The sequence below is a fragment of the Rhodoferax sp. P1_F3 genome (assembly GCF_056405715.1).
Map to the genome: position 1 here is coordinate 1 of NZ_JBFUBO010000007.1, position 112,457 is coordinate 112,457.

Below are 112,457 nucleotides of genomic sequence, written 5' to 3' on the forward strand. Positions count from 1 at the left end.
GGGCATGACCCACCAGTCCAGAAAGTCGGAGCGGGGGGAGAGTTCGATCTGGTCGTAACCCAGCTCGGCGGTGGCACGGCACAGCTCGGGCAGCGACAGGTGCCGGATCATGTACGGGTCTAGGGCTATCTTCATTCAGGTCTCCTGGTTCTGGTTGTTGTCGTGATAAACCTATCAAATGAAGGTACTCACTTTGCACAAGCAGTTACCTCAGTTCGGTCCGAAAATTATTTCCGCTTTATCTATGAAATTGGGTATTTCAGGTGAATCGCATATCAGAGCTATCAAGCCGGTAAAATTGAGATTGATAGATCTATCAAAGGCGTGACATGACAAACCCAACCATGCAGGATGTGGCCCGATTGGCCGGTGTTGGGGTGGCAACGGTGGACCGTGTCATCAACCGCAGAGCAGCGGTGCGGCCTGCGACAAGCCAGCGGGTGTTGCAGGCCGCCAAAGACCTGGGCTTCCGCCGGTCGGGGCTGATAGAACGCCGGGTGCAACAAGAAGCTCGCGCCGTCCGGCTCGGCTTTTTGTTGCAGAGCCAGGCGTCCCCTTTCTACCGCGCGTTGGGGCAGGCCCTGCGCCAGCAAGTGCTAAGTCTGCGTCCGGCCGTAGGCACACCTGTGATTGAGTTCATGGAGGAGTTCACTCCCCGGCATGTCGCCGAACGTTTGAACGCCATGGCGGCCGTGGTGGATGCGGTGGCGCTGGTGGCAGCCGACCATCCCGTGATCAACCACGCAGTCGAGCAGGTGCGAGGGCTTGGCACACCGGTATTCACCTTGGTGACCGATTTGACTTCCACCACCCGCAGTGGCTATGTGGGTGTCGACAACCGGAAGATGGGTCGGATGGCCGCTTGGTCTGTGGCGCAGTTGTGCCCGCGGCCCGGCAAGGTGGGGTTGTTATTGGGCAGTCACCGCTATGTGTGCCAGGAGGAGTGCGAGGCCAGTTTTCGCTCCTACCTGCGCGAGTACGCACCGCAGTTCCAAGTGCTAGAGACCTTGGTCAGTCTGGAAGACGTGGAGTTGGCGCGCAAAGCCACCCTGGAGCTGTTGCTATGTCACCCGGATCTGGTGGGGGTGTATGTGGCTGGTGGTGGCATTGAAGGCGTGCTGGACGCACTGCGCGAGGCTGCAATTCCCGGCCTGATCACGGTGTGCCACGACTTGACGGACATTACCCGGCGCGCGTTGCTGGAGGGGCAGGCCACGGTCGTACTGTCCCATCCCCGTGAGGCCATGGCGCAGCAACTGGTGGACCGCATGGTGCGTTCAGCGGCCGGGGAGCGCCCGTTGGCCCAGGCGGCTTTGCCGTTTCACACCTATACCGCCGCGAACGTGTAACGCATGCAAGCGCCACAGGCCACCCGAAGGTGGGCTGTGGCGCGTGAGGGGAGGGCCGGCGTTAAGGCCGATGGCGCCCTTGACCATCTCCTGGTAGTAGGCGTCGATGCGGATGAAGGTAAAGCCCGACATCATCACACCCAGGATCAGAATGCCGATCACCGTGCCGGTGACCCGGCCCAGACCGCCCACCAACGAGGTGCCGCCGATCACCACGGCCGCAATCGCGTCCAGCTCGTAGCTCACGCCCATGCCGGACTGGCCGGAGATGGCGCGGGCTGCGGTGACGGTGCCAGCAATACCACTCAACAAACCGGCAATGGTGTAGATCCAGATCAGGTGGCGGTTCACATTGATACCCGATACGCGTGCTGCCTGGCGGTTGGCGCCGATGGCGTAGGTGAATTTGCCAAAGCGGGTGTAGCGCAGCACCACATGGGCAATCGCCACGATCACCAGGAAGATGATCACCGGGTTGGCCCCCTCGCCGATCCAGGCGAATTCCGGGGTCAGCATACTGACGGGCATTCCGCCGGTGAACCATTTGGCAAAGCCGCGTGCGGCCACCATGGTGCCCAAGGTGGCGATGAATGGCGGAATGGCGGTGTAGGCAATCAAGGAGCCATTGAGCAACCCGATCAGCAAGCCCGCAGTCATGCCGGCAAGGATGGGCCAGATCACTGGCAGATCGGTCAGTCCGGGGAAGATCGCCCGCGGAAAGTCCGACACCTGTGCCAGGCTGGCGGACACCACTGCAGCGGCTGCGACGACCGAACCTGAGGACAAGTCAATGCCGCTGGTAATGATGACCAGGTTCACCCCCACCGCAATGATGCCGATGACCGACATCTGCAAGATGATGATCTGCAGCCGTTCGAGGTTAAAGATGAAGCTCTGGCCGTTCACGTACCAGCCTAGTGCTTCAAAAAAAAGGCTGATACCAATCAGCACAATCAGGATGCTGGCCTCTGTGGGAAGCTTGAATTTGGGTTTGCTGCTCATAGCAGGGGATGCAGAGACGGTAGAAGTAGTCATGGTTGCGTCTTTCGGGAAATTACTTGGCAGCCAGGTCCATGATGGACACCTGATCTGCATCTTTGCGGTCCAGAATGCCGGTGACTGTGCCTTCGTGCATCACGACAATGCGGTCACTCATGCCAAGCACTTCGGGCATTTCTGAAGAAATCATCAAAATGGCCACGCCTTGGCCTGCCAGCTCTGACACCAAGCGGTGAATCTCGGCTTTGGCGCCCACGTCGATGCCGCGGGTGGGCTCATCCAGAATCAGAATTTTCGGGTTCGTCAGCAGCCAGCGGCCCACCAGCACTTTTTGTTGGTTGCCACCGGACAGGTTCAGAATGATTTCATTCATGTCCGGTGTTTTGACGCGCAGGCGCTTGGCCATGGCCACACAATCTTCATTGAGTTGCTTGTGTTGCACAAAGCCGTTGGAGACATAGCGGCTGTTGAGTACCGCGCTGTCCATGTTCTCTTGGATGTTCAGGGCCAGGAAGCAACCGGTGTCTTTGCGGTCTTCGGTCAGAAAGGCCATGCCGCACTGCATCGCTTTGGCGGGCGTGTCGATGCGTTCTTCCTTGCCATTGATGGTGATGGTGCCACTGCTGGCCGGGGTCACGCCAAACAGTGTTTCGGCCACATTGGAACGGCCGGAGCCCACCAAGCCGGCCATACCGACGATTTCGCCGGCACGCACATCAAAGCTCACATTTTTGAAAATGCCATTCAGGGTCAGGTTCTTGATGGAGAGCACCACCTCGCCGATCGGTACCTCTTGCTTGGGGAACATCTGGGTGATCTCGCGGCCCACCATCATCTTGATGATGTCATCGCGGGTTACTTCGGTGGAGAGTTTGGTGGCAATGTATTTGCCATCGCGGAACACAGAGAACTCGTCGGCAATTTCGAAGAGCTCGTTCATCTTGTGGGTGATGTAGATGATGCCTTTGCCTTGGGCCCGCAGGTTGCGGATGATGGCAAACAGGTGCGACACCTCTTTCTCGGTCAACGCGGAGGTGGGCTCATCCATGATGAGCACGTCGGAGTTGTATGAGACGGCCTTGGCGATCTCCACCATCTGCCGGTTGGCGACCGAGAGGGTTTGAATCTCCGCCTTCGGGTCGATATCGATGTTCAGCGTTTTAAAGAGCTCGGCCGTCTGCTTGTACAGGGCCGTATGGTCTACAAAACCGAATGCGTTCTTGGGTTCACGCGTGATCCAGACGTTTTCACCCACGGTCATGTGGGGCATCAGGTTCAATTCCTGATGGATCATGGCGATGCCTTTGTTCAGCGCATCGATCGGAGATTTGAGCGTGATGTGTTGACCTTTGAGGCTGATTCGACCTTGGTCTGGTATGTAGATACCGGCAATGATCTTCATCAGCGTGGACTTGCCCGCACCGTTTTCACCCATCAGGGCGTGCACTGTACCCGCGCGCAACTTGAAGCCTACGCCGTCCAGGGCAATCACCCCGGGGAATCCCTTGCGGATACCGAGGATTTCTAAAAGAGGGGGCTCACCAGCCTGCGTGGGCAGTGCGGGTGCTTCCAAAGTGGCAGTTTCAGACATCCTGATTTCTCATATTGAAAACAAACAGCAATGCAACCCACCGGGTTGCATTGCATGCAAGGGCAAATGCTTAGTTCTTGCCGGAGTACTTGCTCAGGTTAGCAGGCGTCACCAACTCGAAGGGCACGTTCACGAAACGGTCCACCGGTTGTTTCTTGATCAGCTTGATTGCCGCTTCTACTGCGCCAGAACCTTGGCCTGCTGCATTTTGGAACACGGTGACCTTCAGGTCGCCGGCCTTCATGGAAGCCAACGCGTCAGGTGTCGCGTCGATACCGGCCACGATGCTGGCAGGTGTCCACTTTTTGGCAGCTTTCAACGCGTTGATGGCGCCGATGGCCATTTCGTCGTTGTTGGCGATGATGGCGTCAAACTTCACACCGGAGGACAACCAGTTGGTGGTGATGTCCTGGCCCTTTGTACGGTCCCAGGCGCCTTCACGCTTGTCGGCGATCTTGATGCCGCTGCAGTCTTTGGTGGCGACCACTTCTTCGATGTCCTTAGTGCGTGTGCGTGCCGCTTCGTTAGACAACTCGCCCATCAACACCAGAACTTGGCCTTTGCCCTTCAGTAAACGGCAGACTTCCTGGGTTTGCAGCGTGCCGGACACTTTTTCGTCAGAGGCCACAAACGCTACGCCCTTGGGCAGTTTTTCGAAATCCACGGGCTTGCGGTTCACATACACCAAAGCAATGCCAGCGTCCGACACCATTTTTGTGATCTTGGGGGTGGCGTCGGTATCCACAGGGTTCACGATGATGGCGTCGTACTTTTGCGCAATCATGTTTTGAATTTGGCTGAGCTGCTTGCCGACGTCATTGCCAGCGTCTTCCACTTGCACGGTGGCGCCTGCCTTCTTGCCGGCTTCCAGGGTTCCGTTTTTCAGAATGGTCAGGAAAGTGTCCAGCTGGGCCATTGCCAAGCCGACTTTTTGCGCGTGGGCTGCCATGGGGGAAACCAGGGCGGCGGAAGAGACGGCGGCTGCAATCAAAAGCTTTTTCATGTTGATGTATCTCCTAACTAGGTTGTAGTAACGGATGACGGAATGTCACCTGTTGTCGGGCTTGGTCGTACACAGGACATTTCCTTGCCACGGACTGAACTGTAATTAAAAAACGAAAATTATTTCTAAGTGATTACACCTAGCGAAATTTATTTCTTTATACTTTACAGTCACCGAAACGGTAAAAGCGCCTGCGCTGTTCACGTTGCTGTTTCGCGCAGCTTCCGCGAGTCATTAACATGTCCTTTGGACCCCGTACCCGATGAGTACCCTCAAATTTCCTTCCGGCCGCCCCATCGACCTGGCATGCCTGGGCCGCTTGGCGGTTGACCTTTACGCGCAGCAATTTGGCAGCCGCCTTGAAGATGCGCGCAGCATGGCGATGTACCTGGGTGGCAGTTCTGCCAACTTGGCATTCGGCGTGGCGCGCCTGGGATTGCGCAGTGGCATGTTGTCCCGCGTGGGCAATGAACAGATGGGCCGCTTTCTGATCGAAACCCTGGAGAACGAAGGCTGCGATGTCAGCCAGATCCAGATCGACCCCGAGCGTTTGACGGGGCAAGTGCTGCTGGGTTTGAAAGACCGGGACACCTTCCCGCTATTGTTCATGCGCGAAAACTGCGCGGACATGGCCATCGACGCAGCGCAAATCCAGGAGTCCTACCTGGCGCAGTGCCGGGCCTTGGCCATCACCGGCACCCACTTGTCCACCCCTGGTACCCGTGCCGCGGCGCTGACCGCTCTGGGCTATGCCTGCAAACACGGCGCAGTGCGGGTGTTGGATATTGATTACCGCCCCGTGCTGTGGGGCCTGACAAGCCGTGGTGCGGGTGAAAATCGTTACGTGGCCGATGCCAATGTCACCCGCCAACTACAGGAAGTGTTGCCAGAATTCGACCTCCTGGTGGGCACCGAAGAAGAGTTTTTCATCGCCGGTGGCGTGGCTAACGACATCGTGGCCAGCCTGCGCGCCGTGCGCGCCCTGACACCTGCCACCCTGGTAGTCAAGCGCGGTGCCTTGGGCTGCTGCGTGATTGAAGGGGCGGTGTCGGACGATATTGATGAGGCACCTACCTACAAGGGCGAACGCGTTGAGGTGCTCAACGTGCTGGGCGCTGGTGATGCCTTCCTCTCCGGCCTGATGACTGGTTTGTTGCAGGGCAAAGATTGGACGGAGGCCACTCGCATGGCCAATGCCTGCGGCGCCATCGTCGTGTCCCGCCATGCCTGCTCTGCTGCCATGCCCACCCCCGAAGAGCTGGCACATTGGTTCAGCGGAAGCCGCAACCCCAAAGTGGATGCCGATGCCCAACTGGCTCACTTGCACCGGGTAACCCCGAACCGCAAAGAGTGGAATGAACTCTGCGTGATAGCGTTTGACCACCGCAGCCAGTTTCTGGACTTGGCCCGCGAAGCGGGTGCGGATGAAGCCCGCATTCCTGCGTTGAAGCAGCTGCTGGTGCGCGTGGCCGAGCGCGTCGAAGCGGACCGCCAACTACAAGACCACACGGGTGTGCTGATTGATGGTGGTGCTTATGGAACCGATGCATTGGCTGCCGCGACAGGCCGAGGCTGGTGGGTGGGGCGCCCGGTGGAGCTGCCTGGTTCTCGCCCTCTTCGGTTTGATGGCACCCGCTCGGTGGGCAGTGCCTTGACCCACTGGCCTACCGAACATGTGGTCAAGTGCCTAGTGCACTACCACCCGGATGACGCATATGCGCTGCGCATCGAGCAAGAGCAAAAAGTGCTGGAGCTGTGGGAAGCCACCCGCGAAAGCCACAACGAACTCTTGCTGGAAATCATCTCCCCCAAGGCCTTGACCCTGGCAGGTACAGAAGACGACGTGGTGCTGCGCTCGGTGAAGCGCTTCTACAACCTGGGTGTGAAGCCTGAATGGTGGAAGCTGGCTCCCATGCAGCCCCAAGGTTGGGCGGCGTTGGAGGCTTTGCTGGCCGAGCGCGACCCGCATTGCCGTGGCGCAGTGATTCTGGGCCTGAATCAGCCCATCGCCCACTTGGTGGACAGCTTCCGCAACGCGACCAACCCGGTTGTCAAAGGTTTCATGGTCGGCCGCAGTTTGTGGGCGGACGCTTCGCTGCGTTGGTTGCGCGGTGATGTGTCGGACGATGCCTTTGTGGCCGAAGTGGCCCGCAACTTCACCATCCTGGTCGACGCCTGGCGCAACCGTCGCACGATGGTGCGTGCCGTCGCCTGAAATTTCGGTAACACCTGCCATGACTACAACCCAACGACTCACGCTGTCACAAGCGCTCGTCAAACACCTGGCCGCTCTGCGTGTGGAAATGCACGACGGAACCATCCAGCCCTACTGCGGCGGTGTCTTCACCATCTTCGGCCATGGCAACGTGGCCGGCATGGGCGAGGCCCTGGTGGCTGAGCGTGACAAACTCACCACCTACCGCGCCCACAATGAACAGACCATGGCGCATGTGGCCATTGCGTTTGCCAAAGCCCAGTTCCGCCAACGCATCATGGCTGTCAGCACCAGCATTGGTCCGGGTGCCACCAATATGATCACCGCAGCAGCGGTGGCGCATGTGAACCGCTTGCCGGTGCTGCTGCTGCCTAGTGACGTGTTTGCCACCCGCCGCCCTGACCCGGTGCTGCAGCAGATCGAGAACTTCGGCCACGGGGACGTTAGCGCCAGCGACTGCTTCCGCCCCGTCACGCGTTACTTCGACCGCCTGACCCGCCCCGAGCACATCCTGACCGCATTGCCCCGCGCAATCCAGATGATGACGGACCCGGCCAATTGCGGCCCGGCATGCCTGTCTTTGCCACAAGACGTGCAGGCTATGGCCTTTGATTGTCCTGAAGACTTTTTGAATCCTGAGGTGCTGCGCTTCCGCCGCTCACCGGCAGACGCGCGCGAGCTGGCCAATGCGGTGGCGCTGCTGCGTACTGCCAAGCGCCCCTTGATCGTGGCCGGTGGAGGTGTGATTTACAGCCAGGCCTGGGCCGAGCTGCGCGCCTTTGCCGATGCGCACGGCGTGCCCGTGGTCGAGTCACATGGCGGCAAGAGCAGCCTGCCCTGGGACCACCCGCTGAACCTGGGCGCGATTGGGGTGGACGGTGTGTCTTGGGCGAATGACATGGCACGCGAGGCCGATGTGGTGTTTGCCGTGGGCACGCGCCTGCAAGACTTCACCACTGGTTCGCACGCCCTGTTCCCACAAGCCAAGTTGCTGAGCCTAAACGTGCAACCCTATGACGCCGGCAAATGGAGTGGAACCGCTCTGGTTGCCGATGCCCGCGTGGGCTTGGGCCAATTGGAAACCGGCCTAGTCGGCTGGGTTGCCGATGCCGCCTGGACGGTACGTGCCAAACAGCAAGCGGCTGCAGCCAATGCACGCATCAGCGAATTGACCACCAATATCCCGAAAGACGTGCTGCCCTACGACGCTGAAGTGATTGGTGCGGTGCGGGACTCTGCCGCCGAGTTGGGCCTAGACAGCGGGACACGCGACGTGGCCCTGTGCGCCGCCGGCACCCTGCCGGCCGAACTGCACAAGCTTTGGCGCGCCAGCCTACCGGGCAATTACCACATGGAGTATGGCTACTCCTGCATGGGCTACGAAGTGGCCGGTGGCCTGGGCGTGAAGATGGCTCGCCCAGACCAGGAGTCCATCGTACTGGTGGGTGATGGCTCCTACATGATGGCCAACTCCGAGCTCGCCACTTCAGTGCTGCTGGGTCAAAAGATCATTGTCGTGATCTTGGACAACCGGGGGTATGGCTGCATTGAGCGCCTGCAGATCAAGACCGGCAGCCCCGGCTTCAACAACATGCTCGATGACTGCGTGCCCGAGGGCGGTGAGCGCAGCACGATTGATTTCGCGATGCACGCGCGTGCCATGGGCGCCGACGCGGTGCACGTCAAGGACGTGGCCGAGCTCAAGACCGCGATGGTCAAAGCGCGTCGATCCAAGCGCACGCAGGTGATCGTGATTGACACCACCCACCACCGCATCACCGATGGCGGCTGCTGGTGGGAGGTCGCGATCCCCGAAGTCTCGACACGTACCGAGGTGCATGAGGCCCACGCCAGCTACGTCAAGGCCCAGACCCAACAACGCGTCTGAACCTGCTTTTCTTCACCACACATTCTTTTACCTGAGAGCACCTACTATGACCTGGAATGTCCGCATCGGCATCAACCCCTTGTCCTGGATGAACGACGACCTGCCTTCACTGGGCGGCGAGACCCTTTTGGAAACCGCGCTGCGCGAAGGCAAGGAGATTGGCTATGAAGGCTTTGAGCTGGGCAACAAGTTTCCCAAAGACGGCCCCGGCCTGAAAGCCAAGCTCGACGAATTCGGCCTGGCTTGTGTGTCGGGCTGGTATTCCGGCTTTCTGGCCGAGGTGGAAACCGGCCAGACCAGCGAACAGGCCGTGGCCGCAGAGGTGGAGCGCTGCAAGGCCCACATGGTCAAGCTGCAATACAACGGCGTGAAGGTGGTGGTGTATGGTGAGTGCGCTGGCACCGTGCAGGGCCAGATCGACACCCCCGTCAGCAAGCGCCCCAAGTTTTCCTCCGATGCGCAGTGGCTGGCCTACGCCGAGCGCCTCAATGCCTTTGGTGAGCACCTGCTTAAGACTTACGGCATCAAGCTGGCCTACCACCACCACATGGGCGCCTATGTGGAGTCGCCAACTGACGTCGACAAGCTCATGCAGCTGACCGACCCGGCCAAGGTGTTTTTGCTGTTCGACACCGGCCATGCCTACTTTGGGGGAGCCACCGACCCCGCGGCCTTGCTCCAGAAACACGTGAAGCGCGTGGTGCATGTGCACTGCAAGGACGTGCGCACCCCGGTAATTGCCCAGGCGCGCAACGACGGCTGGAGCTTCTTGAACGGCGTGATCAACGGCACCTTCACGGTGCCGGGCGATGGCAGCATTGACTACGCCGCCGCACTGAAAGTGCTGCGCGAAGCCGGCTACGAAGGGTGGCTGGTGGTCGAGGCCGAGCAAGACCCCGCCGTGGCCCCCAGTTACCAGTACGCCAAGAAGGGTTTCGAGACCCTGAGCGGCTTGGTCAAAAGCCTGGCCTGATTTGCAAAGGACACCGCCATGGTCAGCCCCTTACTCGCCAAAGCCGCCCCTACGGGCCGTGAGATTGTCAATGTCACCCCCGAGCGCGCGGGTTGGACGCACGTGGGCTTTCGGGCCGTGCGGCTCGAAGCGGGTGCTATCGAAACAGTAGCTACTGGTGCACGGGAGCTGTGCGTCGTGGTGCTCACGGGCACTGTAGATGTGACCATCGACGGCACCACCCACGCCAACCTGGGCACCCGCGACAGCGTGTTTGACGAGAAGTCGCCCGCAGCTGTTTACGTGCCCGCTGGTAAGACAGTGACAGTGCGCGCGGTGCGCAATGCCGAAGTCGGCCTGTGCAGCGCGCCGAGCGACGCCACAGACCGTGCAGTGCGCGTGCTCGACCCCGCCAGCATGCGCCGCAGCGTGCGCGGCAAGGGCACCAACACCCGGTACGTGTGCGACATCCTGCCGCACGACGACCCCACCGCCGCCCACTTGCTGGTGGTGGAAGTGATGACCCCGGCCAGCCACAGCAGCAGCTACCCGCCGCACAAGCACGATGTGGAGCAGCCCCCGGTAGAGACCCTGCTGGAGGAGACCTACTACCACCGCCTCAACCCGCCGCAAGGCTTCGCCTTCCAGCGCGTCTACACCGACGACCGCAGCATTGACGAGGCCTGCGCTGTCGAGAACCACGATGTGGTCATGGTGCCCAAGGGCTACCACCCCGTGGTGGCACCGCATGGCTATGACTCGTACTACCTCAACGTAATGGCGGGCCCCAACCGCTTCTGGGTCTTCAAGAACGACCCGGCCCACGAATGGATGCTGGCCCCGGCAGCCAGCACCTGAACCTTTTTAGAAACACACACTGCATGTCCCACGTTCATTCCATCGCCCACTACATCCACGGCCAGATCACGGCCGGCACCAGTGGGCGCGCCCAGGATGTCTTCAATCCTGCCACTGGCAAAGTCACTGGCTCAGTGGCTCTGGCCAATGGGGCTGAAATCAATGCCGCCGTGGCCTCCGCCCAGGCCGCCTTCCCCAAGTGGTCGGACACGCCGCCCATTCGCCGTGCCCGCGTGATGTTCAAGTTCCTGGAGCTGCTCAACCAGCACAAGGACGAACTGGCCCACCTCATTACCGCCGAGCACGGCAAGGTGTTCACCGACGCCCAGGGCGAGGTGTCCCGCGGTATCGACATCGTCGAATTCGCCTGCGGCATTCCGCAGCTGCTCAAGGGCGACTTCACCGACCAGGTGTCCACCGGCATCGACAACTGGACGCTGCGCCAGCCGCTGGGCGTGGTGGCGGGCATCACACCGTTCAATTTTCCGGTCATGGTGCCCATGTGGATGTTCCCGGTCGCCATTGCCGCTGGCAACACCTTTGTGCTCAAGCCCAGCCCGATCGACCCCTCTGCCAGCCTCTTCATGGCCGCGCTGCTCAAACAGGCTGGCCTGCCCGATGGCGTGTTCAACGTGGTGCAGGGCGACAAGGAAGCTGTGGACGCGCTGCTGGTGCACCCCGATGTGAAGGCCGTGAGCTTTGTGGGCTCTACCCCCATTGCCAACTACATTTACGAGACCGGCGCCCACCACGGCAAGCGTGTGCAGGCCCTGGGCGGCGCCAAGAACCACATGGTGGTCATGCCGGATGCGGACATCGACCAGGTGGTGGACGCACTGATTGGCGCGGGCTACGGCTCCGCTGGCGAGCGCTGCATGGCCATCAGCGTGGCGGTGTTAGTGGGCGATGTGGCGGACAAGGTCATCCCCAAGCTGCTGGAACGTACCAAGACCCTGAAGGTGCTCAACGGCACCAACCTGGCCGCTGAGATGGGGCCTATCGTCACGCCCGCAGCGCATGCGCGCATCAGCGGTTATATCGACCTCGGTGTGGAGGAGGGCGCGAAACTGCTGGCCGATGGCCGCGGCTTTGACGGCACCAAGGCGGGCGAGGGTTGCGACAAAGGTTTCTGGCTGGGCGGCACGTTGTTTGACCACGTCACGCCTGAGATGCGCATCTACAAGGAAGAGATCTTTGGCCCGGTGCTGGCCTGTGTGCGCGTGCCCGGTTTTGCCGAGGCGCTGCAGCTTATCAACGACCACGAGTTCGGCAACGGTGTGGCCTGCTTCACCCGCGACGGCAACATGGCGCGCGAGTTCAGCCGCCGCGTGCAGGTGGGCATGGTGGGCATCAATGTGCCCATTCCCGTGCCCATGGCCTGGCACGGTTTTGGCGGGTGGAAGAAGAGTCTGTTTGGCGATATGCACGCCTATGGCGAAGAGGGCGTGCGCTTCTACACCAAGCAAAAGTCCATCATGCAGCGCTGGCCCGAGAGCATCGGTAAGGGCGCTGAGTTTGTGATGCCGACTGCGAAGTAAGAAGCAGGGCATCACATAGTGCTCTTGCGCTTCTTGTCCCCACACGCCGCGCGCAAAAACTGGCCGGCCACAAAAATGTCGCGCTCCACCGCACGACGCACGGCGGCGCTGTCGCGTTGTACCAGGGCCTGCACCAAGTCGTCATGCGCGTCGTTGAGCACGGCGCTGGCGGCGGGTGTGTCAAACAGGCGGTTGGAGATGGGGCCGGCGCGCAGCCACAAGGTGTCGATGGCCTGAAACAGCAAGGGCGAGCCCGCGGCCTTGTAGAGCAGCACGTGAAAGTCTTCGTTGATGTCCAGGTAACGTTTGGCGTCGCTGGCGTGTAGTGCCGCTGCCATGTCGGCGCTCCAGCCCTGCAGCGTGCTTATCTGCATGGCATCCAGCCGCAGGCTGCCGCGCTCGGCGGCTTCGCCCTCCAGCAGCATGCGCATTTGCAGCAGGTCGTCAAACTCTGGCAGCGAGAGGCGGGGCACGGTGACCCCCGCATTGGGCACGTTGACCAGGGCGCCCTCGGCGGCCAGGCGCTGCAGGGCCGCACGCACCGGCATCTGGCCCACGCCCATGTCCGCCGCCACGGTGCGGATCTTGAGCCGCTCGCCGGGCAGAAAACGCCCCACGGTGATCCACTGCCGCAGCGTGGTGTAGACGCGGTCCTGGTCGGTGCTACCGGGGGCTTTCGTTGTGGGGGCTTCGCTCATGGGGCCAGAGTGTCCACCACAAACGCATCCATGGTGGCCACCAGTCGGTCTACATCGTCGGCGGTGGTGTCGGGGCACACCAGCATCATGTTGTGAAACGGTGTGATCACCAGGCCCCGGTTCAGCAGGTAGAGGTGAATGTTCTGCTCCAGCGCCGGATTGAGGATGGCGTCGGCCTCGCTGCCGTTGCGTGGTGGCGTGGGCGTGAACTGGAATTCGGTGCGCGCGCCGATTTGCGTCACACACCAGCCCAGGCCTTGGCGCACGATCATGGCGCGCAAGCCCTCGGCCAAGCGACCGGCCAGCGTGGTCATGTGGGTGTAGGCGGCCTCCGTCATTACCTCGGCCAGGTTGGCGCGCATGGCGGCCATGGTCAGCAGGTTGGCGGTCAGCGTGGTGCCTATGCCGCTGTGGCCGGGCGGTGCGTTGCGCTTGGCGGCTTCGGCAAGCGCGGCGGCCTCGGCACTGAAGCCATACACCGCACACGGCACGCCACCGGCCACCGGCTTGCCCAGCACCAGCAGGTCGGGCTGCAGGCCATGGGCGCGTGTGTAGCCACCGGGGCCAGAGCTGATGGTGTGCGTCTCGTCGATCAGCAGCAGGGTGCCGTAGCGCCGGCACAGCGCCTGCGCGGCCCCCCAAAATCCGGGCTCGGACAGCACCATGCCGATGTTGGTCATGGCGGGCTCGGCCAGCAGGCAGGCCACTTGGCCATCCGCCAAGGCGGCCTCCAGCGCTGCCAGGTCGTTGAATTCAACGCTGCGGGTGGTGCGCGTGATGTCCACCACCTGGCCCAGCAGGCTGTCGCGCGTGCGCGGCTGGCCGTCCACCAAGTCCACAAACACATCGTCGACCGTGCCGTGGTAGCAGCCATTGAAGATCAGCACCTGCGTGCGCCCGGTGAGCGCGCGCGCCCAGCGGATGGCAAAGCGGTTGGCGTCAGACGCCGACAGCGCAAACTGCCATACCGGCAGGCCAAAGCGGCGGGCCAGCTCCTCGGCTACCCACACGCCGTCTTCGCCGGGCAGCATGGTGGTAATGCCTTGGGCGGCCTGGGCTGCAATGGCGCGGGCCACGGCGGGCGGGCTGTGGCCAAACATGGCGCCCGTGTCGCCCAGGCAAAAGTCCACGTAGCGGTGGCCGTCGGCATCGGTAAGCCGCGCGCCCTGAGCGTGGGCGATGTGCAGTGGGAACGGGGTGGACCAGTCGCTCATCCAGTGCAGCGGCACACCAAACATAAGGTGCTTGGCGGCGCGTTGCGACAGGGCGTGGGACGTGGGGTTGGCCGCGGCATAGGCGGCACGTTCGCGTTCGCGCACGGTCGCCAGGCGTTGGGGGTCGAGCTGCTGGAAAGGCTGTGTCATGGCAAGGCCTCGGCTTACACCAGCAAAAGCAGGTGTTCGCGCTCCCACGAGCTGATCACGCGGTTGTAGGTGGCGTACTCCAGTTCCTTCACGGCGCAAAAGGCGTCCACAAAACCCGAACCCAGCACCTCGCGCATGGGTGCACAGCTGCGCATGGAGGCAATGGCGTCTTCCAGGTGGCGAGGCAGTTCGTGGCTCACGTTCCAGGCGCTGTCGGTGGTGGGGGCGCTGGGTGTCAGGCCTTCGGTCATGCCCAGATAACAACAGGCCAGCGTGGCGGCCATGGCCAAGTAGGGGTTCACGTCCACGCCGGGCACCCGGTTTTCCACCCGGCGGTTGGCGGGGTTGGACTGCGGAATACGAATGCCGCAGGTGCGGTTGTCATGCCCCCAGCGCACATTGATGGGCGCCGACATAAAGGGCGACAAGCGCCGGTACGAATTCACATACGGCGCAAACATCGGCATCAGCTGCGGGATGTAGGCCTGCAGCCCGGCAATGCTTTGGCTGAACAAGGGGCTGGCCGAGCCGTCGGGCAGGCTGAAGAGGTTGTTGCCATCGGCATCCAGAATGCTCTGGTGGATGTGCATGGCGCTGCCGGGCTCCTGCTCCATCGGTTTGGCCATGAAGGTGGCAAAAATGCCGTGGCGCAGCGCCGTCTCGCGCACCGTGCGTTTGAAGAGGAACACGCGGTCCGCCAGGTCCAGCGCGTTGCCGTGGCTGAAGTTGATTTCCATCTGGCCCGGGCCGGCTTCGTGGATCAGTGTTTCCACCCCCAGCTGGTGTTGCTGGCAGAAGCTGGAGAGTTCCATGAAGAAGGGGTCGAAGTCATTAACCGCGTCGATGGAGTAACTCTGCCGCCCGGCCTCGGGTTTGCCGGTGCGGCCCAGCGGCGGCTGCAGCGGCTCGTGAGGGTTTTGTTGGCGGGCCACCAGGTAAAACTCCATCTCGGGCGCCACCACGGGAGTCCAGCCGCGTTCTTCATAGAGCTTGAGCACCCGGCGCAACACGCCGCGTGGCGATATCTGCACCGGGCTGCCATCCCACTCCTGGCAATCGTGAATGACCACCGCTACCGGCTCCGCCGCCCAGGGCACCACGCGCGCGGTGCTCACATCGGGGATGCACACCATGTCCGGGTCAGTGTCGCCCACAAACGGGCCGTTGTCCGGCTGCTGGCCATTCACCGTGTTGAGCAGCACACTTTTGGGAATGCGCATTTCCCCCGCTGCCAAAAACAGGTCGCGCGGCAGGATCTTGCCGCGCGCAATGCCCGTCATGTCGGGGATCACACATTCCACTTCGTGGATGCGGTGTTGGGTCAGAAAGGCTGCGATGGCACTGGGGGTGGACATGGGGAAGGCCGGTGGTGGAGATAGGTGAATTCTAGTACTGGCCTTTGATTTGTGATCACAAATATTGATTTATGCAATTTTTAAGCATTTATTAATGTGTATGTGATCGAAAGATGGTTTTTAAAGCTTGGCGGGCACGGTGCCGGCCGCCGCCTTGTTGGCCCTGCTGCCCGGCATGCCTGTGGCCGACACCACATGTTTGTGCTGGGCGGGCTGATCACCGCCTTCCGCGGTGGTAGGGCCCGTGGTGGCGGGGGCATGGCGGCCACGGCCACCACGGCACTCATGGGGTTCACTGCGGTGGTTGCTGCGATGCTGACTGCTTTGCTATTGAAAAAGTAGCTGCTTGCGCATATTCCATGAGGGCTAGAGGCCTATTTGATCCATGAATGGTGTGTTACTTGCAGTCCAGTAATGGCAAACGACCTAAAGCGGAATTCAGTGTCTTTAGACTCATCGCCTGAAAGCAGACATTCAGAGCGGGTCAGCTTGGCGGGTACGATGGACAGTCGGGATGCGGCGACAACGGTCATCGACACATATCACCCATCAGGGAGTAGTTCTTAAACTTATGAAGCGTTTCTTTTTAGCTTTTTTTCTATGCATATCCGCTGCCATAGCAAGCGCTGAGCCGGACATTTGGCGCGAGCTTCTACGCCGCCTGCAGCTTGCCGACATCAATAGGGCAAGGCTTGAATTCGAATGCAAGAACAATTCCCTCTACCAGACCATGGACCGACTGATAGCGCTATGCGAAAAGCGTAACCGGATACCAGACCATGTCTTTGAAGAAGCAGCCCTTCCATATCTTATGAAGCACCTTTCTGAGCCTATGGCCAAGCGGGCCTTGGATCAAGTTTCTAGTGCCACTTGGCAGTCTGTTGGTAGAAAGCTGATAGTCGAGATTGCGACGGGCAAACGTGATCAACTTACGGAGGAAGATGTCGCCTTCCTGGGAAGGGAGAACCAAACTGAGGTTGGGAAAGCGCTGAGCGTATTTGCAACTGACAAAGAACAAGGTTTAGCGGTAGCGAGAGCAACTCTTGCGTACTGAAAACCGTATAACGACATTAGATTAATTGCAGCTTTTCAACAGTTTCAAAAGCGGCATGTTGGCGATTGGGGGACGAAGACGGCGCGCTCGTTGTCGATAAATGTCAAATATGCTCCAGCCGAAAGTGTTTTTGACCATCTACCAATGAAAACTTCAGAACTCAAAACTGCTATTGAGAATGGCACGTTTGACCAAACTTTGCTCGTGCCTACTGATGTCAGTCCAGTTGAGATTTTTAGCATTTCAGACATCGAATTCCTGCGAAAGCTTGCGGCACAGAGAAATGCTTTTTCATTCCTGTCAAAAACCGAGACTTGGAGACACGATCAAAACAGGCAATTTCTGATTGGTTTGATGGATAGGCTTGGTGCCTTCTTGGAAGAGATTGCAAACGGTGCTTGCCGTTGCATCAAATACAAATACAAATCATCTTGTGATCCGGAGACTGAGGAACAGGCTGGATTGATCACCATAGCTGAGAAGAGCGAAGAGGGGTATCTCTTTCGCTATGAATGTGTTTGCACAGCATGCAGTTCCATTTTTTCAGTTGACCAGCAAGAGGAAAGGTTTGGGCACTCCAATTTATGGCGTAAAAAATCCCCGCAGATTTGTTGACCAATCAATGGAAGCAAATGATCGTCTAAAAGAATATGCCGTTAGTTTTTGTAAAAAACTGACAGTTGAACTTAACAGTACTTTTCTCACCAGTTCAAGAGCTCAAAAGAAGACATTTCTCAGTGACTGCAACTGTTAAGGGTTGTAGGATGCCCGCCCGCATAGCGGTCTCACCAGCTTGGCCAGTTTGGCGTCGGTGATCACTTCTCTGTGATCAGCAGTGCGCGGGCAGTCACGTCCATGCCACCAATGTGGCCGTGGTTCATGTCGATGGAGCCGAAGATGCCCAAGTCCACCGCTGTTGTGTCAGGTCAATGGGGGTGGCTCAGCGACCACCCGGGTTTCAAATATCTCGCAAAACACATGCGCGTTGCGTGTAAAGGACTGAAGAATCTGTGGATCGAAGTGGGAGGGGACCGTGCGACCATCTCCGCGAGTAATGATGTCCATTGCTAGCGCGTGATCAAATGCCACCTTGTAGGGACGCGCGCTGCGCAATGCATCGTAAATATCGCAAATATTCATGATGCGGGCCGACAACGGAATGGCATCGCCAACAAGACCCCTGGGGTAGCCCCCTCCATCCCAACGCTCGTGGTGGTTCAACGCGATATTCGCCCCCATCTTGAGGTAGGGCGATTGGCCCCCTATAAGAATATCGTTGCCTGCAGTCACATGCCCTTTCATGATCTCCCACTCTGCGGGGGTAAACGTACCGGGTTTTTGCAAAATATGGTCGGGCACCGCTATTTTTCCAACGTCGTGAAGTGGGCTGGCATAAAAGATTTGATCGCAAAAATCGGTATCCATACCCAACTGGCTTGCCAGCTCTCGACAGTAGTAACTGATGCGTTGAACATGCAGGCCCGTGTCCGAATCCTTGTGTTCTGCGGCACTTGCCAGTGTATGAATCGTTTCACGATAGCTTTCTCGGAGTTGCACGGTGCGTTCCTGCACTCGGTGTTCAAGGAACTCGTTGTGTTTGTGCAATTCCTTGTGCAAAAGGCGAACCTCCAGCATATTGCGAATGCGTGTCAAAACCTCGGTTTTGTCAAAAGGCTTGGAAACAAAATCACGTGCGCCCGCGTCGAGCGCACGCAACTTGTGGTCGGGTTGAGCCGTCAAGACGAGCACAGACAGATAGTCGTCGACACCTTCTTCTTTGAGTGCGGCCATGACCTGAAAACCGTCCATTAGGGGCATATTCAGATCCAACAAAATGAGATCAAAGTGCTCTTTCTTTTGTAGATCACAAACTTCCAGTGGGTTGGTTGTGCTGGAAACAGCTTTGTAGCCTGAGCCAACCAGAATGTGCCGCAGCAACATGACGTTGGCTGGCTGGTCATCAACGATCAATAGCTTGGCCTCGAAAATATCGTTCATGGCAATCATGTGGCACTACTCCTGTCTGGGGTTCCTGGCAGATGCTTGGGATTGGCGTCGAGCGCAGCCTCAATGGCCGCCGCGAACTCTTCCAGGTTGATGGGTTTGGTGAGGTAGCGGAAAAATCCTGCGGACAAGCCGCGCTCCACCTCACGCTGCATGGCGTTCGCGGTCAGTGCAATGACGGGGATGTGAGCGGTGCGCGGGTCGGCCTGCAATGTTTTTTGAATTTCGAAGCCATTCATCCCTGGCAGATTGATGTCCAGCAGAACCACGTTGGGCAGGTGTGCAAATGCCAAGTCAAGACCGAGTTTGCCGTCTGGGGCAGACAGCAAACGCAGGTCTGCACGAAAACCGAGTATTTCCTGAATCAACCGCAAATTTGCGGGGTTGTCTTCGATGTAGAGCAAGGTCGGCATGACCGTTTCCTGTTGCTGAACCGACGTCAAAACCTGATTGTTCGATTCGGCGACCGCTGACGCAGTCGGTGCAGCCGCAGGCAATTCGACCCAAAATATAGTTCCTATTCCCGGCGTGCTGCTCACACCGATTCTTCCGTTCATTAATTCCACCAATCGTTTGGTCAAGACCAAACCGATGCCAGTGCCCACAACGGCTCCATTTTCCTGGCCCAGGCGATTGAAGGCTTGAAAAAGCCCTTCTACCTGAGTCGGTTGCAATCCAATACCTGTGTCTTGCACCGAGATGCGCAAGCGATCCTCTCCTACGGTCGCCACATCTACGACCACTGCGCCACCCTGGCGGTTGTACTTGATGGCGTTGGACAACAAGTTGAGCATGACCTGCTTGACTCGCATGTGGTCGGCAAGCGCATTCAATCCATGATCTTCAGGAAACATGAGCCGGATTCCATTCTGGTGGCCCAGTGGCTCCATGATGGCCTGGCATTCCGCCAGAACATCGGCCACATGAACCGTCTCGATGGAAAGCGTCAATTTGCCTGATTCAACATGGGCCAGGTCCAGTATCTCGTTGATCAACGCCAACAAATGCCGGCCCGCTTTCAATATCTGCTGGGTAAATTCAGATTTTTGTTGTGGTGACGATGCGATCTTGTCGGATACGAGAATGTCACCAAAGCCGAGGATCGCATTCAACGGGGTGCGCAACTCGTGACTCATGCGAGAAAGGAATTCGGACTTGGCGTGATTGGCGTTGTCCGCATCGTTGCGTGCGATGGTCAACTCCTGGTTGATGGCCTCCAATTGCTGGGTCCTTTTGGCAACTCTCTCCTCCAGTTGCGTATTCAATTGGACGACTTCATCCTCGCTGCGCTTGCGCTCGGCCACTTCCTGGGCAAGGGCCTGGGTTGCCAACCGGTTGTCGTTGGCGCGCCGCTCAATCTCGGCCAACATGTTATTGAATGAATCGGCCAAATGTCCGACCTCATCTTCACTGCTCTTGATTGCGCGCAGTGAATAGTCTCTTTTTTGCTCAACCTCACGTGCTACCTCATTGATCGACAGAATGGGGCGTATCACAACGTTGCGCAGCATCGTAGAGATCAGATACGCAATCAGCATGGCAACGCATGCGGCCACTGCTGCAATACCTGTGTAGCCCAACATCCGGTCGTATAGGGAGTAGTCGGCGCGGATATAGACCTTGCCCAGAATTTCACCATTTTTCAAAATGGGTTTGAAGATTGCAAGGGAGCTGCCATCCACATTGACACCATCGGGTCCGGGGAGTTTTGGTGCATCGGTGCCTGCAGTATTTGCGCGGTAGCTGGCGAACTGCACACCGCGTGCTGTGTAGATGGCAGCTGAACGTATCTGTGGCCGCAATCGCAGCAGGTTCAAATCCTCCGATGCCAAGGTGCGATCGTCAAACTCCAGCGCAGGCGCCGCAGTCTGTCCTAGCAGTTCGGCCTGCGTGTCCATGTCGGAAATCCAGCTTTCGCTATAGAGGTTCAAGTCATAAGTAATCATCGCAACAACTGCCGCCATCACTGCAACGAGCGTTGTTAGCAGCATGGCCGCCAAGAACTTGGTGCGAAGCGAATTGAGCGCTACCAAGCTCATGACGTCTCTCCTATGACTTTACGTGCGACGGTGAGCAATCTGGCGCTGATTTTCAGGTTAGCCAACTCCCCCTGCCGTGGAGCCACATCGAAACGGATTTTGTTGTCAAGAACCACGAAGTTGACGATGCTACCGGCGGCGAAGTCGGGTTCGGATTCCGTCACCGTTAACACCGGCTTGCCACGTGCTGACGCCAGCACGGCGTGCACGGTGGAACTTTCGCCACGCCCCATGAACAAGATGTGCACACCCATCAATGGATCGCCTCGACGCAACTTGCGTACATGCAACGGATGGTTGTCTACGCGTCGATCCGTCACCATTTGCGTTAGTTCGTCGGCTAGAAGGTCCGCGCCAAGCAGCCCAATCACCATAGGCGTCTCGGGGGCGTCCCAAGTTGTGGTGGGCCATTGAACGTAGCTTGCAAACTTATAAATATAAGCAGCCTTGACCTTGTACTCAGCCAGCAATGACTCGGTTTGCGCGGGGCAGGCATCCCAATGCCCCAGCGCCAGAGACGCTATTGCGCGCGCAAGCAAAGAGCGCCGTGAGGTGCTGCAGTCAGCGGATTTCAAACCGTTCGTCGTGGGATCAAGCATGTTGACTGCCCTTCAGATTGCGATTCAGAATCGGGCGACCATTTTGAAAAATACCGCTGTACCCAATTCCGCACGTGTCGAAGCGTTTGCAAACTCGCCGTGACTCCCGCCAAGGTTCTTCCCGGTTACGGAAAATTCCAGGCCAGAGCGCGGCTTCCACGCATACCGCAGGTCCAGCGCCACATACGCTGGCACATCCGGATTCGTAAGCGCGGAAACACTACGCACAATGCAATCCAATTCACTGCCACCTGACAGATCCCAAGAAGACTTCAACATCCAGCGCTGCCGTGGGTCAAGGCCTGCTTGAGCGTTCACTGATGTTGTATCGGTACTGCCCGCCTTGACTTGCAGGTCTTCGCTCATGGCGGTCATGCCCGCGCTGATGCGCCACGTATCAGACGCCTTGTAAGTCCCCCACATTTCGACACCTTGGACAACGCCCTGCATGCCATTGCCTAGCGTAGCGACAGTCCCGCTCGGCCCCAGTTCGAGTGTGCGCAGGTTGTCGTAGTCCGCACGAAAAACGGTTGCAGACAGCGACACAGATTGACTAAGTTGTCCCCGATAGCCCAGCTCCACCACTTTTGCCACTTCGGATACAAAACTGGGGCCACCTGCCAGTTGAAACGGCGGTGTGGCCGGTACATAGGTGTCGACATCCAGCCGCGACGGGGCTCGCACCGTGCGCGAGACCGCGGTCCACAGCAAATGTTCTGGTGCGAATTTCCAAGCCAGACGGGCGTTGGGCAACCACTCGTTGCCGGTGTAGTCGTTACGCTCGACGCGAGCACCAACGGTCAGTTGCAAGTCGCGGGTAAGGCTCACTTCATCTTGCACAAAGATGCTGGACCAGTGTTGATCGACGTTGGCAGGCAAGAAGCCAAACCCCGGGGTGTTGCTAACACGATCCTCCGCCAATCGGTACCCTAAGCCCCAACTGATCGTGTGCGCATTTGCCATCACCAACGAATGCTGAATTTGCAGGTCAACAATGTCTAGGTGTTCACCAAATACCAAAGGAATGGTGCGTTCGGTTCTGTCAAAGTAGGCTTGCATCGACAGACTGGAGTCTGCGGACAGCGCGTGCTCCCATCGGCTTGTTACATTGAATCCTGAAACACTGACTGGGTTTGCGTTCAGTTGTGCTTCGGACCCGTCGTAAGCATTGCCCTGCAGCATGATGTTGTCTGTGGGGAGTTCCCAGTCCGCACGAAATCCAACCTGGGACTTGTACCAGCCGTCGGCCTTTGAGCTACCACTGAGCTTCTCAGTCGCTCTGCGGTCAAAATATTTTGCATAGATGCGGTAACTGCCTTCCGTCCCCAGGGAACCGCCATATCGGACGGTGCTGCCGGATTCTCGATTGCCGGCTCCGGCCGTGATCAAGCCTCCTTCGCTGTCCTTGGCGGAGCGCGTGATGATATTGATGACGCCGTTGACTGCGTTGGCTCCCCACAGGGTACCTCCCGGCCCGCTGATGACCTCTATGCGCTCCACGTCTTCCAATACGACATCCTGCACATCCCAGAACACACCTGAATACAGTGGTGTATAGACCGAACGCCCGTCAATCATGACCAAGAGCTTGTTGGCGGTGTTGTTGTTCATGCCACGCGCACTGATGGCATACGCAGTCGCGCTACTTTGGGCGACTTGCAAATTAGGAGCAAGACGCAATGCCTCAGGCAGGCTGGTTACCCCAGAACGCCGGATGTCTTCAGACGTGATGACAAATATAGAGGCTGCGGCGTCGGAAAGCCGTTGCGCCCGTTTGGAGACCGACGTAATTTCAAGGTTCGCCAACTCCTCAAAACTAAGATCGGCCAAATTTTTAGAATTTACCGACGCTGCCTGTGCACAGAGTCCAAATTGACAGGCAAGACATAGGAAGAGCGTACGCGGCAACAAACATACATGCATAGCCCCTCCCTATAGCAATGAGTCAGATGCCTGCCTGTCTTTTTCTTGTCTTGTTCTCGGATCTCAGACATCGCCTCGCAGCGATTTGGTGTTGAGGCACGGAATCAGTGTAGGGCAGTTTTATTGCCCATACAACAGTTTTTTGTGCCCGCCATTTGCTGCCTTTAATGCCTGCTATGTGACTTTGAATCTACCGTTGCCCATTGTCGCGTTGGGGTGGCGTACTGCCACTCTCGCGAGTCAAAGCTTCAGATGTAAGAGTTCAACAAGTTCTCCAGATGCTCCTGGCGGCCCGACACGGGCATCGTGTCGGTGTTGCGGTCCACTACATGGGCGGCCACGGCCTCCAGGCTCATCTTTCCGTCCAGCACGTTTTGGCCCAAGGGTGCCTTCCAGCCTGCGTAGCGGTCGTCCACCAACTTGGACAGCTTGCCGTCGTTGATCATCTTCTCGGCGATCAGCAGCGCGCGGGCCGTCACGTCCATGCCGCCGATGTGGCCGTGGAACATGTCTTCGGGGTCGATGGACTGGCGGCGCACCTTGGCATCGAAGTTCACGCCACCGTTGACGAAGCCGCCGCCTTGCATGATGGTGTACATGGCCAGTGCGGTCTCAGGAATGCTGTTGGGGAACTGGTCGGTGTCCCACGCGCACTGCATGTCGCCGCGGTTCATGTCGATGGAGCCGAAGATGCCTAAGTCCACGGCGGTTGCGATTTCATGCTCGAAGCTGTGGCCGGCCAGGGTGGCGTGGTTGGCTTCGATGTTGACCTTGATTTCCTTTTCCAGGCCGTAGCGGCACAAGAAGCCATACACCGTGGCGCTGTCAAAGTCGTACTGGTGTTTGGAGGGTTCGCGCGGCTTGGGTTCGAGCAGGATGGTGCCCTTGAAGCCGATCTTGTGCTTGTACTCCACCACCATGTTCAGGAAGCGGCCCATCTGGTCCAGCTCGTGGCCGATGCGCGTGTTCAGCAGGGTTTCGTAACCTTCGCGGCCACCCCACAGCACGTAGTTGGCGCCGCCCAGCTTCAGCGTGGCGTCCATGGCTTCTTTGACCTGCAGCGCGCCCAGCGCAAAGATCTCGGGGTTGGGGTTGGTGGCCGCGCCGGACATGAAGCGGCGGTGGCTGAACAGGTTGGCCGTGCCCCACAGCAGCTTCATGCCGGTGGCCTGTTGCTTCTCGCCCAGCACATCCACCATGGCGCGCAGGTTGTTCACGCTGTCACGGGGGGTGGCGCCTTCGGGGGCCACGTCGCGGTCGTGAAAGCAGTAGTACGGGGCGCCCAGCTTGCTGAAGAATTCAAATGCCACATCAGCCTTGGCTTTGGCCGCGGCCATGGGGTCGGCCATGTGCTGCCAGGGGCGTTGGAAGGTGTCACCACCAAACGGGTCCAGGCCGTTCCAGCAGAAGCTGTGCCAGTAGCAGACGGCAAAGCGCAGCTGCTCTTCCATGCGTTTGCCCAGCACGATGCGGTCTTTGTCGTACCACTTGAAGGACAGTGGGTTGCTGGAGGTGGGGCCTTCGTAGGCGATGGGGGAGACGGTGGAAAAGTAGTGGCTCATGGTGCGTCCTTGGGTTGCTTAGTTGTGTGGTCGAATTAAATAATGGGTTGAACGCCCCGAAGGGCGTGCTTATTTCAGGTGGGTCGGTACAGGCTGCGGAACTGCGCGTAGCGCGCGGCCAGCAGGTCTTGTTCGGCGGCATTGGGGCGGTAGCTGGCCTCCACCTCGGGGCTCAGGCACACCGTGGCTTGCGTGGCACCGGTGGCCAGCCAGCCCAGGCGCGCGGCACCCAGGGCTCCGCCCACGGCGGAGCTGCCGTGCGTTACCACCTCGGCATCCAGCGCGCTGGCGAGTTGCTGCGCCCAGAAGGCACTGCGTGCACCACCGCCCACCAGGGAGAGGCGTGTCACGCTGCTGCCAGCGGCGTTGAGTGCGGCCAGGCCGTCTTTTAGGCCAAAGGTCACGCCTTCGATCACGGCGTAGCCCAGGCGGGCGGCGTCGGTGTCAAAGCTCAGTTGGTGAAAGCTGCCACGCACATTGGCGTCGTTGTGCGGAGTGCGTTCACCGCCCAGGTAGGGCAAAAACAGGGGCGATGTGGCGCGGTCGGCCAGCGATAGGTCGGCCGCCTTGCCCGCTACCACGCCGGCGTTGGGGGCGCCCAGCAGGTCGGTCACCCACTGCAGGCTGCTGGCGGCCGAGAGCATCACGCTCATCTGGTGCCAGCGGCCAGGCACGGCGTGGCAAAACGCATGCGTGGCGCTGGCGGCATTGGGCTGGTAGCTAGGGGTCACCACAAACAACACGCCACTGGTGCCCAGCGACAGAAAGCCCTGACCCGCGTCCACCGCGCCCATGCCTACAGCGCTGGCCGCGTTGTCTCCGGCGCCACCGGCCACCACGATGCCCTTGGGCAGGCCCAAGGCCTGGGCCACGTCGGCTTTCAAATAACCACCGGGCGCGCTGCCTTCCACCAGGCGCGGCATGTGCGCTTGCGTCAGGCCGGTCAGCGCCAGCAGCGCGTCGGACCAAGTGCGCTTTTGCACGTCCAGCCACAGCGTGCCGCTAGCATCGGACATATCGCTCACGTACTCACCGGTCAGTTTCAGGCGCACATAGTCTTTGGGCAGAAGCACCTTGGCCACTTGCGCAAAGATGGCGGGCTCGTGTTTGGCCACCCAGCGCAGCTTGGGCGCGGTAAAGCCGGGCATGGCCAGGCTGCCTGCCAGGTCGGTCAGCGAGGGCAGCGCGGCCATCATCTCGGTGCATTCGGCCGCGCAGCGCGTGTCGTTCCACAAAATGGCGGGGCGCAGCACCTCGTCTTGCGCGTCCAGCAGCACGGCGCCGTGCATCTGGCCGGACAGGCCAATAGCTTGCACGGCGGCAAATTCTTGCGGGTGCGCGGCACGCAGTTGTGCCAGGGCCGACTGCGTGGCAGCCCACCAGTCGTGCGGGCTCTGCTCGCTGTGGCCGGGGTGCGGGCGCTGCACGGTGAGTGCGGTGCCCGCCGAGCCGAGCACGCGGTGGTCGGGGGCCAAAAGCAGCACCTTCACTTCGGAGGTGCCAATGTCAATGCCAATAAACATGCGGGTTATGCGGTGAGGGTTGAGGAAGAAGAAATCTCTGCGGCATCCGTGGGGCGGGTCGCAGCAACAGGGGTTTTGGCGTGCATGGGGCGCAGGTCGTGGTGCAGCACCAGGGCGGCGGCACCCACGGCCGATGCCAGCAGCCCATAGCGCGCGGCGCGCACCGTGGGGGCGACCATGCCGGCACTGGCGGCGTAGCCTTGCAAGGTGGTTTGCGCCACCTGCACGATGGCGGGGTAGCGGTCGCACGAGGGGCCGCCCACCACCAGCATGCTGGGGTTGAAGGTGGTCCAGAGGTTTTGCAGCACCACGCCCAGGTAGTGCCCGCCCTGGGCCGGGTCGGGCAGCTTGGCCAGGGCGCGGGCACCAAAAAAGGTTTCGGCGCAGCCCTTGCGGCCGCACGAGCACAGCGGCCCGTCGATCTGCAAAATGCTGTGGCCAATTTCGCCAGCCATGCCTTGCATGCCGGTGAATAGGCGGTCATTGAGCACAATGCCCGCCCCCACGCCGGCGCCGCAGGTCACAAAAATCAGCGAGTCTTTGGCGTCACCCTCGGAGAATTCGTATTCGCTCAGGGCGGCGGTGTCGGCTTCGTTCTGCACGTGCACAGCCACCGGGGGCACACCGGCTTGGGCCAGTGCGCGGGTGATGAGGGGCACAAAGTCCACATTGCGCCAGCCCAGGTTGGGCGCAAAACGCAGCATGCCGGTGGCCTCGTCAAAGGCACCGGGCAGGCCCACGCCCACGCCCGCCAGCTGCACACTGCGCTGCACCAGCTGTGCATGGGTGCGCGCCACCAGGCGGGCCGTTTGGCGGCACACCTCGTCGGGTTGGGTGCCCATCAGGGGCTCCTCCAGCGCACACAGCACCTGCCCGGTGAGCGACACGCCCACCACGCGCAGCGCTTCCACCGCCACTTCCACGCCGATCATGCCGCGGCTGCGGCCGTCGATCTGCAGCGGGGTGGAGGGGCGGCCCAGGCCCTGGGCCGCTGTCACGTCGTTTTCGGTGAGCCAGCCTTCGTCAATCAGCTCCCGCACCAGCAGGCTGACCGTGGACTTGGTCAGTCCGCTCTCGTTGGCCAGTTGGGCACGGGAGAGCCCGCCCTGGCTGCGCAGCAGCCGCAGCAGCACGCTGCGGTTGATGCGTTTGACAAGTTGTTGGTCGCCGGTGGTTTTCATGGTGTGGTGGCTGGCGCGCTGTGCCTCACAGGTGGTGGGTCTGCGCTTTGCCCTCGGGTTGTTTGCCGGCGATGATCATGCCAAGAACTTCGTCTTCCACCACGTCTGTCGTGCGGTAAGTACCTACCAATTTGCCGTTTTTCATCACGGCCAGGCGGTCGCTGAGTCCAAACACGTCGGGCATGTCATGGGTGATCAGAAAAATGCCCACGCCCTCGGCCTTGAGCTGGCGCACCAGGTTGCCCACCATCGCGGTTTCCTCCGGCCCCAAGGCTGCTGTGGGCTCGTCCATGATGAGGATCTTGGCGTTGAAGTAAATCGCCCGCGAAATCGCCACCACCTGGCGCTGACCGCCCGAGAGGCGGCGCACCGGTGTGCGCACGTTCTTGAAGTTCTTGTTCAGGCGGTGGAACACCTTGCGGGCGTCGGCGTCCATGCGGTGGTCGTCCAGCGTGTTCCAGCGGGTCAGCAGCTCGCGGCCCAAAAACAGATTGGCCACGGCGTCCAGGTTGTCCGCCAGCGCCAGGGTTTGGTAGATGGATTCGATGCCACAGCGTTGCGCATCTACGGGTGTGCGGATGTGGGCTTTTTCGCCGCTGATCAGCACCTCGCCGCTGTCGATGGGGTAGGCGCCGGCCAGCATTTTCATCAACGTGGACTTGCCTGCGCCGTTGTGGCCCAGCAGGGCCACCACTTCACCGGGGTAGAGCTTGATGCTCACGTCGTCCACCGCATGCACGCCACCAAAGGACTTGCCAATGTTGCGCATGTCGACCAGCGCCTGTTTTGCGTTCACGGCGCTCATACGGTGTCTCCTGTCAGGCGGCGGTAAATCACGTCAAACACCACCGCGGCTATCAGCACCTGGCCGATGATCACGTAGCGCACACCAATGGACACATCGAGCAGCAACATGCCGCTGTCAATGCTTTGCATGATGAGGGCACCCAATACAGAGCCCAGAATCGAGCCACTGCCACCGGCCAGCGCGGTGCCGCCGATCACGGCAGCCGCAATCACGTACAGCTCCATGCTGGTGCCCAGCGAGTTGGTGCCGGCGTTCAGGCGGGCAATGGACACCATGGCGGCGATGGTGATGAGCACACCCATCAGCGCAAACAGCATCAGCGTGACGCGGCGCACAGGGATGCCGACCAGCGCGGCGGCCTCGGGGTTGCCGCCCATGGCGAACACATAGCGGCCAAAGCGCGTGCGGTGCACGATGAAGGACAACACCAGGGCCACAGCACCCCAAATCAGCACGGGAATCGGCACGCCCTGGGGCACGTCCTTGTTCATGATTTGGTAGCTGTTCATGGAGGCCACAAAGGCCAGCACGATGACCACGGGCACCAGCACGATGGCGGCATCCAGCCACAGCGGGTTGTTGGGTACGTCGTACGACGCTTTGGCGCGGCGCTTGGCCCACATTTGCACCATCAGGGCCAGCACGATCACGCCAGCCAGCATCCAGCTGGCGCTCACGCCGATGGCGCCGTCAAAGCCGCCACCCAGGCGCTGGAAGAAAGCGTCGTTCACAGGTTGGGTCTTGCCATCGGCCACCAAGAAGGCTGCGCCGCGAAACGACATCAGGCCGCCCAGCGTGACCACGAAAGAGGGCACGCCCAGCTTGGCCGTCAGCGCTCCCTGGTACAGCGACACGGCAATGGCCACGGCCAGGCCTACCAGCGAGGCCGATACCCAGTGCCAGCCTGCGGTGTACATCAGGGTGGCAATCAGCACTCCCACAAAGCCCATGACGGAACCCACCGAGAGGTCGATGTGGCGGGCCACGATGATGAGTACCACCACAGTGGCGACAATGCCAACCACGGCGGTTTGCTGGGCAATGTTGTAGAGGTTTTCGGGGGACATAAACAGTCCGCCGGACAGGATGTTGAACACGATGGCAATGGCTGCCAGTACCGTGCCCATCATCACCAGGCGCCAGTCGATGGCGGCCTGTTTGAGCGAATTCAAAACGGGATTCACATGCGTTCTCCGCAGGACATAAAAAAACCGCGGGCCGACCCCAGCCCGCGGTTCAAGGGCTTCAACTAACTCAGAGGGAAACGCGATTTATTTGCAAGCTGCGGGGCCTTTGGCAGCGTCCACACCCTTGCACAGGTCTTCTTTCTTGATCCAGCCGGCCTTGACCACGAGGTCCAGGTTGGCAGCGGTCACAGGCACCGGCTTGAGAAACTGGGCCTGCAGCGCCACTTTCTTCTCGCCACCACTCCAGGTTTGGGCGGCAGCCACTTTCTGGCCTTTGGCCAGCACGACTGCTGCAGCCGCTGCGTCACGGCCCAGGTCGCGTGCATCTTTCCACACCGACACGGTCTGGCTGCCCAGAGCCACGCGGTTCAGCGCGGCGTGGTCACCGTCCTGGCCGGATACGGGAATACCTTTGATACCCTTGGCGGTCAACGCAGCCACCACGCCACCGGCGGTACCGTCGTTGGAGGCCACCACGGCGTCAATCTTGCCGCCGGTCTTGGTGATGATTTGCTCCATGTTCTTTTGGGCGACTTCGGGCTTCCAGCCGTCGGTGTATTCCTCGCCCACGATCTTGATGTCGCCCTTCTTGACGGCGGCATCAATGATTTCTTGCTGGCCACCGCGCAGGAAGTTGGCGTTCGGGTCGGTGGGCGAGCCCTTGATCATCACGTAGTTGCCCTTGGGCTTGGCCGCCAAAATGGCGCGAGCCTGCATGCGGCCTACTTCCACGTTGTCGAAGGTGATGTAGAACACGCCAGGCGCTTCGATCAGGCGGTCATAGGCCACCACGGGGATCTTTTGTTGGTTGGCCTTGTTCACGGCGGGGAGGATCGCGTCCTTGTCCATGGCCAGGATGATCAGGGCTTTGGCGCCCTTGGCGATCAGGCTGTCGATGTCGGCCAGTTGCTTCTCGGGGGAACCACCAGCGTCGGCGCTGATGTAGCTGGCGCCGTCTTTGGCCAGTTGGGCCTTGATGGCGGCTTCGTCGGTTTTCCAGCGCTCTTCCTGGAAGTTGGACCAGCTCACGCCCACGACTTGGGCAAACGCGCCAGCGGCAGCCAGGCTCAGCGCCAGGGCGGTCAGTGTTGTCTTCAGTTTCATCAATGTCTCCGGTGATTTGGCCTGTGTCAGGCCTATGGTTTTGGAAAGGCTCTTCAGAGCCATCGTGCTGCCATAAATGCAGCACGGTGCATTTAGTAAGGACGACGAACTAATTGTTCGGGACTTCGACGGCGGTGCGAATAGGGATAAACCCGACATAGTTTAATCATCAAACTTAATAAGATCACCACGTTCTTTCATTTTTCACAAAGGATTCCCGCGTGCACCCTCTGGATTGGATTTCCCGGCCCGCGGTGCGCGGTGTCATGCTGGGGCTGTACCTGGTCCCATGGGCCTGGGCGGCCGATATGTCAGTCCCTGCCACGCCCCGTTTTGTCGAAGAGACGGACGCGGCCGGCCTGCAAAGCCGCTTTGAAGGCGAGGGCGAGTACATGGTGGGCGGCGGCGTCGCCACCTTCGATTGCGACGGCGATGGCCTGCCCGAGGTCTACGTCACCGCGGGCGTCAACAAGGCCAAGTTTCTGCGCAACCGCAGCGCCCGTGGTGGCGCGCTCAAGCTGCAGGAGGAGCGTTCGGGCCTGGAGCTGACCAACGCCATTGGCGCCTACCCGCTGGATATTGACGGCGACGGCCAGACCGACCTGGTGGTGCTGCGCGTGGGCGAGGTGCAGGTGTTCAAGGGCCTGGGCCAGTGCAAGTTCGAGAAAGCCAACGATGCCTGGTCCATCCACACCGGCAACGGCTGGCACACCGCGTTCTCTGCCACCTGGGAGCAGGGCCAGCGCTGGCCGACATTGGCCATTGGCACCTACACCGACCGCAGCAAGCCTGAGTTCCCTTGGGGTAGCTGCACACCGGGCTTGTTGTTGCGCCCCAAAGAGGGTGGCGGCTACCAGCCTGCCATGCCCCTGGTGCCGGGCCACTGTGCGCTATCCATGCTGTTCTCGGACTGGAACCGCTCAGGCACGGCCGCGCTGCGGGTGAGCAATGACCGCGAGTACTACAAAGGCGGCGAAGAGCAGCTCTGGCAGATGCCCGCAGGTGTCGCGCCCACGCTCTACACCGCCGCCCAGGGCTGGAAGCCGCTGCAGATCTGGGGCATGGGCATTGCCAGCCACGACCTCAACGGCGATGGCTACCCGGACGTGTTTCTGACCAGCATGTCCGACAACAAGTTGCAAACGCTGGAAGCTGGTGCCGGCCAGCCGCGCTTCACCGATATGGCGTTCAAGCGTGGCGTGACTGCGCACCGGCCTTATGTGGGCGGCGACGTGCACCCCAGCACCGCCTGGCACGCGCAGTTTGCCGACATGAACAACGACGGTTTGACGGACCTGTTTGTGGTCAAGGGCAATGTGTCCACCATGCCCGACTTTGCGACGCTGGACCCCAACAACCTGCTGCTGCAAAAAGCCGATGGCAACTTTGTGGAAGCGGGCAGCCAGGCGGGCCTGGCCAGCTTCAAGCGCGGGCGTGGCGGCATGGTCGTGGACCTGAATGGCGATGGCTTGTTAGACGTGCTGGTGGTGAACCGCTGGGACAAGGCGCAGCTGTGGCGCCAGATGAATAGCGGAGCCCCAGCCGAGGCCAGCCACTGGCTGCAGCTGCGCCTGCAGCAACCAGAGGGCAACCGTGACGCCGTGGGGGCCTGGGTTGAGGTGAAGTTGGGTGAGGGAGAAACTGCGCGCGTGGTCCGCCAAGAGCTCACCGTGGGCGGCGGCCACGCCAGCGGCCACATGGGCTGGATGCACTTTGGCCTGGGTAGCGCGGCTACCGCGCAGCTGCGCGTGCAGTGGCCGCACGGCGGCTGGAGTGACTGGATGCCCGCGAAGGCCGATGCCTTCTACACCCTCAGCCCCCAAGGCCTCGTGAACTGGAAAGCCCCATGAAACACCGATTGCTCTCCCTGGGCCTGGTCTGGGCCTGCGCCTGGATCAGCGCGCTCTTGCCTGTGCATGCCCAGCAGGCCGCGCCCGCGGCACGTCCGGCCAACGCCTTCAGCGCCGGTGTGGCCAACGAATGGTTCAGCTTGGCCTTGCTGCTCACGCAGCAAACCCCGGGTTTCAGTCCGCCTGTGGCCTCGCGCGCCTTTGCCTACCTGGGGCTCACGCTGTATGAGTCGGTAGTGCCCGGCATGCCACAGAACCAGAGCCTGGCGGGCCAGCTCAACGAGCTGCAGTCATTGCCCTGGGCGCAACCCGACGAGGTGCTGCACTGGCCCACCGTGGCCAATGCCTCGCTGGCCACGATGACACGCATGATGTTCCCCACGGCCAGCGCCGAGAATCGCGCCCGCATCGACCTGCTGGAACGCAGCCTGCCGCTCAAGTACAGCCAGGACTTTGACCCCAACACGGTCACGCCCGAGATCACCAACCGTTCGGAGACCTTCGGCAAGCTCATGGCCATGGCCATCATGACCTGGGCCCGCACCGACGGCGGGCACGAGGCCTGGGGCCCGCTGCGCCGCAGCCAGCAGAACTATGTGCCGCCCAGTGGTGAAGGGCAGTGGTCGGCAACGCCGCCTGCGTTTGCACCCGCGCTCTTGCCCTGGTGGGGCGATGTGCGGCCTTTTGTGCTCAAGACCAGCAGCGCTTGCGCCGCACCCATGCCCCCGCCGTATTCCGAGAGCCCCAGCTCGGCCTTCTACAAAGAGGCCAACGAGGTCTACCAGGTGAGCAACAAAGCCACGCAAGAGCAACGCCAGGTCGCCCTGTACTGGGCGGATGACCCGCTCAAGACCCCTACACCGGCAGGTCACTGGCTCTACATTGCCAACGATCTGCTCAAGCAGCAAAAGGCCAGCCTGGCCCAGGCCGCCCAAACCCTGGTGCGCCTGAACATGGCCATGGCCGATGCCTTCATTGCGGGCTGGAAGACCAAGTACACGGTGAGCCTGTTGCGACCGGTGACCTATGTGCAGCTGGTGATCGACAGTAACTGGGTGCCCACCTTGATGCATACGCCGCCGTTCCCCGAGTACCCCTCGGGCCACTCGGTGCAGTCCAGCGCAGCGGCGGGGATTTTGGACGATGCGTTTGGGGCCAACAAACCGTTTACCGACAACACCCACAACGACCGGGGCTGGGGACCGCGCACCTTTGCCAGCTTCCGTGTGGCGGCCGACGAGGCGGCCATTTCGCGGATGTACGCGGGCATCCACTTCCGCAGCGGCATTGAGGGGGGCAAGGTGCAGGGGCGCTGCGTGGCCCAGCAGGTGCTGGGGCTCAAATTGACGCGCTAGGTGCGCGCGGTGCTCAGCCCTCGCCCACGCCTATGGGCGCAGGGGCCCGCATCACGATGCGGGTGAACAGGCGGTCGTAGATCGGGTCGCGCGGTTGCTTGCCCGTGAGCGGGTCGCAGTTGGTGGCAAAGGCGGCGTCCAGCGCGGCCCAGTCTGCCTCGCCCAGCACCGCCTGTGCCACAGGCAGGATGGCAGTTTCTTCGAGCTTCATGTGGGTCAGGTAGGCCGCCACGTAGCGACGCACGGCAGTATCAAAGGCGGCGTGGCGGCTGTCGCCCACCAATTCCCAGGCCAGCAGCAGGTGCTGCAGCTCGCGCACCGCGGCTTCGCTGTGGGCGTGGTCCTGCTCCAGTTGCACGATCACCTCCATCGTTTGCGGGGCCAGCCGCGCCACGCGGGGAAACAGCAGGTCGGACTCCTTGGGGTGGTGCAGCTTTTCGGGGAACTCGTCAATATAGAACAGCATGGCGCGCAGCACATCGAAAAAGCACTCTGGTTCGTCACCCGGCCCGCGGTCCAGCATCAGCAGCAGGGATTGCAGCATGGCACGCAGGGCCGCGTGTTCGTCTTTGATGGTTTGCAGGCTGTTTTGGGGCATGGCGAGTCTCCGGTGTGGGCCATGCAAGCTTCCCACGGCTGGCGTTCAGCGCACTTGATGCAGGTCAATAGCTGTGGTTGTCGTGGCGGCCCGTTACCATCGTGGCTGGGCACGGTGGTGCCGTGTCCAAGCCTTTAGGAACCGTTGCGCCATGACCTCTTTTTCTCCCCGTACCCTTACCTGGTTGCGCCGATTGGCCTGGACCGCCGCAGGGCTGGTGCTGCTTTGGGCCCTGGCCTGGCTGGCGGTGCCGCCGCTGCTCAAAAGCCAGGCGCAAACCCGGCTGTCGGTCTTGCTGGGCCGCACGGTGACCGTGGGTGCGGTGGACTTTGCGCCCTGGTCGCTGGAGCTCACCGTGCGCGACCTGGCAGTCGCCAAGGCCGACGGCAGCGGCCCGCAGTTCAGCGTGGCGCGCATCTATGTGGATGCCGAGCTGCAGTCGGTGCTGCGCCTGGCACCCGTGGTGGACGCGGTGGCGGTGGAGGGCCCCAAGCTGCAACTGACCCACCTGGGCGATGGCCGCTATGACATTGACGACATCCTGCAGCGCCTGAGCGTGCCGTCGGACGCGCCGCCTGGCCCTTTGCCGCGCTTTGCGGTCTACAACGTCACCCTGAGCGGCGGCAGCGTGGACTATGCGGACCAGAGCCTGCAGGGCCAGCCGCGCCAGCACACGCTGCGCGACCTACAGCTCAGCGTTCCATTCCTCAGCAATTTCGATTCGCAGCGTGACGTGCTGGTCTCACCACGCCTGGCCTTTGTGCTCAACGGCAGCGCGTTTGACACGGCGGCCCAAGGCACGCCGTTTGCCCAGACCCGCAAGGGCGAGGCACAGCTCAAGATCAGCCAGCTGGACCTCAAGCCCTACCTGGCCTACCTGCCCGCCAGCTTGCCCGTCAAGCCGCAAGGCGCGGTGGTAGACGCCGAACTCAAGATCGGCTTTGTGCAGACGCCCCAAACGGCGGTAAGCCTGTCGGGCGTGGTGACGGTCAGTCAGTTGGCCGTGAATGACGCGGCCGGCGCGCCGCTGCTGGCAGCGGACACAGTGCGCACCGAGCTGGCCGACGTGCGCCCGCTGGAGCAAATCGTCAAGCTCTCGGCCCTGACCATCACCAACCCGCATCTGCAGGTGGTGCGCGCCCGTAACGGCCACCTGAATCTGGACCTGGCGTCTGCCACGCCTGCAGCAGTTGCTCCTAAAAAAGGAGCTTCTCGCGCAGATTCCACGGGGGCTACAGGCCAAAAAGATGCTCAACCACCTGCCACAGCTGCCCCAGCACCCTGGACCTTGCAACTGGAGCAGCTGGCCTTGACGGGCGGCACCGTGGACTGGCTGGACCAGCAAACCCAGCCTGCAGCCAAGCTGGCGCTTGCCGATGTGGCGTTCACCGCCCAGGGCCTGCAGTGGCCCATGGACAAGCCGGTGACCACCGAAGGCTCGGCCACGCTGCCTGGCAAGGGAACATCGGCCCGCCTGGGTTTCAAGCTGGACGGCACGCTGCAGCAGGGCAGTGCCCAGGCCACGGTGAACGACCTGCCCCTGGCGCTGGCCGCGCCCTATACGGCCCAGTTTCTGGAGCCAGGTGTGCGCGGCCTGCTGGACGCCCAGCTGGGCGCCAGCTGGCAGGGTGACCAAATCAAGGCTACTGCGCAGCGCCTGGTTGTGCGCGATGCGGGTCTGGTGGCCAGCAAGCCCGCGGCAGGCGATGGCACAGCCCGTGGCGCGAACGGCCCTTCGTCGTCCGACCTGCCGCAGTTCAAGTTGCTGGAAATCACCGACGTGCAGGCCGACCCCGCGGCGCGTACCGCCCGCGTGGGCAAAGTGCTGCTGGCCCGTGCCAGCACCGGCATACGGCGGGATGCGGATGGGCAGTGGATGTTCCAGAGTTGGCTCAAGTCGGTGGCCACACCCGCACCGGCCGCCCCCACGGACAAGGCCGCGGCGCCTGCCGTGCCCTGGAAGGTTGCACTGGGTGAACTCAGTGTGCAGGACGCCAGCGCCGTGTTCTCCGACCGCACCCATGCCCGCCCGGTGCGGCTGGAGCTGTCGGCCCTGAACTTGTTGGTAAAAGATGCGCAGCTGGATGGCAAAAAGCCGGTGTCGGTAACGCTGAGTGCACATGTGAAGTCCGGCCAGGCCGAGGCCGGCAGCCTGCGCTACCAGGGCACCGCCGCCTGGGACCCGGTGCAGGCGCAGGGCAGTGTGGAGCTGCTGGAGCTGCCGCTGCATGCGCTGGTGCCGTACTTTGCCGAGCAGATCAATCTGGACGTGCTGCGCGCAGACGCCAGCTTCAAGGGCCAGCTGCGCTTTGCCAGCACGCCCAAGGGGCCCGAGGTGGTGTTGAAGGGTGATGCCCAGCTCGAAGACTTCCGCGCCAACACCGTGCAGGGCCCCAGCGGCGGCATTGCCGAAGAGCTGCTGAGCTGGAAGGCGCTCAACGTGCCCGGTATCGACCTGGCCATGGTGCCCGGTGCAGCCACGCGCGTCAGCGTGCGTGAGGCGGCGCTGTCCGATTTTTATGCCCGCCTGATCGTCAGCTCCACAGGCCGCCTGAATCTGCAGGACCTGATGAAGACGCCTGCGCAGGCCGATGCGGCCGCCAGCACCGGCCCCGCGGCGCCGGCACCTGCCGCGTCTGCGGCGATTGCCGCATCGGCACCCAACGCGGCGCCAGACGCCATCGTCAACATGGGCCCCATCAGCGTGGTCAATGGCAAGGTGCTGTTCTCGGACCGCTTTATCCAGCCCAACTACACGGCCGACCTGAGCGACCTGACCGGCAAGCTCAGCCAGTTCTCCAGCCAGCCCAGCAATGGCGTGGTACAGCTGGCCGATCTGGAGCTGCGGGGTCGCGCCGAGGGCACCGCCTCGCTGGAAATCACCGGCAAGCTCAACCCGCTGGCCAAACCGCTGGCGCTGGACATTGCAGGCAAAGTCCGTGATTTGGAGTTGCCCCCGCTCTCGCCCTATGCCGTGAAGTACGCGGGCTATGGCATCGAGCGCGGCAAGCTCAGTGTGGACGTGCACTACGCCGTGCAACCCGATGGCCAGCTCACCGCCAGCAACAAGCTGGTTCTGAACCAACTGAGCTTTGGCGACAAGGTGGAGGGCGCGCCCAACAGCCTGCCCGTGAAACTGGCAGTGGCCTTGCTGGCTGACCGCAACGGGGTGATCGATCTGGACCTGCCCATCAGCGGTTCGCTGAACGACCCGCAGTTCCGCATCGGCCCTGTCATCTGGAAGGTCATCACCAACCTCGTGGTCAAGGCCATTACCTCGCCGTTCAGCCTGCTGGCCAATGCGTTGGGGGGTGGCGGCAGTGCCGAGCTCAGCACCGTGGCGTTTGCGCCGGGCAGCAGCGCCCTGAGCGATGCCGCGCGCACCGGGCTGGACAAGGTGGCCAAGGCGTTGGTGGAGCGCCCGGCGCTCAAGCTCACGGTGGTGGGCCAGGCCCAGCTGGAGGCCGAGCGAGAAGCCGTTAAGCGCGAGAAACTCAAGGGCCTATTGCTGGCAGAAAAGCGCCGCCGCGCCAGCGGCCAGGGCCAGGACGCGGCGGCCGTGAACAGCTACACCGTCGAAGAAATGCCGGTGCTGCTGCGCGCCGTGTACCGCCGCGCCGACATCACCAAGCCGCGCAATCTGGTGGGCCTGACCAAGGACATCGAGGTACCCGATATGGAGGCGCTGCTGCTGGCCAATATCACGGTCACCGACGACACCATCCGCGAGCTGGCGCTGCAGCGCAGTGTGGCGGTGAAAGACTACCTGGCCACCCAGAAGGTGCCTGCCGAGCGCCTGTTCCTGGGCGCTATCAAAACTGGTGGCCCGGTGGCCGATGCCAAGCCCCAGGCCGAACTGAACCTGACCATGCAGTGAACGTGAAGCAGGCCCTGCGCTTTTAGCGTTCTTCCACCTTGCCATCCGCATGCTTGGCAAAGCGGCCTTGGTCGCGCGGGTGCACGGGGTCGTTGGCGCCCCAGGGCCAGCCACCAAATTCGGTACGGCGGTAGTCGGCAAAGGCCTGGTGAATTTCGGCCTGGGTGTTCATCACAAACGGGCCGTACTGCGCCACGGGCTCGCCAATGGGGCGGCCCTGCAGCACCAGCAGTTCGCTCTCCACATCACCATTCACCAACGTGCAGTCGTCGGTGCCGCGCACTTCCAGCACGGACTTGACGGGCACCGACTCGCCTGCCACGGTGAGCGTGTTGCCCTGAAAGAAATACAGCTGGCGCCGCGTGGCTGTGTGGGTCGCGCCGGGCAGGGTCCAGCTGGCGCCGGGGCTCAGCTTGATGGTGTAGATGGCCAGGTCGCTGTCGGCCTCGCTGGCCCAGGAGTCGGGCGGGGGTGGCAGGCCCTGCTGGTCGCCCAGCGTGCCGGCAATGCACACCACCTCGGTCGCGCGGCCGTTCGCATCGATGGCCGTGGTGCGGGGAATGCTTTCGTGCCAGAACATGGTGAAGTGCGGCTCCACCATCTTGCTTTTGGCGGGCAGGTTCAGCCAAATCTGGAACAGCTCGGTGGGGTTGGGCTGGTTGGCATGCACCAGCGGAAACATTTCGCAGTGCACGATGCCCTTGCCCGCGGTCAGCCACTGCACATCGCCGCCACCAAAGCGCGCGGTGGCGCCTAGTGAGTCGGAATGATCGATGAGGCCGCGGCGCACGATGGTGACGGTCTCGAAGCCGCGGTGCGGGTGCGAGGGAAAGCCTGGCATCGTGTCGCCGTGGTACATGCTCCAGCCGTCCTTGCCCGCAAAGTCCTGGCCGATGTTGCGTCCGGCCAGCGAGGCCTGGGGCGCCATGCGGGCGTCGCCGGCGGGGTAGGCGTCGTTGTGGTGCACGCAGAACAAAAATGGGTCAATCGTTTGCCAGGGAAAACCCAGCGGTGCGACGGAGAGGATGGTGGACATGCAGAGAACCCCAGATGAAAGGCGTAGAGAATGGTTTGGGAGGACCAGGAAGACTGCCATTGTGTCTGGCCGCGCGGCTTTTTGCAGATGCCCTGCAGAATGCCCACATCCCTGCCACTAAGATCGGCGGATGTTGTTTTCATCGCGTTTCTTTCGCGGGCTGGGCGCCCTAGCCATCGCTGCGGCGGTGCTGGCCGCCGAGCTGGTGCAGCGTCCCCCCATACCGGCTGTAGCGCAGGCCGCGCTGCCCGCAGCGGCTGGCGTGGTCCCTGTGGCGGCCAGCCTCCGCCGCGTGGCGCAGGGGGTTATTCCCATGCCGGCGGGTACCGAGGCAGCCCATGCCAGCAGCCTGCTCGTGATGCCGCCTGACAGTCCGTCCGCACTCACGGTGTTCTGGTTTTCCGGCGAGCGCGAGAGTGGGCCGTTGGTGCAGATTGCCGCCTCGCAGTGGGGCCGCGCCACGCAGGCCTGGTCGCCCCCGCGCTTTGTGGTGAACCGCCACAGCATGGGCGACGACATTGGTTTTGGCCTGCGCCGCCTGGGTAACCCCGTGGCCTGGCGCGACAGCCAGGGCCGCATCCATTTGTTTGTGGTGGCCACCGGCTGGGGCGGCTGGGCCGCCAGCCGCGTGCTGCACCTGCGCCAGAGAGGCGCACAGCAAGGTTTGTCTGACCTGAGTTTTGAGCCCGTAGGTGTATTGCCGCTGTCCTGGTTGTGGAACACCAGCTACCTGGTGCGCAATGCGCCGCTGCCACTGGCCGATGGGGGCATGGTGCTGCCCGTGCATTTCGAACTCGGCATCAAGTACCCGGCGGCCCTGCGCTTTGATGCCGACGGTAATTTCAAGGGCCTGGTTCGGATGTCGTCACGGCCCTATGCGCTGCAACCTACGCTGCTGGCGCAAACGCCCACGCAGTGGTTGGCGCTGCTGCGTGACGAACGTGCGCAGGGCAAGGTGCTGGCCGCGCAAACGGAGGATGGCGGCAGGCATTGGAACGACCTGCCGGATCTGGCGCTGGATAACCCCGACGCTTCCGTGGGCGGCCTGGCGCTGGCACCGGGGCAACTGCTGTTGGCGCATAACTCTTCCCCCGGCACGCGCGCCCAGCTCGACCTGAGCCACAGCGCCGACGGCGTGCACTGGACCCTGCTGCAGACGCTGGAGAAGGGCGGGGGCGAAGCCGAGTTTTCCTACCCCGCGCTGGCCTGGGCAGATAGCAACCTGTGGGTCAGCTACACCGTGGACCGGCAGCGCCTGGCCTGGCAACGATTTGGCCCGACCCCGGAGGGAGGCAAGCCATGAGCCCGGACAGCCTGTGGAGCGGACTGCTGCACCTGGCCGCTGCCGTGGTGGCCACTGACACGCCCAGCCTGCCTGCCCTGGGGCTGACGCAGCTGTGGCTGCATGTGGGCTGGGGCATGGTTTTGGCCTGGCTGGGCTGTGTGCTGGTGGGATGGTGGCAACCGCACCGCGCAGCCTTCCTCACGGTGGCTGCAGTGCTGCTGGCCAGCATGTGGTTGCCCGATCCCTGGTCACCGGCCTACTGGCTAGGGCTGGCTTTCCAACACCCCAGCCTGGTGCTGGTACTGCTGTGCACGCGCCTGCTGCTGCGGCGCTTGCGCAAACCTGCCCCGCCGTGGGCCACGCGCCGCGCGCCACAACCCACCCGGGGGCTGGCACCGCTGGCGTTTGTCGGCGTGCTGCTGGGCTGGGCGCTGCTGCTGGACAGCTTTGCCTTGCTACCCTTGCCGTGGTCGCTATACGCCTGGGGCTTCAGCCCGCTGGCGGTGGCGCTGGTGGCCTGGGTGAGCCTGGGGCTGGTGCTGTCCAGCACCCAGGTCGGCAGCCGACCCGTGGCCTGGGCAGTGCCGCTGGCGGTGGTGGCCTTCGTGGCTCTGCGCTTACCTACCGGCAACGTGTGGGACGCCGTGCTGGACCCCTGGCTCTGGCTGGGCCTGCACGGATACCTGGTGTGGGTGGTGTTGCGACGGTACTGAATTTGCCTTTTTAGGGGCAGTCTTTGGTTCCTTCCAGGACCATCGTTTTTGAACTTTCGCAGAAAACATAGCTGCTGCCGGCGTTCCTGCTCTGGGACGGGGTTTTCAGCGCAGCTTCGTCCCATACCATGAGGCTACTCATCGGAGGCACCGAAGCAAACGCGTCTTGTGGCTTGCGGTAGGCAATCGCGGTATTCACGCCATCTTGCAGTTGTTTGGCCCAGCTTCCCACTTTCTCTATGAGTTTTCCTTTGCCTGCGTCTTTGGCGGCGGCGGTGGCGCTCCAGTCAGAAATCGTGGTGTTTGGATAGCCAAGATAGGCAAGATTGAGGTAAATCGTTGTGTCGTACAGCCGCCAGTTGCTCTGGGAGTTTCGAACGTTGACGACCAACGTCACGAGATCGCGGCCTCCAATATTGGCGGCATAGGGATCAATCGTGAGGCAGTTGTCCATCGTGCCACCTGCTTTCTTGGAAACGAACAGATGCGCTTTGGCAGGGCTGCAAACGTCGGCAGAGAAGTAGCCGTATTCCTCTGCGCCCGAGAGGCTTGCGACAACGCGCATTTCGGCAAAGAAGTTATTCCCCACAGGGCTGACAAATTGGGCTGTGCCAATTCGGATGTTCATGTTGTTGGTCTGGTCCTGGATGGCCAGAGTTTTCCAGGTCCTGCCACCTTGGTACATCGCGTATCCACCGATGGTTGCGTCGTCTTCCAAGGTATCCAGACGCTGAAAAGAGCGCGACACACCTTTGGGAAATAGATCCGCTGCTTGGGTGAACTGGGCGACAAGCCCGATAAAAATGCCGAAGAAGAAAGTGAGGTACCTGGTCATGTGGTGTTGTGACTGTGTAGAAGTTTGAAAAAATGAATTCAACATCGATGGCAAGGGGTTTCCATTGCCTGGGCTGACGTTCCGTTTTGGGTGATGGAACGTAGTGTTCCAGCGAATGCTGCGGACTACATGCTCAGAGGCGAGCGCATGCGTGAGCGCTAGGTAGTCTATGGGGCGCCGCGAGATTCCGGTATCCCCCAAACGGGTGATTTCATGGCCGCGTGCACAAGTAATCCGAGCTGCTCACCGGATCAAGGGTAAAATCGCGGGTGACGCTGCAATTTGCTTACCTTTGTAGCGTCTGCAGTCTGACATGGTCTGCGGCACGCCTTGCGCCGCCCCCGCACCTTTTTGGCCGATCATCTCGGCCCCTCCGGTTGTCAAACTCCCCCAGCGGCGAGCTTTACTCCGGTTTTATTTTTTCCTCCTTACCAAAATTCTTGACTTGAGCCTAAGCACCGGATGCACTTCCGGCGCAGAGATTTTGGTCCTCCAGCATGCGATGGTTTTTAACCAAGACCGTCATTCCCCCTGCGTTGCGCGGTTCATTGAAGCTGCGGGCGCCTTTTGAAAGATCCCACCATGGGCAAGAAACTTTACGTCGGCAATCTCTCCTACTCGGTAGATGACCAATCCCTGAACCAAAACTTCTCTGAATTTGGCACCGTTTCGTCGGCCAAGGTCATGATGGACCGTGACAGCGGCCGCTCCAAAGGCTTCGGCTTTGTGGAAATGTCCAGCGACGCAGAAGCCCAAGCGGCTATCGGTGGCATGAATGGCAAAAACGTGGACGGCCGTGACATGGTCGTCAATGAAGCGCGCCCCATGGAACCCCGCACCGGTGGTTTTGGTGGCGGCGGTGGCGGTGGCCGTCGCGAAGGTGGCGGTGGTGGTGGTTACGGTGGCGGCAACCGCTACTAAGCACTAACCTCCCGTTAGCTCTTGCTAGAAAAGCCGACCATGGGGTCGGCTTTTTTGCGTCTGGGCAAGGCCATGGGATGCGCCAGATTTGCGAATGCGGGAACTTCAGCCCGTCGCCGTGCTCCATTCACCCATGCAACGCAGAAGCACCCTGGCCGCTCTGGCCGCACTCCCCAGCCTCATCACCACCTCGCTGGCCAGCGCAGCCAGCCAGCCCCTGCTGCAGGCGCTCAAGCCTTCGCCGCGCATGCCGGTGCTGTTTGTGGGGCATGGCAGCCCGATGAACGCGATCGAGGACAACGCCTGGCGGCGCAGCTGGCAGGCCATGGGCACCGAGTTGCTGGCGCGTGGGGTGCGGCCGCAGCTCATTCTGTGCATCTCGGCCCATTGGCTCACGCCCGGCTGGCAGCTCACGGGCATGGCAAGCCCCAAGACGATCCACGACTTTGGCGGCTTCCCCCAAGCATTGATGGACCAGCAGTACCCCGCGCCCGGTGCGCCTGCGGTGGCACGCAGCCTGGCCAGCGCACTCAAGTCGCCCGCCACGGGGGCGGCACTGGGGGTGGACACCCAGCAATGGGGTTTTGACCACGGCACCTGGTCAGTGCTCAAGCCCATGTTTCCCAAAGCGGATATTCCCGTGCTGCAACTCAGCATGGATTACAGCCGCGCGCCGACCGAGCACTACGCGCTGGGCCGACAGTTGCAGGCGCTGCGTGAGCGCGGGGTATTGATCGTGGGCAGCGGCAACATCGTGCACAACCTGCGCGCCACGCGCGACGGCACCGCCGCCAACGAGGCCTACGACTGGGCCACCGAATTTGACGCCGTGGTGCAAAACCAGATCAAGAAGGGGCAGCTGGACGCACTGCCCAACTTCCAGTCGCTGGGCGCTGTGGCGCAGCAGGCTCACCCCTCCCATGACCACTACCTGCCGCTGCTCTACGCCGCGGGTGCTGCGCGCTCCAGCGAGATGCCGCGCTTTTTCAACACGGGTTTCCAGTCGGCGTCCATTTCCATGCGTTCGGTACTGTGGGGCTAAGTCTCCGTCTGCGATTGCTATGAAATAAGGAGCTGTTGGCGCAATGTTTACGGGGGCTAGAAGGCTATTTCTTTTGTAAAAACAGCGCAGAACAGACCCCACGCAGCCAGCGATTCGCAGGGTCATGGTGATAGCGGGCATGCCAGTGCTGCTTCACGGTAAAGCCGGGAATGGGCACCGGGCAGGCGTGCACCGCCAAGCCAGTGACCTTGGCCAGCGTCTCACCGATCTGGCGCGGCAGCGTGGCGATCAGGTCGGTCGTGGAGAGGATGGCGGGCAGGCCTAAAAAGCCGGGAATTTCCAGAATCACCTTGCGCTCGATCTGTTGGCGCTTGAGTGCCGCGGCCAGCAAGCCACTGCCCGTGCCTGAGGCGATAGCGGCATGGGCCTCGGCCTGGTATTGCTTGAGGGTGAGGGTTTTGCCAATGCGCGGGTGGCGCGCGTTGGCCAGGCACACCCATTGCTGTTCAAACAGTGTTTGTTGGTAAAAACCAGTTTCCAGATCCGGGATCAGGCCAACGGCCAAGTCGGCTTCGCCCGCTGTGAGCAGGCGGGCCGTGTCCGCATCGATGCGTGCAGCTTCCAGCGCCACCTGCGGTGCTGCGGCGCGAACATGGGCTAGCAGTTGTGGCAGCAGGGTGATGTGGCTGGCGTCGGTCATGCAGATACGGAACTTGCGCTGTGCCGTGGCGGGGTTGAAGTCCGGCTGCCATTCCGATATTTGCCGCAGCGCGGCCAGCGCCTGGCGCGTGGGCTCGATCAGCGCCTGTGCACGTGGCGTAGCTTGCATGCCTGCCGGTGTGCGCACGAAGAGTGGGTCGTGCAAGGCCTCGCGCAGCTTGGCCAACCAGATGCTGACGGTGGGCTGGCTTTGCCCTAACAGCTCGGCGGCACGGGTCACACTGCCGGTGCTGTAGAGCAGGTCCAGCAGTCGCAATAGCTTGGTGTCCAACAGCTCGGTGGTCTCGTGCGCAGTGTCCATGGTCGACCCCTTTATAAAAATATGCAATGCAATCTATTTTATGTATTGCATAGACGATAGGGGCTGCGCTGCCTACATTCGCTCCCAAGCAAGGAGAGCGATTTGAGAATTGCAGTGTTGGGCGCCGGTTCGTTGGGCTGTGCCATAGGTGGCACCCTCGCGCGTGCCGGGGCGGATGTCACCCTGATCAACCGCCGCGTGGAGCAGGTGCAGGCCCTGCGGAGCCATGGCCTGATCTTGCGCGAAGGTGACACGGATACGCGGGTGAAGGTGCATGCCGCCACCGACTGCGCGGGTCTGGGCGCGATGGACCTTGTCATCGTGCTGGTCAAGTCGTTTGACACCCGCAGTGCCATGCAGGGCGCGTTGGATTTGGTGGGGCCGGACACCGTGGTGCTGTCTCTGCAAAACGGGCTGGGCCATGAGGACGTACTAGCCGAGCTGGTGGGTGCCGAGCGTGTGCTGGCCGGCAAAACCTATGTGGGTGGCGTGCTGGTGGCCCCTGGTGTGGTGGTGGCCGGCACCCAGGGCAAAGAGACACTGATTGGCGAGTTGCAAGCCAAGGGTTCTGCGCGGGCTGACCGCATTGCGGCAGTGTTCAACGCCGCGGGCCTGCGCACCCAAGTGTGCGAAGACATCATGGGCACCATCTGGGACAAGCTGCTCATCAACGTGGCCACCGGCGCTTTGAGCGGCATTACCCGTTTGCCCTATGGCGCGCTGTACCAGGTGCCAGAGGCGGAGGCCTGTGCCGTGGCCGCGGTGGAAGAGGCCATGGCGGTGGCGCGGGCCAGCGGCATCACCCTGAGCTACCAGCACGGCGTGGACGCCTGGCGCAAAGCGGCGACAGGGCTGCCCTCCGCATTCAAAGCCTCGATGCTGCAAAGCCTGGAGAAAGGCTCGCTCACCGAAATCGACTTTATCAATGGTGCCGTGGTCGAGCGCGGTGCTGCCCTGGGCGTGCCCACGCCGGTGAATGCCACGCTGGTGGCCTGCATCAAGGGTATTGAGCGTTCCCTGAAAGAAACCCAATGAACCCCACCACCATCCCCCGCGCCTATGTGGAGCACGTCGCCATTTGGGTCCAGGACATCCAGTGGCACATCCAGTTTTTTCACAAGGTTTGCGGCATGACGATGCGCGAAGTGCAGGGCACCGTCGACGACCCGGTGCAGTACTGGATGCTGGGGGGCATGCAGTTCATGGCCAAGCCCGACCACAGCGCGCCCGAGGGGCGACTGGGCCACATCGGCGTGATGTGTGAAGACCTGGAGTACGCGCTGCAAGCCGCCCAAGCCTTTGGCGTGACCGAGATGCCGCAGGGCCGCAACTGGCTGCGTCTGCCCGATGGCCTTGCGGTGGAGTTCATCCAGGCCAGCGTCGGCACCGTGGCGCAGGCGTTGGCCATCAACCCGCGTGCCTGAGCGATTGCATTCACAAGGAATCCCTATGAGCCACGAAAAATACTGGGACGACGCCCGCGACGGCGACGTCTGCATCAGCCCCAACTACATCGTCACCAAAGAACGCATCCTGGCCTACGCCGACCTGACGGGCGATCACACCCCGGTGCACGTGGACGAGGCCTACGCCAACGCCAGCCACTTTGGCTGCATCGTGGCGCATGGTCTGTTTGGCCTGTCGATTGCCGATGGGTTGAAGACGCAGAGCGACTACCGCTTTCTGCCCGGCATGTCGCTGGGTTGGACCTGGGATTTTGTGCTGCCCATTAAGGTGAATGACGTGTTGCACGTCCAGTTCACCGTTAGCGGGTTGCGCGCTTCCAAGAGCCGCCCGGGCTGGGGCATTGTGATTTTGCCCAGCGAGCTGATCAACCAGAACGGCGACGTGGTGCAGAAGGGCGAGCACCGTCTGATGATTCCGCGCCGCCCAGGTTCCTTTTAATTGCTATCTATTTAGTAGCTGCTCGCGCAACAAACACGAGGGCTAGAGGCCAATATGACTCAAAATTCTCAGCAGGAGCGTCCTTTGGAAGGCATCCGCGTCATCGACTACAGCCACTTTCTGGCGGGCCCCTATGTGGGGCGCTGCTTGGCCGCCATGGGGGCCGAGGTGATCAAGGTGGAGCGCCCGGGCACTGGCGACGCGGGCCGCCAACATGCCTGGTTTGTGGGCGACGACCACGCCTACAGCGGCTACTTTTTGCAGCAGAACATGGGCAAGAAAGGCCTGTGCGTGAACACCAAGGACGCACGCGGCCGTGCGCTGATGCAGAAGCTGGTGGACAGCGCCGATGTGTTCATCGAAAACTACCGCCCCGGCGCGCTGGACAAGCTGGGCCTGGGCTACGCCGCGCTGGCCGAGCGCAACCCGGGCCTGGTGTACTGCTCCATCTCCGCCTATGGCCATACCGGGCCCGATGCGCACCGCGCGGGTTTTGGTCTGATTGCCGAGGCCAAGAGCGGCATCATGCAAATGGTGGGCAATCCCGGCGAAGCGCCGCCGCTGCTGCGCATCTCGCTGGGCGACATGTACACCGGCATCCACGCGGTGGCCGCCATCAATGCCGCCCTCTTGGGCCGGGTGAAGAGTGGCAGGGGCCAGCACATCGACATGGCGCTGTATGACACGCTGGTCTCCATGCACGAATATGCCGTGCAGTGCTACACGCTGTCTGGTGGTGAAGAGGTGCCGGTACAGACCGGGCACGACATGCCCAACAGCACGCTCTACGGCGTGTTCCGCGCCCAGGATGGCGACCTGGTGATTGCCGCCCAGGTCGACGATGCATGGAAGCGCTTTGCCGCCTTGGTGGAAGCGCATGGCGGCCCCACCGGCTTTGGTGCGGATGCACGTTTTCACACGAACACGGGCCGCAATGCCCAGCGGCTGGAGATTCTGGCGGTGGTGAAACCGTGGGTGGCTGCGCGCTCAGTGCGCGAAGTGCTGGCTTTGCTTGATGGCATCGACGTGCCCAGCGCCAAGGTGCAGCGCATTGACGAGGTGCTGTCGGACCCGCAGATACAGGCACGCGGCATGGTGCTGGAGCAAGACCACCCGGTGATTGGAAAGATCCGCCTGCCCAATCTGCCGTTTCATTTTTCGGGCTGCGACACCAATATCACCCAGGTGGCACCTGACCTGGGCCAGCACAACGCCGAGATCGCCACCAGCCTGGGCTTTGCGGAAACCGACATTGCGGCCATGCAGGCCGATGGCGTGTTGTTCAGTCGCTCGGGAGGCACGCCATGACTGACAAATACGCCGTCATCGGCAACCCGATTGGTTTTAGTAAATCCCCCTTCATTCACAGCAGCTTCGCCGCAGCCACGGGCCAGGACATCGACTACACCAAGATCGAAGGCCCGTTGGGCCAGTTTACTGAGACGGTGGACGCCTTTCGTGCCAGCGGTGGGCTTGGGCTGAACATCACCGCACCCTTCAAGCTGGACGCGTATGCCTATGCCACGGAGCACTCCGAGCGGGCCAAGCTGGCGGGGGCCGCCAATGCCATGAAGTTCGAAGGCGAGCACGTGATCGCAGAGAACTTTGATGGAGTCGGGTTGGTGCGTGACTTGACGCATAACCTGCAAGTGGCCCTGAAAGGCAAGCGCGTGCTGATGCTGGGCGCAGGCGGTGCGGCGCGCGGGGCCTTGCTCCCATTTCTGGCTGAGGAACCTGCCTTGCTGGTGATCGCCAATCGCACGCGCTACAAGGCAGACGAGTTGGCGCAGATCGGGGCGGCCAAGGGTTGGGTGCAAGCCTGTCACTACCTGGATCTGGCAGGCCAGCGGTTTGACGTGGTGTTCAACGCTACCTCTGCGAGTCTGCGCGCCGAGTTGCCGCCGGTGCCGGCCGAGGTGTTTGCAGAGGCCTGCCTGGCATATGAGTTGGCGTATGGCAAAGGCCTCACCCCCTTCTTGCGGCTGGCCCAAAACGCGGGTGCTCCGCAGCTGGCCGACGGCGTGGGCATGCTGGCTGAGCAGGCGGCCGAAGCTTTTGCCTGGTGGCGTGGCGTGCGGCCCGACACCGCGGCCGTGATCCGGGCGCTCACGGTTCCACTGGCCTGAGGACTGCCATGGCCCAGTGCTGCCTCCTATACTTGTGGAATGAACCAGTCAGTACATTCCGCGGGAACCCCCAAAGCCCCAGCCAAAGCGCGTACCAACGACCCGGCGCGCACCATGGCGGGTATCTTGGCGGTGGCAACCAAGGAGTTTGCGGCCAAGGGTTTGAGTGGCGCGCGCATCGACGCGATTGCCGAGGCCACGCATACCAGCAAACGCATGATTTACTACTACTACGGCAGCAAAGAGGGGCTGTACGTGGCAGTGCTGGAGGACCAGTACCGGCGCATGCGCCAGATCGAATCTGCGCAGCATCTGGAAGACCTGGAGCCCGAGGCGGCGCTGCGCCGGTTGGTGGAGTTCACCTTCGACCACCATGCGGACCACGAGGACTACATCCGCCTGGTGATGAACGAGAACATCGAGCAGGGCGCCTACTTGGCGCAGAGCAAAACCATTCAGGAACTCAATGTGCCGGCCATCCAGGCGATTCGCCAGCTGTACGACCGGGGGGTGCAGCAGGGCGTGTTCCGCCCGGGGCTGGACCCGGTGGACATCCATGCCTCCATCTCGGCGCTGACGTTTTTCAACGTCTCCAACCGCCACACCTTCGGGCTGATCTTCAAGGACAAGGCGCACAACGCGCAGTCTGCCGCGCGCCGCGCCAGCATCACCGAAATGGTGGTGCGCTTTGTGCGCGCGTAATTCACTTTCGGCATAACAGCTTTCCCGGCTATATGAGGAGGCTCTAGGGAAAACCCGGTTATTAAAAAACTAACTAGTTCGTACATTAATAAAAATCCGAACATTGGAGACATGTGTGGTCAAAAAAATCATTGATGGGTACTGCCAGTTCATTGGCTACCTGATTGCCGCCGCCCTGGCGGCCATGGTGGTGCTGGTGTTTGGCAACGTGTTCATGCGCTACGCCTTCAACTCGGGTTTCACCGTGTCCGAAGAGTTGTCGCGCTGGCTGTTTGTGTGGGTGACATTCCTGGGTGCGGTGATTGCGCTGCGCGACAACGCCCACCTGGGCACCGACATGCTGGTGAGCAAGTTTGGGCCCAAGGGCAAGCGGGTGTTCATGGGCATCTCGCTGGTGCTGATGCTGTTTTGCCTGTGGCTGATCTTCAAGGGCACCTACGACCAGTTCATGGTTAACAAGGATTCAGAGAGCCCGGTGATGGAAGTCTCCATGGGCTGGTTCTACGCCGGGGGCATGGTGTTCTCGTTGCTCAGCTTTCCCATTCTGGCGCTGGAGCTGTTTCGCCTGCTCACCGGCCAGATAGCCGACCAAGACCTAATGCTGATTCAGGAATCTGAAGAAGCCGCCCACTAATCCAGGAGCACATGCCATGACGATTATTGTTTTTCTGGGTTCCCTGATGGGTGCCATGGCGCTGGGCGTGCCCATCGCGTTTTCCCTGCTGTTGTGCGGCGCTGCGCTGATGTGGCACCTCAACATGTTTGATGCGCAAATCCTCGCGCAAAACCTGCTCGAAGGTTCCAACAGCTTCCCGCTGCTGGCCGTGCCGTTCTTCATGTTGGCCGGCGAGATCATGAACGCGGGCGGTTTGTCACGCCGCATCGTGAACTTTGCCATGGCCCTGGTGGGCCATGTGAAGGGGGGGCTGGGTTATGTGACCATTGTGGCCGCGGTGATCATGGCATCCTTATCGGGCTCGGCAGTGGCCGATGCCGCTGCGCTAACGGCGTTGCTCTTGCCCATGATGGTGGCCGCCGGCCACGACAAGGCCCGCTCGGCCGGCCTCATCGCATCGGCCGGCATCATCGCGCCCATCATCCCGCCTAGCATTGGCTTTGTGGTGTTTGGCGTCGCAGCCAATGTGTCGATCTCCAAGCTGTTCATGGCCGGCATCTTTCCGGGTGTGTGGCTGGCGCTGTCGCTGGTGGCAACCTGGTGGTGGCTGGTACGCAAAGAGGTGGTGGTGCCACCCCCGCGTAAGTCTGCCGCCGAAGTGCTGGAGTCTCTGCGCCTGGCGACCTGGGCGCTGGTGCTGCCTTTCATCATTGTGTTCGGCCTGAAATTCGGCATCTTCACGCCCACCGAGGCTGCGGTGGTGGCTGCGGTGTACTCGTTGTTTGTATCCACCGTGATTTACCGCGAGCTCAATTTCAAGAAGCTGGTGCCGTTGTTTGTGATGGCGGCCAAGACCAGCGCAGTGGTGATGTTCCTGGTGGCGGCGGCCATGGTGTCGGCCTGGCTGATCACCGTGGCAGACCTGCCGGGCCAGGTGGTGGCGCTGCTGCAACCGCTGCTGGACAGCCCCAGGATGCTGATGCTGGCCATCATGGTGCTGACCATGGTGGTGGGCACGGCGCTGGACATGACGCCCACCATTCTGTTGCTGACGCCGGTGCTGATGCCGGTGGTGAAGGCCGCAGGCATTGACCCGGTGTACTTCGGTGTGCTCTTCATCATCAACAACGCCATTGGCCTCATCACGCCCCCCGTGGGCACGGTGCTCAATGCGGTGGCCGGTGTGGGCAAGGTCAGCATGGACGAGGTGACCAAGGGCGTCGTGCCTTTCATGATCGCCCAGTTCCTGATCATGTTCCTCATGGTGGCGTTCCCGCAGCTGGTGATGGTGCCTGCGCGCTGGTTCTATTGATTGCGTTCCCGTTCTTACTTTTATTCAGGAGACAACTATGAAACGACTGTTCATTAAATCGGTAGTGGCTTGCGCCGCGTTGGCGGTCATGGGCTTGGCGTCGGCTCAGGACATCAAGGAGCGTACGCTCAAGTTCGGCCTCAACGGCCCCGAGGGCCACCCCGCTGTAGCTGGTATGAAGAAATTTGCCGAGGCCGTGGCGGCCAAGTCCGGCGGCAAGATGAAAGTGCAGCTGTTTCTCAACGGCGCGCTGGGCAGTGACCAGGCCACCCTGTCCGCCTTGAAGGGTGGCACCGTGGAAATGGCGGTGATGAACTCCGGCATTCTGGCCAGCGAAGTGAAGGCGCTGGAGGTGTTTGACTTCCCCTTCCTGTTCAACAACGAGAAGGAGGCCGACGCGATTGTGGACGGCCCGATTGGCCAGAAGATGCATGCCGCCCTGGAGGACAAAGGCATCGTGGGTCTGTCGTACTGGGAACTCGGTTTTCGCAACATCACCACCGGCAAGAAGGCCATTACCAAGGTGGACGACATTGCAGGCCTGAAGCTGCGCGTGATTCCCAACGCCATCAACGTGGACTGGGTGAAAGCCCTGGGGGGCAACCCCACGCCCTTGCCATTCCCTGAGGTGTATGCCGCGCTGGAGCAGGGTGCCATTGACGGCCAGGAAAACCCGATCTCCGTGATCGCCTCCAACAAGTTCTGGGAAGTGCAAAAGAACGTGGCACTGACCAACCACCAGTACAACCCGCAATCGGTGATCTTCAGCAAGAAGATCTGGGAGACCCTGAGCCCCGCCGAGAAGAAGATCATTGACGATTCCGCCGATGAGGCCACCAAGAGCCAGCGCGAAGCCTCGCGTGCATCGCTGGCCGCCAATCTGGAGTTGCTCAAGAAAAATGGCATGACGATCACCACGCTTCCTGCGGCCGAAGTGGCCAAGCTGCGTGAAAAGATGAAGCCGGTGATCGACAAGCACAGCGCACTCGTGGGCCCAGTGGTTGCCGAAGTGCAGGCCGAACTGGCCAAGCTGCGCAAATAAGCACGAGGACCACCATGAACGTTCTAATGCTGCACGGCATTAACCACAATATGTTCGGCAAGCGGGACCCCGCACAGTACGGCACCACCACGTTGGATGAAATCAATACCAGCCTGCAGGTGTTGGGTGCGGAGTTGGGCGTTCAGGTGCAGACCTTTCAGACTAATAGCGAGCAAGAGATGTGTGAGCGCATCCACCAGGGCTTTGCCGAGCAGGTGGATGCGGTGCTCATCAACGCAGGGGCGTGGACCCATTACAGCTACGGCATCCGCGACGCGCTGGCAATCCTGACCTGCCCCATCGTGGAACTGCATATGTCCAATATCCATGCGCGCGAAGAGTTTCGCCACAAGTCGGTGTTCGCCGAGATCGTGAAGGGCCAGATTGCGGGCTTTGGTGCGGACAGCTATTTGCTGGCTTTGCGCGCTGGCGTGAATGCTGCGAAGGTTGCCAAGGCAGCACAACCATGATCATCAACGGCAACACCGAAGTCATTGCCCACATTGGCTTCCCCACGCATGCCTTCAAGGCACCCATGATCTACAACCCCTGGTTTGAAAAAGCCGGGGTCAACGTGGTGGTGGTGCCCATGGGGTGCAAGGGGTCGGACTATGCGGATTTCCTGCGCAGTGTGTTCAAGCTCTCCAACATCCGCGGCGCGCTGATCACCATGCCGCACAAGGTGCCCACCACGGCGCTGGTAGACACGCTGTCGCCCACGGCGGCCATTGCCGGTGCCTGCAATGCGGTGCGCCTGGGCCCTCAGGGCCAGCTGCAGGGCGATATGTTTGACGGTGCCGGCTTTGTGCGCGGGGTGCTGCGCAAGGGACTGAAGCTGCAAGGCGCACGTGCGCTGGTGGTGGGCAGCGGGGGTGTGGGGTCGGCCATCGCCGCGTCGCTGGCTGCCGAAGGGCTGTCGGCACTGGCCGTGTTTGACGTGAATGCCGACGCGGCCGATGGTCTGGCCGCCCGCCTGCGCCAGCACTACCCGCAGTTGCAGGTGCTGACCGGCTCCACCGACCCCGTGGGCTTTGACCTGGTGGTTAACGCCACGCCCCTGGGCATGAACGAGGGCGACGCCATGCCGCTGGACGTGACGCGTCTCTCGCCCAGCACCTTTGTGGGCGAAGTGGTCATGAAGACCGAAACCACGGCTTTTCTGGTGGCGGCCATGGCTCGCGGCTGCCAGGTGCAGGTGGGCTCGGACATGCTGTTCGAGCAGATCCCGGCCTATTTAGAGTTCTTTGGCCTGCCCAGCACCACGCCCGAAGAGCTGCGCGCGGTGGCTACGCTGCAGTACTGATCAGCCGCCCGCTGCGGGGGCAAGCAGCCACTCGCGGCGGAACAGCCACTGTTGCGGTTGCCACAGGTTGTCCAGCGTCACCTCGCCGTCCTTGTGGCGGCTTTTGACATGCCAGCGCTGGGCCAGCAGCGTGCAACGGGGCAGACAGCTGGGCTGCTCATTCAGGTCATCTTGTAGCCACACCACGGCGTCAAACTCTTTCAGCAAGCGGTCCAAGCGCTCTGCCGCAGGCATCTCGGGGTACAGCGCGCCGGTGTTGCGGCCCTCGGCGTCATACGGCGTGATGCGCGCGCCGGGCAGCACGAAGTGGAAGCGCTCGTACTGGCCGGTAAAGCCATTGGGCACCACCACGCGCTGGCCACGCATCTGCGCCTGCACCGCATCGCTGTAGCCCGCGCCCGAGATGGGTTGCACCATCAGCGTGAAGCAGCCATACACTGCCAGGCAGGCCAGCAGCGTGGCATTGCGCACCCAGGAAAATCGAATATATCCGGCTACAGCCCCCGCCAGTCCTGCGCTGGCAGCTAGCAAAGTCATAGCAACTTCCAGCGGGCTGGCCATGCCCAGGCTGCCCATGACCCAACCAATGCGGCCCAGCATCACCAGTGCGGGCACGGTGAGCAGCAGCGTGGCGGCGAACCAGATGCGGTGCAGCCGGTCCCACAGCAGCGCCATGGCAATGGCCAGTGCCGGCATGGCAGGGATCACATAGCGTTCGGAGCGTTGGTTGGGGATGGTGAACACCACCAGCCATACCACCAGCCAGGCCAGCAGCACCCATAGCGCGGGGCTGAGGTGTGCGTAGTGCCGGGGCCGCCAGCCGTGCCGCAGTGCGTGCAGGCAAAAGCCCAGCACCGGCAGCACGAGCAGGCCGCCATTGGCCGGGTAGGCCAGCAACTGGGTCCACATGGGGTAGGCGCCGTACAGCGCGGCCTGCCAGTAGCCCATGCTGCTGGACATCTTGCCCGCGTTCTCGGCCACGACAAACTCTTGCCACACCTCGGCGGGATTGGGGTCCAGCACAAACCACAGCGCGAAGATGCCCAGGCCCAGCAGCGCGCTCCAGGTCACACCCCCCGTCGTCCGCACTGCGGTGCGCCAGTTCCAGGGTTCGCTCAGCAGCACCGCGCACCAAAGTGCAGCCGCCGTGGGCGCCACCAGCGCAAACGACTTGTAGGCCGCGCCCAGGCCCATAGCGATGCCGATCAGCGTGTAGGCCCATGCGCCCAATTGGCGGGCGGGGGACACCACCGCGGACCCACCCAGGTGCAGCCACAGCAGCCACCACATGGGCAGGGCCAGCCAGAAGGTCTCGGGTGCGGAAGTCAGGTAGACCCGGCCGTAGCGAAAGGTGGAGAAGTACAGAAGGTACAGCGCGGCAGTAATGCAGGCGGTGCGCAGCTTGCCCGGTGTGGGTGCCATGCGGTGCGCAAAAAAGGCCAGCAGGGCGGTGGTGGCAAAGGTGTAGGCGATGCTGGGCAGGCGCAGTGCAAACAGGCTCCAGTGCTGGCCCCAACCACCGGCCACCATGGCCTGCCAGATCAGCAGCGGCGGCTTGGTATTGCGCGTGCCCACCAATTCGGACTGCAGCGGTAGCCAATGGCCGCTCTCGGCCGTCATGCGGGCGATGTGGATGTACACCATCTCATCGCCATTCGTGGGCGCATAAAAGCTGCCCAGGCCGAAGAGGTAGAGGGCCGCTGCCAAAGCCACCAGTACCAGCCAGGGCCAGGTAGGGGCGCGGTGTGACAAAGCGTGTGCCTGCATGGTGCCGCTGAACGCGCTCAGTCGGTGTTGCGCTTGAAGGTCCAGCGGTCGTTGGCGAGGAAGTTGCTCACGCTGGCAGCCACGATGGCGATGATGTTGGCCACGCGGTAGTCCATGCTGCCCGACAGCAGCAGCGTCAGCACGTACTGCAGGCCGCTGCCGAAGGCTGAGGCGGTGATGTACTGGCCAAACTCCAGACCCAGCAGGCGCAGGCTCACCGGCTGGGCTTCTTCGGCTTCCAGCGTCTTCACGCGGTCCGACCAGGTCCACAGCCGGTTCCAGGTGAAGTTGTTGAGCGTCGCCACGGCAATGGCCAGTGCCAGGGAGAAGTAGGGCTTGTTGTAGGCGGCTTCGAGTTCATTGAACAGGAACTCGTGCCCCAGGTGCAGCACCACCAAGTTCACCACCGTACCGCTGGCACCGACGATGCCGAACTTGATGTAGCGGTAGCGCTCCATCCAGCCCAGGGCCCACAGCACCAGCCGCTGCACGACGCTCATGCTGCAGCGCCTGCGCTGCTGCGCAAAAAAGCCAGGGCCTGGTCCAGCACCGGGTCGGGCGCAATGCGCTTGAGGCACTGGTTATCCCCATCGCAAAAAGTCAGGCGGTGGTTGTAGGCGGTCAGGCAGGGCGAGCAGGCAATGCCCGATTCGAGAATGATGGTGCGTTGGCCCAATGGACCATACAGCTTGCCGGTTTCGGGCCCGAAGAACACCATGGTCTGGATGGGGGTGACGGTGGCAAAGTGGCTGGGTCCGCCGTCATTGGTGATGAGCAGGGCGCTGGCATGCATGAGCATGAGCAGTTCGCGGATGCTCTTGGTGTAGCCAGTTAGGTCGATGCAGGCCGCGTGGCCGACCTGGGATTGCAGGTCGTGGGCCAGTACCGCGTCGTCCTTGAGGCCAATCAGCCCCACGGCATAGCCCGCAGCACACAGGCCCTGCACCACGCGGGCGTAGTGGCTGGCGGGCCAGGCCCGCTCGGGGAGGATGCCCCCGCCGGCATACACCAGCACCAGCGGGCGTGCCCGGGTCACCGGGTGGTCGGTCTCCATCTTGCTGCGGTAGGCGGCGAGTTCCTCGGGCGTTAAAGCGACGGACAGCTCGGGCTCCGCCGGTATTTCGCGGATGGGGCCTGCGCGGTTGCGCGGCATGCCTTCGGGCGACTCCAGCGCATCGACCAAGGAGAGGAACTGCTTGCTGATGTGCTGGTAGGGGTTGTACGGAATGCTGTGGTTGATGAAGCTGCCGCGGTACAGGCCTTCCTGCGTGTGCGGCGTGAAGCCCACGCGCACGGGGGCGCCGGTACTGAAGGAGAGCAGGGCGCTCACTCGGGAAAACAGTTCGCAGTCGATGACGGCGTCCAACCCCAGGCGGCGCATCTTCAGGCTTACAGCCAGGATGTCGCGGATCAGCGAACCACCGGAGCTGTCGTCCAGCGTATGCATGTGCTCGGGTTCGGTGAGTGACAGCAGCCTGGAAACTTCCTGGTTCTTTTTCAGTTGCAGGATATGGATGGCCGCACCCGGATACTGACGGCGCAAGGCCGCAAACATGGGGCCTGCCAATACGATGCTGCCCATCTCGGAGAGCAGGATCACAAGGATGTTTTTCGGCGCCGCTGGCATGCGCGCAGGCGGCGTGAACAGCCCCGTGAATTTGACCCAACCAGACACCGCGCCGCACAGCAGCTGGCCTGCCCAGCGGTCAATGAAGCGTTGTGTCTGGATGTTCACTGTCGGTGCTTACTTGAGGCCCGCTGCCGCACGCAATGCCGCTGTCTTGTCGGTGCGTTCCCAGGTGAACTCTGGCTCCTCACGACCGAAGTGGCCGTAGGCGGCGGTCTTTTCGTAGATGGGGCGCAGCAGGTCCAGCATCTGGATGATGCCCTTGGGACGCAAGTCAAACACCTCGGCGACGATGGCCGACAGCTTGTCATCCGCAATCACGCCGGTGCCTTCGGTGTAGACCGTGATGTTCATGGGCTTGGCGACGCCAATCGCGTAGGCCACTTGCACCTGGCACTGTTTGGCCAGGCCCGCAGCCACCACGTTCTTGGCCACGTAGCGCGCAGCATAGGCAGCGGAACGGTCCACTTTGGAGGGGTCTTTGCCGGAGAAGGCACCACCGCCGTGGGGGCAGGCGCCACCGTAGGTGTCCACAATGATCTTGCGGCCGGTCAAGCCGCAGTCACCCTGGGGGCCACCCACCACAAAGCGGCCGGTGGGGTTGATCAGGTACTTGGTGTTCTGCAGCCATTCCTTGGGCAGCACGGGCTTGATGATCTCTTCGATGATGGCTTCGGTGAACGAGGCTTTCATCTTGTGTTGGGTTTCGCTCTGATCGGGGCTGTGCTGGGTGGACAGCACGACGGTGTCGATGCTGTGGGGCTTGCCGTCCACATAACGCATCGTCACCTGGCTCTTGGCGTCAGGGCGCAGGAAGGGCAGACGGCCATCCTTGCGCAACTGGGCCTGGCGCTCCATCAGGCGGTGGGCGTAGTAGATGGGGGCGGGCATCAGCTCGGGCGTTTCGTCGCAGGCGTAGCCGAACATCAGGCCCTGGTCACCGGCACCGGTGTTCAGGTGGTCGTCACTGGCGTGGTCCACGCCCTGGGCGATGTCGTTGGACTGTTTGTCGTAGGCGACCAGCACGGCACAACCCTTGTAGTCGATGCCGTATTCGGTGTTGTCGTAGCCGATGCGTTTGATGGTGTCGCGCGCGACCTGGATGTAATCCACATGCGCGTTGGTGGTGATTTCACCGGCCAGCACGACCAGACCGGTGTTAGTCAGCGTTTCGGCAGCCACGCGGGACTTGGGGTCCTGCTTGAAAATCGCGTCCAGGATTGCATCGGAAATCTGGTCGGCGACTTTGTCGGGGTGGCCTTCAGAAACAGACTCGGAAGTAAAGAGAAAATCGTTCGCCATAACTAGGTCTCCAAAAAAACATCAAGTCGCGTTGCTTGGGCCTTGGAGCTTACAGCGAACGCTTTAGCAGATTCGCCAGAATTGACGAGGCACAATGGCGTTCCTTTCGGGACCGCCCTGTGGGTGTCGCCCTGCAAGTAGTTCCGTAACTCAGCGACACCCGTGATTTTATCCCAGCCAATGGCCCTTGTTTTTAAATTGCTTTCTCTCTTTCCGCTGTGGCTGCTGCACGGGCTGGGCTGGGGCGTGGGTTGGCTAGCTTTTTTGGGGTCCGCCACCTACCGCGCACGTTTCTTGGCCAATGCTCGCCAAGCGGGTTTGACCAGCAGCCAGTGGCGGCGTGCCGTGGGCCAGTCCGGCCAGTTGGCGGCCGAGCTACCGAGACTGTGGTTGGGACGCCCGGTAGCCGTGCAATGGCAGGGGCGTGAACATGTGGAAGCCGCGTTGGGCGCCGCGCGTGGCGTGTTGTTTCTGACGCCACACCTGGGCTGCTTTGAAATCACGGCGCAGGCCTATGCGCAGCAATTTGGCCAAGGTGATCAGCCTATTACCGTGCTGTTCCGTCCCCCACGCCAGTCCTGGCTGCGTGAGGTGGTCACCCGCTCGCGGGCACGCCCTGGCATGCACACCGCGCCGACCACCTTGGCAGGTGTCAAACAGATGCTGAAGGCGCTGAAGACGGGCCAGTGCGTGGGTTTGCTGCCCGACCAGGTGCCGCCACAGTCGCAGGGTGTGTGGGTGCCTTTCTTTGGCAAGTCGGCCTACACCATGACCTTGTCGGCGCGGCTGGCCCAGCAGACCGGTGCCAGCGTGTTGTTGGCCTGGGGCGAGCGCTTGCCGCTCGGGCGTGGCTATGTGGTGCATGTGCAGACTTTGAGCCAACCCTTGGATGCGGATCTGACGGCTGCTGCCGCACAGCTGAATGTGGCCATGGAATCCCTGATTGCGCAATGCCCGCAGCAGTACCTGTGGGGCTATGCCCGCTACAAAACGCCTCGCGAGGCGACCTGAGGCCAAAGGGTGATGCGCAACTGGATTGTGAAACTCATCGTGGCTCTGGGGCGGTTGCCCTTGCCGATGGTGCGGGCACTGGGCGTGGCTTTGGGTATTGCGCTGTACCTGCTCGTGGGCTCACGCAGGCGGGTAGTACAGACCAACCTGGCGTTGTGTTTTCCAGAGTGGAGCGGGGCCGAGCGACAGCGTGTAGTGCGCAAAGTGTTTGTGGTGTTTGCCCAGGCCTGGCTGGACCGGGGCTGGCTGTGGCATGCGCCGCCAGCCGTCGTGCAGTCGCGCGTACGGCTAACAGGCGCGCTGGATGCCCTGGAGGGAGATGCCCCCGTGGTGCTGTTTGCGCCGCATTTCATGGGGTTGGACGCGGCCTGGACCGCTCTGACCCAGCAAATTCCACGCCGCTTTGCCACCATCTATTCGCCACAACTCAACCCTGCGATGGACGCCTGGATTCTGGGCGGACGGCAGCGCTTTGGCGAACCGGAGTTGGTCGCGCGGCTAGCCGGGGTCAAGCCTATCGTGGCGGCAATGCGCAAAGGCGAGCCGCTCTACCTGCTGCCGGATATGAATTTCGATCCACGCGAGTCCCTGTTTGTGCCGTTCTTTGGTGTCGCTGCTGCCACGGTGCCCTCCCTGTCCCGTTTCGCCAAGCTGGGGCGGGCCAAGGTGGTACCCATCGTGACGCGGCTGGTGCCGCAGGGCTATGAGGTGGAGCTCCACCCGGCGTGGACGGATTTTCCCAGTGAGGACCTGGAGGCAGATACGGCACTGATGAACCGGCGTCTGGAGGACTACATCCGCGCCATGCCTGCCCAGTACTACTGGGTGCACAAGCGTTTCAAGGACCGGCCCGCGGGCGAACCCGCGCCGTATTAGGACGGATCTGAGGTCTCGGGGGTGGGGGTTGCGCCTGCAGCAGTGGGATGGGCCCATTGCCACAGCAACTGCGCCACGTCTTCCACGCCCGTGCGTTTGGGGGCCGAAAACAATTTGACTTCGCCTCCGCCTGCCTGCAGCTTGGTGATGGAGAGCACTTTGGCCGCCTCCGTGCGGGTCAGTTTGTCTGCCTTGGTGAGGATGACCAGGAACTTCAGACCTTCCTGTACCCGAGGGCGAATCACATCCAGCAAGATTTCATCAAGCTCGGTCATGCCGTGGCGCGGGTCACACATCAGTACGATGGCGTGCAGGTTTTTGCGGGTGACCAAGTAGTTGGCCATGACCTGTTGCCAGCGAATCTTGTCCTGCTTGGGCACAGCCGCATAGCCATAGCCGGGCAAATCGGTCAATACGGCGTCGGTAATTCCCTGTTTGCCGAGCGCAAACAGGTTGATGTGCTGGGTGCGGCCTGGTTTTTTCGAGGCAAAAGCCAACTGCTTTTGCTGGGTCAGCGTGTTGATGCAGGTGGATTTGCCCGCGTTGGAGCGACCTACGAAGGCGATTTCCGGCACATCCAGTTCAGGCAAAAAGTGCAGTTGGGGCGCCGTGGTGAGGAAGCGTGCCGTGTGCAACCAACCCATTGCGACGACAGCGGGGGATTTGGCGGGTGCGTCTGCGACCGGTTTAACGGGCGACGAGCCGGGTGGGTTTGAGGTGATGGTCATTGATTTGGAAGGTAAACCCAGAGCCGCATTGTAGAATGGCGCTGTTTTGCTCACCAGACACAACATCCCTATGAAGTTGATTGCCCACATGTTTTTCGCGGCCGCTGTTGCCGTTATTTCTGTTTCTTCCTTTGCGGAAGAAGCCAAGCACGAGGCCGCCAAGGTGGTGAAGCCCGACTTGGCAAAGGGCGAGGCAAGCTTCGGCGCGGTATGCGCCGCCTGCCACGGTGCAGATGGCAATTCGGGCACCCCCGCCTACCCCAAGCTGGCGCAGCAGCACCCCGAATACCTGGTCAAGCAATTGCAAGAGTTCAAGTCCGACAAGCGCAACAACGCCGTCATGAAGGGTTTTGCCTCGGCGCTGAGTGATGAGGACATGAAAAACATTGCCTACTGGGTGACCTCCAAAAAGGCAAAGCTCGGATTTGCCAAGGACAAGGAGCTGGTGTCTTTGGGTGAACGCATTTACCGCGGCGGTATTGCCGACCGCCAGGTGCCCGCTTGCGCTGGCTGCCACAGCCCCAACGGTGCTGGCATTCCTTCCCAATACCCCCGTTTGAGCGGCCAACACGCCGACTACGCCGTTGCTCAGCTGACCGCCTTCCGCGATGGTGGTCGCAAGAACAGTGTGCAGATGACCCAAGTGGCTGCCAAGATGAACGACCGCGAGATCAAGGCTGTGGCGGACTACGTGGCCGGCTTGCGCTAATCGGGGAAAGAGTTCACCGGTTCTGCGGAACCAAAGCGTGTGAATTCACCCTAACTGGGCGGGACCATCCTCCGATGGCCTGCCTTTTTTTTTGAGTTATTGATTCTGCCTGTATGACCGTCTCCACCGAAGGTTTTGAATTGCAATCCGGCTCGCGCACCTGGCGCGCCGCGGTGGAGTTGCTGTCGTCCATGCGGTTCTCCATATCCCTGCTGACGGTGATTTGCATCGCCTCGGTGATTGGTACCGTGCTCAAGCAGCATGAGCCGCTGAATAATTACGTCAACCAGTTCGGTCCTTTTTGGACCGAATTTTTTGGCGTTGTCAGCCTGTACAACGTCTACAGCGCGTGGTGGTTTCTGTTAATTCTGGGTTTTTTGGTGTTGAGCACGTCACTGTGCGTGATCCGCAACACGCCCAAGATCATCAGTGACCTGAAGTCCTACAAGGAAAACATCCGCGAGCAGAGTCTTAAAGCTTTTGGCCACCGTGCCCAGGCCACGTTGCAAGAGGCGGCCGAACCCGCCGCCCACCGAATCGGCCAACTGCTGGTCAGCGGGGGATGGCGTGTGAAGCTGCAGCAGCGTGATACGCCAAGTGGCCCGGGCTGGATGGTGGCGGCCAAGGCTGGCGCGGTGAACAAGGTGGGCTATATCGCCGCGCACAGTGCCATCGTGTTGGTGTGCCTAGGCGGGTTGCTGGACGGAGATTTGATTGTTCGTGCCCAAATGCTGCTGGGGGGCAAGACGCCCTACACCGGTGGCGGGATGATTGCCGATGTGGCGCCAGAACATCGCCTCAGCGAGCGCAACCCTACGTTCCGCGCCAATTTGCTGGTAGCCGAGGGTACCCAGTCCAGCACGGCCGTCGTGAACCAGTCGGACGGCATTCTGTTGCAGGAGCTGCCCTTTGCCGTAGAGCTCAAGAAGTTCATTGTGGAGTACTACTCCACCGGCATGCCCAAGCTGTTTGCCAGTGACATCGTGATCCACGACAAAGAGACCGGTGAAAAGATCCCCGCACGCGTGGAGGTGAACCATCCTGCGAGTTACCGCGGGGTCGAGATTTACCAGTCGAGCTTTGACGACGGCGGCTCCAGCCTGCGTTTGCACGCCATGTCTTTGAATGGTCAGGTGCAACCCTTCGAGTTGGAGGGCACCGTGGGTGGCGCCTCGCAGCTGACAAAGGGTGCTGGCGCGCAGGCGCTGACGGTGGAGTACACCGGGCTGCGCGTCATCAACGTAGAAAATTTTGCGGGTGACCCCGCTGCGGGTACCGATGTACGTGCCGTGGATTTGCGCTCGGCCATGGATGCCCAACTGGGTGCGGCCAACAAAACCAAGGACAAGAAAAACCTGCGCAATGTGGGGCCCAGCGTGAGCTACAAGCTGCGCGATGCGGCGGGCCAGGCGCGTGAGTTCAACAATTACATGCTGCCGGTGGACATGGGTGATGGCGTGCCGCTGTTTTTGCTGGGCATGCGCGAAAGCCCGGCCGAGCCGTTTCGCTACTTGCGCATACCTGCCGACGAGAAGGGTTCCCCGGATGAGTTTGTGCGGCTCAGCAATGCCCTCTCTGATGCGGGCTTGCGGGCCAAGGCGGTGCAGCGTTACGCTGCCAAGGCCGTGGACGCCAAGCGCCCTGAGTTAGCGCAGCAACTGAGTGCATCCGCCGCACGCGCGCTGGCCCTGTTTGCTGGCATGGAGAGTCGCAACTCTGCCAAGCCCGTGGCGGGCCTGCAGGCCATTGCAGATTTCATTGAGGCTAATGTGCCTGAGGCGGAGCGCAATAAGGCCGGCGAGGTGTTGGTGCGCATTCTGAATGGCACGCTGTTTGAGCTGGAGCAGGTGGCACGGGAAAAGGCCGGCCTGCCCGCGTTCGAGCCTGATGCGCGTGGCCAGGCCTTCATGACACAGGCCGTGCTGGCGCTTAGCGACGTGCCGCTGTACCCTGCACCGGTGGCGCTCTTGCTGTCGGACTTTATGCAGGTACAGGCCAGTGTGTTCCAGGTGGCGCGCGCGCCTGGTAAGACCGTTGTCTATCTGGGCTGTGCCTTGTTGATTTTGGGTGTCTTCGCCATGCTTTATGTGCGGGAGCGGCGGCTGTGGGTATGGTTGGCACCCGATGCCCAATCGTCCGATCAGATTCAGGCGACCATGGCGCTTTCTACCAACCGCAAAACCATGGATGGAGACCGGGAGTTCGAGCATTTGAAATCCCGCTTGTTAGGTTTGAAGGACTCTCAATGAATACGATTTCTGGCAATGACGCATCGGTGGCCCCGGGCGCAAGCGTGACCTTGAATGCCGGGTACTTTGCCCAGCGGGCTTGGGGGGAATGGTTGTTTGCACTCATCGTCGTGGCAGGCGGTGTGTTTGCCTTGGGCCGCTACCACGAGAGCATGGATGTTTACGAAAAAGGCATTCTGTTGGCTGCCATGCCAGCGGCCATCTGGATGGGCTGGTTCTGGCGCCCCCTGCAGGTGCTGATGCTGACGGTTGCGGGTCTGTCGCTGCTGGGCATTGCGTCCTACCAGGGCGCGCTGGAGCGGGCTGAGACGGTGTTTTGGCTTAAGTATTTCCTGTCCAGCCAATCGGCCATTTTGTGGATGAGCATGCTGTTCTTCATGGCCACCGCGTTTTACTGGATTGGCGTGTTTGCCAAGGGACGGGCGGATGGCGTGGAAAGTGTGGCATCGCGCCTGGTGTGGGTCGCAGTGACGCTGGCGCTGACGGGCACCATGGTGCGCTGGTACGAGAGCTACCTGCTGGGTGCCGACATTGGCCACATCCCGGTCAGCAACCTGTACGAAGTGTTCGTGCTGTTCTGCTGGCTCACCGCCACCTTTTACCTGTACTTTGAAGCCCAATACAAAACCCGTGCCCTGGGTGCGTTTGTGATGCTGGTGGTCAGCGCGGCGGTAGGCTTTTTGCTCTGGTACACCGTGGTGCGCCAGGCGCATGAGATTCAGCCGCTGGTGCCTGCGCTCAAGAGCTGGTGGATGAAGCTGCACGTGCCCGCCAACTTCATTGGTTACGGCACCTTTGCGCTGGCAGCCATGGTGGCCTTTGCCTACCTGATCAAACAGCAGGCCAGGGAGTCGCGTTGGTACAAGCTGGCGCCCTTGTGGTTGTTGGGTGTGGTGCTGTGCTTTGAGCCGGTGGTGTTCCGCAAGTCGGCGGTGCTGGGGATGAGCGATTACTGGGCGGTGTACTTTGGTATTTCTGCGCTCATCGTGGCCAGCATCCTGTTTGGCCGTAAACGCCTGGCGACCAAGCTGCCTAGCTTTGAGGTGCTGGACGACGTGATGTACAAGTCCATCGCCGTGGGCTTTGCCTTCTTCACCATCGCTACCGTACTGGGTGCCCTGTGGGCTGCCGAGGCCTGGGGTGGCTACTGGAGCTGGGACCCGAAAGAGACCTGGGCGCTGATCGTCTGGCTGAACTATGCGGCGTGGCTGCACATGCGCCTCATGAAGGGCTTGCGCGGTACCGTGGCAGCCTGGTGGGCGCTGGGCGGCCTGGCGGTGACCACCTTTGCCTTCATTGGCGTGAATATGTTCCTCAGCGGATTGCACAGCTACGGAACTTTGTAAGAAAACGCACTGTCGGACGACCAACGACCACACAAGGAGTCCCCATGCTGATCAAGACCCGGAACGACGGCTTTCAACACGCCGTCAGCAGTGACATCACCCCACAACGGGCTTACGAAGGTCGCCGGGCGCTGCTCAAGCAGATGGCACTTGGGGTCGCAGGGGCAGGGATGACCAGCTGGGCATCGCGCCAAGCCTTGGCCGAAGGCAGTACCTGGGGAGATCGTCCAGGCAAGCTGGCACCGCTGGCCTCCAAACCCTCTGCCGTGGCCGCCGCGATGGCCATGGAGAAGGTGACAGCCTACAAGGACGCGACCTCGTACAACAACTACTACGAATTCGGCACCGACAAGGCCGACCCCGGTGTCAATGCCCACACCCTGAAGACCTCGCCTTGGTCGGTCGAGATCGAAGGGTTGGTGAAGAAACCGGGCAAGTTGGCGCTGGAAGACCTGCTCAAGCTCAGCCCCATGGAGGAGCGCATTTACCGCCTGCGCTGTGTTGAGGGCTGGTCCATGGTGATTCCGTGGGTGGGCTACTCGCTGGCCGAGCTGATCAAAAAGGTGGAGCCGCTGGGCAACGCCAAGTACGTGGAATTTGTAACGCTGGCGGATCCCAAGACCATGCCGTTTGTGGGATCGCGCATTCTGGACTGGCCTTATACGGAGGGTTTGCGTCTGGACGAAGCCATGCACCCCCTGACGCTGTTGAGTTTTGGCATGTATGGCGAGGTGCTGCCGAACCAGAGCGGCGCGCCGGTCCGCCTGGTAGTGCCTTGGAAGTACGGCTTCAAGAGCGGCAAGAGCATTGTCAAGATCCGCTTTACCGAGAAGCAGCCGGGGACTGCCTGGAACAAGGCCGCGGCCAATGAATACGGCTTCTATTCCAATGTGAACCCCAATGTGGACCACCCGCGCTGGAGCCAGGCGACAGAGCGCCGCATTGGCGAGGACGGCCTGTTTGCCAAGAAGCGCAAGACCCTGATGTTCAACGGCTACGAGGCCCAGGTGGGGCAGCTGTACGCCGGCATGGACCTCAAGAAGTTCTACTGACCCGTGGCGTCCGTGAATTCTTGGTTGGCCCACCGCGCGGCCAAGCCAGTGGTGTTTGCCGTGGCCGCTTTGCCCCTGATTTGGCTGGTCTATGCGGCCTTCACCGACCGGCTGGGCGCCAACCCGGCCGAAGCGCTGGTGCGCGCCACAGGTGACTGGACCTTGCGCGCGCTGTGTGTGGTGCTGACAGTCACCCCGCTGCGCACCATCGCCGGCTGGCCCTCGCTGGCCCGGCTGCGGCGCATGCTGGGGCTATGGACTTTTGCCTACGCAGTGCTGCACATGTTGTCGTACAGCTGGTTCGACATGGGGCTGGATGTGGTCGACATCGCTGCCGACATTGCCAAGCGGCCTTTCATTCTGGTGGGCTTTACAGCTTTGCTGCTGCTGACCGCATTGGCCGCCACCTCGTTCAACCGCGTGATCAAGGCTATGGGCGTCAAGCGCTGGCAGGCCCTGCACCGGGCGGTGTACGCCGTGGCGGGGCTGGCCATTCTGCACTTCTTCTGGATGCGGGCCGGCAAGCACAACTTTGCCGAGGTCGCGGTGTATGCCGCCATTCTGGGTATTTTGCTGGGTTGGCGTGTGCTGCAGTTTATAAAGAAAAAGCAGCGATAGCCCCCGTGAAATATGCGCAAGAAGCTATTAAATCAGTAGCAAATTAGAGCAGGCTCTCGCCGCGCATCTGGTCTTCTAGCGTGTCGCGCGCGCGGATCAGGTGGTTGTGGTCACCATCTACCAGCACCTCGGCAGCCTTGGGGCGTGAGTTGTAGTTGCTGGACATGCTCATGCAGTAGGCGCCAGCGGACAGCACGGCCAACTGGTCGCCAGACTGCACGTTCAGTGCACGGTCGTGGCCAATCCAGTCGCCGCTTTCGCACACCGGGCCCACCACGTCGAATACCTCGCCTCCTTCACCTGCCAGTTTGCTGGCGTCCAGTGGAACGATGTTGTGGAAGGCTTGGTACATCGCGGGGCGGGGCAGGTCGTTCATGGCGGCGTCGACGATGCAGAAGTTCTTCTGTTCGCCGGGTTTCATGTAGAGCACTTCGGTCACACACAGGCCTGCATTGCCCACCAGCGAGCGGCCGGGCTCGATCATCAGCTGGCGCTGGCCAAAGCCGCGCGCATCCAGCTTGGCCAACAGTTTGGCCCACAGCGCATCGGCAGCAGGTGGGGTGTCGCCGTTGTAGTTGATGCCCAGGCCACCGCCAAAGTCGATGTGGTGAATAGGGATACCTGCGGCCTCGATGGATTCCACCAAATCCAGCATGCGGTCCATGGCGTCCAGGTAGGGGGTTTCGTCGGTGATTTGTGAGCCGATATGGCAGTCAATGCCTACCACCTGCAGGCCGGGCAGGGCGGCCGCGCGCTGGTAGGTGGCCAACGTGCGCTCGTGCGCAACGCCAAACTTGTTGCCCTTAAGCCCGGTGGAGATGTAGGGATGCGTCTTGGGGTCGACGTTGGGGTTCACGCGGATGCTGATGCGTGCTTTGCTACCCACGCTGATGGCCACTTCGTTGAGCACATCGATCTCGGCCTCGCTTTCCACGTTGAAGCAGCCAATGCCCACGCGCAGGGCTTCGCGCATCTCCGCGCGGGTTTTGCCCACGCCGGAGAAGATGATCTTGCTTGCCTCAGCACCGGCCGCCAGCACGCGGGCAAGTTCACCACCCGAGACGATGTCAAAGCCGCAGCCCGCCTTGGCGAAGAGCTGCAGCACGGCCAGCGAGGAGTTGGCCTTCATGGCGTAGCAGATCTGCGCGTTGCGACCGGAAAAGCCCTTTTGGTAGGCGGCTAGCGCCGCCAGCATGGATGCCTTGGAGTACACGAACAATGGCGTTCCATACTCCTGCGCCAGCGGGGCTACCGCACAGCCCTCAACGTGCAGCTGGCTATGGGCGTAGTGAATATGGGGGTGTCCGGGAAGCGAAGGCTGGCTCATGGTGTGGTGTTCGTGGTGGTACTGGTGGTCGCTGGCGCGGAGGCCGAAGCGGTGCTGGACTTGGTGCTGCGCGCAGCCTGTGAGGAGGGTAAATACAGCGAGCCCGTCTGCCCGCAGGCCGCCACAGTGAGCACACTGGCGGCAAGGACAAGGCGACTGACTAGAATTTGCGTTGCTTTCAACATGGTGAAATTGTAATGACCGACCCGGAATTCATGGACCGCGCAGAAACTTTGCTCAAGGCGGTGGAGATGTGCTGCGACCGTATCAACGACGATTCCGACGCGGATGTGGACAACCAGCGGGTCGGTGGCATGGTCACGCTGACCTTTGTCAACCGCAGCCAGATCATCATCAATCTGCAAAAACCACTGCATGAAGTGTGGATGGCTGCCAAATCCGGCGGCTACCACTACCGCTGGGTAGACGGGCAGTGGCAGGACACCAAGGGGCAGGGTGAGTTCTTTGCAGCACTGAGCTCCAACGCCAGCGCACAGGGCGGCATGGCATTGGAGTTCACGGCCTGATCAGTTCTTGAAGAGGTCGATGATTTTCTTCTTCTCATCGGCAGCAGGCAAAGACTCAGGCGCTTCTTCAGGTTTGTCGCTCAAGCCCAGGCTGGAGATGCCCGCGCCCTTGGCGTATTCCTCGTAGAACCATTCGTTGCCCAGGTGCACTACGCCTTCAGGCGCCGCAGGCTCCATCACGGGCACACCCTTCAGCGCGGTTTCCATGAAGCTGATCCAGACCGGCAGGCTCAACCCTCCTCCAGTTTCCCGGTCGCCCAGTTTGCGTGGGGTGTCGTAGCCAATCCAGGTCACCGCGGTGAGCGTGGGCTGGTAGCCCGCAAACCAGGCGTCCATGGAGTCGTTGGTGGTACCGGTCTTGCCATAGAGGTCGGGGCGTTTCAGGGTGGCTTGTGCGCGAGCTGCGGTGCCGGACCGTGTCACTTCCTGCAGCAGGCTGGACATCATGAAGGCATTGCGTGCGTCAATGGCACGCTCAGAATCCGCAAGCACGGGCGGGGTCGATTCCACCAGCACCTTGCCACGCTGCTCGCTCACCTTAGACACCAACCAGGGGTTGACGCGGTAACCGCCGTTGGCAAACACCGAATAGCCGGCCGCCATCTGGATGGGCGTGACGTTGCCAGCGCCCAGCGCCATGGTCAGATAAGGTGGGTGCTTTTCTGCGTCAAAGCCAAATTTGGTGATCCAGTCTTGCGCGTACTGCGTGCCAATGCTTTGCAGGATGCGGATTGAGATCATGTTCTTGGACTTGGCCAAACCGCGGCGCATGGTCATGGGGCCTTCAAAGGTGCCGTCGTAGTTCTTGGGCTCCCAGGGTTGGCCGCCGGTCACGCCGGCGTCAAAGAACAGCGGAGCATCGTTGATCACGGTGGCTGGGGTGAAGCCCTTTTCCAGCGCCGCTGAATAGATAAACGGCTTGAAGCTGGAGCCTGGCTGGCGCCAGGCCTGAATCACGTGGTTGAACTTGTTCTTGGCGAAGTCAAAGCCACCGACCAAGGCCTTGATCGATCCATCACGGGGGTCGATCGCAACAAAGGCGCCTTCTACTTCGGGGAGCTGGGTGATCTCCCAAGTGCCCTTGACGGTTTTTGCAACGCGAATGATGGCTCCGCGGCGGATCTTGATATTAGGTTGTGCTTTTTCGGACAAGCCGGACTGTGCAGGTTTAAGGCCGTCGCCGGTGATTTCGACCAGTTCGGCGTTCTGCCGGATAGCTTTGATGTGCTTGGTGTCGGCTTCCAGCACAACGGCGGACATCACGTCGCCGTTGTCGGGGTGTTCGTCCAGAGCCTCATCAATGGCATCTTCGATCTCTTGCGGGGTGTTCGAGAGGTTGATGAACTTTTCGGGCCCGCGGTACACCTGCCGGCGTTCGAAATCCATGATGCCGCGGCGCAGTGCCTTGTAGGCAGCGACCTGCTGATCTGTGCGAAGTGTGGTTTGCACATTCAGACCGCGGGTGTAGGTTTCTTCGCCATATTGGGCGAACATCAGCTGGCGCACCATTTCGGCCACGTATTCGGCATGCACCTGGTTGGCAGCCGGGCCAGTTTTGATCTTCAGTTCCTGCTTTTTGGCGTCTTCGGCTTCCTGGTCATTGATGAAGCCGTTTTCCAGCATGCGGTCAATGATGTACTGCTGACGTATTTTGGCCCGCTTGGGGTTGCTGATGGGGTTGTAGGCGGATGGTGCTTTGGGCAAGCCCGCCAGCATGGCTGCTTCGGCCACGGTGATGTCTTTCAACGGCTTGCCAAAGTAGGTTTCGGACGCGGCCGCAAAGCCATACGCCCGATTTCCCAGAAAAATCTGGTTCATATAGATTTCCAGAATCTGGTCTTTGGTCAGTGCGTGTTCCAGCTTGAAGGTCAGCAGGATTTCGTAAATCTTGCGAGTGAAGGTTTTCTCGGACGACAGGTAGACATTGCGCGCCACCTGCATGGTGATGGTGGAGGCTCCCTGGCTTTTGACCCGTCCCACATTGGCCAGGCCGGCCCGAATCACACCGAGGTAGTCCACACCGCCGTGTTGGTAGAACCTGGCATCTTCCACCGCCAAGATGGCGTCGGTCATGACCTTGGGGATCTCCTTGATGGGCGTCAGGTTACGGCGTTCCTCGCCAAACTCTCCGATTAGGTCACCGTCCGCAGAAAAAACCCGCAATGGGAGCTTGGGGCGGTAGTCCGACAGGTCCGAGATATCCGGCAGGTTGGGAAACGCCATCGACAGAGCCAATGCCACCAGGATCAGCACGGATGCGAGCCCCGCCAAGCCCAACCCCGTGATCCACAAAAGGATGCGCACCGACCAGTGCAAGGGCTTGCGTGGGGCAGCTGGCCGGCTGCTTTTTTCGTTAGAGGGACTGGAGGTGGACATAAAACATTCGGTAAGTTCGCGTTGGCATTATAAAAAATGCGCTTTTGGGCGAGGGCCGGGCGGGTGGCAAATGCCATGCCCCCCAAAGTCGGCTGTAAGCCACGGTCACAGGTATTCTCGACGACCGCTATGTAAAAAGGAGCAGAAAACGTCTGCTTTTGGCAACGTTCCCATAAATCAAATTTCCGAAAAACCTTTGCCGGACAAGGATCTTACTGATAGCATTCAAGTGATTTCTTAAGTTTGCCTGGCCATTTGTCGGGCTGTTTCAGGGGACCGTTTTGATCTCATTGGGGTCGTTATTCAGTCGACAGCCAGCTCCCATGTTGGGGTTGGACATTAGTTCGTCCAGTGTCAAGCTGGTGGAGCTGGGCCGTGACAAAGCGGGAAATTTGGTGTTGGAGCGTTGCGCCATTGAGCCTTTGGAGCGCGGATGGATATCCGACGGCAACATCGAAAAGTTCGATGAAGTCGCCGATGCGGTTCGTCGTCTGGTCAAGAAAAGCGGCACCAAAACAAAAAATGTGGCGATGGCGTTGCCGCCATCCGCAGTGATCACCAAAAAAATCATTCTGCCAGGCGGAATGACTGATTTGGATCTTGAAGCCCAGGTGGAGTCGGAAGCCAATCAGTACATCCCCTTCCCTTTGGATGAGGTGAGTCTCGATTTTTGCGTGGTTGGTCCCAGCGCCTCCTCTGCTGGTGACATTGAAGTGCTCATCGCCGCTTCCCGCCGCGAAAAGGTTCAGGATGTCCAGGGACTTGCGGAAGCTGCAGGTTTAGTTCCAGTGATTGTTGACGTGGAGTCCTATGCGTCCCGCTTGGCAGCGGGCCGTTTGATTGAGAACTTGCCCAGCAAAGGTGCAGGTTTGATCGTTGCCTTATTCGAAATCGGCGCCTTAACGACCAGCATGCAGGTGTTGCGCGACGAAGAAGTACTGTATGACCGGGATCAAGCCTTTGGTGGTGCCCAGCTGACGCAGCTGATTGTTCGCCAATACGGCTTTTCACAAGAAGAGGCTGAAAGCAAGAAGCGCAGTGGCGAGTTGCCGGAGGACTATGAGTCTGCGGTCCTGAAACCGTTTATCGACACGATGGTGCAGGAGTTGGGGCGTGCCTTGCAATTCTTTTTCACCAGTACGCCGCACAATAAGGTGGACTACATCATGCTAGCCGGTGGTTCCGCAGCCCTGCCAGGGTTAACCACCGTGGTTACCCAGCATACGACCTTCCCCTGCAGCCTGCTCAATCCATTTGATGGTATGGAAATTGGCGATGGCGTGCGCCTCAAGCGCATGACCCGTGAAGCACCGTCCTATCTCACATCTTGTGGCCTGGCATTGCGGAGGTTTTCGCAATGATCTTGATTAACTTACTGCCGCACCGCGAGGCTGCGCGCAAAAAGCGACGCGATGTATTCAATGTTTCTCTGGGGGCCTCTGCGCTTTTGGGCGGATTGATTGCAGGCTCTATTTTCCTGTGGTACCAAGCGGCCATAGCTTCGCAGCAGTCGAACAATTTGATTCTCGAAACCGAGATTAAAAAGCTGGAAGGTCAGATCAAGGATATTGCTACCTTGGAAGGGGAGATTGCTGCTCTTAGAGCGCGCCAACAGGCTGTGGAGGATTTGCAGTCTGATCGGAATCTTCCTGTGCATTTGTTGACCGAGCTGGTCAATCAGTTGCCAGATGGCGTCTATATCAACAAGATGACCCAGGTCGATCAGTCGGTCACTCTTAACGGCGTAGCGCAATCCAATGAGCGAGTATCTGAATTGTTGAGGAATTTGGCAAATAATACTCCTTGGTTCGCCAAACCTGAATTGGTAGAAATTGTTTCTGGTTCTGTGGCGATATCCGCTAAGGAGCAAAAACGAGTGGCTAACTTTGTAATAAGAGTGCGATTGGTACGTTCCAGCGAAGCTACCAAAGCAGCGGTTGGTGCGTCCTCGCCCATCGCACCTGCATCAGTTTCAGCCAGCCTAGATGCTAAAAAATAGAAACCTTCACTATGGCAACTAGATCTATTCAGTCTCTTGATTTCACAGCATTGCAAGAAAAGCTGTTCAGTCAGTTCCGTGAACTGGATCCTAAAGATCCATCATTGTGGCCATCAATTCCTAAATATGCGCTATTTTTATTCACCAGTTTAATTATCGTCACTGCTTTGTGGTTTGCCTGGCTCGGTGGTTCAGAGGAGACTTTGCAACTAGAGCAAGAAAAAGAGATGAAGCTTCGTGAGGACTACAAAACGAAATTGACCAAGGCGGTCAATCTGGATGTCCTGAAAAAGCAGCGTGAACAGGTGCAGCAGTATGTGACCCAGCTTGAGAAACAACTTCCCAGCAAAGCGGAAATGGATGCGTTATTGTCGGACATAAATCAGGCGGGGCTTGGACGTAGTTTGCAATTTGACCTGTTTAGGCCAGGTCAAATTGCCGTGAAAGAGTATTACGCGGAGTTGCCGATCACGATAAGAGTTACGGGGCGATACCATGATATCGGAGCTTTTGCGTCAGATATCGCGAATTTGTCGCGGATTGTGACTCTCAATAACTTAACGATCGCACCTCGTGCAGACAATACACTGATCTTAGATTCCACCGCGAAAACTTTTCGCTATTTGGATGCAAATGAGGTAGCGGCTCAGCGCAATGCTACTGGGGTAAAGAAATGATAAACCACCGAATTTTTAGTTTGGTCAGTTTATTGTTTTTGTTAGCAGGATGTGGCGCTTCGAGTGAAGACGAGATACGTCAATGGATGGTTGACGAGCGAAATCAGACTCGTCCGAAAGTGGCTCCAATTCCCGCGCCCAAGCAATTTGCCCCGGAGGTATATGCAAGCAACACTTCCCTTGAACCTTTCAGCAATCAAAAGTTGACACAGGCTTTGAAGCAGGAATCATCGCAAACTGTGGCCAATGGGGCACTTGTTGCGCCAGAATTGGCAAGACGCAAGGAGCCCTTAGAAGCCTTTCCCTTGGATTCTGCAGCTCTAGTCGGAAGTATCGTTAAAGCTGGGCAACCGGTTGCCTTGGTCAAAGTCGACAACTTGCTCTACCAAGTGAAGGTAGGTAATTATCTCGGACAAAACTATGGGCGAGTTACCAAAATCAGCGAGACCGTCGTGACGCTGCGTGAAATCGTGCAGGACGCCGCAGGCGAATGGATTGAACGCGCTGCAACACTAGAGTTGCAAGAGAGGTCGAAATGATGAACCAGAATTTTTTGCAGGGATTTGGAATGTTCAGAAGTTTGTGGGTTGCGTTGCTGTTGTGTCTCAATGGGTTTGCGCACGCACAAACCGCTATTGAATCTGTTACTGGTTCCGTCCAGAGCGGCGCGGAAGTTGTACGGATTGATTTGTCGCAACCGCTTGCAGCCCTACCTACAGGATTCGCCATTCAGTCGCCGGCTCGGATTGCGCTGGACTTCCCCGGTGTAGCGAATGCTATGGGCCGCTCCACAATTGAAATTAACCAAGGTAATTTGCGCTCTGTGAGCGTTGTTCAGGCGGGCGATAGGACCCGCGTGGTCTTGAATCTCAAGACTCCCGCTGCCTACAAAGCTGAAATTCAAGGAAAATCGCTGCTCGTTTCTCTGGAAACTGCAGTGTCTACAAATGCTGCACCTGCAACGGTATTTGCTGAGAACCGTAGCCGAGACACGGCGCCTATCAAAGATTTAGACTTCCGCCGCACCGGCGAGGGGGCCGGTCGGATCGTGGTCTCTTTGCCAAACAACCAAGTTGGTGTAGATATTCGGCAGCAGGGGCAAACCCTGGTGGTTGAATTCATGAAGTCCACGTTGCCTGAAGGTTTGCGTCGTCGTTTGGATGTAAGCGATTTTGGAACTCCGGTGAAGACGGTTACGTCGTCCCAATCGGGCGATCGTGTACGGATGGTGATTGAGCCTCAAGGTCAATGGGAGCACAGTGCTTATCAAAGCGATGAACAGTTTGTAATTGAAATTAAAGAAGTAAAAATAGACCCCAAAAAGCTTACGCAAGGTACCGGATATAACGGTCAAAAACTTTCTCTCAACTTCCAGAATATTGAAGTTCGCTCTCTACTTCAGGTAATTGCTGATTTTACGAACTTCAATATTGTTACTTCGGATTCTGTATCTGGCTCCGTGACCTTGCGTTTGCAAGATGTACCCTGGGATCAGGCGTTGGACATCATTTTGCAAGCTAAAGGGTTGGGCATGCGCAAGAGTGGCAATGTGCTCTGGGTTGCTCCTAAAGACGAAATCACAGCAAAAGAAAAGCTGGATTTGGAAACCGTGGTTGCAGTCCAGAATCTGGAGCCATTGAGAACACAATCTTTTCAGATTAACTACGGAAAAGCATCTGATATTGCTGCCGGGCTGGTCGCAGCTGGGTCTGGGCCTGGTGCTGGCATTACTCCAAGCCGGATTTTGAGTAGTCGTGGCAGTGTGATTTATGAGAATCGCACTAATCAATTGTTTGTAACGGATATCCCTAGCAAATTGGAACAAGTGCAGCAGCTGATTGCTAAGATCGATATTGCCGTGCGTCAAGTTCTGATTGAAGCGCGCATTGTGGAAGCATCAGATAGTTTCGGTAAGTCTTTGGGTGTTAAGCTTGGCGGTGGTGGTACGGCGGCTGCAGTGGGAGACAAAGCCGGTTTAGCGATAGGGTCCAGTTATGTAGTGGGTTCTGCAGCAACCACTTCGGGCAATTTTGTAAACCTACCTTCTACTGGCGCATTGGGCTCGAGTACACCAGGACAAATCGCTTTTTCGATCTTCGGAGCTGCTGCTGATCGATTCTTGAATCTAGAGATCTCCGCATTGGAGGCTGACGGCAAGGGTAAAGTGGTGTCTAGTCCTCGTGTCGTGACGGCCGATCAGATCAAAGCGTTGATCGAACAAGGTACAGAACTCCCCTATCAAGTGGCGTCTTCCAGCGGTGCAACTTCCATTGCATTCCGTAAGGCCAATCTGAAGCTGGAAGTAACGCCTCAAATTACGCCAGAAGGCAACATTATTTTGGCCCTGGACATCACCAAGGACACGGTCGGTCAATCTACGCCCGCTGGTTTCGCTATCGATACCAAGCACGTCCAAACGCAAGTCTTGGTGGAAAACGGCGGCACCGTCGTCATCGGTGGCATCTTTACCGAAGACCAGACGGAGAGTGAAACCAAGGTCCCTTTCTTTGGCGACTTGCCTGGACTGGGTGTGTTGTTCCGCAGCCGTGCGCGGTCGACTACCAAGCGTGAAATGCTGGTCTTCATCACTCCCAAGACCTTGGCAGACAAGGCCACCGGCCGTTGATGCGGGTTGGATGGATGGTTTGAATTCGGAGTTGCGCATTAGTTTTGTGGGATTGCCTGGTTCGGGCAAGACCACCGTAGGACGGCAGTTGGCGCGCCGGTTGCGGTTGTCCTTTGTGGACTCTGATCAGGCGATTGAGGCGCGACTGGGGTGTTCCATCCGCGAGTTCTTTGATCGCGAAGGTGAAGCCCGCTTCCGCGATATTGAGGAAGAGGTGATTGAGACCTTGACCCAAGATCCTGCGTGCGTGATCTCCACGGGCGGAGGTGCCGTGCTGCGGCAGGGCAATCGCGCGCACTTGCATGGCAGAAGCCATGTGGTTTATCTGAAGTCCACGCCCGAAGAGCTGTTTCGACGGTTGCGCCATGATGTGAGCCGTCCCTTGCTGCAGGTGGCGGATCCCCTGGCGCGCATGCGCGAACTCTTTACGATCCGCGACCCGCTGTACCGTGAAACGGCCCATTTCACGTTAGAGACTGGGCGTCCTTCGGTTGCGACCTTGGTCAATATGGTGGTGATGCAGCTCGAACTGTCAGGGCATTTGCCTACCTGCTGAAAAAGCACGCGTGTGCCATGGCTGGTGCATGAACCATCCCTTGGCTCCAAACCTCTAAACTCGGGGGTATGACATCCCCGAATTTTCACACCGTTGACATTGCTTTGGCCGAGCGTAGCTACCCCATTCAGGTGGGCGCGGGCTTGTTGGGCACCGCTGATGTGTATGTGGCGTTGCCAAAAGCCAGCCATGCCGTGGTCGTTTCCAATACCACGGTCGCGCCTTTGTATGCCGAGGCACTGCTCGCCGCACTGAAGCCACGTTACCCCAACGTTCGATTGGTCACGCTGCCAGACGGCGAAGCGTTCAAGACCTGGCAAACCCTGAACCAGATTTTTGATGCACTGCTGTCCGAAGGCTGTGACCGCAAGACCATCCTGTTTGCCTTGGGCGGCGGTGTGGTGGGCGACATGACCGGATTTGCCGCAGCCAGCTACATGCGCGGTGTGCCGTTTGTGCAGGTGCCGACGACGCTGCTGTCGCAGGTGGACTCGTCGGTGGGCGGCAAAACTGGCATCAACCACCCTTTGGGCAAGAACATGATTGGCGCGTTCTACCAGCCCCAGCTGGTGGTCTGTGATCTGGACACGCTCAAGACCCTGCCGACGCGTGAGCTGAGTGCGGGTTTGGCCGAAGTCATCAAATACGGTCCGATTGCCGACATGGCCTTTCTCGACTGGATTGAGGCCAGCTTGGACGCTCTGCTGGCCCGTGACCCCGTTGCGCTGGCCCACGCGGTACGCCGCAGTTGCGAGATCAAGGCCTGGGTGGTGGGGCAGGACGAGCGCGAAGCGGGCCTGCGCGCCATCCTGAACTTTGGCCACACGTTCGGCCACGCCATCGAAGCGGGCCTGGGCTACGGCGAATGGCTGCATGGTGAGGCCGTGGGCTGTGGCATGGTGATGGCGGCGCATTTGTCGCACAAGTTGGGCCTGGTCGACCTTGGCTTTGTGGAACGCCTGACACGCCTGATTCAGAAGGCGGGCCTGCCCATTGTGGGGCCGCAGCTGGACGCCAAGGACAACGCCGGCCGCTACCTGGAGCTGATGCGCCTGGACAAGAAATCCGAGGCGGGAGACATTCGCTTTGTGGTGATCTCTGGCCCCGCACGCGCATCAGTCCGTGGGGCACCGGACGCCGTGGTGCGCGAAGTGATTGATGCTTGCTGCGCCGCATGATTGCTATGTTTTTGATAGTTCCTTGCGCATATCCCATATGGGCTAGAGCCTGATTTGTCCATGAATCTTCAGCCCTACGCCTGCGACCCGGCCCAGTCGCGCGGCCGGCGCTTTGCGGAGCCACAGGCGCCCACACGCACCGCGTTCCAGCGTGACCGCGATCGCATCGTGCACTCCACCGCGTTCCGCCGGCTGGTCTACAAAACCCAGGTCTTCATCAACCATGAAGGCGATCTGTTTCGCACGCGGCTGACCCATTCGCTGGAGGTGGCGCAGCTGGGCCGATCCATCGCCCGCACGCTGGGCCTGAGCGAGGATTTGGTGGAGACGGTCGCGCTGGCCCATGACCTGGGCCACACACCGTTTGGCCATGCGGGGCAAGACGCGCTGCACGACTGCATGGCGCCGTTTGGCGGGTTTGAGCACAACCTGCAGAGCCTGCGCGTGGTGGACCATCTGGAAGAGCGCTACCCGCAGTTTGACGGTCTGAACTTGAGCTTTGAATCGCGCGAAGGCATTCTCAAGCACTGCTCGCGCACCAACGCCGAACTGCTGGAAGCGCACGAACCCGCGTTTGCCGACGGCGCAGGCGGAGTGGGGCAGCGCTTTTTGAACCACACCCAGCCCAGCCTGGAGGCGCAACTGTGCAATGTGGCCGACGAGATTGCCTACAACGCGCACGACATTGACGATGGCGTGCGCTCCGGTCTGCTGACCCTGGCGCAGATGCGCGAAGTGCCGCTGTTTGACGGCTATTGCGAGGCCGCGCTGCGCCAGCACCCGGCCTTGGCGGACGCAGGGCAGTCGCGCCGCCTGCTGTACGAATCCATCCGTCTCATGCTCAGCGACCAGGTGTACGACGTGATGGCGGCCACGCAGGCAGCCATCGACGAACACAAGCCGCAAAGCGTGCAGGATGTGCGCGCTGGCCGTGCGTTGGTTGGCTTTAGCCCCGACATGCGGGCGCAGTCCAAGGTGCTGAAATCCTTTCTGTTTCGCCAGCTGTACCGCCACCCCCAGGTCGCGCAGACCATGGATGCCGCCAAGCAGGTGGTGCGCGAACTTTTTGACGCTTACAGCCAAACACCTGCCCACATGCAGGGCGGCGCAGGGGCCCACGCCCTGGCCGCCCAGCAGGCCGCGGGGGATGTGAGCGCCTTCCATCGCACCGTTGCCGACTACATTGCCGGCATGACGGACCGGTTTGCATTGCGTGAGCATGAGCGCCTGACCGGGCGGCGCCTGTTGGTGGAGTAGGGCATGAATGAGCAAGGCCTGCGGGAAACGCCAGACACAGTCATCGCCGCCACGCAGCGGTGGCTGGAGCGCGCTGTCATTGGCCTCAACCTCTGCCCGTTTGCCAAGGCGGTACATGTCAAAGGCCAGATCCATTACGTGGTCTGCGAGAGCGGTGATGCGCAAACGGTGCTGGACCAGTTGGAGGCCGAGCTGTTGGCCCTGCACACAGCCGACCCGGAGCTGCGGGACACGACCCTGCTGATCGCCCCCGCCTTGCACCCGGATTTTTTGGACTTCAACGACTTTCTGGCCGCGGCGGATGCCCTGCTGCGTCGCCTCAAGCTGGTGGGCGTGCTGCAGATCGCCAGCTTCCACCCGCAGTTCCAGTTTGCCGGCACCGAGCCGGACGACATCACCAACTACACCAACCGTGCGCCATACCCCATCCTGCATTTGCTGCGCGAAGACAGCCTGGACCGGGCGGTACAAGCCTTTCCGGAGGCTGAAGCGATCTTCGAGAAAAACATGCAGACGCTGGAAGACTTGGGCCACGCCGGTTGGGCTGCCCTGGGCTTGCACACTCCGCCCAGCGCACACTGAGAAAGCTTCTTCATGACATCCCGTCCCAACCCCAAACGCCCGCCCAAGGTCGCTGCGCAGACCTTCCCCGCTGCCCATCCTTTGGCGGACGAAGTGCGCCCCGGCCAGTCGGTGGAGCTGCTCAAGGAACTCCACATCCTCACCCGCGAGGGCAAGCTCAACCAGGACTCGCGCCGCAAGCTCAAGCAGGTCTACCACCTGTACCAGTTCATTGAGAAGCTGATGCTGGAGCTGCCCACTGCGGAGGGCCGCTCGCTCACCTTGGCCGACCATGGCGCTGGCAAGTCCTACCTGGGCTTCATCCTGTATGACCTGTTCTTCAAGAACCTGCCGGCCAGCCATCTGTATGGCATCGAGACGCGCACCGAGCTGGTCGACAAGTCGCGCGCGCTGGCCCAGCAGCTAGGCTTTGGTCGGATGTCGTTTCTCAATGTCAGCGTAGCCGAGTCCACGCAATCGGAGGCCTTACCTGACCAGATCGATGTGGTGACCGCGCTGCACGCCTGCGACACGGCCACGGACGATGCGATTGCCTTTGGCTTGCAAAAAAAGGCGCGAGCCTTTGTGCTGGTGCCCTGTTGCCAGGCCGAAGTGGCGCGTCACCTGAGCCAGAGCAAGGCCCTGTCGCTCACGCGCACGCCGCTGGCTGAGCTGTGGCGCCACCCGCTGCATACGCGCGAAATGGGCAGCCAGATCACCAATGTGCTGCGCTGCCTATACCTGGAGGCCCACGGCTACCAAGTCACGGTGACCGAGCTGGTGGGTTGGGAGCACAGCATGAAGAACGAGCTCATCCTCGCCCGTTACACCGGGCAGCGCAAGCGGGCCGCGGCCCAGCGTTTGCGGGCCATATTGGAGGAATTTGGCCTGTTGGCCCTGCTTGACACACGGTTTACATTGCCAGAAGACAATCCGCAAGACAACGCATTGCCCGTCTGAGGCGTTAAGGGCAGATTGCGTTTGGAATGAAAGATTTGGAGAGCTCAATGCAAACTTGGATGAAATTGATCGGTACCGTGGCCGTGGTGGCAGTCTTGGGCGCTTGCGCCACCAGCAGCCCCGATGTGGTTCAGCGCGGCGACGCCCAGCGCATGGCCCAGGTGCAAGACGGCGTGGTGCTGTCGATCCGCAACGTGGTGGTGGATGGCAGTCAGACCGGTGCTGGCGCGGCGGTAGGCGGCGTGGTGGGGGCCATTGGTGGTTACAGCGGCAGCAGTGTGTCGCGCGAAGCCCAGGTGCTGGGCGTGCTCGCGGGCGTGGCCGGTGCAGCCGCAGGTAACGCCATAGAGCGCTTTGCCACCAAGGAAGACGCCGTGGAAATCCTGGTCCAGCTGAAGGGCGGCGACCGCCGCGCCATCGTGCAAGCCAAGGGCAGTGAGCTGCTCGCGGCTGGGGATTCTGTGATTATTGTCACCACCGGCGGCAAGGTGCGCGTGACCAAGGCGCCCAAGTAAGCTGACGTAGATCAAGGCCGCCGCCGGGTCGGCGTCCCACAATCGGGGCCAAGCGAGCGCACGGGTGCGCTCGCTGTGTTTTGGGCCCCCTTGTATGCCGATAGAACTCTACCGAGACGCCAACCACTGCTGCGTCATGTTCACCGATCTGGTGTCCGATGAAACCGAGGCCGTACAGGCCAATCAGTTCCTGATCGTCAACCACGGCTCAGGCGTCATCCTCGATCCCGGGGGCAACATGACGTACAACGAATTGAATCTCACGATGCGCCGCTACATCGCGCCTCAGCATCTGGATTACATCCTGGCCTCGCATGCGGATCCGGACATCATTGCTTCGCTGGACCGTTGGATGACCTCCACCCATGCCAAGCTGGTGATCTCCAAACTGTGGGCCCGCTTTGCGCCGCATTTCTGCAAGATCGGCAAAACCGAAGACCGCATCGTCGCCATCCCCGACGAAGGAGGTCGCCTGCGTTATGGCAAGACCGATTTGTGGCTGCTGCCTGCGCACTTTCTGCACTCCGAAGGTAACTTCCAGTTCTATGACCCCATCAGCAAAATCCTGTTCTCCGGCGACCTTGGTGTTTCTCTGGTCAGTGGCCAGGAAGCGCAGCAGTGCATCACTAGCCTGACACCCATGCCCCCGGGCATGGAGGCGTTCCACCGCCGCTACATGGTCAGCAACAAGATTCTGAAACTCTGGGTGCGCATGGTGCGGGATCTGGACATTTCGATGATCGTGCCCCAGCACGGCGCCCCGCTGAAAGGGGAAGCGATTGGCCAGCTGCTGGACTGGCTGGACACCTTGTCCTGCGGCATTGACCTGATGGGGACCCCCCAGTACCAGCTGCCGCACGCCCGTCTTTGAAAGGCTGCCGCCTGTTTTCAGGCAAACTCATGCGATGGCACGACTTCCTCGTTTGACCCTGGCGGGTTACCCACACCACGTTGTCCAGCGGGGCAATAACCGCCAGCCCATCTGCCTGGACACCGCAGATTTTCAGACCCTGCAGGCGCTGTTCTACGAGAACGCGCGCAAGTTCGGCGTGTCCATCCACGCCTATGTGCTGATGGACAACCACTTCCATCTGTTGGCCACGCCATCCACCGACGAAGCCCTGCCCAAGATGATGCAGTCGGTAGGCCGCAGCTATGTGCGTTACTTCAATGACCGCTACCAGCGCAGCGGCACCCTGTGGGAAGGGCGCTACAAGTCCACCCTGATCGAGACAGCCCGCTATTTGCTGGCCTGCATGGTCTACTTCGACCTCAACCCCGTACGTGCAGGCCTGGTTGCGCAGGCGCGCGACTATCCCTGGTCCAGCCATGGCCACTACAGCGGCTTGCAGGCCGACAAGCTGGTCACCCCCCATCCCTTGGTCTGGAACCTTGGCAACACCCCGTTTGCGCGCGAGGCTGCGTACGCCCAATTGGTGCAAGACGGCATCAGCCAGGGGCAACAAGCAGCTCTGACCGACGCAGTGCTGCGTGGCTGGGCTCTGGGCGAGGAGGGGTTTCTGTCTGAACTCCAAAAGAAAACGCCACGCCGGCTCAGCAAAAGCAGCCCTGGCAGACCCTCCAGCACCGAAAGTTAGGTATGAAATCGGGCTCTAGCCCCCGTATCTATTACGCCAATAGCTATCATTTTTAATATGTCCCTATTTATTTCTCGATAAAAACGCTCAGCCAATAATTGGGATCTGACCCCATTTATTGTGCTTGGCACTCTTGTTGCATTGCAGTATTCTTCGCTTCCACTGTAATTTTCAGGAGTGCGCCATGACCACGGCAGCCGAAATCCAACACCTTAAAGACCACGGTTTGTATTCCACCGCCAATGAGCACGATGCGTGCGGCGTGGGTTTTGTGGCCCATATTCGTGGCGAAAAGAGCCACGACATTGTCAAGAACGCTCTGAAGATCCTCGAAAACCTGGACCACCGGGGTGCCGTGGGGGCGGATGCCCTGATGGGTGATGGCGCCGGTATCTTGATCCAGTTGCCTGACGCGCTGTACCGCGAAGAAATGTCCGCCCAGGGCGTGACCTTGCCGCCACCCGGTGAGTACGGCGTGGGCATGATCTTCCTGCCCAAGGAGCACGCTTCCCGCCTGGCCTGCGAGCAGGAAATGGAACGCGCGATTAAGGCCGAAGGCCAGGTGCTGTTGGGCTGGCGCGATGTGCCGGTGAACCGCGACATGCCCATGTCGCCCACCGTGCGCGCCAAAGAACCCATCCTGCGCCAGGTCTTCATTGGCCGTGGCAACGACGTCATCGTGCAGGACGCGCTGGAGCGCAAGCTGTATGTGATCCGCAAGACCGCTAGTGCCGCCATCCAGAACCTGCAGCTCAAGCACAGCAAGGAATACTACGTTCCCAGCATGTCCAGCCGCACCGTGGTCTACAAGGGCCTGCTGCTGGCTGACCAGGTGGGCGTGTACTTCAAGGACCTGGAAGACGCGCGCTGCGTGTCGGCCCTGGGTCTCGTGCACCAGCGCTTCTCTACCAACACCTTCCCCGAGTGGCCGCTGGCCCACCCCTACCGCTACGTGGCGCACAACGGTGAAATCAACACTGTCAAAGGCAACTACAACTGGATGAAGGCGCGCGAAGGCGTGATGTCTTCGCCCGTGCTGGCGGCCGACCTGCAAAAGCTCTACCCCATCAGCTTTGCCGACCAGTCCGACACGGCCACGTTCGACAACTGTCTGGAACTGCTGACCATGGCTGGTTACCCCATCAGCCAGGCCGTGATGATGATGATCCCCGAGCCCTGGGAGCAGCACACCACCATGGACGAGCGCCGCAAGGCCTTCTATGAGTACCACGCCGCCATGATGGAACCCTGGGACGGCCCTGCCTCCATCGTGTTCACCGATGGCCGCCAGATTGGTGCCACGCTGGACCGCAACGGCCTGCGTCCTTCACGCTACTGCATCACCGATGACGACTTGGTCATCATGGCGTCCGAGTCCGGTGTGTTGCCCGTGCCCGAAAACAAGATCGTGCGCAAATGGCGCCTGCAGCCCGGCAAGATGTTCCTGATCGATCTGGAACAGGGCCGGATGATCGACGACGAAGAGCTCAAGGCCAACCTCGCCAACAGCAAGCCCTACAAGCAGTGGATCGAAAACCTGCGCATCAAGCTCGACGACGTGCGGGGCGGTGGTGAGCCTGCTTCCTTCTCCGAGAGCGAAGTGTCCCTGCTGGACCGCCAGCAGGCCTTCGGCTTCACCCAGGAAGACCTGAAGTTCCTCATCGCCCCCATGGCCAGCGCTGGAGAAGAAGCCATTGGCTCCATGGGCAACGACAGTCCCTTGGCCGTGTTGAGCGACAAGAACAAGCCGCTGTACAGCTACTTCAAGCAGCTGTTCGCGCAGGTAACGAACCCACCCATCGACCCGATCCGCGAGGCCATCGTGATGTCGCTGGTGTCCTTCATCGGCCCCAAGCCCAACCTGCTGGACATCAACCAGGTCAACCCGCCCATGCGCCTGGAAGTGGCGCAGCCGATTCTGGACTTTGCCGACATGGCCAAGCTGCGCAACATCGAGCAGCACACCCAGGGCAAGTTCCGCAGCCACACGCTGGACATTACCTACCCGCTGGCCTGGGGTCGCGAGGGTGTGGAAGCCAAGCTGGCATCGCTGTGCGCCGAAGCCGTCGACGCGATCAAGGGTGGCAAGAACATCCTGATCATCAGCGACCGCGGTGTGTCGGCCACCCAGGTGGCTATTCCTGCGCTGCTGGCCTTGTCGGCCATCCACCAGCACCTGGTGGGTGCCGGTCTGCGTACCACCGCAGGCTTGGTGGTGGAAACCGGTACTGCGCGTGAAGTGCACCACTTCGCCGTGCTGGCGGGCTACGGCGCGGAAGCCGTGCACCCCTACCTGGCAATGGAAACACTGGCCAGTATCCACAAGGACCTGCCTGGCGACCTGAGTGCCGACAAGGCCATCTACAACTACATCAAGGCGATCGGCAAGGGCCTGTCCAAGATCATGTCCAAGATGGGTGTGTCCACCTACATGAGCTACTGCGGCGCCCAGTTGTTCGAGGCCATTGGCCTGAACACCGAGACCATCGACAAGTACTTCACCCGCACGCCCAGCCGCGTGGAAGGCATCGGCGTCTTCGAGATCGCCGAAGAGTCCATCCGCACGCACAAGCTAGCTTTTGGTGACAGCCCGGTGCTGGCCAACGCGCTGGAAACCGGCGGTGAATACGCCTGGCGTGTGCGTGGCGAAGACCATATGTGGACGCCTGATGCGATTGCCAAGCTGCAACACTCCACGCGTGCCAACAACTGGAACACGTACAAGGAATACGCGCAGATCATCAACGACCAGAGCAAGCGCCACCTGACGTTGCGCGGCCTGTTCGAGTTCAAGATCGACCCTGCCAAGGCCATTCCGGTGGACGAGGTGGAAAGCGCCAAGGAAATCGTCAAGCGCTTTGCCACCGGTGCCATGTCCCTGGGTTCGATTTCTACCGAAGCCCACGCGACGCTGGCCATTGCCATGAACCGCATTGGTGGCAAGAGCAACACGGGTGAGGGCGGTGAAGACCCCGCACGTTACCGCCAGGAGCTCAAGGGCATCCCGATCAAGCAAGGCCAGACCATGGCCGACATCATCGGCAAAGACGTGGTGGAAGTGGATATCCCCATGAATGCCGGCGACAGCTTGCGCTCGCGCATCAAGCAGGTCGCGTCCGGCCGCTTCGGTGTGACTGCCGAGTACCTCAACAGTGCGGACCAGATCCAGATCAAGATGGCCCAGGGTGCCAAGCCCGGCGAAGGTGGCCAGCTGCCCGGTGGCAAGGTGTCCGACTACATCGGCAAGCTGCGCCACTCGGTGCCTGGCGTGGGTCTGATTTCTCCCCCTCCGCACCACGACATCTACTCGATCGAAGACTTGGCCCAGCTGATCCACGACCTGAAGAACGTGGCCCCGCACAGCTCCATCAGCGTGAAGCTGGTGTCGGAAATCGGTGTGGGCACGATTGCCGCAGGTGTGGCCAAGTGTAAGAGCGACCACGTGGTGATCGCCGGACACGATGGTGGTACCGGTGCCTCCCCTTGGTCGTCCATCAAACATGCCGGTTCGCCGTGGGAAATCGGCCTGGCCGAAACCCAGCAAACTCTGGTGCTGAACCGCCTGCGCAGCCGCATCCGCGTGCAGGCTGACGGCCAGATGAAAACCGGCCGCGACGTCGCCATTGGCGCTCTACTGGGTGCCGATGAATTCGGCTTCGCCACCGCCCCGCTGGTGGTGGAAGGCTGCATCATGATGCGCAAGTGCCACCTCAACACCTGCCCCGTGGGCGTGGCCACGCAAGACCCGGTGTTGCGCGCCAAGTTCTCGGGCAAGCCCGAGCACGTGGTCAACTACTTCTTCTTCATCGCCGAAGAAGTGCGCCAGATCATGGCCCAACTGGGCATCCGCAAGTTTGACGACCTGATTGGTCGCTCTGACCTGCTGGACACCCGCAAGGGCATCGAACACTGGAAAGCCCAGGGCCTGGACTTCGCTCGCCTGTTTGCGCAACCCCAAGTGCCGGCCGACGTGCCCCGCTTCCAGACGCTGACGCAAGACCACGGCCTCGAAAAAGCCTTGGACAACGTGCTGATCGCCAAGAGCCGCGCCGCCATCGACAAGGGTGAACGCGTGCAGTTCATGGAAGTGGCTCGCAACGTCAACCGTTCCGTGGGTGCCATGCTGTCCGGCGCGGTGACCAAGGTGCACCCCGAGGGCCTGCCGGATGACACCATCCGCATCCAGCTCGAAGGCACGGGCGGCCAATCTTTTGGCGCCTTCCTGACCCGCGGCATCACGCTGTACCTGATCGGCGATGCCAATGACTACACCGGCAAGGGGCTGTCCGGCGGCCGCGTGGTGGTGCGCCCCAGCATCGACTTCCGCGGCGAAGCCATCCGCAACACCATCGTGGGCAACACCGTGATGTACGGCGCTACCACCGGTGAAGCCTTCTTCAGCGGCGTGGGCGGTGAACGCTTTGCCGTGCGCCTGTCGGGTGCCACTGCCGTGGTGGAAGGTACCGGCGACCACGGTTGCGAGTACATGACCGGCGGCACCGTGGCCGTGTTGGGCAAGACCGGCCGCAACTTTGCAGCCGGCATGAGCGGCGGTATTGCCTATGTGTACGACGAAGATGGCCAGTTTGCCAAGCGCTGCAACACCGCCATGGTCAGCCTGGAAAAGGTGCTGACCGCGAAGGAACAGGAAGCCAGCCTCGACAAGGCTGTGTGGCACCGTGGCGAGAGCGACGAAGCCCAGCTCAAGAAGCTGCTGGAAGACCACAACCGCTGGACCGGCAGCAAGCGTGCCCGCGAGTTGCTGGACAACTGGGACACCTCGCGCGCCAAGTTCGTCAAGGTCTTCCCCAACGAGTACAAACGTGCTCTGGGCGAGATTCATGCACGAAAGGTGGCCAAGGCCCCCGTCAAATCTGCGCCAGCAGCTATCAAAAAAGAAGCGGCTCCGGCTAAATAATGACCTTGCGGGACAGACCAGGATTTGTGAAGCAAATCTGCTCTGTCCCCAACTGAATGGAGAAACATCATGGGAAAAGTCACTGGCTTCATGGAGTTTGAGCGCCTCGAAGAGGGCTACAAACCCGTCACCGAGCGCCTGAAGCACTACAAGGAATTTGTGGTGGGTCTGGACGATGCGCAGGCCAATAAACAGGCTGCGCGCTGCATGGACTGCGGCACGCCGTTTTGCAACAACGGCTGCCCGGTCAACAACATCATTCCGGACTTCAACGATCTGGTTTACACGAACAACTGGAAGGCGGCGATCGAGACGCTGCACAGCACCAACAACTTCCCCGAGTTCACCGGCCGCATCTGCCCCGCGCCCTGCGAGGCCGCCTGCACGTTGAACGTGAATGACGACGCCGTGGGCATCAAGTCCATCGAGCACGCCATCATCGACCGCGCCTGGTCCGAAGGCTGGGTCCAACCCCAACCCGCGAAGATCAAGACCGGCAAGAAGGTGGCCGTGGTCGGTTCCGGCCCTGCCGGCATGGCCGCGGCCCAGCAGCTGGCGCGTGCAGGCCACGACGTGACCCTGTTCGAGAAGAACGACCGCATTGGCGGCCTGCTGCGCTACGGCATCCCTGACTTCAAGATGGAAAAGTCCCACATCGACCGCCGTGCAGAGCAGATGGTGGCCGAAGGCGTGACCATCCGCACCAGCGTGTTGGTGGGTGAAATGCCCAAGGGCTCCAAGGTCACCAACTGGGCCAAGGAAACCATTTCTGCCGACCAGCTGAAAAAAGACTTTGACGCGGTGCTGCTCACTGGCGGTTCCGAGCAATCGCGCGATCTGCCGGTGCCCGGCCGCGACTTGGACGGCATCCATTTCGCCATGGAGTTCCTGCCCCAGCAGAACAAGGTCAACGCAGGCGACAAGCTCAAGGGCCAGTTGCGCGCCGATGGCAAGCATGTCATCGTTATCGGCGGTGGCGACACCGGTTCCGATTGCGTGGGCACCAGCAACCGCCACGGCGCGGTCAGCGTGACCCAGTTCGAGGTGATGCCCCAACCACCCGAAGAAGAAAACCGCCCCATGACTTGGCCCTACTGGCCGCTGAAACTGCGCACCAGCTCCAGCCATGAAGAAGGTTGCGAGCGCGTGTTCTCCATTTCCACCAAGGAATTCATTGGCGAAAAGGGCAAGGTCACCGGCCTGAAGACTGTGCAGGTCGAGTTCAAGGACGGCAAGCTGGTCGACGTGCCAGGAACTGAAAAAGTGTTGAAGGCTGATCTGGTGCTGCTGGCCATGGGCTTTGTGAACCCGGTCGCGACCATTCTGGACGTGTTCGGTGTGGACAAAGATGGCCGCGGCAACGCCAAGGCCAGCACCGAGTTCATTGGCGGCTACGCCACCAATGTGCCCAAGGTGTTTGCCGCCGGCGACATGCGCCGCGGCCAGTCCCTGGTGGTGTGGGCGATCCGCGAAGGCCGCCAGGCCGCGCGCTCGGTCGACGAGTTCTTGATGGGCTTCAGCGACTTGCCACGTTGATCCCGGGTAATCCCTTATGATTCCAAGGCCGGGGTACTCCCGGCCTTGTTGCTTGTATGGCCGAACACCCCTCTGATTCCCTTGTTGAACTGCTGGACCTGTCTTTTGGATACGGCGAACGCCTGATCCTGGACGGAGTGACCCTGTCCATCCCGCGCGGCAAGGTCACAGCGCTCATGGGTGCATCGGGTGGCGGCAAGACCACCGTGCTGCGCCTGATTGGCGGCCAGCACCGGGCGCAAAAAGGCAAACTGTTGTTGCACGGTGCACAGCAGGGCCAGGACGTGCAAGACATGGGTTTGGCCAATGCGCAGCAGCTGTATACCGCCCGGCGCCGCATGGGCATGCTGTTCCAGTTTGGCGCCCTGTTTACCGACCTGAGCGTGTTTGACAACGTGGCCTTTCCGCTGCGCGAGCACACCAACCTGTCCCCTGCGCTGGTGCGCGACATCGTGCTCATGAAACTCAACGCCGTGGGCCTGCGCGGCGCACGGGATCTGATGCCGGCCGAGATTTCCGGTGGCATGGCCCGCCGCGTGGCGCTGGCCCGCGCCATTGCGTTGGACCCCGAACTGGTGATGTACGACGAACCCTTTGCCGGGCTGGACCCGATTTCGCTGGGCACAGCGGCCCGCCTGATCCGCCAACTCAACGACACCATGGGCCTGACCAGCGTGATCGTCTCGCACGACCTCGAAGAAACCTTCCACATTGCCGACAAAGTCATCATCCTGGCCAACGGCAAGATTGCCGCCCAGGGCACACCCGACGAAGTGCGCCACAGCACCGATCCGCTGGTACACCAGTTTGTGAATGCCGAACCCGAGGGCCCTGTGCGCTTTCACTACCCCGCTTCCAGTGTGGATGCTGATTTTTCTGCGGGAGCAGGGCGATGAGCTGGTACCACCCCGCCGACGTGGGCCTGGCGGTCCGTTCCAAGTTGGTCGACCTGGGCTATGGCGCGCGCCTGTTCGGTCGCCTGTTGGCATCTGTGGGTACCGTGGTGCGGCGTCCGGGCCTGGTGCGTGACCAGATCCACTTCATGGGCAATTACTCGCTGGCCATCATTGCGGTGTCCGGTATTTTTGTGGGCTTTGTGCTGGGTCTGCAGGGCTACTACACGCTGCAGCGCTATGGTTCGTCAGAGGCCTTGGGCCTGCTGGTGGCGCTGAGCCTGGTGCGTGAACTCGGCCCGGTCATCACTGCCCTGCTGTTCGCGGGCCGGGCAGGTACTTCGCTCACCGCCGAGATTGGCTTGATGAAGGCCGGCGAGCAGCTCAGTGCCATGGAGATGATGGCCGTGGACCCGGTGCAACGGATTCTGGCGCCACGCTTTTGGGGCGCTGTGATTGCCATGCCGCTGTTGGCGGCCGTGTTCAGCGCGGTGGGCATCATTGGTGGCTGGGTCGTGGGTGTTTTGATGATCGGCATTGACGCTGGCTCGTTTTGGAGCCAAATGCAGGGTGGGGTGGATGTGTGGCTGGATGTGGGCAACGGCGTGCTCAAGAGCGCGGTGTTCGGTTTTGCGGTGAGCTTCATTGCGCTGCTGCAGGGCTATGAAGCCCAGCCCACACCAGAGGGCGTGGCCCATGCGACCACACGTACGGTGGTGGTGGCGTCGTTGACCGTGTTGGGTCTGGACTTCATCTTGACCGCCATGATGTTCAGTATTTAGGGGATTGCAAATGCAACGTTCTGGCAAAGATGTGTGGGTGGGCCTGTTTGTGCTGCTGGGAGCGGCGGCACTGCTATTTTTGGCTCTGCAATCGGCCAACCTGTTGTCGCTGAACTTCGAGCGCGGCTACGCGGTCAGCGCAAAGTTCGACAACATTGGTGGCTTGAAGCCCAAGGCCGCAGTCAAAAGCGCCGGCGTTGTCGTGGGGCGCGTGGATTCCATCAGCTTTGACGACAAGAGTTTCCAGGCCAAAGTGGTGTTATCCATGGACAAGCGCTTTGCCTTTCCCAAAGACAGCTCACTGAAGATTCTGACCAGTGGTTTGCTCGGAGAGCAGTACATCGGCATCGAAGCGGGAGCCGATTCGGCTAACTTGGCTGCGGGCGACAGCATTGGTACTACGCAGTCGGCTGTGGTGCTGGAAAACCTGATTAGCCAGTTCCTGTACAGCAAGGCCGCAGATGGTCCCTCGTCGGAGAAGGCAGCCAAATGACCCTGGGCATTTCCTTTCGCCGTGTCGCGCTGTGGTTCGTGCTGGGCAGTGTCGTGCTCCTGCAAGCCTGCGCCACGGTGAAGAACCCGGACCCACGTGACCCCATCGAGTCATTCAACCGCGGCATGTTTGGTTTCAACGATGTGGTGGACAAGGCCGTGCTGAAGCCGGTAGCCACAGCCTACCGCGGCGTGGTGCCAGAACTGGTGCGCAAAGGCGTGGGCAACTTTTTTGGCAACCTGGAAGACTTTTGGTCCGCCATCAACAACGGCTTGCAGCTACGTGGCCGAGACATGGGTGATAACCTGGGTCGGTTCATGGTGAACACCACCATTGGCTTGGGCGGTGTGATTGACGTAGCTAGTGACCTCAATATCGAGCGTCACCCGGGTAATTTTGGTCTTACGCTGGGGCGTTGGGGTGTGCGGCCCGGGCCGTATGTGGTGCTGCCATTGCTGGGCTCCTACACCCTGCGCGAAGTGGTCGCGATTCCGGTTGATCAGCAGGGCAATTTGGTGTCGCAAATCCCGGACGAAGGTACGCGTACCGGCCTGACCGTGCTGAACGCTGTGGACACCCGCGCCAAGTACCTGCGTGCGGGCGATGTGGTGGATGGTGCAGCGCTGGATCGCTACACCTTTACACGCGATGCGTATTTCCAGCGCCAGCGCAACCAGGAATACGACGGTAACCCGCCCGAAGACGATGCCACCGAGCCTTAAGGGGCTGTTACAACCTGCCGATACAAAAGAGGCAGTGCGGTAGATAATCGCGCTCAAGGAGTGAACCCAACCATGTGGAACAAGCGACGTGTATTGACAGCCCTAGCCGGGTCTTTGGTGGCCGGCAGCTTGGCTTGGGCACCACTGGCGCGCGCCGAAGACGAGGCTCCAGATGCCCTCATCAAGCGCCTGTCGGTGGATGTGCTGGACACCATCAAGGCAGACAAGGCCATTCGCTCTGGCGATACGGCCAAGGTGGTGGCACTGGTGGACAGCCGCATCATGCCCAATGTGAACTTCCAGCGCATGACGGCATCGGCGGTGGGCCCCGGTTGGCGCCAAGCCACGCCCGAACAGCAAAAACGCCTGCAGGACGAGTTCAAGATCCTGCTGGTACGTACCTACGCAGGTGCCCTGGCCCAGGTCAGCGACCAGACCATTTCCATGAAGCCCCTGCGCGCCGCGCCAGAGGACAAGGAAGTGATCGTGCGCACCGAGGTCAAGGGCCATGGCGACCCGATCCAGCTGGACTACCGCCTGGAAAAAACACCTGGTGTGGGCGCGGGCTGGAAGATTTACAACCTGAATGTGCTGGGCGTGTGGCTGGTGGAAACCTACCGCAGCCAGTTCGCACAGCAGATCAACACCAAGGGCCTGGACGGCCTGATTGAAGCGTTGTCCGAGCAAAACAAGGCCAACGCCGCTAAGAAAGGCTGATGTGCTCAACCTGCCTGCCACCTTGACGCAAGACGTCGCCCAGACCTGTCTGGCGGAACTGCGCTCAGGGCTGGGCCAGGAGCCGGAGCGCATTGTGGTCAACGGCGCGTCCTTGCAGCGTTTTGATTCCTCGGCGCTGGCCGTGTTGCTGGAGCTGCGCCGCGAGTGCGCACGCATCGGCAAGCAGTTTGCCGTGCAGGGCCTGCCAGCTCGGCTGCGCGATCTGGCCACTTTGTACGGGATTGACGGCTTGCTGGCCGGTTCCTGAGCCCCTCAGCGTAAAATCGCGGGCTCTCATGCCTGCCATCTCATTCCAATCCGTCTCCAAAGCCTACCCCTCACCCCGAGGGCCCCAAGGCACCACCTTCCAAGCACTGGACCACGTCAGCCTCGATATCGAGGAGGGTGAGTTTTTCGGATTGCTGGGTCCCAATGGGGCGGGCAAAACCACCATGATCAGCATCCTGGCCGGCCTGACCCGTGCCAGCAGCGGCAGCGTGCAGGTGCTGGGCAGCGATGTGCAGACTGACTATGCCGATGCCCGCCGCAAGCTGGGTGTGGTGCCGCAAGAGCTGGTGTTTGACCCCTTTTTCAATGTGCGCGAAATGCTGCGCATCCAGTCCGGCTACTTTGGCGTCAAGAACAACGACGCCTGGGTGGACGAGCTGCTCGAAGGCTTGGGCCTGACCGACAAGGCCAACGCCAATATGCGCCAGCTCTCAGGCGGCATGAAACGCCGTGTGCTGGTGGCGCAGGCGCTGGTGCACAAACCGCCCGTCATCGTACTGGACGAGCCCACTGCCGGTGTGGACGTGGAGCTGCGCCAGACGCTGTGGCAGTTCGTGGCCAACTTGAACAGGCAGGGCAGCACCGTTTTGCTGACGACCCACTACCTGGAAGAGGCCGAGGCCCTGTGTGGGCGCATTGCCATGCTCAAGACCGGCCGCATCGTCGCACTGGACAAGACCAGCGATTTGCTCAAGGCCGCGAGCAGCAATGTGTTGCGTTTTAAAACTGGCGACACCTTGCCTATTGAGCTGGCGGCGCGTGCGCGCATTACCGGTCGCATCGTGCAATTGCCCGCACACAACGCGCTGGAGATCGAGCAATACCTGGCAGCCGTGCGCCAGGCCGGTGTGACAGTGGAAGACGTGGAAATTCGCAAGGCGGACTTGGAGGATGTATTCCTCGACGTCATGGGTGCGACGGAAGAGGTGGGCGCATGAACGGCTGGCAAACCCTGTTGTACAAGGAAACCTTGCGTTTCTGGAAGGTGGGTTTTCAGACGGTGGCAGCGCCCGTGCTCACCGCGCTGCTGTACTTGATGATCTTTGGCCATGCGCTGGGCGACCACGTGAAGGTCTACGACACCATCAGCTACACCGCGTTTCTGGTGCCGGGCCTGGTGATGATGAGCGTGTTGCAAAACGCGTTTGCCAACAGCTCGTCGTCGCTGATCCAAAGCAAGATCATGGGCAACCTGGTGTTTTTGCTGTTGACCCCACTATCGCACTGGAACTGGTTCTTCGCCTATGTGGGCTCCAGTATTGCGCGGGGAATGGTGGTGGGCGCCGGGGTGTTTGTGGTTACCGCGTTTTTCACGCCTATCAGTTTTGTGGCGCCCTTGTGGGCGCTGGCGTTTGCCATCTTGGGCGCTGCCCTGCTGGGCACGTTGGGCCTGATTGCCGGCCTGTGGGCCGAGAAGTTTGACCAGCTCGCCGCCTTCCAGAACTTTGTCATCATGCCCATGACCTTTTTGAGCGGCGTGTTCTATTCCATCCATTCGCTGCCCGCCTTCTGGCAGGGCGTGAGCCACCTCAACCCCTTCTTCTACATGATCGACGGATTCCGCTACGGCTTCTTCGGCGTGAGCGATGTATCGCCCTGGCTCAGCCTGGGCATCGTTGGCATCGCGCTGGCTGTGACCAGCGCCGTGGCCGTGCACCTGCTGCGCACGGGCTACAAGATCCGTCACTGAGTTTTATGACTGCTGACCAACTCCAAGCCCTGATTGCTGCGGGCATTGCCTGCGAACACTGCACGCTCGAAGGCGATGGCCGCCACTGGTATGCCACCATCGTGTCCAGCGCGTTTGAGGGCAAGCGCCTGATTCAGCGCCACCAGCAGGTCTACGCCACCCTGGGCAGCCGCATGCACACCGACGAAGTGCACGCGCTGTCGATGAAAACCTATACGCCGGCCGAATGGGCAGCGCAATCTGCTTAAAAGACTTCTTATGGACAAACTCCTGATTCGTGGTGGCCGCCAACTCCAAGGCGAGGTGCTCATCTCTGGTGCCAAAAACGCTGCCTTGCCCGAACTGTGTGCCACGCTGCTCACGGCCGACCCGGTCACGCTATTGAACGTGCCGCGCCTGCAAGACGTGTCCACCATGCTGAAACTCATCCGCAACATGGGCGTGCAGATCGAGCAGCGCGACGATGGTTCGGTGCTGGCGAACGCGGGCGGACTGACCAACCCTGAAGCGCCTTACGAACTGGTGAAAACCATGCGCGCCTCGGTGCTGGCACTGGGCCCTTTGCTGGCGCGCTTTGGTGAGGCGACAGTGTCCCTGCCGGGTGGCTGCGCCATTGGCTCGCGTCCCGTGGACCAGCACATCAAGGGCCTGCAGGCCATGGGCGCCGAGATTGTGGTCGAGCACGGCTACATGATCGCCAAGCTGCCCAAAGGCTGGACGCGCCTGAAGGGCGCACGCATTGCCACCGACATGGTGACGGTGACGGGTACCGAGAACTTCCTCATGGCCGCCGCACTGGCCGAGGGCGAAACCATCCTCGAAAACGCCGCACAAGAGCCGGAGATCCCTGACTTGGCCGAGATGCTTATCAAGATGGGCGCCAAGATCGAAGGCCATGGCACCAGCCGTATCCGCATCCAGGGCGTGGAGAAGCTGCACGGCTGCACCCACCAGGTGGTGGCTGATCGTATTGAGACCGGTACCTTCCTCTGCGCCGTGGCGGCCACCGGTGGTGATGTCGTTTTGAAGCACGGCCGTGCCGACCATCTGGATGCGGTAGTCGACAAGCTGCGCGATGCAGGCGCCACGGTGGAAGCCATTGAAGGTGGCATCCATGTGAAATCGCAAGGCCGCTTGAAGGCGCAGAGTTTCCGCACCACTGAATACCCCGGCTTCCCTACCGATATGCAGGCCCAGTTCATGGCGCTCAACGCCATCTCCCATGGCCCCAGCAAGGTGACGGAGACCATCTTCGAGAACCGCTTCATGCACGTGAATGAGCTGGTACGCCTGGGTGCGCACATCCAGATCGACGGCAAGGTGTCGGTGATCGAGGGCGTGCCCAAACTGTCCGGTGCCACGGTGATGGCTACTGACCTGCGCGCCTCCGCCAGCCTCGTGATTGCCGGCCTGGTGGCCGACGGTGAAACCGTGGTGGACCGCATCTACCACCTGGACCGCGGCTACGACCAGATGGAAGCCAAGTTGCGCGGCATCGGTGCCGATATTGAACGAATCAAATGACCGACATGATCACCCTGGCCCTGTCCAAAGGCCGCATCTTTGAAGAAACCCTGCCGCTGCTGAAAGCCGCTGGCATCGAGGTGCTGGACGACCCCGAGAAATCGCGCAAGCTGATTCTGGCCACCAACCAGCCGCATGTGCGCCTGCTGGTGGTGCGCGCCACCGATGTGCCCACCTATGTGCAGTACGGCGGGGCCGACCTGGGTATTACCGGCAAGGACACGCTGTTGGAGCATGGCAGCCAGGGCCTCTACCAGCCGCTGGATTTGCAAATTGCCAAGTGCCGTATCAGCGTGGCTGTGCGCGCCGACTTTGACTACGCGTCCGCCGTCAAGCAGGGTTCGCGTCTCAAGGTGGCCACCAAGTACGTGGCGATTGCGCGCGAGTTCTTCGCCAGTAAGGGTGTGCACGTGGACCTGATCAAGCTCTACGGCAGCATGGAGCTCGCCCCGTTGGTGGGCTTGGCCGATGCCATCGTGGATCTGGTCTCCACCGGCAACACGCTCAAGGCCAACCACCTGGTGGAAGTGGAACGCATCATGGACATCAGCTCCCGTCTGGTGGTGAACCAGGCCGCGCTGAAGCTCAAGCAGGAACCCATCCGCAAGATCATCGAGGCCTTTGCCGGTGCGGTGGGCAAGTAACCTTCTATTCAATTTGCTATGACTTTTGTAGCTGCTCCCGCACTGTTGACAACGGCTGACGCCCAGTTTGATGCCCAATTCAAGGCGCGTCTGCATTGGTCTGCCGACACCGATGCGGCCATCGAGCAGCGCGTGGCCGACATCCTGGCCGACGTGCAGCAGCGTGGCGATGCCGCCGTGCTGGAGTACACAGCCCGCTTTGATGGTCTGACCGTGCCCGACATGCACGCGCTGGAGTTGACGCAGGCCGAACTCAAGGCGGCATTCGACAGCATCCCCGCGGAGCAGCGCACCGCGCTGGAAGCGGCCGCCCAACGCGTGCGCAGCTACCACGAGGCACAGAAAAAGGCTTCCGGCGAGAGCTGGAGCTACCGCGACGAAGACGGTACTCTCTTGGGCCAAAAGGTCACGCCGTTGGACCGCGTGGGCATCTACGTGCCCGGCGGCAAGGCGGCCTATCCCTCCAGCGTGCTGATGAATGCCATCCCCGCCCATGTGGCCGGTGTGGGCGAAATCATCATGGTCGTGCCCACACCCAAGGGCGAGAAAAACGCGCTGGTGTTGGCCGCCGCCTATGTGGCCGGCGTCACGCGCGCTTTCACCATTGGCGGCGCGCAGGCCGTGGCCGCACTGGCCTATGGCACGCAGAGCATTCCTGCCGTGCACAAGATCACTGGTCCGGGCAATGCCTATGTGGCCGCCGCCAAGCGCCGCGTGTTTGGCACCGTGGGCATCGACATGATTGCCGGCCCCAGCGAGATTCTGGTATTGGCCGACGGCAGCACGCCGCCGGACTGGGTGGCGATGGATCTGTTCAGCCAGGCCGAGCACGACGAGCTCGCGCAAAGCATTCTGCTGTGCCCCGACGCCGCCTATATCGCCCAGGTGCAAGACAGCATCAACCGCTTGTTGAACGAGATGCCACGTGCCGAGATCATTGCCAAGAGCCTGACCGGTCGCGGTGCCCTGATCCACACCCGCAGCATGGAAGAGGCCTGCGAGATCAGCAACCGCATTGCGCCGGAGCACTTGGAGGTGTCCAGCAATGACCCGCACAAGTGGGAGCCCTTGCTCAAGCACGCGGGCGCCATCTTCCTGGGCGCCTACACATCTGAGAGCCTGGGCGACTACTGTGCCGGCCCCAACCACGTGCTGCCCACCAGTGGCACCGCGCGTTTCAGCAGCCCGCTGGGTGTGTACGACTTCCAGAAGCGCAGCAGCCTGATCGAAGTGAGCGAGCAGGGCGCGCAGACGCTGGGGCAGATTGCCTCGGTGCTGGCGCATGGCGAGGGCCTGCAAGCCCACGCGCGTGCGGCGGAAATGCGATTGAAGTAAGAATGCGTGCAGACGGACGACTAAACCTCATGCACACCCATTCACCCCGCACCTCTCTCCAACGGGCCACCACGGTCCTGGCCCTTCTAGCCGCAGGCATGGCCACCGCCCACGCCATGACCATCCGCGAAATGCGGGCCCTGGAGAAGACCGAGAAACAAGGCACCACCTACGCTGACTACTACCTGGTCGGCGTCATGGAGGGCGCCATCGAGGCGCACAGCCAGGATGTGCGCCACGGTGCCAAACCGCTGATCTGTCTCAACGGCCGACGCCTGGAACCCAGCATGGCCAAAAACCTCTACACCACCGAACTCAAACGCAATGCCGACCTCTACGAGGCCGACATGCCGGTGCAACTGGTGGTGACCAACGCGCTGGCCACCGTTTATCCCTGCTAGAACTTAGAGGCAGGGCGGGGATTAGTAGTTGTAGCGCACGCCCAGCGTGGTGTCGCTCACACGCTCGGTCTTGCCGGGGTACTTCACATAGTGTTCGTCGTATTGCAGCAGGCCAGACCAATTGCTGGTGAATTTGTATTCAGCGCCCACGCCGTACGACCAGTCAAAGCCACGTTCTGTGCCCGTCTGCACACCGGAGGCTGCACTGGCGGATACGTCGGTGCGGCTGTAAGTGGTCCCTAACTTCCCGAGCAGGTTGAAGCTCGGACTGATGGGCGCACGGCCAATCAGGCTCAGGTTGATGCCGTCCACCTTGGTAGTGCCGCCTGAACGGTTGATCGAACCAAAGTCGGTGTAACCGATTTCCACACCGAAATTCCGGTTGTTGAAATAGTTACCCAGGTACAGGCCATAGGCGTTGGACTGGTTGCCGCCCCCCCAGGTGCCGAAGCCGGTGATCGGACGTGACAGGTCAGCCGTACCGGCATTGAGGCCGAAATAACTGGAGCCCGGCGCACGCATGTTGTTCCACCCCAGGCCGGTGCCTGAACTTGAATTGGCACTGGTGCCATCCGTGGATGTCGTGGTGTTTTGTGCCAGGGCCAAGCCGCTGGTGACTAGAGCAGCGACGCCCAGCAATAAGCCTGCTGTGCGGCGTGAGGACGAGGAAGATTGGAAAGGTCGCATGGCAGAGGTTTCCTTGTAGAGAGAGTGAAACACCCGCCTACTGTGAGTTTTTCTGCCTTTGCGTTCTGTGCGGTGGCGTCCATAACCGACCGCGGAGAGTAAGAAATTGCAACACTCAGGCGGTTGAAACTTCCTGGTCCCAGGACGGCGGTTGTGCCAATGCGCGCGTGCTCGCCTACCAGCGCGTCAAACTTCTGGGCACCCGTGCGGTGCGGGTCAAGACGGAGTAGTGCCGGATCGTGCACGGCTGGGTATCACCGTCACGCTTGCAAAACCCCGCCAACTGACGGTATCGCAGTGCCGCGGTAGTCCCCACCTTGGGCCAGCGCTTTCTCGGCAGCACGCTTTGGTAGTCCTCAGACTCGGGCGCGAAGCTCAGGCTAGCGCCGACTTTTTCGCACAACTCCGGATTTTTGAGGGTGGCTTCTTTCACCGTGGCGCGCACGCCCGATAGCGCAGAGCTTTCTTCTATTTGGACGGTGTAGTCGCAAATTTCCCATTGGCCTGCAAGCGCAAGAAGTGGCGATGCGAAGATAACTAGCGCAGCGAGTTTTGACCGCATGGGCGTTTTACGTTTGAGATGAGAGGCTTGACCCGGCTTGCCGGGGCAAGTCCTCTTGATGGAAAGGGTTAGGGAGCTGGCGGCTCAGCGCCAATGCTGCTCTTTAGTAGGGCTGACCAACTTCCGAGTGCGCGATTCTCTTGCTCAGCGTAGAAGTCTCGGTTCAGACCGACGAAATCTGGTTCTACGAATGCCCGTTGAAACTCTTCCGGATTCAATGATTCGACGTGCTTGGTAGCCCCGATCGGGAGTTGGTACAGCACGTTCTGAACCTGTGCATTTGGTAGAAGGCGGACGACACCTATGCCGTTTGCACGAGCGAACTTGAGCGCACTTGCTTGTAGAGCTCCGGATACCGCCACAACGCCTTTCTTGTTTGCGCCAGCAATTTGATCAAGCTTCGCCTTGAACTCCTCTATGTCATCTACTGGGACAGAGCTTGCGTAGTCCTTGCATTCGCATACCCACAATATTGACCATCGATCGGCATCTGGTAGCCAGACTTCAACGGAGACATCCACAATGATCTCTGCGTCTCGATCGCGTGAGTAGTAGCCCTTCTTCTTGAACGGCCTCGAAAGGGCAGGGGAGATACCCAGGCGATCGCTTTGTAGCTCTCGTTGAACTGCTACAAAGACTTTGTCTTCGAAGGCCGTTCCTCTGGCGACGGATGTCATTGAAGCTCCCGAACGTAGAGTTGGGGGTGCGAGTGTTCTTGAAGACGCTGTATCACTTCCTGTTTGCGCCCCAAGTATGGAAAGTGCACGAGACAAGAGAGTCGTAGTTGGGTTCTTTCCCGTTCTTTGTGCAGAAGGCGAGGAATTCATCAAAGCCCACGTTCGTTTTGACGATGGTTTGGTGTTCCATCATGTTCTTGATTCGACTGTCTACGCCGGAGACAAATTCATCATAGGCGGCCGGGAGATCACGCGGCAAGATGGATCGGAACTTTGGATAGTCCGCCTCGGTGCAAAAGAAAACCCAAGGGACAGGCTCAGTCATGGGGATACCTCCGTATTGGGAGAAGAGATGAAAGCGGGAAGCACGGCGATAACGGCTAGCACCCCCAACGTTGGCGCTGTCTGGCGCACAGCACTGGCCGCGAAGCGGCCTCGCCCTGCTGTGTGTCCATGACGAGCAACTTGTTAGAGCGAGCGTTCATGGTTTGTTGATCGCTTGCTCGATTACGCCAACGATGTCTGCGACATCAATGGTGAAAATGCCTGCTTCGCCCTTATCAAAAGCAGTTTTCCAGGTTTGGTAGCCCTCTCGATAGTCAGGGTTAGGCTGGCTGTTACCCCGGAGTTTGATGAGGCTTTTCTTCAGCGTCTCCTCGGAAACCGGAGAGTGAGGAAGATCAGTTGAAATGCCGCCAGCGATGCGTGGGTTTTTTACTTTCACGCCGGATACGCTGATATGGAAGATCTTTCCAAGTTTGGGGTGGGATTCGATCTTGTTGATCAGAACGCTTGAGCTTTCTTCGCCTTTGCGAGTTTTGTAGCTCCACACTTGACCTTCCGCGAAGTCGTGGGCTGAGGCGATGCCGAAGAATGAGAGTAAGGACATGATGAGCAGTAGTTGCTTCATTGAGGTCGCTCTAACTCAATGTATGCCGCAAAAACTGCGGGATATTCTGGCAAGGTTACCCACCAAATTGGCTTCCAGCCCTCGTGGAATATGCGCAAGCTGCTCATATAAAGATAGCGGTAAACCCGGCAGTGTCTGGGCGCGCTTTGGCGCTTGGATGGCCATCATTTTTCTACCCTCCCGTTCTTTGCTTTCGCCGCACTATAGCGCGAGCCGTTTGGGCGTTGCCGGTTTGTGCAGTTGACCTTAATTCACACGAATTCAGTGCAACACGAAATTCGTGTAAACTGGCGACAACATGAAAAACGTCACCATTACCGTCGAAGACGCCACGTTGGAGTGGGTGCGCATTGAGGCGGCTCGGCGCAATACCAGCGTGTCGCGGCTGGTGGGCGAAATGCTGACCGACAAGATGCAGCATGACGACGCCTACGCCCGCGCGCAGCGCGACTGGGTGGCGGACACCTCGTCGTTCAGCTCGGGCGGCAAACCCTATCCACAGCGGGAGGCCCTGAATGGCTAGCCCGCTCGACACCTCCGGCGCCATCGTGTTTGTGGACACCAACGTGCTGCTGGCCGCAGATGATGCCCACGACGCCACCCGCCAAGCCCGCGTGCGCGACTGGTTGCAGGCGCTGTGGCAGCGCCGTGCCGGGCGGGTTAGCACGCAGGTGCTGAACGCCTATTACGTGGGCGCCACGCAGCACTTCGCCATGCCCCAGGGCGATGCGCGCGCCAAGCTGCGTCGCTACCAGCTCTGGCAGCCCTGGCAGATTGACCACCAGACCGTGGAAACCGCCTGGGGCGTGGAGGCCCGCTTTGGCCTGCCGTACTGGGACGCGCTCATCGTGGCGGCTGCCGCGCAAAGCGGGGCCACCCACGTGCTGTCGCTGGACCTGCAGCACGGCCAGCAGATCGACGGCGTCACCATCCTCAGCCCCTTGCAAGCCACGCCCGCCGATGTGGCGCTGGCCGACTAGTTTTTAGCTCTGAAAGTCTCCGCATGACCGCTACCACCTCCACCGACAGCACCGTGAACGCGCTGATCCAGCGCCGCATTCGCCAGGACGTGCAGGGCATGCACGCCTACGCGATCCAGGATTCCAAGGGCATGGTCAAGCTGGACGCCATGGAGAACCCACACCGCCTGCCCGCCGAGCTGCAAGACGCATTGGGCCGTCGCCTGGGCGCGCTGGCCTTCAACCGATACCCCGATGGCCGCGTGAACGACCTACGCCAGGCGCTGGCTGCGTATGCGGGCATGCCCGAAGGCTTTGACATCATGCTGGGCAATGGCTCGGACGAGCTGATCTCGCTCTTGGCCATGGCCTGCGATGTGCCTGTGGCGCCGGGCCAGCCTAAGCCCTCCATCCTGGCGCCGCTGCCGGGTTTTGTGATGTACGCCATGAGCGCGCAGCTGCAGGGGCTGGACTTTGTGGGCGTGCCGCTCACGGCCGACTTTGAGCTGGACGTGCCCGCCATGGTGCAGGCGATTGAGAAACACCAGCCCGCCATCGTCTACCTGGCCTACCCCAACAATCCCACGGCCAACCTGTGGGCCGAAGCCGACATGGTGCGTGTGGTGGCTGCGGCCCAGGCGGCGGGCAGCATTGTGGCCATTGACGAGGCCTACCAGCCGTTTTCCAGCCGCACCTACCTGGATGTGATCCGTGCCAACCCCGCGGCCAACGCCCATGTGCTGCTGATGCGCACCATGAGCAAGTTCGGCCTAGCCGGTGTGCGCATTGGCTATATGGTGGGGCCCAAGGCGCTCATCGCCCAGGTGGACAAGGTGCGCCCGCCCTACAACATCAGCGTGCTGAACTACGAGTGCGCGCTGTTTGCGTTGGAGTACCAAGAGGCTTTTGCGGCCCAAGCCCGCGAAATATGTGCGCAGCGTGCTACGCTTTTAGGAGCATTGCGGGCGCTGCCGGGCGTGAAAGCCTGGAACAGCGATGCCAATATGGTGCTGATTCGCATCACGGGCGAGGGCGATCCTGCACAAAAAGTGTTTGATGGCCTCAAGGCGCGCGGCGTTCTGGTCAAGAACGTTTCTAAAATGCACCCATTGCTGGCCCAATGTTTGCGCGTCACCGTGGGCACCGCCACCGAGAACGCCCAGCTGTTGAAGGCCCTGCAGGAATCCCTATGACTACCAACTATCCACTGACCGAAGTGCCCCAGACCTACGCGCCCCGCATTGCCGAGGTATCGCGCAACACGGCAGAGACCAAGATCAAGGTTCGCGTCAACCTGGACGGCACCGGCGTAAGCCGCCTGTCCACCGGCATTGGCTTCTTCGACCACATGCTGGACCAGATCGCCCGCCACGGCATGATCGACCTCGACATCGAGGCCGACGGTGACCTGCACATCGACGGCCACCACACCGTGGAAGACGTGGGCATCACGCTGGGCCAGGCCTTCCACCAGGCCATTGGCGACAAGAAGGGCATCCGCCGCTACGGCCACGCCTATGTGCCGCTGGACGAGGCGCTGAGCCGCGTGGTGATCGACTTCTCGGGCCGCCCCGGGCTGGTGATGGACATCCCGTTCAAGAGCGGCATGATCGGCGCGTTTGACACGCAGCTGACCCACGAGTTCTTCCAGGGCTTTGTGAACCACGCCTTTGTGACCCTGCACATCGACAACCTCAAGGGCGAAAACGCCCACCACCAGGCCGAGACCGTGTTCAAGGCCTTTGCCCGCGCGCTGCGTGCCGCCATAGAGTTCGACCCGCGCGCCCTGGGCGTGATTCCTTCCACCAAGGGTTCGCTGTAATGAAAAAAGTGGCGGTGGTGGACTACGGCATGGGCAACCTGCGCTCGGTCACCCAGGCGGTGATGCACGTGGCGGCCGATGCCGGCGTCGAAGTGGTCTGGGCCCGCACCGCGCAAGAGGTGATGGACGCCGAGCGCGTGGTGCTGCCGGGCCAGGGCGCCATGCGCGACTGCATGCGCGAGCTGCACGACTCCGGCATGTACGACGCCGTCATGCACGCGGCGGCCCACAAACCGCTCATGGGCGTGTGCGTGGGCATGCAGATGCTGCTGGACCACAGCGACGAGCAGAGCACCGCCAGCCTGGGCCTGATTCCGGGCAAGGTGGTGAAATTTGAGCTGGCCGGGCAGATTCAGCCCGACGGCAGCCGCTACAAGGTCCCGCAAATGGGCTGGAACCAGGTCTGGCAGACCAGCCACGCCGGCGCGCCCCGGCACCCGGTGTGGGGCGAGGTGCCCGACGGCAGCTACTTCTACTTTGTACACAGTTACTACGCCCAACCGTCTGATGCGCGCCACAGCGTAGGTGAGACGGACTATGGCCAGCGCTTCTCAGCGGCGATTGCACGCGATAATATTTTCGCAACCCAGTTTCACCCTGAAAAAAGCGCCGAGCATGGCTTGGCCCTCTACCGTAACTTCCTGCACTGGAATCCTTGATTCACCTTCCCCTCCGTCCCTTGGCGGCTGGTAAAGCGACTTTTTCTTTTCGTTCCAACCCTGAAGCACCATGCTTTTAATTCCTGCGATTGACCTCAAAGACGGCCACTGTGTACGCCTCAAACAAGGCGATATGGACCAATCCACTACGTTTGGCGAAGACCCTGCGGTCATGGCCCGCAGTTGGGTGGACAAAGGCGCAAGGCGTCTGCATTTGGTCGATCTGAACGGCGCGTTTGCCGGCCATCCCAAAAACGAGATGGCGATCCGCAAGATCCTGAAGGAAGTGGGCAACGAAATCGACGTGCAACTGGGCGGCGGTATCCGCGACCTGGACACGATCGAGCGCTACCTGGATGCCGGCCTGCGCTACGTCATCATCGGCACCGCCGCGGTCAAGAACCCGGGCTTTTTGCAAGACGCCTGCACCGCGTTCGGCGGCCACATCATCGTGGGCCTGGACGCACGCGATGGCAAAGTTGCCACCGACGGCTGGAGCAAGCTCACCCGCCACGACGTCGTGGACCTGGGCAAGAAGTTTGAAGACTATGGCGTCGAAGGTATCATCTACACTGACATCGGCCGCGATGGCATGCTGTCCGGCATCAACATCGACGCCACCGTCAAGCTGGCACAGGCCCTGACCATCCCCGTCATCGCGTCGGGCGGCCTGTCCAACATGGCCGACATCGAAGCCCTGTGCGCGGTGGAAGACGAAGGCGTGGAAGGCGTGATCTGCGGCCGCGCCATCTACAGCGGCGACCTGGACTTTGCTGCTGCACAGACCCGCGCCGACGAATTGAATGGCTGATCGGTGTTAGCCAAAAGAATTATTCCCTGCCTGGATGTCACAGGTGGTCGCGTTGTCAAAGGTGTGAATTTCGTAGAGCTGCGTGACGCCGGTGACCCGGTGGAAATCGCCGCCCGTTACAACGACCAAGGCGCCGACGAACTCACGTTTCTCGACATCACTGCCACCAGCGACGGGCGCGACCTGATCCTGCACATCATCGAAGCCGTGGCCAGCCAGGTCTTCATCCCGCTGACCGTGGGTGGGGGCGTGCGGGTGGTGGAAGACGTGCGCCGCCTGCTCAATGCGGGCGCAGACAAGGTGAGTTTCAACTCCGCTGCGCTGGCCAATCCCCAAGTCATTGAAGACGCGTCGCTGAAATACGGCTCCCAGGCCATTGTGGTGGCTATCGATGCCAAGCGTCGCTCCGAAGAAGACGCCGCCACCCGCGGTGCCGGCTGGGACGTGTACAGCCACGGGGGCCGCAAGAACACAGGGCTGGACGCTGTGGCCTGGGCGACCGAAATGGCGCGCCGCGGGGCTGGTGAGATTTTGCTCACCAGCATGGACCGCGACGGCACCAAGAGCGGTTTTGACCTGGCGTTGACCCGTGCCGTGGCCGATGCCATCAGCGTGCCTGTGATCGCCAGTGGCGGCGTGGGCAACCTGGACCACCTGGCCGACGGCGTGCAGCAGGGCGGGGCCGATGCGGTGCTGGCCGCCAGCATCTTCCACTACGGCGAGTACACCGTAGGCCAGGCCAAGGCCCGCATGGCCGAACGCGGCATCCCAGTGCGGATTTAAGCGTTTTAGGCCTCTAGCCCCCGTAAACGCTGCGCGAGCAGCTATAAATTGGATAGCACATGGAACCCACCCCCACACCGCCTGTGAGCTGGCTCAAACACATCCGTTGGGATTCCAAGGGCCTGGTGCCGGTGATCGCGCAGGAGCAGGGCACGAACGACGTGCTGATGTTCGCCTGGATGAACCGCGAAGCCCTGCAAAAGACCGTGGAGTTGGGCCGAGCCGTGTACTTCAGCCGCACGCGCGACAAGCTTTGGTACAAGGGCGAAGAGTCCGGCCACGTGCAAACCGTGCACGAAATCCGCATGGACTGCGACAACGACGTGATCCTGCTCAAGGTGACCCAGCTGGGCCACGAGCCCGGCATCGCCTGCCACACCGGCCGCCACAGCTGTTTTTTCAGCGTATTGGAAAATGGTGAGTGGAAATCTGTCGATCCGGTCTTGAAAGACCCTGAATCCATCTATAAGTAGTAGCTTTGCGGGACAGATCTTTAGCTCTGTCCCCAACTGATCAGAAACATGCCAACTTCTCAAGACTCCCTGGCCGCCCTGGCCGCCGTGATTGAAAGCCGCAAGGTGGCCAATGGCGGCAATCCGGACGCCAGTTATGTGTCCCGCCTGCTGCACAAGGGGCCAGACGCCTTTTTGAAGAAAATTGGCGAAGAGGCCACCGAAGTGGTCATGGCTGCCAAGGATGCGGACCATGGCGGTGACGCCAGCAAGATCGTCTACGAAGTGGCCGACCTGTGGTTCCACTGCATGGTGGCACTGTCGCACTATGGCCTGTCGCCCGCCGATGTGATTGCCGAGCTGGAGCGCCGTGTTGGCACCAGCGGCCTGGAAGAAAAAGCCCTGCGCAAAGTCATTGCGCGTGAGGCGGAGCCCAAAGCCTAACCCTGAACCAGGAGTGCGCATGAGCCAGAATTTCACCACCCCCAACGACGCGGCCAGCCTGCAAAAGCTGCAGTCGCTCAACACCGTGGGCACCATCAGCTATGTGTTGCACCTGATTGTGGCGATCAGCGCATTCATTCCCGGTGGCCAGTTCGGTGTGGCGCTGCTGCTGGCAGCGCTGATTCTGGACATGGTCAAGCGCGACGATTCGGCTGGCACCTGGCACGCCTCGCATTTCCGCTGGCGCATTCGCTCGGTGCTGATGGCCGGGTTGTTGTACATCGTCACCACACCGCTGTGGCTCCTGCTCATCATTCCCGGCTACATCGCCTGGGGGCTGGTGTCACTGTGGTTCCTCTATCGCATCATCAGCGGCTTCATCGCTATGAACAAGGGTCAGGAGATTGGTGCATGAGCACACACACACCGGGGCATGACGCCAACTGCATTTTCTGCAAGATCATCGCCAAGCAAATTCCGTCGAAAACGGTCTACGAGGACGATCAGGTCTACGCTTTCCACGACATCAACCCCTGGGCGCCGGTGCATTTCTTGCTGGTGCCCAAAGCCCATATCGCCAGCATGGCGCATGTGGGGCCGGAGCACGCTGCGCTGTTGGGGCATATGATGGCTTTGGTACCCAAGCTGGCCTTGCAGGAGGGTTGCAATCCCTACCCGGATGGCGGCTATCGCATGGTGACCAACACCGGCGCGGAAGGCGGGCAGGAGGTGCACCACCTGCACTTCCACGTCATGGGCGGTCCACGCCCGTGGTTGCGCGGCTGAAGTGTGGCCCCACGGAAAATTGCGTTCACACGCGGCGACTAGAATTCAATACATCGTTAGGAGTAAATCATGGGTTCATTTTCTATTTGGCATTGGTTGATCGTTCTGCTGATCGTGGTCATGGTGTTCGGCACCAAGAAGCTCAAGAACATCGGTTCTGACCTGGGCGGCGCGGTCAAGGGCTTCAAGGATGGCATGAAAGACGGCGCAGCCTCGGCTGACGACAAGCCGGTACCTCCCGCGCAGCAAGTGGCCAACGCGTCTGAAAAAACCACGATCGACGTGGAAGCCAAGCAAAAACACTGAGCGATAGCACTGCGTGATTGACCTCGGCATATCGAAGATGGCGCTGATCGGCGCGGTGGCGTTGATCGTCATCGGGCCGGAGAAGCTGCCCAAAGTAGCTCGCACCGTGGGCGCCTTGCTCGGCAAGGCGCAGCGCTATGTGGCCGACGTCAAGGCCGAGGTGAGTCGCTCCATGGAGCTCGATGAGCTCAAGAAGATGCGCGAAACGGTGGAGGGTGCCGCCCGCGACGTGGAAAACTCCATCCAGACGCAGGCCAGCGACTTCGAGAAATCGTGGTCCGACGCCACCGACGCGGCGCTGGAGCCCCTGGCCCCCCAATACAAGCACCCGAACAAGAATTGGCGTCTCAAGCAAGGCGCCATGCCCCAGTGGTACAAGGCCCGTGCGGGCGTGCGTACCCGGGCGCAGTCGGGCGCAGCCCGCGTGGCACGGTTCCGTCCGCCCCGCGTGCGCTGACCGACACCAACACCTTTCCCCATGGCATCAGACAACAATCCGCAAGACGAGCTTGCCGGCACCGAGCAGCCCTTTGTGCAGCATTTGATGGAGCTGCGCGACCGCCTGGTCAAGGCCGCCATCGCCGTGGGCGTGGCCCTGGCCGTGCTGGCGATTTTTCCGGGTCCCGCCGCGCTGTACGACATCCTGGCCGCACCGCTGGTGGCCTCGCTGCCCGCGGGCGGCAAGCTGATCGCCACCTCGGTGATCTCGCCGTTCCTCGTGCCGCTCAAAATCATGCTGATGACCGCGTTTCTGCTGGCGCTGCCGGTGGTGCTGTGGCAGGTCTGGGCCTTTGTGGCGCCCGGCCTTTACAGCCACGAGAAAAAGCTGGTGCTGCCGCTGGTGGTCTCCAGCACGCTGCTGTTCTTCATTGGCGTGGCGTTTTGCTACTTCTTTGTGTTCGGCCAGGTGTTCAAGTTCATCCAGAGCTTTGCGCCCAAGAGCATTTCAGCCACGCCCGATATCGAGTCGTACCTGGACTTTGTGCTTTCCATGTTCCTGGCCTTTGGTCTGGCGTTTGAGGTGCCCATCGTGGTGATCGTGCTGGCCCGCATGGGGCTGGTGAGCATCGAGAAGCTCAAGGGCTTTCGCAGCTACTTCATCGTGGTCGCGTTCGTGGCCGCTGCCATCGTCACGCCGCCCGATGTGGTGTCGCAACTGGCGCTGGCGATTCCCATGTGCATCTTGTACGAGATCGGTATCTGGGCGGCGCAGGTTTTTATCAAGCACACCCAGGCGCCGCCTGAAGAGGCGCCCACCTCGGGTTCTTAAGGCTTTTAGGCCGCTAGCCCACGTAGATATTGCGTGGGTAGCTCCTGAATTCATAGCAAAAAGGCGACCCCAGGATCAAGCCGTTCGTTTAATTTGTTGAAATGCTTAGGGCGTGATGACTTCGAGGATGTCATCTACTTCAAGGCATGAGGCTTGAACAAAGGATTCGCCGATGGGCAAGGGTTACAAGGATGTGCCATGCGTCTACTGCCATGAGCGTGAGGCGGGCACGGCCGACCACGTCATCGCGAGAGGGTTCTTCCCCGAGGACAAGCGGGGTGATCTGCCGAAGGTTCCCGCTTGCCCCGAGTGCAACAACGCCAAGTCGAAGTTGGAGCACAAACTGACGGCCATCATGCCCTTCGGCGCCCGGCATGCCAACGCCGCCAAGGCCTTGGAGATGGCCGAGCCCCGGCTGGCCAAGAACAAGAAGCTGCACGGGTGGCTCGCCGCTGGCGTGTCCTACGCGATGCGGTCGATCAACGGCGGGACGTGGCGGATGGAAATGTCCGTGCCCATCGACCACGGCGACATCGAGAAGCTGTGTGAGCTCATGGTCAAGGGCCTGGCTCATCACCACTGGAAGATTGCATTGGGCGCTGACCACTTCGTGCGGGCATCGTTCTTCAATGAAGCTGGCCGTCAGCGCTTCGACCCGTTTTTCGCCGGAGCCGGCGTGAAGGTTCATCGAGACTTCGGCGATGGAGTCTTCACCTACGAAGGCTTGCAGTCGAAGGACTGCCCTGAACTGACGCTGTGGAAGATGTCGATTTATGGTGCCGAGGTCGGAGGCGACAAACGCCAGGCAGGGCAACGGAGCTCGATGGTCTACGGCATCAGTGTGCCAAAAAAATGGCCTAAGTCCGAGATGCTGATGCAGATCTTGGGGCAGGCAGCTTAGAAGCGTGGGCGTTGGGCGATGGCTCTACTGGTTTCGCAGGGACCCGGCACGGCCCGTGCCCAAAAAGGATTGGGCATCCGACGAGGCCCGGTTACATCAGGACGAAAAGCCGTCAAATTTCAACAGATTAAGCGAACGGCTTGCCCCAGGGGCGCCTTTTTGCATGGGGCCTGCACCGTCTAGTGGGGCGCGGCCTTCGGCTTGGGCCGCACGCCCGGGGTCACGTTGAGTTGCACCTTCTGGTTCTTGCGCTCAATCGTGAAGGCCGCCGAGGTACCGGGCTTGAGCGAGGCCACCACCGACAGCAGCTGCGTCACATCGGCAATCGGGCGGTCGGCAATGCTCAAAATCACGTCGCCAGGGCGCACGCCGGCTTGGGCGGCGGGCCCGTTTTGCAGCACGCCAGTGATGATCACACCCTCTTTGGTCTTCACCTCAAAGGTCTCGGCCAGCTCGGGCGAGAGGTCGTTGGGCTCCACGCCAATCCAGCCGCGCGTGACCTGGCCGTCTTTCACAATGCCGTCCAGCACCTGTTTGGCCGTGGTGACGGGAATGGCAAAGCCAATGCCCATGCTGCCGCCCGAGCGCGAGTAGATGGCGGTGTTGATGCCCAGCAGGTGGCCATTGGTGTCCACCAGCGCCCCCCCCGAGTTGCCGGGGTTGATGGCCGCGTCGGTCTGGATGAAGTTCTCAAAGGTGTTGATGCCCAGCTGGTTACGGCCCAGCGCGCTGACGATGCCGCTGGTCAC

111 protein-coding genes and 2 pseudogenes (1 of these 113 running past the window's edge) are annotated in these 112,457 nt (G+C 60.8%); 78 read left to right on the plus strand and 35 right to left on the minus strand.

Going from position 1 to position 112,457, the window contains the following annotated elements; all coding sequences use genetic code 11:
• Positions 1-135: pseudogene (locus AC1DZ5_RS12625) on the minus strand (sugar phosphate isomerase/epimerase); the annotation flags it as partial.
• A gap of 194 nt (positions 136-329) precedes the next feature.
• On the opposite strand from AC1DZ5_RS12625, the gene AC1DZ5_RS12630 reads away from it, so the two are divergent.
• Entirely contained in the window at positions 330-1,349 is a 1,020-nt protein-coding gene (locus tag AC1DZ5_RS12630; protein ID WP_477889528.1) for a LacI family DNA-binding transcriptional regulator, read from the plus strand.
• 69 nt (positions 1,350-1,418) lie between these two features.
• On the opposite strand, the pseudogene AC1DZ5_RS12635 reads toward AC1DZ5_RS12630, so the two are convergent.
• The 3 genes and pseudogenes from AC1DZ5_RS12635 to AC1DZ5_RS12645 all read right to left on the minus strand — a co-directional run.
• A pseudogene (locus AC1DZ5_RS12635) lies at positions 1,419-2,384 on the minus strand (ABC transporter permease); the annotation flags it as partial.
• Positions 2,385-2,403: 19 nt separating this feature from the next.
• Entirely contained in the window at positions 2,404-3,939 is a 1,536-nt protein-coding gene (locus AC1DZ5_RS12640; RefSeq protein ID WP_477889530.1) for a sugar ABC transporter ATP-binding protein, read from the minus strand.
• A 70-nt stretch (positions 3,940-4,009) separates the two neighbouring features.
• Positions 4,010-4,942: a sugar ABC transporter substrate-binding protein gene (locus tag AC1DZ5_RS12645; protein WP_310340032.1), complete on the minus strand. Its 933-nt coding sequence runs from the start codon at positions 4,940-4,942 to the stop codon at positions 4,010-4,012.
• A 262-nt stretch (positions 4,943-5,204) separates the two neighbouring features.
• Here AC1DZ5_RS12645 and AC1DZ5_RS12650 point away from each other — a divergent pair, with 262 nt between their 5' ends.
• From AC1DZ5_RS12650 to AC1DZ5_RS12670, 5 genes are read left to right on the plus strand one after another with little or no spacing between them, the layout of a single operon-like run.
• Positions 5,205-7,157 (plus strand): bifunctional 5-dehydro-2-deoxygluconokinase/5-dehydro-2-deoxyphosphogluconate aldolase, encoded by a 1,953-nt coding sequence (locus AC1DZ5_RS12650; RefSeq protein WP_477889533.1) that lies wholly within the window; start codon positions 5,205-5,207, stop codon positions 7,155-7,157.
• Between the two features lie 19 nt (positions 7,158-7,176).
• Complete coding sequence (gene iolD / locus AC1DZ5_RS12655; protein ID WP_477889535.1) at positions 7,177-9,045, plus strand: 3D-(3,5/4)-trihydroxycyclohexane-1,2-dione acylhydrolase (decyclizing); 1,869 nt, start codon at positions 7,177-7,179, stop codon at positions 9,043-9,045.
• 46 nt (positions 9,046-9,091) lie between these two features.
• Positions 9,092-10,018, plus strand: coding sequence for a myo-inosose-2 dehydratase (gene iolE / locus AC1DZ5_RS12660; protein WP_477889537.1), 927 nt, complete (start codon positions 9,092-9,094; stop codon positions 10,016-10,018).
• 18 nt (positions 10,019-10,036) lie between these two features.
• Complete coding sequence (gene iolB / locus AC1DZ5_RS12665; RefSeq protein ID WP_477889539.1) at positions 10,037-10,855, plus strand: 5-deoxy-glucuronate isomerase; 819 nt, start codon at positions 10,037-10,039, stop codon at positions 10,853-10,855.
• Between the two features lie 23 nt (positions 10,856-10,878).
• Positions 10,879-12,393, plus strand: a complete 1,515-nt coding sequence (locus AC1DZ5_RS12670; RefSeq protein ID WP_477889541.1) for a CoA-acylating methylmalonate-semialdehyde dehydrogenase — start codon at positions 10,879-10,881, stop codon at positions 12,391-12,393.
• Positions 12,394-12,404: 11 nt separating this feature from the next.
• Here the strand turns inward: AC1DZ5_RS12670 and AC1DZ5_RS12675 are convergent, their stop codons facing one another.
• From AC1DZ5_RS12675 to AC1DZ5_RS12685, 3 genes are read right to left on the minus strand one after another with little or no spacing between them, the layout of a single operon-like run.
• Complete coding sequence (locus AC1DZ5_RS12675) at positions 12,405-13,091, minus strand: GntR family transcriptional regulator (protein WP_477889543.1); 687 nt, start codon at positions 13,089-13,091, stop codon at positions 12,405-12,407.
• A complete protein-coding gene (locus AC1DZ5_RS12680) occupies positions 13,088-14,455 on the minus strand; it encodes an aspartate aminotransferase family protein (RefSeq protein ID WP_477889545.1) in 1,368 nt (455 codons plus the stop codon). The genes AC1DZ5_RS12675 and AC1DZ5_RS12680 overlap by 4 nt, the downstream gene beginning before the upstream one ends.
• Positions 14,456-14,469: 14 nt before the next feature.
• On the minus strand, positions 14,470-15,810 hold the full coding sequence (locus tag AC1DZ5_RS12685) for a glutamine synthetase family protein (RefSeq protein ID WP_477889547.1): 1,341 nt from the start codon (positions 15,808-15,810) through the stop codon (positions 14,470-14,472).
• Positions 15,811-16,005: 195 nt separating this feature from the next.
• On the opposite strand from AC1DZ5_RS12685, the gene AC1DZ5_RS12690 reads away from it, so the two are divergent.
• The 3 genes from AC1DZ5_RS12690 to AC1DZ5_RS12700 all read left to right on the plus strand — a co-directional run bounded on the left by AC1DZ5_RS12690 (position 16,006) and on the right by AC1DZ5_RS12700 (position 17,479).
• On the plus strand, positions 16,006-16,152 hold the full coding sequence (locus tag AC1DZ5_RS12690; protein WP_477889549.1) for a hypothetical protein: 147 nt from the start codon (positions 16,006-16,008) through the stop codon (positions 16,150-16,152).
• Between the two features lie 229 nt (positions 16,153-16,381).
• Positions 16,382-16,864: a hypothetical protein gene (locus AC1DZ5_RS12695; protein WP_477889551.1), complete on the plus strand. Its 483-nt coding sequence runs from the start codon at positions 16,382-16,384 to the stop codon at positions 16,862-16,864.
• A gap of 144 nt (positions 16,865-17,008) precedes the next feature.
• Positions 17,009-17,479 (plus strand): hypothetical protein, encoded by a 471-nt coding sequence (locus AC1DZ5_RS12700; RefSeq protein ID WP_477889553.1) that lies wholly within the window; start codon positions 17,009-17,011, stop codon positions 17,477-17,479.
• A 306-nt stretch (positions 17,480-17,785) separates the two neighbouring features.
• Here the strand turns inward: AC1DZ5_RS12700 and AC1DZ5_RS12705 are convergent, their stop codons facing one another.
• The 10 genes from AC1DZ5_RS12705 to xylF form a co-directional block, all read right to left on the minus strand.
• Entirely contained in the window at positions 17,786-18,862 is a 1,077-nt protein-coding gene (locus AC1DZ5_RS12705; RefSeq protein ID WP_477889555.1) for an HD domain-containing phosphohydrolase, read from the minus strand.
• A gap of 5 nt (positions 18,863-18,867) precedes the next feature.
• Positions 18,868-20,907, minus strand: coding sequence for a sensor histidine kinase, YfiR-like protein-associated (locus tag AC1DZ5_RS12710; protein ID WP_477889557.1), 2,040 nt, complete (start codon positions 20,905-20,907; stop codon positions 18,868-18,870).
• Positions 20,904-21,506, minus strand: a complete 603-nt coding sequence (locus tag AC1DZ5_RS12715; RefSeq protein WP_477889559.1) for a TOL_0243 family YfiR-like periplasmic protein — start codon at positions 21,504-21,506, stop codon at positions 20,904-20,906. The genes AC1DZ5_RS12710 and AC1DZ5_RS12715 overlap by 4 nt, the downstream gene beginning before the upstream one ends.
• A gap of 24 nt (positions 21,507-21,530) precedes the next feature.
• On the minus strand, positions 21,531-23,336 hold the full coding sequence (locus AC1DZ5_RS12720; protein WP_477889561.1) for a TOL_0244 family TonB-dependent receptor: 1,806 nt from the start codon (positions 23,334-23,336) through the stop codon (positions 21,531-21,533).
• A 341-nt stretch (positions 23,337-23,677) separates the two neighbouring features.
• Entirely contained in the window at positions 23,678-24,991 is a 1,314-nt protein-coding gene (gene xylA, locus AC1DZ5_RS12725; RefSeq protein WP_477889563.1) for a xylose isomerase, read from the minus strand.
• A 74-nt stretch (positions 24,992-25,065) separates the two neighbouring features.
• Entirely contained in the window at positions 25,066-26,514 is a 1,449-nt protein-coding gene (gene xylB, locus AC1DZ5_RS12730; RefSeq protein ID WP_477889565.1) for a xylulokinase, read from the minus strand.
• Positions 26,515-26,519: 5 nt separating this feature from the next.
• Complete coding sequence (locus AC1DZ5_RS12735; protein ID WP_477889567.1) at positions 26,520-27,695, minus strand: ROK family transcriptional regulator; 1,176 nt, start codon at positions 27,693-27,695, stop codon at positions 26,520-26,522.
• A 25-nt stretch (positions 27,696-27,720) separates the two neighbouring features.
• Complete coding sequence (locus AC1DZ5_RS12740; protein WP_477889569.1) at positions 27,721-28,500, minus strand: ATP-binding cassette domain-containing protein; 780 nt, start codon at positions 28,498-28,500, stop codon at positions 27,721-27,723.
• Entirely contained in the window at positions 28,497-29,633 is a 1,137-nt protein-coding gene (locus AC1DZ5_RS12745; protein WP_477889961.1) for a sugar ABC transporter permease, read from the minus strand. Before AC1DZ5_RS12745 ends, AC1DZ5_RS12740 begins: the two co-directional genes overlap by 4 nt.
• A 141-nt stretch (positions 29,634-29,774) precedes the next feature.
• Positions 29,775-30,794 carry a D-xylose ABC transporter substrate-binding protein gene (gene xylF / locus AC1DZ5_RS12750; protein ID WP_310340011.1) on the minus strand — a complete coding sequence of 340 codons (1,020 nt, stop codon included), beginning with the start codon at positions 30,792-30,794 and terminating at the stop codon, positions 29,775-29,777.
• A 221-nt stretch (positions 30,795-31,015) separates the two neighbouring features.
• Between xylF and AC1DZ5_RS12755 the strand changes: the two genes are divergently transcribed.
• Complete coding sequence (locus AC1DZ5_RS12755; protein WP_477889572.1) at positions 31,016-32,644, plus strand: CRTAC1 family protein; 1,629 nt, start codon at positions 31,016-31,018, stop codon at positions 32,642-32,644.
• On the plus strand, positions 32,641-33,999 hold the full coding sequence (locus AC1DZ5_RS12760; protein ID WP_477889574.1) for a vanadium-dependent haloperoxidase: 1,359 nt from the start codon (positions 32,641-32,643) through the stop codon (positions 33,997-33,999). The genes AC1DZ5_RS12755 and AC1DZ5_RS12760 overlap by 4 nt, the downstream gene beginning before the upstream one ends.
• Positions 34,000-34,012: 13 nt before the next feature.
• Here the strand turns inward: AC1DZ5_RS12760 and AC1DZ5_RS12765 are convergent, their stop codons facing one another.
• Positions 34,013-34,597 (minus strand): hemerythrin domain-containing protein, encoded by a 585-nt coding sequence (locus tag AC1DZ5_RS12765; protein ID WP_477889576.1) that lies wholly within the window; start codon positions 34,595-34,597, stop codon positions 34,013-34,015.
• Positions 34,598-34,748: 151 nt separating this feature from the next.
• Between AC1DZ5_RS12765 and AC1DZ5_RS12770 the strand changes: the two genes are divergently transcribed.
• Entirely contained in the window at positions 34,749-38,474 is a 3,726-nt protein-coding gene (locus AC1DZ5_RS12770) for a DUF748 domain-containing protein (RefSeq protein ID WP_477889578.1), read from the plus strand.
• A 22-nt stretch (positions 38,475-38,496) separates the two neighbouring features.
• On the opposite strand, the gene AC1DZ5_RS12775 is transcribed toward AC1DZ5_RS12770, so the two are convergent.
• Positions 38,497-39,510: a pirin family protein gene (locus tag AC1DZ5_RS12775; protein WP_477889580.1), complete on the minus strand. Its 1,014-nt coding sequence runs from the start codon at positions 39,508-39,510 to the stop codon at positions 38,497-38,499.
• 130 nt (positions 39,511-39,640) lie between these two features.
• Between AC1DZ5_RS12775 and AC1DZ5_RS12780 the strand changes: the two genes are divergently transcribed.
• Positions 39,641-40,813, plus strand: a complete 1,173-nt coding sequence (locus AC1DZ5_RS12780; protein ID WP_477889582.1) for an exo-alpha-sialidase — start codon at positions 39,641-39,643, stop codon at positions 40,811-40,813.
• Entirely contained in the window at positions 40,810-41,508 is a 699-nt protein-coding gene (locus tag AC1DZ5_RS12785) for a hypothetical protein (RefSeq protein ID WP_477889584.1), read from the plus strand. The genes AC1DZ5_RS12780 and AC1DZ5_RS12785 overlap by 4 nt, the downstream gene beginning before the upstream one ends.
• A 10-nt stretch (positions 41,509-41,518) precedes the next feature.
• Here AC1DZ5_RS12785 and AC1DZ5_RS12790 read toward each other — a convergent pair whose 3' ends face one another.
• The gene (locus AC1DZ5_RS12790) at positions 41,519-42,343 is read right to left on the minus strand and encodes a hypothetical protein (RefSeq protein ID WP_477889585.1); all 825 of its coding nucleotides are present in this window, start codon (positions 42,341-42,343) and stop codon (positions 41,519-41,521) included.
• A 582-nt stretch (positions 42,344-42,925) separates the two neighbouring features.
• Here AC1DZ5_RS12790 and AC1DZ5_RS12795 point away from each other — a divergent pair.
• Both AC1DZ5_RS12795 and ygiD read left to right on the plus strand, forming a co-directional pair.
• Positions 42,926-43,264, plus strand: a complete 339-nt coding sequence (locus tag AC1DZ5_RS12795) for an RNA recognition motif domain-containing protein (protein ID WP_477889586.1) — start codon at positions 42,926-42,928, stop codon at positions 43,262-43,264.
• 133 nt (positions 43,265-43,397) lie between these two features.
• Positions 43,398-44,306, plus strand: a complete 909-nt coding sequence (ygiD, locus tag AC1DZ5_RS12800) for a 4,5-DOPA-extradiol-dioxygenase (protein WP_477889588.1) — start codon at positions 43,398-43,400, stop codon at positions 44,304-44,306.
• Positions 44,307-44,370: 64 nt separating this feature from the next.
• On the opposite strand, the gene AC1DZ5_RS12805 is transcribed toward ygiD, so the two are convergent.
• Positions 44,371-45,288: a LysR family transcriptional regulator gene (locus tag AC1DZ5_RS12805; RefSeq protein ID WP_477889590.1), complete on the minus strand. Its 918-nt coding sequence runs from the start codon at positions 45,286-45,288 to the stop codon at positions 44,371-44,373.
• 102 nt (positions 45,289-45,390) lie between these two features.
• On the opposite strand from AC1DZ5_RS12805, the gene AC1DZ5_RS12810 reads away from it, so the two are divergent.
• The 11 genes from AC1DZ5_RS12810 (at position 45,391) to AC1DZ5_RS12860 (ending at position 54,294) form a co-directional block, all read left to right on the plus strand.
• The gene (locus AC1DZ5_RS12810) at positions 45,391-46,323 is read left to right on the plus strand and encodes a ketopantoate reductase family protein (RefSeq protein WP_477889592.1); all 933 of its coding nucleotides are present in this window, start codon (positions 45,391-45,393) and stop codon (positions 46,321-46,323) included.
• Positions 46,320-46,712 (plus strand): VOC family protein, encoded by a 393-nt coding sequence (locus AC1DZ5_RS12815; RefSeq protein ID WP_477889594.1) that lies wholly within the window; start codon positions 46,320-46,322, stop codon positions 46,710-46,712. The genes AC1DZ5_RS12810 and AC1DZ5_RS12815 overlap by 4 nt, the downstream gene beginning before the upstream one ends.
• 25 nt (positions 46,713-46,737) lie before the next feature.
• Positions 46,738-47,193 carry a MaoC family dehydratase gene (locus AC1DZ5_RS12820; protein WP_477889596.1) on the plus strand — a complete coding sequence of 152 codons (456 nt, stop codon included), beginning with the start codon at positions 46,738-46,740 and terminating at the stop codon, positions 47,191-47,193.
• Between the two features lie 54 nt (positions 47,194-47,247).
• Positions 47,248-48,501 (plus strand): CaiB/BaiF CoA transferase family protein, encoded by a 1,254-nt coding sequence (locus AC1DZ5_RS12825; RefSeq protein WP_477889598.1) that lies wholly within the window; start codon positions 47,248-47,250, stop codon positions 48,499-48,501.
• Positions 48,498-49,319: a shikimate dehydrogenase gene (gene aroE, locus AC1DZ5_RS12830; protein WP_477889600.1), complete on the plus strand. Its 822-nt coding sequence runs from the start codon at positions 48,498-48,500 to the stop codon at positions 49,317-49,319. The genes AC1DZ5_RS12825 and aroE overlap by 4 nt, the downstream gene beginning before the upstream one ends.
• A 39-nt stretch (positions 49,320-49,358) precedes the next feature.
• On the plus strand, positions 49,359-50,021 hold the full coding sequence (locus AC1DZ5_RS12835; protein ID WP_477889602.1) for a TetR/AcrR family transcriptional regulator: 663 nt from the start codon (positions 49,359-49,361) through the stop codon (positions 50,019-50,021).
• A 115-nt stretch (positions 50,022-50,136) separates the two neighbouring features.
• Positions 50,137-50,655, plus strand: coding sequence for a TRAP transporter small permease (locus AC1DZ5_RS12840; RefSeq protein ID WP_477889604.1), 519 nt, complete (start codon positions 50,137-50,139; stop codon positions 50,653-50,655).
• Between the two features lie 16 nt (positions 50,656-50,671).
• The gene (locus AC1DZ5_RS12845; protein WP_477889606.1) at positions 50,672-51,949 is read left to right on the plus strand and encodes a TRAP transporter large permease subunit; all 1,278 of its coding nucleotides are present in this window, start codon (positions 50,672-50,674) and stop codon (positions 51,947-51,949) included.
• Between the two features lie 37 nt (positions 51,950-51,986).
• On the plus strand, positions 51,987-52,991 hold the full coding sequence (locus tag AC1DZ5_RS12850; protein ID WP_477889608.1) for a TRAP transporter substrate-binding protein: 1,005 nt from the start codon (positions 51,987-51,989) through the stop codon (positions 52,989-52,991).
• A gap of 14 nt (positions 52,992-53,005) precedes the next feature.
• On the plus strand, positions 53,006-53,461 hold the full coding sequence (gene aroQ, locus AC1DZ5_RS12855) for a type II 3-dehydroquinate dehydratase (protein WP_477889610.1): 456 nt from the start codon (positions 53,006-53,008) through the stop codon (positions 53,459-53,461).
• The gene (locus tag AC1DZ5_RS12860; RefSeq protein ID WP_477889963.1) at positions 53,461-54,294 is read left to right on the plus strand and encodes a shikimate dehydrogenase family protein; all 834 of its coding nucleotides are present in this window, start codon (positions 53,461-53,463) and stop codon (positions 54,292-54,294) included. Before aroQ ends, AC1DZ5_RS12860 begins: the two co-directional genes overlap by 1 nt.
• On the opposite strand, the gene AC1DZ5_RS12865 is transcribed toward AC1DZ5_RS12860, so the two are convergent.
• Genes AC1DZ5_RS12865 through metK form a run of 4 tightly spaced genes read right to left on the minus strand, consistent with a single transcriptional unit; the run spans position 54,295 to position 58,990 of the window.
• Positions 54,295-56,061 carry an ArnT family glycosyltransferase gene (locus AC1DZ5_RS12865; RefSeq protein WP_477889612.1) on the minus strand — a complete coding sequence of 589 codons (1,767 nt, stop codon included), beginning with the start codon at positions 56,059-56,061 and terminating at the stop codon, positions 54,295-54,297. It lies immediately after the preceding gene.
• A gap of 17 nt (positions 56,062-56,078) precedes the next feature.
• Positions 56,079-56,561, minus strand: coding sequence for a GtrA family protein (locus tag AC1DZ5_RS12870; protein ID WP_477889614.1), 483 nt, complete (start codon positions 56,559-56,561; stop codon positions 56,079-56,081).
• Positions 56,558-57,796: a glycosyltransferase family 9 protein gene (locus AC1DZ5_RS12875; protein WP_477889616.1), complete on the minus strand. Its 1,239-nt coding sequence runs from the start codon at positions 57,794-57,796 to the stop codon at positions 56,558-56,560. Before AC1DZ5_RS12875 ends, AC1DZ5_RS12870 begins: the two co-directional genes overlap by 4 nt.
• 9 nt (positions 57,797-57,805) lie before the next feature.
• Positions 57,806-58,990, minus strand: coding sequence for a methionine adenosyltransferase (gene metK / locus AC1DZ5_RS12880; RefSeq protein ID WP_477889618.1), 1,185 nt, complete (start codon positions 58,988-58,990; stop codon positions 57,806-57,808).
• Between the two features lie 180 nt (positions 58,991-59,170).
• On the opposite strand from metK, the gene AC1DZ5_RS12885 reads away from it, so the two are divergent.
• Together AC1DZ5_RS12885 and AC1DZ5_RS12890 are read left to right on the plus strand one after the other, a co-directional pair.
• A complete protein-coding gene (locus AC1DZ5_RS12885) occupies positions 59,171-60,001 on the plus strand; it encodes a lysophospholipid acyltransferase family protein (RefSeq protein WP_477889620.1) in 831 nt (276 codons plus the stop codon).
• A 12-nt stretch (positions 60,002-60,013) separates the two neighbouring features.
• Complete coding sequence (locus AC1DZ5_RS12890) at positions 60,014-60,877, plus strand: lysophospholipid acyltransferase family protein (RefSeq protein ID WP_477889622.1); 864 nt, start codon at positions 60,014-60,016, stop codon at positions 60,875-60,877.
• Here AC1DZ5_RS12890 and yihA read toward each other — a convergent pair.
• Complete coding sequence (gene yihA, locus AC1DZ5_RS12895; protein WP_477889624.1) at positions 60,874-61,605, minus strand: ribosome biogenesis GTP-binding protein YihA/YsxC; 732 nt, start codon at positions 61,603-61,605, stop codon at positions 60,874-60,876. The two genes, AC1DZ5_RS12890 and yihA, sit on opposite strands and share 4 nt — an antisense overlap.
• A 70-nt stretch (positions 61,606-61,675) precedes the next feature.
• On the opposite strand from yihA, the gene AC1DZ5_RS12900 reads away from it, so the two are divergent.
• The 5 genes from AC1DZ5_RS12900 (at position 61,676) to AC1DZ5_RS12920 (ending at position 67,579) form a co-directional block, all read left to right on the plus strand.
• Positions 61,676-62,314 (plus strand): c-type cytochrome, encoded by a 639-nt coding sequence (locus AC1DZ5_RS12900; RefSeq protein WP_477889626.1) that lies wholly within the window; start codon positions 61,676-61,678, stop codon positions 62,312-62,314.
• Positions 62,315-62,427: 113 nt separating this feature from the next.
• The gene (locus AC1DZ5_RS12905; RefSeq protein WP_477889628.1) at positions 62,428-64,563 is read left to right on the plus strand and encodes a cytochrome c biogenesis protein ResB; all 2,136 of its coding nucleotides are present in this window, start codon (positions 62,428-62,430) and stop codon (positions 64,561-64,563) included.
• Positions 64,560-65,909 (plus strand): c-type cytochrome biogenesis protein CcsB, encoded by a 1,350-nt coding sequence (gene ccsB, locus AC1DZ5_RS12910; protein WP_477889630.1) that lies wholly within the window; start codon positions 64,560-64,562, stop codon positions 65,907-65,909. Before AC1DZ5_RS12905 ends, ccsB begins: the two co-directional genes overlap by 4 nt.
• A gap of 44 nt (positions 65,910-65,953) precedes the next feature.
• Entirely contained in the window at positions 65,954-66,961 is a 1,008-nt protein-coding gene (msrP, locus tag AC1DZ5_RS12915) for a protein-methionine-sulfoxide reductase catalytic subunit MsrP (protein WP_477889632.1), read from the plus strand.
• A 12-nt stretch (positions 66,962-66,973) separates the two neighbouring features.
• Entirely contained in the window at positions 66,974-67,579 is a 606-nt protein-coding gene (locus AC1DZ5_RS12920; RefSeq protein WP_477889634.1) for a protein-methionine-sulfoxide reductase heme-binding subunit MsrQ, read from the plus strand.
• Positions 67,580-67,622: 43 nt separating this feature from the next.
• Here AC1DZ5_RS12920 and lysA read toward each other — a convergent pair whose 3' ends face one another.
• Positions 67,623-68,906 carry a diaminopimelate decarboxylase gene (lysA, locus tag AC1DZ5_RS12925; RefSeq protein ID WP_477889636.1) on the minus strand — a complete coding sequence of 428 codons (1,284 nt, stop codon included), beginning with the start codon at positions 68,904-68,906 and terminating at the stop codon, positions 67,623-67,625.
• Entirely contained in the window at positions 68,903-69,091 is a 189-nt protein-coding gene (gene lptM / locus AC1DZ5_RS12930; protein ID WP_477889638.1) for an LPS translocon maturation chaperone LptM, read from the minus strand. Before lptM ends, lysA begins: the two co-directional genes overlap by 4 nt.
• A 12-nt stretch (positions 69,092-69,103) precedes the next feature.
• On the opposite strand from lptM, the gene cyaY reads away from it, so the two are divergent.
• Positions 69,104-69,433: an iron donor protein CyaY gene (gene cyaY, locus AC1DZ5_RS12935; protein WP_477889640.1), complete on the plus strand. Its 330-nt coding sequence runs from the start codon at positions 69,104-69,106 to the stop codon at positions 69,431-69,433.
• Here cyaY and AC1DZ5_RS12940 read toward each other — a convergent pair whose 3' ends face one another.
• Positions 69,434-71,809 (minus strand): penicillin-binding protein 1A, encoded by a 2,376-nt coding sequence (locus AC1DZ5_RS12940; RefSeq protein WP_477889642.1) that lies wholly within the window; start codon positions 71,807-71,809, stop codon positions 69,434-69,436.
• Between the two features lie 281 nt (positions 71,810-72,090).
• Here AC1DZ5_RS12940 and AC1DZ5_RS12945 point away from each other — a divergent pair, with 281 nt between their 5' ends.
• From AC1DZ5_RS12945 to AC1DZ5_RS13080, 28 genes are all read left to right on the plus strand, one after another.
• The gene (locus AC1DZ5_RS12945; protein ID WP_310339961.1) at positions 72,091-73,170 is read left to right on the plus strand and encodes a pilus assembly protein PilM; all 1,080 of its coding nucleotides are present in this window, start codon (positions 72,091-72,093) and stop codon (positions 73,168-73,170) included.
• Positions 73,167-73,808 (plus strand): PilN domain-containing protein, encoded by a 642-nt coding sequence (locus AC1DZ5_RS12950; protein ID WP_477889645.1) that lies wholly within the window; start codon positions 73,167-73,169, stop codon positions 73,806-73,808. The genes AC1DZ5_RS12945 and AC1DZ5_RS12950 overlap by 4 nt, the downstream gene beginning before the upstream one ends.
• Before the next feature lie 11 nt (positions 73,809-73,819).
• Complete coding sequence (locus AC1DZ5_RS12955) at positions 73,820-74,485, plus strand: type IV pilus inner membrane component PilO (protein ID WP_477889647.1); 666 nt, start codon at positions 73,820-73,822, stop codon at positions 74,483-74,485.
• Positions 74,482-75,024 carry a pilus assembly protein PilP gene (locus tag AC1DZ5_RS12960; protein WP_477889649.1) on the plus strand — a complete coding sequence of 181 codons (543 nt, stop codon included), beginning with the start codon at positions 74,482-74,484 and terminating at the stop codon, positions 75,022-75,024. Before AC1DZ5_RS12955 ends, AC1DZ5_RS12960 begins: the two co-directional genes overlap by 4 nt.
• Positions 75,024-77,111 carry a type IV pilus secretin PilQ gene (locus AC1DZ5_RS12965; RefSeq protein ID WP_477889651.1) on the plus strand — a complete coding sequence of 696 codons (2,088 nt, stop codon included), beginning with the start codon at positions 75,024-75,026 and terminating at the stop codon, positions 77,109-77,111. Before AC1DZ5_RS12960 ends, AC1DZ5_RS12965 begins: the two co-directional genes overlap by 1 nt.
• A 31-nt stretch (positions 77,112-77,142) precedes the next feature.
• Positions 77,143-77,667, plus strand: coding sequence for a shikimate kinase (locus AC1DZ5_RS12970; RefSeq protein WP_477889965.1), 525 nt, complete (start codon positions 77,143-77,145; stop codon positions 77,665-77,667).
• 68 nt (positions 77,668-77,735) lie between these two features.
• Positions 77,736-78,845: a 3-dehydroquinate synthase gene (aroB, locus tag AC1DZ5_RS12975; RefSeq protein WP_477889653.1), complete on the plus strand. Its 1,110-nt coding sequence runs from the start codon at positions 77,736-77,738 to the stop codon at positions 78,843-78,845.
• A gap of 60 nt (positions 78,846-78,905) precedes the next feature.
• Positions 78,906-80,102, plus strand: a complete 1,197-nt coding sequence (locus AC1DZ5_RS12980; RefSeq protein ID WP_477889655.1) for a deoxyguanosinetriphosphate triphosphohydrolase — start codon at positions 78,906-78,908, stop codon at positions 80,100-80,102.
• Positions 80,103-80,105: 3 nt separating this feature from the next.
• Positions 80,106-80,684: a DUF1415 domain-containing protein gene (locus AC1DZ5_RS12985; RefSeq protein ID WP_477889657.1), complete on the plus strand. Its 579-nt coding sequence runs from the start codon at positions 80,106-80,108 to the stop codon at positions 80,682-80,684.
• Between the two features lie 12 nt (positions 80,685-80,696).
• Positions 80,697-81,623: a class I SAM-dependent methyltransferase gene (locus AC1DZ5_RS12990; protein WP_477889659.1), complete on the plus strand. Its 927-nt coding sequence runs from the start codon at positions 80,697-80,699 to the stop codon at positions 81,621-81,623.
• A 47-nt stretch (positions 81,624-81,670) separates the two neighbouring features.
• Positions 81,671-82,138, plus strand: a complete 468-nt coding sequence (locus AC1DZ5_RS12995) for an outer membrane lipoprotein (RefSeq protein WP_477889661.1) — start codon at positions 81,671-81,673, stop codon at positions 82,136-82,138.
• Positions 82,139-82,232: 94 nt separating this feature from the next.
• Positions 82,233-83,009 carry an oxygen-binding di-iron domain-containing protein gene (locus AC1DZ5_RS13000; RefSeq protein ID WP_477889663.1) on the plus strand — a complete coding sequence of 259 codons (777 nt, stop codon included), beginning with the start codon at positions 82,233-82,235 and terminating at the stop codon, positions 83,007-83,009.
• Between the two features lie 34 nt (positions 83,010-83,043).
• Positions 83,044-83,736, plus strand: a complete 693-nt coding sequence (locus AC1DZ5_RS13005) for a transposase (RefSeq protein WP_477889665.1) — start codon at positions 83,044-83,046, stop codon at positions 83,734-83,736.
• A gap of 184 nt (positions 83,737-83,920) precedes the next feature.
• Entirely contained in the window at positions 83,921-88,654 is a 4,734-nt protein-coding gene (locus tag AC1DZ5_RS13010) for a glutamate synthase-related protein (protein WP_477889667.1), read from the plus strand.
• 69 nt (positions 88,655-88,723) lie between these two features.
• On the plus strand, positions 88,724-90,190 hold the full coding sequence (locus AC1DZ5_RS13015) for a glutamate synthase subunit beta (RefSeq protein ID WP_477889669.1): 1,467 nt from the start codon (positions 88,724-88,726) through the stop codon (positions 90,188-90,190).
• Positions 90,191-90,246: 56 nt separating this feature from the next.
• Positions 90,247-91,086 carry an ABC transporter ATP-binding protein gene (locus AC1DZ5_RS13020; RefSeq protein ID WP_477889671.1) on the plus strand — a complete coding sequence of 280 codons (840 nt, stop codon included), beginning with the start codon at positions 90,247-90,249 and terminating at the stop codon, positions 91,084-91,086.
• Positions 91,083-91,865, plus strand: a complete 783-nt coding sequence (gene mlaE, locus AC1DZ5_RS13025; protein WP_477889673.1) for a lipid asymmetry maintenance ABC transporter permease subunit MlaE — start codon at positions 91,083-91,085, stop codon at positions 91,863-91,865. Before AC1DZ5_RS13020 ends, mlaE begins: the two co-directional genes overlap by 4 nt.
• Positions 91,866-91,875: 10 nt before the next feature.
• Entirely contained in the window at positions 91,876-92,358 is a 483-nt protein-coding gene (gene mlaD / locus AC1DZ5_RS13030; protein ID WP_310339943.1) for an outer membrane lipid asymmetry maintenance protein MlaD, read from the plus strand.
• Positions 92,355-93,080 (plus strand): MlaA family lipoprotein, encoded by a 726-nt coding sequence (locus AC1DZ5_RS13035; RefSeq protein WP_477889676.1) that lies wholly within the window; start codon positions 92,355-92,357, stop codon positions 93,078-93,080. Before mlaD ends, AC1DZ5_RS13035 begins: the two co-directional genes overlap by 4 nt.
• 72 nt (positions 93,081-93,152) lie before the next feature.
• Complete coding sequence (locus tag AC1DZ5_RS13040) at positions 93,153-93,797, plus strand: MlaC/ttg2D family ABC transporter substrate-binding protein (RefSeq protein ID WP_477889678.1); 645 nt, start codon at positions 93,153-93,155, stop codon at positions 93,795-93,797.
• A 1-nt stretch (position 93,798) separates the two neighbouring features.
• Positions 93,799-94,065 carry an STAS domain-containing protein gene (locus tag AC1DZ5_RS13045; RefSeq protein WP_477889680.1) on the plus strand — a complete coding sequence of 89 codons (267 nt, stop codon included), beginning with the start codon at positions 93,799-93,801 and terminating at the stop codon, positions 94,063-94,065.
• Between the two features lie 28 nt (positions 94,066-94,093).
• Positions 94,094-95,023 (plus strand): ABC transporter ATP-binding protein, encoded by a 930-nt coding sequence (locus AC1DZ5_RS13050; RefSeq protein ID WP_477889682.1) that lies wholly within the window; start codon positions 94,094-94,096, stop codon positions 95,021-95,023.
• The gene (locus AC1DZ5_RS13055; protein WP_477889684.1) at positions 95,020-95,775 is read left to right on the plus strand and encodes an ABC transporter permease; all 756 of its coding nucleotides are present in this window, start codon (positions 95,020-95,022) and stop codon (positions 95,773-95,775) included. The genes AC1DZ5_RS13050 and AC1DZ5_RS13055 overlap by 4 nt, the downstream gene beginning before the upstream one ends.
• A gap of 5 nt (positions 95,776-95,780) precedes the next feature.
• Entirely contained in the window at positions 95,781-96,023 is a 243-nt protein-coding gene (locus AC1DZ5_RS13060; protein ID WP_477889686.1) for a BolA family protein, read from the plus strand.
• Positions 96,024-96,033: 10 nt separating this feature from the next.
• Positions 96,034-97,299 (plus strand): UDP-N-acetylglucosamine 1-carboxyvinyltransferase, encoded by a 1,266-nt coding sequence (gene murA, locus AC1DZ5_RS13065; RefSeq protein WP_477889688.1) that lies wholly within the window; start codon positions 96,034-96,036, stop codon positions 97,297-97,299.
• 5 nt (positions 97,300-97,304) lie between these two features.
• Positions 97,305-97,943 carry an ATP phosphoribosyltransferase gene (gene hisG, locus AC1DZ5_RS13070; protein WP_477889967.1) on the plus strand — a complete coding sequence of 213 codons (639 nt, stop codon included), beginning with the start codon at positions 97,305-97,307 and terminating at the stop codon, positions 97,941-97,943.
• 18 nt (positions 97,944-97,961) lie between these two features.
• A complete protein-coding gene (hisD, locus tag AC1DZ5_RS13075) occupies positions 97,962-99,278 on the plus strand; it encodes a histidinol dehydrogenase (RefSeq protein WP_477889690.1) in 1,317 nt (438 codons plus the stop codon).
• A 29-nt stretch (positions 99,279-99,307) separates the two neighbouring features.
• Positions 99,308-99,679 carry a Rap1a/Tai family immunity protein gene (locus AC1DZ5_RS13080; RefSeq protein ID WP_477889692.1) on the plus strand — a complete coding sequence of 124 codons (372 nt, stop codon included), beginning with the start codon at positions 99,308-99,310 and terminating at the stop codon, positions 99,677-99,679.
• A gap of 21 nt (positions 99,680-99,700) precedes the next feature.
• Here AC1DZ5_RS13080 and AC1DZ5_RS13085 read toward each other — a convergent pair whose 3' ends face one another.
• The 5 genes from AC1DZ5_RS13085 to AC1DZ5_RS13105 all read right to left on the minus strand — a co-directional run bounded on the left by AC1DZ5_RS13085 (position 99,701) and on the right by AC1DZ5_RS13105 (position 102,515).
• Positions 99,701-100,366, minus strand: coding sequence for an outer membrane beta-barrel protein (locus AC1DZ5_RS13085; RefSeq protein WP_477889694.1), 666 nt, complete (start codon positions 100,364-100,366; stop codon positions 99,701-99,703).
• Between the two features lie 175 nt (positions 100,367-100,541).
• A complete protein-coding gene (locus AC1DZ5_RS13090) occupies positions 100,542-100,928 on the minus strand; it encodes a hypothetical protein (RefSeq protein ID WP_477889696.1) in 387 nt (128 codons plus the stop codon).
• 68 nt (positions 100,929-100,996) lie between these two features.
• The gene (locus tag AC1DZ5_RS13095) at positions 100,997-101,605 is read right to left on the minus strand and encodes a restriction endonuclease (RefSeq protein WP_477889698.1); all 609 of its coding nucleotides are present in this window, start codon (positions 101,603-101,605) and stop codon (positions 100,997-100,999) included.
• Between the two features lie 52 nt (positions 101,606-101,657).
• A complete protein-coding gene (locus AC1DZ5_RS13100; protein WP_477889700.1) occupies positions 101,658-101,930 on the minus strand; it encodes a hypothetical protein in 273 nt (90 codons plus the stop codon).
• 156 nt (positions 101,931-102,086) lie between these two features.
• Entirely contained in the window at positions 102,087-102,515 is a 429-nt protein-coding gene (locus tag AC1DZ5_RS13105) for a hypothetical protein (RefSeq protein WP_477889702.1), read from the minus strand.
• A gap of 298 nt (positions 102,516-102,813) precedes the next feature.
• On the opposite strand from AC1DZ5_RS13105, the gene AC1DZ5_RS13110 reads away from it, so the two are divergent.
• The 15 genes from AC1DZ5_RS13110 to AC1DZ5_RS13180 all read left to right on the plus strand — a co-directional run bounded on the left by AC1DZ5_RS13110 (position 102,814) and on the right by AC1DZ5_RS13180 (position 111,708).
• Positions 102,814-103,038 (plus strand): CopG family transcriptional regulator, encoded by a 225-nt coding sequence (locus AC1DZ5_RS13110; protein WP_310339916.1) that lies wholly within the window; start codon positions 102,814-102,816, stop codon positions 103,036-103,038.
• Entirely contained in the window at positions 103,031-103,495 is a 465-nt protein-coding gene (locus tag AC1DZ5_RS13115) for a PIN domain-containing protein (protein WP_477889704.1), read from the plus strand. Before AC1DZ5_RS13110 ends, AC1DZ5_RS13115 begins: the two co-directional genes overlap by 8 nt.
• A 23-nt stretch (positions 103,496-103,518) precedes the next feature.
• The gene (hisC, locus tag AC1DZ5_RS13120) at positions 103,519-104,667 is read left to right on the plus strand and encodes a histidinol-phosphate transaminase (protein ID WP_477889706.1); all 1,149 of its coding nucleotides are present in this window, start codon (positions 103,519-103,521) and stop codon (positions 104,665-104,667) included.
• A complete protein-coding gene (gene hisB / locus AC1DZ5_RS13125; protein WP_477889708.1) occupies positions 104,664-105,296 on the plus strand; it encodes an imidazoleglycerol-phosphate dehydratase HisB in 633 nt (210 codons plus the stop codon). The genes hisC and hisB overlap by 4 nt, the downstream gene beginning before the upstream one ends.
• A complete protein-coding gene (gene hisH / locus AC1DZ5_RS13130; protein ID WP_477889710.1) occupies positions 105,296-105,955 on the plus strand; it encodes an imidazole glycerol phosphate synthase subunit HisH in 660 nt (219 codons plus the stop codon). The genes hisB and hisH overlap by 1 nt, the downstream gene beginning before the upstream one ends.
• A 70-nt stretch (positions 105,956-106,025) precedes the next feature.
• Complete coding sequence (hisA, locus tag AC1DZ5_RS13135; RefSeq protein WP_310339907.1) at positions 106,026-106,766, plus strand: 1-(5-phosphoribosyl)-5-[(5-phosphoribosylamino)methylideneamino]imidazole-4-carboxamide isomerase; 741 nt, start codon at positions 106,026-106,028, stop codon at positions 106,764-106,766.
• Between the two features lie 3 nt (positions 106,767-106,769).
• Entirely contained in the window at positions 106,770-107,549 is a 780-nt protein-coding gene (gene hisF / locus AC1DZ5_RS13140; protein WP_315473716.1) for an imidazole glycerol phosphate synthase subunit HisF, read from the plus strand.
• Positions 107,550-107,608: 59 nt separating this feature from the next.
• Complete coding sequence (gene hisI / locus AC1DZ5_RS13145; RefSeq protein WP_201740886.1) at positions 107,609-108,022, plus strand: phosphoribosyl-AMP cyclohydrolase; 414 nt, start codon at positions 107,609-107,611, stop codon at positions 108,020-108,022.
• A 48-nt stretch (positions 108,023-108,070) separates the two neighbouring features.
• Entirely contained in the window at positions 108,071-108,445 is a 375-nt protein-coding gene (locus AC1DZ5_RS13150) for a phosphoribosyl-ATP diphosphatase (RefSeq protein ID WP_477889713.1), read from the plus strand.
• A gap of 19 nt (positions 108,446-108,464) precedes the next feature.
• Entirely contained in the window at positions 108,465-108,860 is a 396-nt protein-coding gene (locus AC1DZ5_RS13155; protein WP_477889715.1) for a DUF4870 family protein, read from the plus strand.
• Positions 108,857-109,231, plus strand: coding sequence for a histidine triad nucleotide-binding protein (locus tag AC1DZ5_RS13160; RefSeq protein ID WP_477889717.1), 375 nt, complete (start codon positions 108,857-108,859; stop codon positions 109,229-109,231). The genes AC1DZ5_RS13155 and AC1DZ5_RS13160 overlap by 4 nt, the downstream gene beginning before the upstream one ends.
• A gap of 69 nt (positions 109,232-109,300) precedes the next feature.
• The gene (tatA, locus tag AC1DZ5_RS13165; protein WP_477889719.1) at positions 109,301-109,537 is read left to right on the plus strand and encodes a Sec-independent protein translocase subunit TatA; all 237 of its coding nucleotides are present in this window, start codon (positions 109,301-109,303) and stop codon (positions 109,535-109,537) included.
• A gap of 13 nt (positions 109,538-109,550) precedes the next feature.
• On the plus strand, positions 109,551-109,994 hold the full coding sequence (gene tatB / locus AC1DZ5_RS13170) for a Sec-independent protein translocase protein TatB (RefSeq protein WP_477889721.1): 444 nt from the start codon (positions 109,551-109,553) through the stop codon (positions 109,992-109,994).
• Positions 109,995-110,015: 21 nt separating this feature from the next.
• Positions 110,016-110,807: a twin-arginine translocase subunit TatC gene (gene tatC / locus AC1DZ5_RS13175; protein ID WP_477889723.1), complete on the plus strand. Its 792-nt coding sequence runs from the start codon at positions 110,016-110,018 to the stop codon at positions 110,805-110,807.
• 172 nt (positions 110,808-110,979) lie between these two features.
• Positions 110,980-111,708, plus strand: a complete 729-nt coding sequence (locus AC1DZ5_RS13180) for an HNH endonuclease (protein WP_477889725.1) — start codon at positions 110,980-110,982, stop codon at positions 111,706-111,708.
• A gap of 179 nt (positions 111,709-111,887) precedes the next feature.
• Here the strand turns inward: AC1DZ5_RS13180 and AC1DZ5_RS13185 are convergent, their stop codons facing one another.
• Positions 111,888-112,457, minus strand: partial view of a S1C family serine protease gene (locus AC1DZ5_RS13185; RefSeq protein WP_477889727.1) — the final stretch only. The gene runs 573 nt beyond the window's last position; 570 of the gene's 1,143 nt are visible here — the last part of the coding sequence; the start codon falls outside the window, past its right edge; it ends in the stop codon at positions 111,888-111,890.

Coding starts and splice junctions, on each gene's coding strand:
- AC1DZ5_RS12785 (WP_477889584.1), top strand. CDS start 40,810: ATGAGCCCGGACAGCCTGTGGAGCGGACTGCTGCACCTGGCCGCTGCC.
- AC1DZ5_RS12835 (WP_477889602.1), top strand. CDS start 49,359: ATGAACCAGTCAGTACATTCCGCGGGAACCCCCAAAGCCCCAGCCAAA.
- AC1DZ5_RS12850 (WP_477889608.1), top strand. CDS start 51,987: ATGAAACGACTGTTCATTAAATCGGTAGTGGCTTGCGCCGCGTTGGCG.
- AC1DZ5_RS12705 (WP_477889555.1), bottom strand. CDS start 18,862: ATGAACGATATTTTCGAGGCCAAGCTATTGATCGTTGATGACCAGCCA.
- xylF (WP_310340011.1), bottom strand. CDS start 30,794: ATGAAACTGAAGACAACACTGACCGCCCTGGCGCTGAGCCTGGCTGCC.
- AC1DZ5_RS13020 (WP_477889671.1), top strand. CDS start 90,247: ATGGCCGAACACCCCTCTGATTCCCTTGTTGAACTGCTGGACCTGTCT.
- AC1DZ5_RS13095 (WP_477889698.1), bottom strand. CDS start 101,605: ATGACATCCGTCGCCAGAGGAACGGCCTTCGAAGACAAAGTCTTTGTA.
- AC1DZ5_RS12990 (WP_477889659.1), top strand. CDS start 80,697: ATGACATCCCGTCCCAACCCCAAACGCCCGCCCAAGGTCGCTGCGCAG.
- AC1DZ5_RS12695 (WP_477889551.1), top strand. CDS start 16,382: ATGAAGCGTTTCTTTTTAGCTTTTTTTCTATGCATATCCGCTGCCATA.
- AC1DZ5_RS12740 (WP_477889569.1), bottom strand. CDS start 28,500: ATGAGCGCCGTGAACGCAAAACAGGCGCTGGTCGACATGCGCAACATT.
- AC1DZ5_RS12790 (WP_477889585.1), bottom strand. CDS start 42,343: ATGACCAGGTACCTCACTTTCTTCTTCGGCATTTTTATCGGGCTTGTC.
- AC1DZ5_RS12955 (WP_477889647.1), top strand. CDS start 73,820: ATGGCAACTAGATCTATTCAGTCTCTTGATTTCACAGCATTGCAAGAA.
- AC1DZ5_RS12765 (WP_477889576.1), bottom strand. CDS start 34,597: ATGCCCCAAAACAGCCTGCAAACCATCAAAGACGAACACGCGGCCCTG.
- AC1DZ5_RS13060 (WP_477889686.1), top strand. CDS start 95,781: ATGACTGCTGACCAACTCCAAGCCCTGATTGCTGCGGGCATTGCCTGC.
- AC1DZ5_RS12985 (WP_477889657.1), top strand. CDS start 80,106: ATGAATGAGCAAGGCCTGCGGGAAACGCCAGACACAGTCATCGCCGCC.
- ygiD (WP_477889588.1), top strand. CDS start 43,398: ATGCAACGCAGAAGCACCCTGGCCGCTCTGGCCGCACTCCCCAGCCTC.
- tatA (WP_477889719.1), top strand. CDS start 109,301: ATGGGTTCATTTTCTATTTGGCATTGGTTGATCGTTCTGCTGATCGTG.
- AC1DZ5_RS12745 (WP_477889961.1), bottom strand. CDS start 29,633: ATGATGGGCACGGTACTGGCAGCCATTGCCATCGTGTTCAACATCCTG.
- AC1DZ5_RS12950 (WP_477889645.1), top strand. CDS start 73,167: ATGATCTTGATTAACTTACTGCCGCACCGCGAGGCTGCGCGCAAAAAG.
- AC1DZ5_RS13050 (WP_477889682.1), top strand. CDS start 94,094: ATGCCTGCCATCTCATTCCAATCCGTCTCCAAAGCCTACCCCTCACCC.
- AC1DZ5_RS13115 (WP_477889704.1), top strand. CDS start 103,031: ATGGCTAGCCCGCTCGACACCTCCGGCGCCATCGTGTTTGTGGACACC.
- AC1DZ5_RS13105 (WP_477889702.1), bottom strand. CDS start 102,515: ATGAAGCAACTACTGCTCATCATGTCCTTACTCTCATTCTTCGGCATC.
- AC1DZ5_RS13155 (WP_477889715.1), top strand. CDS start 108,465: ATGAGCCAGAATTTCACCACCCCCAACGACGCGGCCAGCCTGCAAAAG.
- AC1DZ5_RS12890 (WP_477889622.1), top strand. CDS start 60,014: ATGCGCAACTGGATTGTGAAACTCATCGTGGCTCTGGGGCGGTTGCCC.
- AC1DZ5_RS13015 (WP_477889669.1), top strand. CDS start 88,724: ATGGGAAAAGTCACTGGCTTCATGGAGTTTGAGCGCCTCGAAGAGGGC.
- AC1DZ5_RS12940 (WP_477889642.1), bottom strand. CDS start 71,809: ATGTCCACCTCCAGTCCCTCTAACGAAAAAAGCAGCCGGCCAGCTGCC.
- AC1DZ5_RS12795 (WP_477889586.1), top strand. CDS start 42,926: ATGGGCAAGAAACTTTACGTCGGCAATCTCTCCTACTCGGTAGATGAC.
- AC1DZ5_RS12650 (WP_477889533.1), top strand. CDS start 5,205: ATGAGTACCCTCAAATTTCCTTCCGGCCGCCCCATCGACCTGGCATGC.
- AC1DZ5_RS12905 (WP_477889628.1), top strand. CDS start 62,428: ATGACCGTCTCCACCGAAGGTTTTGAATTGCAATCCGGCTCGCGCACC.
- iolE (WP_477889537.1), top strand. CDS start 9,092: ATGACCTGGAATGTCCGCATCGGCATCAACCCCTTGTCCTGGATGAAC.
- AC1DZ5_RS13110 (WP_310339916.1), top strand. CDS start 102,814: ATGAAAAACGTCACCATTACCGTCGAAGACGCCACGTTGGAGTGGGTG.
- metK (WP_477889618.1), bottom strand. CDS start 58,990: ATGGCGAACGATTTTCTCTTTACTTCCGAGTCTGTTTCTGAAGGCCAC.
- ccsB (WP_477889630.1), top strand. CDS start 64,560: ATGAATACGATTTCTGGCAATGACGCATCGGTGGCCCCGGGCGCAAGC.
- aroB (WP_477889653.1), top strand. CDS start 77,736: ATGACATCCCCGAATTTTCACACCGTTGACATTGCTTTGGCCGAGCGT.
- AC1DZ5_RS12960 (WP_477889649.1), top strand. CDS start 74,482: ATGATAAACCACCGAATTTTTAGTTTGGTCAGTTTATTGTTTTTGTTA.
- AC1DZ5_RS12670 (WP_477889541.1), top strand. CDS start 10,879: ATGTCCCACGTTCATTCCATCGCCCACTACATCCACGGCCAGATCACG.
- AC1DZ5_RS13180 (WP_477889725.1), top strand. CDS start 110,980: ATGGGCAAGGGTTACAAGGATGTGCCATGCGTCTACTGCCATGAGCGT.
- mlaE (WP_477889673.1), top strand. CDS start 91,083: ATGAGCTGGTACCACCCCGCCGACGTGGGCCTGGCGGTCCGTTCCAAG.
- AC1DZ5_RS12685 (WP_477889547.1), bottom strand. CDS start 15,810: ATGTCCACCCCCAGTGCCATCGCAGCCTTTCTGACCCAACACCGCATC.
- AC1DZ5_RS12735 (WP_477889567.1), bottom strand. CDS start 27,695: ATGAAAACCACCGGCGACCAACAACTTGTCAAACGCATCAACCGCAGC.
- AC1DZ5_RS12885 (WP_477889620.1), top strand. CDS start 59,171: ATGGCCCTTGTTTTTAAATTGCTTTCTCTCTTTCCGCTGTGGCTGCTG.
- AC1DZ5_RS13100 (WP_477889700.1), bottom strand. CDS start 101,930: ATGACTGAGCCTGTCCCTTGGGTTTTCTTTTGCACCGAGGCGGACTAT.
- murA (WP_477889688.1), top strand. CDS start 96,034: ATGGACAAACTCCTGATTCGTGGTGGCCGCCAACTCCAAGGCGAGGTG.
- AC1DZ5_RS12965 (WP_477889651.1), top strand. CDS start 75,024: ATGAACCAGAATTTTTTGCAGGGATTTGGAATGTTCAGAAGTTTGTGG.
- AC1DZ5_RS13035 (WP_477889676.1), top strand. CDS start 92,355: ATGACCCTGGGCATTTCCTTTCGCCGTGTCGCGCTGTGGTTCGTGCTG.
- tatC (WP_477889723.1), top strand. CDS start 110,016: ATGGCATCAGACAACAATCCGCAAGACGAGCTTGCCGGCACCGAGCAG.
- AC1DZ5_RS13005 (WP_477889665.1), top strand. CDS start 83,044: ATGGCACGACTTCCTCGTTTGACCCTGGCGGGTTACCCACACCACGTT.
- hisA (WP_310339907.1), top strand. CDS start 106,026: ATGCTTTTAATTCCTGCGATTGACCTCAAAGACGGCCACTGTGTACGC.
- AC1DZ5_RS13040 (WP_477889678.1), top strand. CDS start 93,153: ATGTGGAACAAGCGACGTGTATTGACAGCCCTAGCCGGGTCTTTGGTG.
- AC1DZ5_RS12775 (WP_477889580.1), bottom strand. CDS start 39,510: ATGTCCACCATCCTCTCCGTCGCACCGCTGGGTTTTCCCTGGCAAACG.
- yihA (WP_477889624.1), bottom strand. CDS start 61,605: ATGACCATCACCTCAAACCCACCCGGCTCGTCGCCCGTTAAACCGGTC.
- hisD (WP_477889690.1), top strand. CDS start 97,962: ATGACTTTTGTAGCTGCTCCCGCACTGTTGACAACGGCTGACGCCCAG.
- iolB (WP_477889539.1), top strand. CDS start 10,037: ATGGTCAGCCCCTTACTCGCCAAAGCCGCCCCTACGGGCCGTGAGATT.
- hisB (WP_477889708.1), top strand. CDS start 104,664: ATGACTACCAACTATCCACTGACCGAAGTGCCCCAGACCTACGCGCCC.
- cyaY (WP_477889640.1), top strand. CDS start 69,104: ATGACCGACCCGGAATTCATGGACCGCGCAGAAACTTTGCTCAAGGCG.
- AC1DZ5_RS12900 (WP_477889626.1), top strand. CDS start 61,676: ATGAAGTTGATTGCCCACATGTTTTTCGCGGCCGCTGTTGCCGTTATT.
- lptM (WP_477889638.1), bottom strand. CDS start 69,091: ATGTTGAAAGCAACGCAAATTCTAGTCAGTCGCCTTGTCCTTGCCGCC.
- aroE (WP_477889600.1), top strand. CDS start 48,498: ATGACTGACAAATACGCCGTCATCGGCAACCCGATTGGTTTTAGTAAA.
- AC1DZ5_RS12870 (WP_477889614.1), bottom strand. CDS start 56,561: ATGAGCGTCGTGCAGCGGCTGGTGCTGTGGGCCCTGGGCTGGATGGAG.
- AC1DZ5_RS12825 (WP_477889598.1), top strand. CDS start 47,248: ATGACTCAAAATTCTCAGCAGGAGCGTCCTTTGGAAGGCATCCGCGTC.
- mlaD (WP_310339943.1), top strand. CDS start 91,876: ATGCAACGTTCTGGCAAAGATGTGTGGGTGGGCCTGTTTGTGCTGCTG.
- AC1DZ5_RS12675 (WP_477889543.1), bottom strand. CDS start 13,091: ATGAGCGAAGCCCCCACAACGAAAGCCCCCGGTAGCACCGACCAGGAC.
- AC1DZ5_RS13010 (WP_477889667.1), top strand. CDS start 83,921: ATGACCACGGCAGCCGAAATCCAACACCTTAAAGACCACGGTTTGTAT.
- hisC (WP_477889706.1), top strand. CDS start 103,519: ATGACCGCTACCACCTCCACCGACAGCACCGTGAACGCGCTGATCCAG.
- AC1DZ5_RS12815 (WP_477889594.1), top strand. CDS start 46,320: ATGAACCCCACCACCATCCCCCGCGCCTATGTGGAGCACGTCGCCATT.
- hisH (WP_477889710.1), top strand. CDS start 105,296: ATGAAAAAAGTGGCGGTGGTGGACTACGGCATGGGCAACCTGCGCTCG.
- AC1DZ5_RS12645 (WP_310340032.1), bottom strand. CDS start 4,942: ATGAAAAAGCTTTTGATTGCAGCCGCCGTCTCTTCCGCCGCCCTGGTT.
- AC1DZ5_RS12805 (WP_477889590.1), bottom strand. CDS start 45,288: ATGGACACTGCGCACGAGACCACCGAGCTGTTGGACACCAAGCTATTG.
- AC1DZ5_RS12995 (WP_477889661.1), top strand. CDS start 81,671: ATGCAAACTTGGATGAAATTGATCGGTACCGTGGCCGTGGTGGCAGTC.
- lysA (WP_477889636.1), bottom strand. CDS start 68,906: ATGAGCCAGCCTTCGCTTCCCGGACACCCCCATATTCACTACGCCCAT.
- AC1DZ5_RS12680 (WP_477889545.1), bottom strand. CDS start 14,455: ATGACACAGCCTTTCCAGCAGCTCGACCCCCAACGCCTGGCGACCGTG.
- AC1DZ5_RS12715 (WP_477889559.1), bottom strand. CDS start 21,506: ATGCTTGATCCCACGACGAACGGTTTGAAATCCGCTGACTGCAGCACC.
- AC1DZ5_RS13160 (WP_477889717.1), top strand. CDS start 108,857: ATGAGCACACACACACCGGGGCATGACGCCAACTGCATTTTCTGCAAG.
- AC1DZ5_RS12630 (WP_477889528.1), top strand. CDS start 330: ATGACAAACCCAACCATGCAGGATGTGGCCCGATTGGCCGGTGTTGGG.
- AC1DZ5_RS12770 (WP_477889578.1), top strand. CDS start 34,749: ATGACCTCTTTTTCTCCCCGTACCCTTACCTGGTTGCGCCGATTGGCC.
- AC1DZ5_RS12710 (WP_477889557.1), bottom strand. CDS start 20,907: ATGAGCTTGGTAGCGCTCAATTCGCTTCGCACCAAGTTCTTGGCGGCC.
- xylA (WP_477889563.1), bottom strand. CDS start 24,991: ATGAGCCACTACTTTTCCACCGTCTCCCCCATCGCCTACGAAGGCCCC.
- xylB (WP_477889565.1), bottom strand. CDS start 26,514: ATGTTTATTGGCATTGACATTGGCACCTCCGAAGTGAAGGTGCTGCTT.
- AC1DZ5_RS13090 (WP_477889696.1), bottom strand. CDS start 100,928: ATGCGGTCAAAACTCGCTGCGCTAGTTATCTTCGCATCGCCACTTCTT.
- iolD (WP_477889535.1), top strand. CDS start 7,177: ATGACTACAACCCAACGACTCACGCTGTCACAAGCGCTCGTCAAACAC.
- AC1DZ5_RS12690 (WP_477889549.1), top strand. CDS start 16,006: ATGTTTGTGCTGGGCGGGCTGATCACCGCCTTCCGCGGTGGTAGGGCC.
- AC1DZ5_RS12700 (WP_477889553.1), top strand. CDS start 17,009: ATGAAAACTTCAGAACTCAAAACTGCTATTGAGAATGGCACGTTTGAC.
- hisI (WP_201740886.1), top strand. CDS start 107,609: ATGGAACCCACCCCCACACCGCCTGTGAGCTGGCTCAAACACATCCGT.
- AC1DZ5_RS12760 (WP_477889574.1), top strand. CDS start 32,641: ATGAAACACCGATTGCTCTCCCTGGGCCTGGTCTGGGCCTGCGCCTGG.
- aroQ (WP_477889610.1), top strand. CDS start 53,006: ATGAACGTTCTAATGCTGCACGGCATTAACCACAATATGTTCGGCAAG.
- AC1DZ5_RS12820 (WP_477889596.1), top strand. CDS start 46,738: ATGAGCCACGAAAAATACTGGGACGACGCCCGCGACGGCGACGTCTGC.
- AC1DZ5_RS13150 (WP_477889713.1), top strand. CDS start 108,071: ATGCCAACTTCTCAAGACTCCCTGGCCGCCCTGGCCGCCGTGATTGAA.
- hisG (WP_477889967.1), top strand. CDS start 97,305: ATGATCACCCTGGCCCTGTCCAAAGGCCGCATCTTTGAAGAAACCCTG.
- AC1DZ5_RS13085 (WP_477889694.1), bottom strand. CDS start 100,366: ATGCGACCTTTCCAATCTTCCTCGTCCTCACGCCGCACAGCAGGCTTA.
- AC1DZ5_RS13055 (WP_477889684.1), top strand. CDS start 95,020: ATGAACGGCTGGCAAACCCTGTTGTACAAGGAAACCTTGCGTTTCTGG.
- AC1DZ5_RS13000 (WP_477889663.1), top strand. CDS start 82,233: ATGCCGATAGAACTCTACCGAGACGCCAACCACTGCTGCGTCATGTTC.
- AC1DZ5_RS13080 (WP_477889692.1), top strand. CDS start 99,308: ATGCACACCCATTCACCCCGCACCTCTCTCCAACGGGCCACCACGGTC.
- AC1DZ5_RS12980 (WP_477889655.1), top strand. CDS start 78,906: ATGAATCTTCAGCCCTACGCCTGCGACCCGGCCCAGTCGCGCGGCCGG.
- AC1DZ5_RS12780 (WP_477889582.1), top strand. CDS start 39,641: ATGTTGTTTTCATCGCGTTTCTTTCGCGGGCTGGGCGCCCTAGCCATC.
- msrP (WP_477889632.1), top strand. CDS start 65,954: ATGCTGATCAAGACCCGGAACGACGGCTTTCAACACGCCGTCAGCAGT.
- AC1DZ5_RS12845 (WP_477889606.1), top strand. CDS start 50,672: ATGACGATTATTGTTTTTCTGGGTTCCCTGATGGGTGCCATGGCGCTG.
- AC1DZ5_RS12640 (WP_477889530.1), bottom strand. CDS start 3,939: ATGTCTGAAACTGCCACTTTGGAAGCACCCGCACTGCCCACGCAGGCT.
- AC1DZ5_RS12865 (WP_477889612.1), bottom strand. CDS start 56,061: ATGCAGGCACACGCTTTGTCACACCGCGCCCCTACCTGGCCCTGGCTG.